This window comes from Nonomuraea sediminis, assembly GCF_018531495.1.
In the GTDB taxonomy this organism is placed as follows: Bacteria; Actinomycetota; Actinomycetes; order Streptosporangiales; family Streptosporangiaceae; genus Nonomuraea; species Nonomuraea sediminis.
Genome location: NZ_JAHDTI010000002.1, coordinates 55,118 through 166,469 on the forward strand (window position 1 = coordinate 55,118; position 111,352 = coordinate 166,469).

Consider the following 111,352-nt stretch of genomic DNA (forward strand, 5'->3'; position numbering starts at 1 on the left):
TCGATGTCATCGAACCGCAGCGCGTCGCAGAGAGCATGCAGTACCTGCTCGGACGGCTGCCGGGCGCGGCCTTGTTCCAGACGGGTGTAGTACTCGGTACTCACCCCGGCCAGCTGCGCGACCTCACCGCGCCGCAGACCGGCGACCCGGCGACCGGCGCCGAACTCGACCGGCAGACCGATCTCATCCGGCGTGAGTCCAGCGCGGCGGGCCCGCAGGAAGTCGCCCAAGTCGTTATTGCCCATGCCCAGAGTCTGCTCTTCACCCAGCCGATCAACCAAGGGCATAGCTGGCCCTGCCAGTACTACACACCAGGTCGTGCGAGGCCGCGAGACGGGGCAAGGTCCGCCGAGAAGAGGGCGTGGTCATATTCCGACGAGACTTCCCGATAAGCGCTGAGCCGCAGGTCAGCGGCCGTAACCGGGCCGGAGCGGATCGTCGGCCGCCTCGGCGCCCTCGTAGGCGATGGCCGCGATCCGCTCGGCGCTCACGTACTGGGTGAACAGGCCGATGCCGTCATGAAGGGTCCGCTGCGCGCTCCCGTGCAGGCCAGGCACCCCACAAGTTCCCCCGCAGCCGCCGGCGCGGCCGACCAGCGACCGGAACGTGGTCCAGGCGATGTTGCCGCCGGACAAGACCACACCGATTGTGCCGGAAGAGATCTGTGCGGACATCCGCACCATTGCGGGACGCCTCGGCCGGCCGGGGAACGACTACGTTTGCGGGAATCGGACCGACACGCCGCGGAGCTGCTCGAAGAATGCCGTAGCCCGCAAGCTGCGCCCGATCAGGTTCTGCGCGAGATGACCATGATGTATTCGCAGGGAGCGTTCGTTCGGTTGGCGAAGCCGTGGTCCGCGTCGGCCTGGAAGAACAGGGAGTCGCCTGTGTTCAGGGTCTCGCTGATCCCGCCGATCGCGACGGTGAGGGTGCCTTCGAGCACCACGAGTTGCTTCTCCGTACCCGGCGGATACGCGGGCAGCAGCCCGAGAGAGACCTGCGCGGGGAGGTAGTGGACGACCATCTCGGCTCCTCCCGCGCCCGGGGCCGCTGACACCATGTGCCGCTCGAAGCCGGTTTCCGGGTCACGGAAAACGGGGCGATCGTTCTTGCGCATGACAATGGCCACACCAGACGCGGCAGCAGCCGGCGCACCGATCAGGTCCGAGAGTGACGCGTCGAGCGCGTGGGCGATCCTGGACGCGATGCCGATCGTCGGGCTCTTCTCACCGCGTTCGACCTTGGACAGCATCGCCCGGCTGACCGACGACTGTGTGGACAGCTGCTCCAGCGTCAGGCCCGCCTCCTCGCGGCGTCGCCGCACGTTACCGCCGAACGCGCCGGCCAGGTCGTCACCGTGCTGTGCTTCGGCCGCGTTTCCGTCTTGCTCGACCACCGTGCTCCTCGATCGATGGGTATCTCGCTGCCCCACAGTGTAGTGATTCTCCTAAAGAAGATATGGTCTACTATCGGAGACGCACGATGTGCGCCCAACATGACGGAGGTTCCATGCGTTTGATCTCGAGTGGCCAGCACCATGCCACGTTCGAATTCGGCGATCTGCAGGTGATCTCATTGCGAGACGGGTACATCGACATGCCGCCGACACGGCTCCGCGACGAGGATAGGCGCACGCTCGATGAGCTGCCGGCCGTCGTCCCGCTGGCCGGCGACAACTTGCGGCTGTCGGTCAACGCCTTCTTCGTCACCGACGGCACGCGGTCGGTTCTCATCGACACCGGTGCGTCCGACAACTGGCACGACCCCACCATGGGATTGATCTACGACGCGCTCGACGAAGCGGGAATCGACCGCGCGCAGGTCACCGATGTGGCCATCACCCACAACCACGAAGACCATGTGAGCGGCCTGATCGCGCCGGACGGTTCAGAGGCGTTCACCAAACTCGAGCGCGTGTGGATCGGCGCGGGCGACACCTCGGTGTTCACGGGGCGGCTCGAGCCGATCTGCGACCGGGTCGTACCCGTGTCGGAGAAGGTCGCGATCAACGACTGGACCACAGCGATCCCGACACCGGGCCACACACCCGGTCACACCGTCTACGACGTCAGGAGCGGCACCGGCCACCTTCTCGTCTGGGGCGACACCGTCCACGTTCCCACGCTCCAATTCGATCAGCCGAACGTGTCCTGGGAGCTCGACGGCAACCAGTCCCAGGCCCGCGCCGCGCGAGCGGCCCTCCTCGAACAACTGACCCGACCACACCACTTCGTAGCCGGCGCCCACCTCGACTCACCCGGCATCGCCCGCGTAACCCCCTCCGGCGACGGTTATGCGCTGGAATACCTCGCACCACCGATCGGCTGATCGAGCCTGTCGGCTCCGGACCCCGCTCGCGATGCCGGCCAAGGAGGGCAAGCTCGTCCGGCCCGGCTGGACGGCCGCCTCGATACCAGCCGCATGCGCGACGGCCTCCAGCCCATCCCGGTCGAGGAATACCGCAGCATCGGCCAGCCGTGGATCCACGGGCGCCGCCCGGCGACCTGATCAAACATGACGACCGGAGTGTACTTCCGAGAACAACGTCTTCCCGGACGTCCACTCCGGTCGCGACTTTCGAGAATCCGGTCCCAGCCAGGTCACAACCGCCGCCAGCAACTTCCGAGAACACGGATTCCGTCGAGCCGAGACGGCGGGTCGCCCGCCCCACCCCGCTACCCGCCACCTACGAGCACCTCTCGGGCCTGCATGGGGTTCACCACAGAGCGACGGTCTGTCTCGCCCGTCCTCTTGATCTTGCGGAGCTTCACCTTGTGGAGCGGATCTGCCAAAAGTTCTTCACGCGGCGGCGCTGCCTCAATCGCCAGCGAAACGGAGTTCAAGGGCGGGATCTCCCATGCACATGACTGCCAGGCGCTCCAGGCGGGCTACGCGCTCACGTTCCTCGATGCTCGCCGCCAGCCCGCGAAGGTAGCCCAGTTCAGCGAGTAGCTGCGGCATCTCCCCGGAGGTCAAGATCAGGTCCCCATAAGGATCCACGCGCTCCAGCATCGGCGCCCGACTACGGCCACGCACCCTCTCCACCAGACGCACGAAGACATCATCCGAGTCAGCCAGGTCAGGACCGACAGGAACGACCTTCCTTCGCCGAGGACTCGTCCCCACGCGAACCACCCTCATCAAGCCAACGTCGACTCCCAAACTGCTCCTCTCGTGGCACCTTGGCCGCCTCCGGCGGGGGCGCCCCGGCTCCGGGATGATCGCCGCACCGGGTGTCTGGGCCGTAAATGGCTGAGGCGAAAGTCTGATCATCCCGCCCGCCATCGACCCGAGACAAGCCGAGCAGACCAGGGCACAAGGTGCGCGCGTCGCGCGAGAAACACCAGATCGCAGGCTGATCGTCGTTCAATCAGCGCCTGCAGGAAAGCGATAGTCGGCGGCTGTAACGATCCAGGGCAATGATGGCCACCTTGACGCGGTCGCCGACCTGAAGGACCTGGTCGGGGGCCTCGGCCGGTATCGTGGCCAGCTCGTCCAGGTGAATCAGCCCCGCAACGTCTTCTGCGACGCTGACGAAGGCTCCGAAGGGGACGAGCTTGGTCACCGTTCCCCAGAGCTCTTGCCCCTCGTGGGCCGCGTCGGCGAATTCCTGAAACGGATCAGGTTCAAGTGCGCGAAGGGAGAGCCTGGCTTCGCCATTCGTGGTGTCGAAGCAGAGGACGGAACATGTGACCCGCTGCCCTACCTCGACGACTTCGGAGACATCGTCGAAATGTCGCCAGGACAGCTCAGGGATCGTGATGAATCCTACGCCCGGGTAGACAGGATGCGATGGCCCATCGTCCAGCGCCACGAACACTCCGAACCGCTGTACATCCGCCACCACACCGCTGAGCACCTCACCGGGGCGGAGTCCTTTCAAGAATGCCCAGAGTTCGGGATTCTCGGTCGCGGCCAGCGACAGGCCGATCCTTGCCTGCTCCGAATCGACAGCGATTACTTCAGCGGTGACGCGCCGGCCGACCTGTATGACCTCATCCGGCAGGCGACACCAGGAGACATCCAGGGCACCGATGTCCGCCGAGACCAGGCACAGGCGCCCATCGAGCCTCACCGAAGCCCCACGACGCCCCACCTCAGTGATCGTCCCCGAGACGACGTCGCCGATCTGAACAGCCTTCAAGATCTCAACTATGTCTTGATCGTCCGTAGCCCCATCCACGCTGCCCACGTTCTCATGATCGGGCTTGTCCCAGAAGCGGTCGCAAGCAGGACTCGTGGCAAGAGCCGCAGTCGTGACTTGGCGAAGGGGGTATCCATCCCTGTATTTCGCGACTCGACATTCCAGGTCCCGTTGACGAGCACCAGCCATGGACCACTGGGCTTGACGGCCAGAACCCTACGCAGAGAACCAGTCTCCGTGTCAGGCAGCTTGGCACATCGCCGCAGCAAGATCCGGAACATACCCGGAATGATCAACGAAGCTTAGCTCACGGCCATATGAGCTTTAGCAGCTCAGTTCCCCGAACAGTGTGTGGTGAAAGCGATCCACTTTTATCCGTAGGTTCCGGGTTCGAGCTCCAGGCCGCGACCGATCACCGATGGGCTCGCTTGCCTCTTACGACGGTCCATGCTTGCGAGCCAGGAGGCAGACATATTGGCGCTTCTGCCCCTCGCCTGGCTCTTCGAGTAGTCGGGCGGTGACGACCAACCCGGCCTCAGCGAGCAGCTCAGTGATGCGATCCGGCGGCCGTAGATAGGAACCGATCGACACCGAGTGGCCGTATGCGTGCTGGAGCTGCCGATGCTCATCGCCGACGTGAGTTCCCAGCAACAGGTGACCACCTGGTGCAAGCGTCCGATGGAACTCGGCGAACACCGTCGGCAAATGCTCCGTTGGGATGTGATGGGTCGAGTACCAGGCGATGACACCGCCCAGCTCGCCGTCCTTGAGATCCAACGCGGTCATCGAACCCACCTCGAACCGTAGACCCGAGTATCTCTCCCGGGCCACCTCGACCATCTTGGGCGACAGGTCGATGCCGAACTCCGGCACCCCCAGTGCGTTCAGGTGCGCCGCCACATGGCCAGGTCCGCACCCGATATCGGCGACCGGCCCCCGCCGGGCGGCTTGTACGAGTTCGGCGAACGCGGCCAACATCGCGCGGGTCAGCGGCATTGACGTGAGCGCGTCTCCGACGAGCTCTGCATAGTCGACGGCGATGGTGTCGTAGGACTCGCGAGTGGCTGCCAGGTAGGAGGGTTCGGTCATGCCGATTACCGTAGCCATCACCAAACGCGCAAGGACCGACGTGATCAGTACTGAGGCACTCTGTATTCAATGGGGCACGGATGCCGGTACCACCCTCACAATCGTCCGAGGGTGGCCGATCACCTCACGGGGCGGGCGCGATCGACGGTCCGGGGCTTCGTGTCTCAACCCCGGCCCACCGAGCACCAAAGCGACGAAGGTGTAGACCTTCCTCACGGTCCCGCGTGCCCGTTGCGTGCCCGTCAGGAGGGTGATCAAGAGGGACTCACAGGGAATCACGGTCACTCACACCGCTCCCCCGCACGGACGAATCCGTGCCGAGATCGATGCCCTGTTCACCGAGAGCCGTGACGTCGCGGCACTCAACGGCCACAGACTCCGAGCAGCGGCCAGTTTCTGTTCCGAGGTCAACTGGCACCAGGTCTGAGAAGCGTTGCGATCTCCGGCCAGGAGTAGATGACCTCGTCGGGTGGCACCTCGCCCGCGAGAACTCCGCCGAGGGAGGTGTAGAAGCGGCGGGCGCGTCGGTTGACGGCCCGTACCCGGATCGCCAGCGAGCCGAACCCGTCGGCGGACAGGTCGACCGCCGCTGCCCGGAGCAGGGCGCGGCCGTGGCCGTGGCCCTGATGGCCGGGACGGATCGCTAGGGCGTAGATCTCGGCGTCGAAGCCGAGCTTCGGATCCGCCGGGCCGCTCATGACCAGACCGATAACCGTCCCGTCCAGCAGTTCGGCGACTTTGGTGTGATGCGGCCGAGGCCGTTCAGCCGCCTCCACAACGAGGTTCCGGCGCCAGTTGGCGGCGGATTGCTCGCGGGTGACGTCGAAGTCCTCGAACTCGGCGAACGCGGCACAGGTGACCTCGGCCATGACGTCCGCGTCGGACGGGAGGGCGTACCGGATCGGCATGAACGGAGACTAGGCCCTCGGGGAGTAGTGGGACGATCAGTAGCACCGCAGACTCGTTTGCGTCTGGCTGCGGCTATGGGGTCGGCTGCGTCTCGGTCAACCGGGGCACCGCCGCGAGTGCGACGGCGATCAGCACCGCCGCCACAGCAAACAGCTGCGGCTCCTCGAGCAGCTCCGCCACGCGTCGGATGCGCTCGCGGGTGGACGGCGGGGCCGCCAACATCCGTCGCTTCGGAGACTTCGTCTACGACCTGGACGTGCCGCTGGAGAACATGGGGGTCTAGGACGTCGCGGAGCTGGCAGGTCGAGGCGCTCACGCCGATCGCCGCACGCACATCTGTGTTCGGTACGCCGGACAAAGTGCCTTCTTCCGTCATCCGGCCGCTGTCGACCAAACTCTAGGAGCGAACAAGAAGTAACCAGCGCACAGAAAGTGCGGTTTCATATGAACGTCAGCACTCCGCCACGCCGAATCGGCCCCCGGCCGACCACCACCGGCCTGGAAATCCCGCATGACCAGATGGACCAGTTCTCCCCGCCGGAGATCCGGGCTGCCCTGGTCAAGGAGGCAGAGTCACTGCCGGGAGTCTTCACCGGCCCCAGCCAGGTGTCGGAGCCCTCGTCCCTCGCCCTGCGGCTGCACGAACCCCGCGGTCCGTGGGAGGCGTTCCTGCATCCCAGCCGCGACGAGTTCGGGCACATCCACCGGGCCGGATTCATGCACCTCACGTTGCCCGCTCCCCTTATCGGCCCCCTGACCGAGGCCGGCTGGGTCGAGGCCCATCCGATCAGCCTGCGGCCGCAGTGGCCGGACACGATCGTGATGCTGTACGCCCCCCGCGACGAGGCCGAGCTCGCCGTCGCCGTCGCAGCTCTACGCGCCTCCTGGCAACAGGCGTCCAACCAGCTCCCCTGACCGACATCCGGGCTGCGTCGAAACCGAGTGAGCACCACGCTCGCCATCACCACTTGACCCCCGATCGCCCGTGGCCGCTTCCGGCCACGGGCGGCCCCCTCTTGGAGAGTCATGTCCGTCGCTTACGTAATCACCGCGATCCTGCTTTCGATCGCCCTGATCGGCTCCGGCCGGGCCAAGCTCGTCAAGGACGAGAAGATCACGGCGGGGCTGACCAAGGTCGGCGTGCCGGAGAGCTGGTTCCCGCGCCTGGCCGCGCTGGAGCTCGCCGGCGCCCTGGGACTGCTGATCGGTATCGCCTACCGTCCGCTCGGCATCGCCGCGGGCACGGGTGTCGTCCTGTACTTCGCCGGCGCCGTGCTCACCCACCTGCGTGCCCGCGACCTGAAGGGAGCCCCTGTGCCTGCCGTCCTGCTCCTGCTGGCCGCCGCCCCCACACTGCTCGGCATCGCGACTGCCTGAGCGGTCGGGAACTGTACGCTTGCCGAAAACTCCATCCATGCAGCTCAAGAGGAGAAATCCTGAAGCCTGCCATCGAGAAGATGACAACCCGGAAGGGACAAGGCCTGGGCATCATCGTGGACGGGGATGACTTCGTCGTCCGCGCCGTGACATGGGCCGAGGTGATCCAAGCCGTCCGTCACTGACTTGCTTTCGTCCGCCAGGCGCTCGACTACCAGAGCGCCGACGCATCCAGTATCTGCAGCGTGCTCACGGCCGATACCTTCCCGACCTGATGACCTCACCGCAGATGCCGGCCACCCGCCGAGGCGGGGCCGCTCTGCGGCCCCACAACGTCCCGCGACAGTCGGCCGTGTGCCAAGCGGCGACAGGAGGCTCGCATGGGTCAGGGCCGGTGGAAGACGAGGACGGTGATGTTCTCCTGGCCACCGTTGTCGCCCCGATTGGGGTCGTTGACCTGGAACCGGAGGCGGCCGCTCGCCGAGCCCCGGTAGATGTAGCAGGGGCTGTTGGACCCGACGGGCCGCCACGCGGTAGTGCTGAGCTCACCGTCGTCGAGCCGGATCGGCCGATTCGTCACCCGCGAGAACGCCTTCACCATCAGCATGTACGGTGCGAGCGTCGGCGCCGGCCAGCCGGACCCGGCGATCCGGCCCTCGTCGCCGTCAGGGTCCTTCGTGGTGCCCCACCAGTCGATGCGCAGGATGGAGAAGTTGTCGGTGCGCGCGGAGAAGACGTCTCCGGGGACGAGCGTGCCGACGCTCACTCCCCGCGGGTCCTCCCCGTCGAGGGTGGCGTGCAGGACGCGGTCCGGGGCGTCCCCGCCGTCGCAGTGGTCGAACGGGGTGCGGGCGGTCGCGCTCGCCGGCGCCGTGGCGAACCCGGCCGCCAGGGGCAGCGTGAGGGCGAGCGCGGCGGTGAGCAGTCGGCCTGCTTTCATGGTGATCTCCTTGTCTGTCTCAGAGAAGTCGATAAGGACGTTCGGAGCTCTGGAACGACCGCATGCCAAAACCGGGTCCTCCCGGAAGCCTGCGCCGCGCTGGGCCGAAGGTGGTCATCGCCAGGCCGGGGACGGCATGCCTCACCCGCCGACAGGGTTGGGGACGACGTCGTCGCGCAGGGACACGCAGCGGACCGAGACGTCGACCGGGTTGGAGTAGTGGACGCCGTCGTCGTAGTAGACGGCCGCGCTGATGCGCCGGACGCTCTGGTGGACGATCAGGTTGGTCTGCGGCGCCATGCGCTGGCCGCCGCCTTCCAGCTCGAAGTCGAGCTGGTGCCACCGGTAGGTGCGGTTGGCCGCGTAGAGCCGCCAGCGCAGCGAGACCGGCGCCCGCCGTACCTCGACCGAGAGCGTGAACCGGAACGGCACCCGCCGCCCGGTGCTGTCCACCGGGTAGCCGTTGACGCAGCGGCCGGTGAAAGAGGTGCGGTCGGCGCTGAGCCAGAGCCGGCTGATCGGGCTCGGGTCGGCTGTCGCCTGAGCCGGTACGGCAGGCAGCAGCACCCCCGCCGCGATCGCCGCCACCACCATCGTCGTTTTCATGGTCCCCCTTACGGAGTGAGGTGATACGACGATGAGTGAGCCGCGGGCGAAAAACCTTGAAGAATCCTTGAACGGGAGAACCGCGTGGAATTCAGGCTGCTCGGCTGGGTCGGACTGGAGGACGGTGGACGCGAGGTCGACACCGGGCACAGCCGGCAGCGCTGCGTTCTTGCCGCGCTGCTGATCGACGCCGGTGAGCCGGTGATGACCGCCGAACTGGTGTCCCGCGTGTGGGGCGGCGACCCGCCCGACTCGGCGCTCAACGTGCTGTACGGCTACGTCACGCGGCTGCGCAAGGTCCTCGCCCCTTCCGGGATCCGGCTCCTGCGCCGCGGCGGCGGCTACCTCATCGACGTCGAACCCGCCCGCGTCGACGCGCTGCGCTTCAAGCGCCTGCAGGCCACAGACCCCGCCGCGGCGCTGGAGGCGTGGCGGGGCAAGCCGTTACCCGGCATCGAGGGCGAGTGGGCGGATCAGGTCCGTGCCGGTCTGATCGCGCTCCACCTGTCGGCGCAGCTCCGGCTCGCCGAGGAGGAGACCGCGCAGGGCCGTCACACCGCCGCCGCGGACAGGCTGGGCGGCGTGCTCGCCGAGCATCCGCTGGAGGAGCGGGTCGTGGCGGTGCTGATGACCGCGCTGTTCCGCGCCGGGAACACGCCGCAGGCCCTGGACTGCTACCAGGCCTTCCGCCGGCGTCTGTCCGACGAGCTCGGCATCGGGCCTGGGCCACGGTTGCGCCTGCTCCACCAGCGCATACTCGAGGGTGACAGCGCGCTGGACCGGCTGGAGGCCGCGCCCGTTCCGGCCGGCCTGCCGTACGACGTGCCGGGATTTGTCGGGCGCGCCACGGAGCTGGCGGCGATGAACCGGGTGCTGGGCAGCCGGACGCCGCTGGTGATCTCCGCGATCGAGGGCATGGCGGGCGTCGGCAAGTCCGCGCTCGCCGTGCGCTGGGCGCACCGGGTGCGCGAGCGTTTTCCCGACGGCAGCCTCTACGCCGACCTCGGCGGCCACGCACCGACCGGCCCCGCGGACCCGGCCCGCGTGCTCGGCGACTTCCTCGCCGCACTCGGCACCGCGCCCGCCCGCATCCCCAGCGGGCTCGACGCCCGCTCGGCGCTCTTCCGCGCTCTGCTCGACCAGCGCAGGATGCTCATCGTCCTCGACAACGCCCGCTCCGAGCAGCAGGTCAGGCCGCTGCTCCCGACGGCGGACAGCTGCGCCACGGTGATCACCAGCCGCGTGCCGCTCCACGGCCTGGTCGTCCGCGAGCGCGCACAGCGCATCGTCATCGGCACGCTCACCCCGGCCGAGGCCGAGTCACTGCTGCGGACCTTCGTCCCGTACGGCGACGCCGCATCGTTACGAGAGCTGGCGCGGCTGTGCGCCCACCTGCCGGTGGCGCTGTGCGTCGCGGGCGAGAGGGCGGCGCGTGGCGACCGCCCGCTGCCTGACCTGGTGGCCGAGCTCCGATCGGCGAGCAACCGGCTGGACCTGCTCGAGGTGGCGGGAGATCCGCTCAGCAGCGTGCGGGCCGTGTTCTCCTGGTCTTATGACACGCTGCCGGAGCCGGTGGCCTCGATGTTCCGCCGACTGGGCGTACACCCGGGTCCCGACATCGAGCCGGGCGCCGCGGCGGTGCTGGCAGGCTGCTCGACCAACAAGGCCACCGAGCTGCTCGGATCGCTCACTGAGACGCGGTTGATCGAGCCGTACCAGCCCGGCCGCTGGCGCATGCACGACCTGCTGCGCGCCTACTCCGTCGAGTGCGGCGGCGAGCAGGACGAGGCCGTGACGCGGCTGCTCGACCACTACCTCGACCGCCTGTCCGCCGCCATCAGTCTCGCCCTGCCGGGAGAGGTCGTCATCCGGCCCGACGCAGAACCGTTCCCCGACCGGGCGCAGGCGCAGGCCTGGATGGAGGCCGAGCGCGCCAACCTGGTGGCGGCCGCCGACCTGGCGCTCACCCGGTCACCCGCGCTCGGCAGGGATCTCGGCCGGATGCTGGTGCGGCACCTCGACATGACCGGACAGCAGGAGGAGGCCAGGCGTCTCTACCGCAGTGCGGCACGTGCCGCGCACGCCACGGGCGACCTGATGGGAGAAGCGTCGGCCCTCACCGCGCTCGGCGTGGCACTGATCCGCAACGGCGAATTGGACGAGGCGCACGAGAGCTTCCGCCGTGCCGTTGAGCTCTGGGAGACCCTGGACGATCCACGCGGCCAGGGCCGCGCGCTGGGCAACCTCGCGATAGTCGAGGTGTTCCGGGGGCAGTACGCCGCCGCGCTGGCGAATCTGGAGCGGGCGGCCGCCCTGTTCGAGCGCAGCGGCCACCTGTCGGGGCAGGCCAACGTGCTCAACCACATCGGCGAGATCCACTGGCGCACCGGCGCCTACCGACTCGCCGTCCCCCTGCACGAGAAGGCGATGGAGATCACCGCCGAGATCGGAGACCGGGCGGGCGTGGTCGTCTCGCACGGCGGCATCGGCAACGCCCTGTTCAGGCTCGGCGAGTACGGCGAGGCCCTGGAACACCTGGAAGCCGGCCGGGACCTGGCCAGGTCGATCTCCTACGTCTACTCCGCGCTGAACTCCATGGTCAACATCGGCCGTGTGCATGCCGCGACCGGCGACCTCCAGGCCGCCTACGACCTCTATCAGGAGGTGCTCGCCGCGCTGCGCGAGACGGAGGACCGTGACATGGAGGCGGAGACCCTCGACTGTCTCGGCGAGGTCTACCTGGCCTGGGGGGAACACGAGCGCGCACTCGACCACCATCGACGCGCCCTGGAGCTGCTCCGCGCGTCCGGCAGCCACACGTTCGAGGCCAGCGCGCTCAACGGGCTCGGCGAGGTGGAGCGCGCGCTCGGGCATCCGCAGGAGGCAGGTGCCTGGCATCAGGAGGCGCTGGAGCTCACGCGGGCCATGGGTGACCGGTTCCAGCAGGCCCGCGCGTTGGTCGGCCTGGCCAGGCTCCGCGCCGACCAGAGGCTGCCGGCGCAGGAGTGGGGGGAGGCTCTGCGCCTCATGGACGACATGCAGGTCCCCGAGGCGGCCCAGCTACGAGGAGAGCTGAACGCCCCGGGGCCGCGCAGCAGCCTCTGAGAGCCGACTCGCAGATGGCCGCCGGGTGGCTCACCCATCTGCATCGAAGATCAAGCCGGTCACCGTGGAGTGTCACAGGCGGGCGATCCACTCGTGGCTCGTGAGGACGTCGGCACCTCTGGACGGGAAGACGCGGTTGATCAGGAAATCGTGCACGTCCGGTTCCCCGTCGGCGCAGGCGTCGCTGAGCACGGTCAGGCCGTAGTCGCGGTCGGCGGCATCGTAGAACGTGGCGGCCACCATCGCGCCAGTCGCAACACCGGCCAGCACGATCGAGTCGATGCCCTGGGCGCGCAGGAGCCGGTCCAGGTCGGTCCCCGCGAACGCGCTGGCGCGGCGCTTGAGGACGACATCCTCGCCCGGCAGCGGCGCGATGCGCGGGTGCACGAGCGTCTCGGGGGAATCTTCGTGGAACAGAGTCCCCACCCCGTGCAGAGCGCTGATCACCTGATTTCCCGCCGCCACATCAAGGCCTGAGGCCCGGAGCCCGAAACGTATGAAGATCACCGGGATTCCGGAGGCTCTGGCAGCCGGGAGAACCCTTTCCACGGCGGGAAGCACACCGGCGGCGAAAGAGTAGTTGTCGACAATGCCCGCCTGCAGGTCGCCAACGATGAGCGCGGTGGTGGTCATAGTGTTTCCTTGTCTGTACGGCACGCCATCGGCCATCCTCCACGGCCGCGTCCTGGCGTCGTTGTCGTCGATCTAGTACGACGATATGGGGACAGAAACGCACATAGGCCATGGGCCGCACGTGGCGACCACGGACACGCCGAGACAAGGCCGCGCGCAGAGGCCCAGCGCCGGGTACCTAGCGGCTACTCGATCACGATGGCGGCTCCGCCGGCGTGCTGGTCACTGCCGCATCCTTGGATCGTGCGTAGGGTCGGCATACCTGCGCGGGCAGCCACGATCGACGGCCTTGGGGCGCAGTTCGTAGTGCCAGGATTCGTTGCTGTAGATCTGGCACAGCCCGTACTCGGCGCCGTGCTGGGACAGCCACGCCGTGGCATTGGCGGGCCCGATGTCGACCGCGTCTCCCGACACGTGAAGAGACTTGTCCGCGGTGGCCACCCATCGGGCGGCTTCCTCTGCTGAGCCGTACTCCGAGACCGCCTTTTGGCGTAGTTGTTCCTGGTACTGGGGGGAACGCCAGCCACTGTTGACGAAGAACTCGACCCCGTCGTCCGCGGCATCGGTCGCGGCATGGCGCAGGGCACCGAGCAGATCGGGGTCGAGGTTGGCCACGGCCGGAATTTCGTCATCGAAGACCGTCACACCGTCAGGGACGGCGCCATCCGCCTCGCCGAGTGCACCACGGTGATCGCCGTGAAGGACGGCCGAGGACGCCAGCGACTGGTAAATGAGGACACCGACAAGCGCCGCGCTGACGACTGCAAGGGCAGCCAGGATGGTCGATCGGGTACGGCGAGCCGCCGTTCGTGCTGATTCCCCGTAGGTCATGCCGCCAGTCAAGGCAGCGTGGTGTTGTCAGCACGTATGAGGTTCTCGATATGCCAACGATATGCTCCGGCTCGTAACCTCGAGAGTATGCGTGTGTTGATCGTCGAGGACGAACCCTTTCTGGCAGAAGCCATCCGCGATGGCCTGCGCCTGGAAGCGATCGCCGCCGACATCGCCGGTGACGGTGACACCGCTCTGGAACTGCTGAGCATCAACGCCTACGACATCGCAGTCCTCGACCGCGATATCCCTGGCCCCTCCGGCGACGAGATCGCCAAACGCGTCGTCGCCTCCGGCAGCGGCATGCCCATCCTCATGCTCACCGCTGCCGACCGGCTCGACGACAAGGCCTCCGGGTTCGAACTCGGCGCCGACGACTACCTCACGAAGCCCTTCGCGCTCAAAGAGCTCGTGCTCCGTCTCAGAGCACTCGACCGCAGGCGCGCCCACCACAGACCACCCGTGCGAGAGATCGCCGGCCTGCGGCTGGATCCGTTCCGCCGCGAGGTCTACCGCGACGGCCGCTACGTCGCGCTCACCCGGAAGCAGTTCGCCGTGCTCGAAGTCCTCGTCGCTGCTGGAGGCGGTGTCGTCAGCGCCGAAGAACTCCTGGAGCGGGCGTGGGACGGGAACGCCGATCCTTTCACCAACGCCGTGCGCATCACCGTCTCGGCACTGCGCAAACGACTCGGCGAGCCCGGGATCATCGCCACCGTGGCCGGCGTCGGCTACCGCATCGACACAGCACCCGGCACCGGACGTGAGGGAGAGGACCGTGGGTAGGGCGCCTGGTTTGAGCGTTCGCCTCAAACTCACCCTCAGCTATGCCGGGTTCGTCATGCTCGCAGGCGCCTTGCTACTCGCGGTCGTGTGGGTGTTCCTTCTGCGTTATGTGCCCGACGGTGCACTCATGGCTCCCGGCTATGGCTCTTTCATTCCCAACCGGTCCGACCTCGTGCGCGCCTTCACTCCGGCGGCAGCCGAAGCGTTGGCGTTCCTACTGGTGTTCGGTCTCGTGGGAGGGTGGATTCTCGCCGGCCGCATGCTCGCCCCGCTGACTCGCATCACAGACGCCACACGCATGGCCGCGAACGGATCACTCTCCCATCGAATCCGGCTACCGGGCCGCAGAGACGAGTTGCGCGAACTCGCCGACTCCTTCGACACCATGCTGGCACGGCTCGAATCACACGTCGCCGAACAGCGGAGATTCGCAGCCAACGCCTCCCACGAACTGCGCACCCCGCTGGCGATCGCGCAGGCGCTCCTCGACGTGGCCCGCAACGATCCGAACCGTGACATCGGCGAACTCGTCGACCGTCTCCAGGCCGTCAACACCCGAGCGATCGACCTCACCGAGGCGTTGCTCCTGCTCAGCCGTACCGACCAGCGATCCTTCACCCGACTGCAGGTCGACCTGTCCCTCATCGCGGAAGAAGCCACCGAAACGCTCCTCCCCCTCGCGGAAAAACGCGGCCTCACCATCGAGACCTCCGGCGACATGACCCCCACCATCGGCTCACCCGAGCTCCTGCTGCAGATGACCACGAACCTCGTGCACAACGCGATCGTCCACAACCTGCCTGAACAGGGCACGGTGTGGGTCACGACCAACGTTCACCCCGAGACTGTGGTGCTCACCGTCGAGAACACCGGCGAGCAGGTCGCCCCACAAGTGATTTCCACGCTTGCCGAGCCGTTCCAGCGAGGCACCCAACGCATCCGCAACGACCATGCGGGCGTCGGCCTCGGCCTGGCGATCGTCAAGAGCATCACCCAGGCACACGACGGAACCCTCACCCTCACCCCCCGCCCCGCCGGCGGGCTCCGCGTCACGGTGCGACTACCGCTTGCGCAAGTCGCCCTTGATCGGGCCGACACCTCGGCCCAGCACACCTTGATCACTCCGTAACGGGGTGGACCAACTCGCTGTCGTTCGTGATCAGGAGCAGGCCCTCGGTGTCCACGTGGATCGCCTGCTTCGCCGATGTTCGGGCTGAAGGCATGACCTCGTGGAGCGCCTTGAGGACAAGATCGGGCTGGGTCTGCCGGACGTAGTGCTCGGGCGTAGTGGCGGCCACCAGGCGGCAAGGACTGCGTCCTCGGCGATCTCGGGTGCCAGGGTGTACGGTGAAAGCACCGAGGACTTCTCGTGCGTTGGCACTCAGGCTGGCGTCGCCCACGGCGAATCACCGCTATCGGCCCTGGTGGAGGGGCTGGATGGGCTGCCGAGCATGACGCCGACAATCCTCTCGTATCTCAAGCCGCTGAGCGCTGCTTCCCATGCCATGCCGCCGGTGGACTCCACGCTCCGGCTCAGCCTCAACCCGGTGCCGGATCGGCGCGCGACGGTCGACGGGGCGTGGTGGCCCTACTCCCGCAACGCCGCAGTAGAACTGCCCGGGCTCATCACCACTGTCGACCGGCTGCTCGATCGGACCACGGTGCGCATCGATGTGCACAGGGACGCCTGGGACCACATCCCCCGCCGCATCCCAGCTCGCGGGCGGCAAGTTCGGATCGACGTGGCCTGCCATGTCGACCCCAGGGTGATCACCCTGATCTTCGCGTTCGCCGATCCGGTCGTCCTGTTGGTCATCCCGCCGGACGCCGCGACCGGCGCCGCCAAGGCCATTCTGCGGTACACCGGGCAAGACGTCGACAGCTGGGCGGACCCGCAACCCATCGCATGGTCGTCAACCCCGTCATCCAACCGCCCGGCGCCGGAGTGAGCCGCGTGCCCCCTGCCGGGCGGATCGAGCGGTCTCGATGCCGCCCATCCCGGCGGCCGACCGATCTCCGGCCGGCAGCCTCTATCGCTTGGAGAATCTCATGACCGCAATCGACACCACCCCGCTCGGTGGGACAGGCCCACCGGCTCCCACCGTCGTCCGGCTATCCGGTCAGATCGACATCTTCACCACCAGGGCCCTGCGCCAGCGGCTGCTGAACACGCTCAGCTACAGCACCAGCCTGCTCGTCCTGGACATGTCGCAGGTGACCTTCTTCGATGCCGGCGGCCTGGGCATCCTGGTCGGGCTGCAAAACCGCGCCAAAGCGCGCGGCATCAGCCTGGCTCTGACCGGCCTCACACCGTTCATGACCCGGCTCCTGCGGATCTCGAACCTGGACCGCCGCTTCCCGATCGCGGCCTGACCGCCCAGAATCCTGTACGGCACGGCGCTGGCGAACCCCGCTCGCGGCGACACGCATCGTCGCCGCGCTCGCACGGCTGGAGCGGCTTCAGAGCTTGGTGAGCTTGGCGTAGGGAGCGGCGATGCGATACGTCTCCGCCCCGAAATCGACGAGAACAGCGACGTCGTCCTCGACGCCGACGACCCGGCCGAGGCCGTATTTGTCGTGGCTCACGAGGTCCTGTACGACGAAACGCTCAAGAGGGGGCGGAGGGGCCGCAGGAACGTTGAAGGGGCTTCCGGGCAGGAGTCGCCGGGCCGCGGCTGGTTTAGATCTCATTTGTGCCAGTATGCGCCCTGCCGTTGAATAAATCGAGCTCTGGTCATTTTCCGAGAGTTTGCAAAAAGGCGTGGGCCCGCACCCCTGCGCGGGGTGCGGGCCCATCTGATCGTGCTGTGTGCCGGGTTAGGCCGGGACGATGTTCTCCGCCTGCGGGCCCTTCTGGCCCTGCACGACGTCGAAGGACACCTTCTGGCCCTCGTGCAGCTCACGGTAGCCGCCGTTGGCGACGATGTTGGAGTAGTGGGCGAAGACGTCGGCGCCGCCGCCGTCCTGCTCGATGAAGCCGAAGCCCTTTTCAGAGTTGAACCACTTCACGGTTCCAGTAGCCATGTCGATCTCCTTGAAGATAGCTGCTGAGACGGAATTCGCTTCCTACGATTTCCGTGTCGCCGCGATGATCCCATCCGGAGGTGACCGGCAAAACGAAAACGCGCGCCCTACGAGCGAACTCCATCGGGGCGCGCACAAAGTCTTTTATGGGTACAACAACTGCAACCCTCACACGGTATCACGTAGCCGGATGTGCTCTGCCCCGTTTCCCCGGGCGGCACGTCGCCGTAGCTTGGACTGCCCCAGGTCGGGATCGAGGGCGCGTGCTCGATCAAGATGCTCGCGCCAGGTCAGCCGCCGGGGGTGAGTGTGTGCCATTCCTCGTCCCAGTCGGCTGTGGCGCGGCGGGCCGTTACCCAGATGTACACAGGGCTTGCCAGTTGGAGCCCCGCCCAGGTGGCCATGCCGACGCCGGCGCCGGCGAGTACGGAGCCGAACAGTGTCTCGGGCAGGCCGATCGACGGTTTGACCTGGGTGGTCCCGGCGGCTCGATGGGGGGCCAGGTCGGCGTTCCGCTCGTGCGACAACGAGCCGAACGCCGCCAGGGCCACGATCCAGCCGACCACGACGGCCGCGACGACCATCAGCGTCCGCGCCGACCAGGCTTGCCGCGGGCCGGCCCGGTGAAGCCACTCTCCAGTGGATCTCATGACACGCGGAACCTCATCCACCTCGGTACGGCAGCGCGGCATTCCGTCACGCTGGTGGTGAACGCACGAGCGCCGTGCGCGGCGCGCCTGGGGCCGATGCCTGCCGTTCGGACAAGGCCAGGCGATAACTCCATCCTCACCCCGCGCTGCGAGCGTTTCAGCCCATCCATACGGACACTTGACGCCGAAGCCACATATAACTACGCGAGCCGTACGGCAAAGCGCGACCTTCCGCAGGTACGTCGCGGCTACTGGAATCCGCTCTGTGACCCCCGGGCTAGGTGAAGCCACGTGGAGGTCACCGCGGCCCTACGATCTTGGGCATGTTCGACTTATCCGGGCCCTGGGGGCGCGTCCTGTCGGGTACCCGGCTGCATCACGGACCCGCCATGCAGTCGCTGGCCGTCGACCCGGTCACCCACGACCTGTTCGTCATCCAGCTCCGCGACCCCGACGTGGCGCCGGTCGAGGGCAATCTGTGCGTCAACCGGGTGAACCGCCGCACGGGGCTGGTGCTGGACTGGATGCACCTGGACGGCTTCGGCCACGGCTACCAGATCGGTGCCCAGCACCTGGGCGACCGTACCCACCTGTGGTCGGAGGCAGGGCCGGTGCGCAACGGCTTCGGCACCCGCGTCACCCGCTTCCCCTTCCTGCCCGGTCAGAGCATCGACATGAGCGCGAGCGTGCTGCTCGCGCCCTTCAGCCCCGCGGCCGGCACGCTGGCCTGCGCGCCCGCCGTGGACCCGGTCGGCAACTGGCTGACCATCCACTACCGCACCGCCGCCGGGCTCTTCTACGCCCGCTACGCCATCAACCCGGCCACCGGCAAGGCCGCCGCCACCCCGGCCGCCACGATCGCGCACCCGGCGGTCATCGCCGACACCTTCCAGGGCTTCGCCACCCTGGGCGACCTGCTCTACCTCTACACCGGCGACCCCTCGGCCTCCTACGAGACCAGCAACACCCACCTGTCGGTCATCTCCTGGTCCGCCCCAGGGACGGCGCCCCGCGTCACCCGCGTCACCGCCGTACCCGGGCTGCCCCGGCGCGAGCCCGAAGGGCTGGCCGTGGAACCCGAGGGCGAGCGGGTCAAGCTCCTGTTCGGCTTCAGCGGCGACGGGGAGCGCGGCCGGGAGGCCAGCGTGTGCGAGTACACCTCCGACCCGACCGTGCAGGGCGTGAAGGTCGTGGCCGGCTGGAGCGCGATCGCCCCCGCGGACGGGGTCGCCCCGCACGCCGACCAACGGCTGCCGCGGGCGCGGCTGGTCAGCCTTGGCGGCACCACCCAGTTGCAGTTGCGCGGCTCCCTCGGGTGCGGCCTGTCCGGGGACGGCCTGATCGGGACGCTGCCGCCCTGGCTGACGCCCAGCCGCCCGGTGCGCGCCGCCGTGCCGCGCAACATGGCCAACGGCCTGGGCGCCTGCCAGGTGGAGGCGAACGCGGCCGGTGAGCTGTGGGCGCACGACGCGGCCGCTGGCAGCCGGGTGACCTGGATCGACCTCGACTGCTTCTCGGCCCCCTGGGCCTGACCCTCCGGAGGATCACATGAACCCGCCCAGCCGCCGCGCGCTGCTGACCACCGTGCCCGTCGCCCTGGCATCCACCTTGACCTCTCCGGCATCAGCCACCTCCGCCGGTGAGGGCGTGGAGGTCGTGGCCGGGTGGAAGCCGCTCACCCTGCGCGCGGGCGTCACCCCGTTCCCCGGCGACGCGCCCCAGGCGCGTGCGGTGCGTATCGCGGGCACGACCTTCCTGCAGTTGCGTGGCGGTGCGAGCGTCGCCTTCACCGCCGACGCCGTGCTCGGCATGCTTCCCGCGGGGCTTGCCGTACCGAAACTGACCAGAGGGCTGTGCCCGCGCAACAACCTCAACGGACTGATCGTCTGCCGGGTGGAGGCCGACACGAAGGGGCAGCTCACTGTGCTGGGCGGCACCGCCGCCGGCAAGATCACCTGGGTGGCGCTGGACGGCTTCTCCTCAGTGCTGGCCTGACCGGTCAAGCTACGCGACACCCCGGCCGCGCCGACCGGCCAGAAGAGGGCGAGCCGGTATCGTCCGACGGGATAGGCCCCGAAGAGGAGGATCGCCGTGGCCGGTCGCCGGCAGGACGGTGCGCCAGGGACGGCGCGTCTCGCGTTGATGGTCGGGGCGCTAGGTGTGGTGTTCGGCGACATCGGGACCAGCCCGATCTACACCATGCAGACGGTGTTCAACCCGGCCGACCCCCATCCCGTCCCGATCAGCACGGAGAACGTGTTCGGGGTGGTGTCGCTGGTGTTCTGGTCGGTGATGATCATCGTCACGGTCACCTACGTCCTGCTGGCGATGCGCGCCGACAACGACGGTGAGGGCGGCATCATGGCGCTGATCACCTTGCTGCGGCGGTTGGGCGGGCAGCGGGGACGGCGGGCGACCGCCGTGCTGGCGGCGCTGGGCATCTTCGGCGCCGCGCTGTTCTTCGGGGACAGCATGATCACTCCGGCGATCTCGGTGCTGTCCGCGGTCGAGGGGCTCAAGGTCGTGCAGCCGCCGCTGGAAGATCTGATCGTCCCGATCACCGCGGTGATCATCGTGGTGCTGTTCATGGTGCAGCGCAGGGGTACCGCGGCGGTCGGCCGGATCTTCGGGCCGGTGATGATCGGCTGGTTCCTGGCCATCGGCGCGTGCGGGGTGGCCGGCATCGCCACGCATCCGGAGATCCTTCAGGCGTTGTCGCCGACCTACGCGCTGAACTTCCTCATCCACCACTTCGGTACGGCGTTCTTCGCGCTGGCCGCGATCGTGCTCGCGGTCACCGGGGCCGAGGCGTTGTACGCCGACATGGGGCACTTCGGCCGTCCGGCGATCACCCGGGCCTGGTTGTTCCTGGTGTTCCCCGCGTGTGTGCTCAGCTACCTCGGCCAGGGGGCGCTGATCCTCGACGATCCGGCCAACTCCAGCAGCCCGTTCTTCCTGCTCGTTCCCGGGTGGGGAAGGCTGGCGATGGTCCTGCTCGCCACGGCGGCGACGGTGATCGCCTCCCAGGCGGTGATCACCGGTGCGTACTCCGTCGCGTCGCAGGCCGCCCAGCTCGGCTACCTGCCCCGGCTGCGGATCGCGTACACCTCGGAGTCGAGGATGGGCCAGATCTACGTTCCGTGGATCAACTGGCTCCTGATGGTCTCGGTGCTCACCCTGGTCTTCGCCTTCCGCAGTTCGGCGGCGCTGGCCTTCGCGTTCGGCATGGCGGTGACCGGGACGATCACGATCACGACCTTGCTGTTCTTCGTCGTCGCCCGGTGGAAGTGGAACACGCCGCTGTGGCTGATCGGCATCGGGGCGACCGTGCTCCTGACGGTGGATCTGCTGTTCCTCGCGGCCAATCTGACCAAGCTGATCCACGGCGCCTGGCTCCCCCTGCTGATCGGGCTCACCGCGTTCACCGTCATGACCACCTGGCAACGAGGCCGCGAGATCGTCACCGCCGAGCGCGAACGGCGCGAGGGGCCGCTGCGCCAGTTCGTCGACCGGCTCCGCGGCGGCGAGCCGCCGGTGACAACCGTGCCGGGCACGGCCGTCTTCCTCAACCGCGGCAAGGCGACCGCGCCGCTGGCACTGCGGGCCAACGTCGAGTTCAACCACGTCCGGCACGAGCAGGTCGTGATCATGTCCATCGACACCGAGCCGGTGCCCCGCGTACCGGCGGCGGATCGGATCGTCGTGGACGACCTCGGCTACTCCGACGACGGGATCGCCCACGTCAGCGCGCGGTTCGGCTACATGGAGACACCTGACGTGCCCGCGGCGCTGAGGGCGCTCGACCCGGCGATGGCCGAAGGACACCTGCGGCTCGACCAGGCGTCCTACTTCCTGTCCAAGATCGAGCTGCTGCGCGGACCGGCGCCGACCATGGCGCCTTGGCGCAAACGGCTGTTCATCGCCACGTCCTACATCACCGCGGATGCCGCCGAGTACTTCGGCCTGCCACGCGACAGCACGGTGATCATAGGGTCACAGATCGACGTGTAGACGCCGCCCCGCCCGATCCGACGCGCGCTATGCTATGAACAAATGACCAGTTTGTTCATAGGGATATAGGCGGCCAGTCATGCTGAATCTGACGATCGGTGACGGACCTCCTCTGATCGTGCTGCTCTACACCCCCGAGGCCGCCAGCCCGAAGGGGCTCGCCCTCTGGTCCACCATGCGGCTGATCAAGCCGTTCACCGAGCGCTTCACCGTTCACCTGCTCAACCGCCCACCGGGTCTGCCACCGACCACCACCATGGCCGAGCTGGCCGCCCTCTACGCCGAGGCGATCGAGGGGCCCGCCCACGTCCTCGGCATCTCCACGGGCGGGTCGATCGCCCTCCAACTCGCCGCCGACCATCCCGACCTGGTGGACCGGCTGGTGCTCGGCGGCACGGCGGCCACCCTCGGCCCGATCGGCAAGCGGGCCCAGCGGGCGTACATCGACAGGGCGCGACAGGGCAGGCGTCCCAGCCCGGCACTGGCCGAGGTCGTCACCACCTCGCCAGTCGGGCAACGCCTGATGTCCGGACTGCTGTGGCTGTCGGACGGCGCCAGGGACCACACGGACGCGGCCACCGTACTCAACGCCGAAGACGGCTTCGACCTGCGCGGGCGACTGGCGGACATCAAGGCGGCCACCCTGCTCGTCCACGGCGAGAAGGACGTCGTCTACCCGCTGGACCTGGCCAGGCAGACGGCGGCCGGCATCCCCGGCGCACAGCTGATCGTCTACCCGGGCCGCAGCCACAGCGGCACGTTCACCGACAAGAGGTTCGCCACTGACGCGCTGGCGTTCCTGACGGATCGCTGACAGCGATGTACAGTTCATAAAGTACGTACTTGACGACAATCGCGGAGTTGGCGCCAGTGGAACCTGCGGAGAGTGAGTTCGTCGATCGGATGGGGCTGGTCATGGAGCGTCTGGGCGGGACGCGCACGATGGGCCGCCTGTACGCGTGGCTCATGATCTGCGACCCGCCCGACCGCTCGCTCACCGACCTGGCAGGAGAGCTCGGCGTGAGCAAGACCGCGGTCAGTACGGTCGCCAGACAACTGGAAGTGGGCGGGATGATCGAGCGCGTGCCCACTGCCGCCCGCGAGCACCGCTACCGGATGACCGGCGGCGGGTGGGCACACGTCATGCAGGTCCAGCTCGCCGGCGTGCGGATGAGCCTGGACACGCTGGACTTCGGGCTGTCGATCCTCGCCGAGGACCCGCCCGAGCGGCGTGCCCGGGTGGAGGACACCCGCGAGTTCTTCGCCTTCGTCCTGTCGGACGCCGACGGGATGTTCCAGCGCTGGGAGGAATACCGGAAGAAGTAGCGATCCTCGACCAAGGAGAGGCGATGGCAGACATCGTCGAGCGGTACGACATCCCCAAGCAGAACTTCTGGCTGCACGGGCCTCGATCGGGCCCTCCCGTCGAGTTCGACGCACAGGCCAGGCTGTGGAACGTCTACGGTTACCAGGAGCTGCAGGAGGTCCTCGGCGACCCCGCGACCTTCTCCTCCGACACGATGCGCGTGGTCCCCAAGGGCATGGTGCCGGAGGGGTTCTCACTCGAGGGCTTCATCACCCAGATCGACCCGCCGGAGCACGGCAAGCTGCGCAAGCTGGTCAGCAGCGCGTTCACCCGCAAGGTCGTCGCGGACCTCGAACCGCGGATCGCCGCGATCACCCACGAACTGCTCGACGCGGCGCGCGAGCGCGAGCGGTTCGAGCTGGTGAGCGATCTGGCCTATCCGCTGCCGGTCATCGTCATCGCCGAGCTGCTCGGGGTGCCCAGCAGTGATCGCGCCCTGTTCAAGCAGTGGGCGGACGCGCTGTTCCAGCGTGACGCCAAGGTCTCGATGGAACAGTCCGCCGAAGAAAGGGACGCCGCCCTCGACGCCACGATGAAGCCGTGGCGGGAAATGAGCGCCTATCTCGCCGGCCACGCCGCAGAACGCCGCCGGCAGCCGCGCGCCGACCTGCTCTCCAGGCTGGTCGAGGCCGAGGTGGACGGCGACCACCTGCCCGACGAGCAGGTGGTCAACTTCGCGATCGTGCTCCTGCTGGCCGGGCACATCACCACGACGATGCTGCTCGGCAACACGGTGTTGTGCCTGGACGCCTTCCCCGACCAGCAGGACAGGGTACGCGCCGACCGCGCCGCGATCCCGGCCGTCATCGAGGAGTCACTCCGGTTCCTCACCCCGTTCGCCGTCCTCGGCCGCTCCACCATGCGCGAGGTCGAGCTCGGCGGCGTGACGATTCCGGCCGATCAGATGGTCACGTGCTGGCTCGCGGCGGCCAACCGGGATCCCCGGCAGTTCGCGGATCCTGAGGTGTTCGATCCCGATCGCGACCCGAACCCGCATCTCGCGTTCGGCCGCGGCATCCACTTCTGCCTGGGCGCTCCCCTGGCCCGGCTGGAGGGGCGGGTCGCGCTGAACATCCTGCTCGACCGGTTCGACCCTCTGCGCACCGATCCGAACGACCCTGTGCTGTTCATCCCCACCCCGACGCTGACCGGGGTGCGCCGCCTTCCACTCCTGTAAAAGCGTCAGCGGCGGTGGGCGCGGGCCAGCCAGAGGTCGAGGCCGGGACTCAGCAGGCGAGCCGGTGGCTTGGGCAGCCAGGCGCACGTGGCCAGTTCGCGATGCACGACGGCCTGGGCGGACCAGCCGTGCCCGGCCAGTTGCCGCACCGGGTCGGTGAAGGAGCCGACGAACGGCGCGCCCCTTTCGCGCATCTGGTGGTGGAAGCCGGACTTCGCCGGATCGGTGAGGAAGCGGGTGTCCGGGCCGTCGAAGGTCAGCCATGAGCCCGGCGCGGACAGCTCGCTGATCGCCGACAGCAGGGCGGTGCCCTCCGCCGGGGTGAGGTAGTAGAACAGGCCCTCGGCGATCCAGTGGGCCGGCTCGGCCGGGGAGTATCCGGCCGCCAGCAGGGCCTCGGTCCAGCCGGCACGCAGGTCGGCCTCCACCACCCGCAACTCGCACCGCGCCTCGAAACCGGCTGCCCTCAGCAACTCGGACTTGCCGTCCAGCTGGCCCGGAAGGTCCAGCTCGAAGTACGCAAGGTCGGGCGGTACGGGCAGCCGGTACGGGCGCGCGTCGGTGCCCGCTCCCAGGCAGACGACCTGCTTCAGCCCGGATTCCATCAGTGTGATGTCGCCGAGCCTGCCCCTGATCGGCACGATCGGGGAGGGAAGCCCGGCGGCCTGGATGGCGTCGAGCGCCGCCTCGGACGCCGGGGTCACGAAGGCGGCGGCGCAGGGGTCGTGCAGGTAGGCGTCAGGCTGGGCGTCCTCGCGGGCGCGGATGACGGCCATCCAGTCGCTGGTGAGCTTGACCGAAGCTGGTCGTACCTCATCACTCATCGAAACGAGAACCCTCCGTTGTAGATCTACAACACAGAGTAATCATTCCTGGTCTTGCAGCGGAGTGAGGGGGCGCTGTCAGTTTCCGTGGAAGACCATGGGGCCGACGGCGTTGTAGGCCGCCTTGGAGGCGTCTTTGAGCCATACTCTCGCGCTGGCGACCCTGGTGCGGTTGGTGTAGATGGCCATGGTGTGCATCAGATAGCGGTGGGTGTACCCGGTCCAGCCGTAAGTCTGGGCCCAGCTCCAGCTGCCGTCGCACAGGCCCGCGCCCGGCCCTCTGCGGGGACACACGATGCCCCAGTCATCCGCATAGGCGTTCTTGAGCCTTGAGTACGCGGTGTCGGCCCTGCCGTCGTTCTTGAGCGGGACGACCCACACGGCCACCATGATCCGCTGGTTCTTCGACGCGCTCGGATTGACGTAGGCGCCCGTGATCATGTCGGTGCAGTTCGCCTTGCGGAGGGCGGATTTGACGTTGCTGTCGTGGTAGGAATCCGGGCAGTCGTCCACCCCGCTCGCCTTGAGGTTGTAGCGCACCCCCTTGGCGCTCGTGAAGGACTCAGGGAGCAGGGCCGACGCGGTGATCGGGGTCGAGTCGGTGGACTTGTCGTCCAGGTCCGCGGGGTCGAACGGATCCTCGGAAGGTGTCTCGGAGTACGTCTCCGTAGGCGTCTCCGAAGGTGTGTCCGAAGGCGTCGGCTCAGGGGTGTAGGTGTCGGAGGTCTCACTGGAGGAGTACGGCGAGCTGGACTCCTCGGCCGAGCTGCTCCCGCCCGAGCCCCTGAGCAGGGACGTCAATGACGTCACGACCACCAGGGCGAGCACCAGACCGAGCACTCCCGCCACGACACCGAGCCCGATCTTCGCCGGCTGGGTCAGGCCGCTCCCGGCCTGTGGCGGTAACGGGGGAAGGGGTGGAGGCGGTGGCGGTGCGAGGGTGGGCACGGTGGAGGCCGAGAGCGCCGCCTGCCTCAACTGGGTGGCCCACTGCTCGGGAGCGGGCCGGTCGGACGGAGGCTGATGGAGCCCCGCCGCCGCGAGGTCGGCCAGGGCGGGGCTGAGGGCGGCCAGCCGTACGGGATCGGTGGAGGACTGGTCGCGGGCGAAGACGCGGACGGCCAGCAGCGCGAACTTGTAGGCGTCGCTCTGCGGCGTGCCCTTCTGCTCGTCGGCGGGGATCTGCCAGTCGGGCGTCTCCACCTGGGGCAGGGCCTCGACCCCGCCCAGCCGCATCGCGTCGCAGTCGATGAGGAAGCACTCCGGCGACGCCCCCGTGGTGAACAGGAGGTTCTTGGGTGAGAGGTCGCCGACGACGATGTCCATGGCGTGCAGGCGGGTGAGCGTGTCGGCGAGGTCGGCCAGCACCAGCAGGCGGTCCCGGTCGCTGACCTGCAGGCCGATCTGGCTGACGTAGGCGTCGTCGTTGAGCAGGAACTCCATCGTCGCCAGTTTCCGTACGGTGCCCGACAGGGTCCGCAGGTCGAAGGCGTACCGCTGGGGCACGGACCTCATCAGGAACCCGGTGACGGAGCCCTCCGCCTCCACGAGCTCGGCGGGCCAGGCCGTCTTGTCGCACAACCAGGCCGCGTCCCACCCGGGGAGCCGGCCGATCAGATCCGTCATCGCGGTGAGGGCGGCGACGTCGAGGTTGGGCAGGACCCCGGGGTCGTACTCCTTGAAGGCGACGTCCCACTGGCCGTTGATCTTGCGGTTGAGCACCTCGTGGACCGTCCCCTGGCCGCCCTGGCCGAGACGCTGCCCGAGGGTGAGCGTGGCGCGGTCCGTCCGGCTCATCGGGCCTCGCTCCGTGGCCACAGGGCCAGCAGGGTCCGGTCGTCGTCGAAGGTCTCCCGGGAGAAGTCGAGCAGGTGGCCGAGCCACAGCGGGGACGGCGGCGCGACCAGGTTCTCCGCGAACAGCGCGCCGACCTGGCCGTCGCCGTCGCCGAGCGGGTCGCCGAACCCGTCGGTCCCCACCAGCAGGACCTGTCCGGGTGTCAGCTTCCCGAACCACTGCTCCAGCGTCCGCGGAACCGTGGGGAGGGCGGTGACCGAGGTGGCGACCACGTCGCCGTCGGTCTTCCCGTTGAAAACGGGGTGGAATCGGGGCCGGGCCGGGTCGAGCACCCAGGCGCTCGAGTCGCCGACCCGGAACAAGGAGACCTCGAGGCCTTCCGAGCTCGGCCGTGCCGTACCCGCGACGAGGGTGGTGGCGACAAGCTGGTCAGGGTCCTGCTGGTGCGACAGCGCCGCCGCCTGCCGGTGCAGCATGTCGGCCGCGAACGAGACGACCGCGGGGAAATCGTTGCCGGGGTGTCCCCCGTCGAGCTGTGCGTGGATGGCCCACACCGCCGCCCGGCAGGCCTCGGCCGCTCCGACCGCCGAGGCGGCGGCGCTGGACAGCCCGTCGGCCACGGCGAACACCACGGTGCCCGTCGCCTCGTGGGCCACAGCGCAGGTCGCGTCCTGCCGGGGCTGGCCGTAATAGCGGTGCCGCTCTCCTCGCACGGAGGCCGACCGAAGGGTCACCTGCGCGGTGGACCACCCGTCACATTCGACATCGGGGCACGTGCCGCCCACCACACGCGGGGGCGTCGGCTCGAACACCGGTCCGGGGATGTCGACGACGACCCGCTCCCAGACGCGCTGCATCAGACCACGTCAACGGCCAGGCGGAACTGGTCCGGGCGGTTCACGACCAGCGTCGGGTTGCCGTCGGCCATGGCCCTGCCGGACGCGACCAGGCTCGCCGTCAGCGCGTGGAAGAACTCCGCGATCGCCGTGCCGATGTCGGCGCTGGGCAGCGCGACGAACGCGAACTCCTGGCGGGTGGCCACCTCCAGCATCGTGTCGGCGCGCGCCGACCCGACCCCGCAGGCGATGATGTTGGGCGCGACCGGCAGCGCGTTCCTGTCGACGAGCGTCCCGTGCGGGCCGCGCCAGTGCTGACCGTCTGTCGGCTGGCCGTCGCTCAGGAAGAACACCACAGGACGGTGCACCTTGTAGCCGTCGTTCTTCATCATCTGCACGTCGTAGGGGATGCGCTGCAACAGGTCGCCGAAGGCCGCGCCGTAGTTCGTCGCTCCGCGCACCTCGAGTTGCGGCAGCCTGTCGACCGTCCGCATGTCGCTCATCCCCTGTCGCACCCGCACGTCGTCGGAGAACCCGAGGATGGCCAGCCGTACCTTCGCCGCGATCATCGGCTCCGCACGTAATCCGTTGCAGAGCGATGCGAGCCCGCCGGACAGGTCCTGGTGGTACGGGCCCATCGATGCCGACTCGTCCGCCACCACGTAGGCGGGCAGGAGCACGCCCCTCGTCTCGGCCATGGCGCGTACCGCCCCCTTCGACTCGCCCTCTCAGGGAGACACTAGCGTCCGGATATTGGAGATCAAAGACAATAGACGCATGATCTTGTTGAGATACTGACGGGACAAAAGCCGCAAGAAGGGGTGCGCATGTCCTGCGCTTCGATCCCGGCAGCGAAGGCTTAGAAAGGGCCGAGGGGGTGCGATCGCCGGGCTCGGCTTCATGGGCAAGGCGAGTCCCCAGTCCAAGCTGCTCACCGAGTACCTGGGCTCCCGGCTGACCACCGTCATCCTCTTGGTCGCGGGGATAGCGCCCGTCCTCAGCGCCGTGGGTGCCCGCTGGTGGGCACTCCGCGACGCCGATGTGTCGATACGGCTCGGCGACCGGGAGATCACCGGGTTCCGGAAGGACTGAGCGATCGCGGTAGGCCGAAGGACGGGAGCACGGTGTTCTCGAAGCGGGTCATGGCGCAGATCCTGTCGCCGGCGAGAGTGAGGACGTAGAGGCCGGTCCCGTGGCGGATGCCGCTGGGGGCGCGCAGGTAGGCGCCGAACGCCGGTTGGCCGTTGGCCCGCGTCGGCACCAGGTCGAACCTCCGGCCCGCACCGAAGATGGCCGCGCAGAAGCGGGCCACGACGTCCCGGCCCTCGTATTCGAAGGGCATCGGCGGCATCGACATGAAGACGTCGTCGGTGAGCAGGGCCACCAGCGCATCCAGGTCGGCGGACTCCCACGCGCGGACGAACTTCGCCACGATCGCGTCCTCGGAGGGCGAGCCGGAGGCGGGCGGCGGTTCGCGATCGCCGGTCCTGGGCAGGCCGGCGCGCGCCCGTTTGAGTGCGCTCTTGACCGACTCGACGCTCGAGTCCAGCATGTCGGCCACCTCGCCGGCGTGGAATCCGAGGACGTCGCGCAGGATGAGCACGGCGACCTGGCGGGGCGGCAGGACCTGCAGCGCGGTCACGAAGGCCAGGGAGATGGCCTCGGTCTGCTCGTACCGGGCCTCCGGGCCGACGACGCTCTCGAGCAGTGCGTCGGGAAACGGCTCGAGCCAGACGACCTCGCCGAGCCGGGTCGGTTCGGGTGGTTCGACATGGGGCACGTCCCACTCCTTGGCCTGGCGCCGGCCGGCCGACCTGCGCGCGTTGAGGCACCGGTTGGTGGCGATCCGGTAGAGCCAGGTACGCAGCGAGGCGCGCCCTTCGAACCCTCCGAAGCCCTGCCAGGCCGCCAGCAGCGTGTCCTGCAGGGCGTCCTCGGCGTCCTGCAAGGATCCGAGCATCCGGTAGCAGTGCACCTGCAGCTCCCGGCGGTGCGGCTCGGTCAGCTCCCGGAACGCGTCCCCGTCCCCCGCCCGAGCCCGGTCCATCAGATCTCCGGCAATCACCGTCGCGTCACCTCCATCGGGTACAGACACCGGCCGAGGGGCGAAGGGGGCGGTCGGCGGGCGCCTCTTTCCCGGCGTCGCGGTGTCTACCTCAGTGGTAGCCGACAACGCCGACCAGGGAGAACCAAGATGGGAAAGATCATCATCAGTCAGAACGTCTCGCTCGACGGAGTCGTCGAGGACCCGACCGGCGAGGAGGGCTTCGGACGCGGCAGCTGGTTCCTCCACATCACGGACAAGGACCGCGAGGCGTGGACGAAGCTCGAGCTCGACGAGGCACTGGGCGCCGAGGCGCTGCTGCACGGCCGCCGCACCGACGAGTGGTTCGCCTCGCGGTGGCTCGCACGCAGTGGCGAGTGGGCGGACAGGTTGAACAGCATGCCCAAGTACGTCGTGTCTTCGACCCTCCAGGAGCCCAGGTGGAGCAACTCGACGGTGCTCAAGGGCGACGTGGTGGACGAGGTGTCGAAGCTGAGGCAGGAGCTGGACGGCGACGTCGTCGTCTACGGCAGCGCTCAGCTCGTGCACACGCTGATGGAGCAGGACCTCGCCGACGAGCTGCGGCTGACCGTGTACCCGGTCGTGCTCGGGGCCGGCGGGCGCCTGTTCGGCGAGACCAGCGGCAGCAAGCCCATGCGCCTCGTCGACACCCGCATGATCGGTGACGGGCTGGTCCACCTCGTCTACCAGCCCGTCCGAGACTGATCACAGGGATCGGGGCAGGCCGAAGTAGGGGAACATGCTCGGGTCCCGGAACCAGGTGATCGCCGAGATCCCCTCCGGGCTGGTGGTGAGCACCATCAGCCCGTACGGCCGGGCGATCGCGGCGTTCTGGCCCGGCACGTAGCAGCCGAACGCCGGCTGCCCGTTCGCACGCGTGGGCACGACACGCAGCACGGCGCCCCGGCGCATCGCTCTGTAGCGCAGGAACTCGCCGATCGCGATCGGGCCCTGGTACTGGTAGGGCTCGGGCGGCATGGTGAGCCAGGCGTCGTCGGTCAGCAGGGACAGGACGCCGTCGGTGTCGCCGGTCTCCAGGGCGGTGGCGAACAAGCCTGCCAGCTCGCGCTCGCGCGGCGACGGCGGCGCGGCGACCTCGTCCCAGCCGGCTTCGAGCGTCGTACGGGCGCGCTGCAGCAGGCTCTTCACCGCGATCGGCGTGCTGTCCAGCATCAGCGCGGCCTCATTGAGGCGGAAGCCGAGCACGTCGCAGAGCACGACGGCGGCCCGCTGGCGGGGCGGGAGGCGCTGGATCAGCGTGGTGAAGGCCAGGCCGACGGTCTCGCGCGTCTCGTAGCGGGCCTCGGGCAGCACGTCGTCCAGAAGGCTGTCGGGGTACGGCTCGAGCCAGAGGGCCTCGGCCAGCCGCGTGGGCTCGGGGAGCTGGTTGGCCCCCTGCAGGGGGCGGCGGGCTTTGTCTCGCAAGGCGTTCAGGCTCCGGTTGGTCGCGATCCGATACAGCCAGCTGCGCAGCGAGGCGCGGCCCTCGAAGCTCTCCCGGCCGCGCCAGGCCGCGAGCATGGTCTCCTGCACCAGATCGTCGGCGTCGGCGAGGGAGCCGACGATCCGGTAGCAGTGCAGGTGCAGCTCACGCCGGTAGGGCTCGATGAGCTCGGCGAACGCCTCGTCGACGCGGGGCTGGACATCGTCGAACACGGGTGGCTCCTTTCCTTCCCCCGTTGTGACACCGCGCGGGGCCAGGACGGACCGGTCCGATTGCCGATCGGGTGGTGTCTCAGCCTGACATGAGCCGAACAAGCACATCACGATGGGTTCTCTGGCTGACGGCCGTCGCGGCCCTCCTGGTCGGGTTGGACGCGACCGTGGTGTCCACCGCCCTGACCTCCATCAGGGCCGGGCTGGGCGCCTCGGGCGAGCAGCTGGAATGGTTGGTCAACGCCTACACCTTGAGCTTCGCGGTCCTCATGCTGACGGCCGCCGCGTTGGGAGACCGGTTCGGGCGCAGGCGGGTGTTCGCCGCGGGGCTGGCGGTCTTCGGCGCCGCCTCGGTGGGGTGCGCGCTCGCGCCGGACGCGGACTGGCTGATCGCGGCGCGCGCCGTCCAGGGGGCGGGCGCGGCCGCGGTGATGCCGCTGACACTGGCGCTGCTCGGGGCGGCCGTCCCGCCAGCCGGGCGAGCCAAGGCGCTGGGCGCCTTCACCGCGGTGGTGGGCGCGTCGGTCCCGGTCGGCCCGCTGCTGGGCGGTGCGGTCGTGGACGGGCTCTCCTGGCGGTGGATCTTCTGGCTGAACGTACCGATCGTCGCGGTCATGATCCCGGCGATCGCGCGGCTCATTCCCGAGAGCCACGGCCCGCGAGCCAGGATCGACCTGCCCGGGCTGTTGCTGGGCACCGGCGCCGCGTTCGCCCTGGTGTTCGGGCTGGTCAGGGCGGCAGCCGTACCGCTGGTCGCGGGCGGGGCGCTGGCCGCGGCCTTCGTGGCGGTGGAGCTGCGCCGGGCCGAGCCGATGCTGCCGATGCGCCTGTTCCGTTCCCGCGCGTTCTCCGCCGGGAACGCGGCGATCTTCCTGCTGTGGGCGTCCACCTTCGGATCGCTCTACTACATGGCGCAGTTCCTGCAGCTCGGCCTGGGTTCCCGGCCGCTGGTGGCGGGGCTGCAGCTGGTGCCGTGGGGCGCGATGACGATCCTGGTCCCGCGGGTGGCGGGCGTTCTGATCTCCCGGTACGGCGAGCGTCCCTTTCTCGTGGCCGGGATGGCGCTGCACGGAGCGTCCATGCTGTGGATCGCCGCCGTCGCGGCGCCGGACCTGGAGTACTGGCGGATGATCATCCCGCTGGTGCTGTCGGGCACGGGCGTGGCGGCGGCGATCCCCGCGACGCAGAGCGCGGTGCTCGGCGCCGTCACACCGGCCGACATGGGCAAGGCGTCCGGCGCCTACAGCACGCTTCGCCAGCTCGGGGGCGCGTTCGGGGTCGCCGTACTGGTGGCCGCCTTCTCCGCCGGGGGCGGCTTCGCCACGCCGCGGCAGTTCACCGACGGATTCACCCTCGCCCTCACCTTGAGCGCCGTCCTCGCAGGCGCTTCGCTGCTCGCCGGGGTGTTCCTCGCCGGCCGACGTCCCGTCCGCGAAGAGCTCAGCGTCAGCCGCCGATAGGCGAGTGCGGCCAGGGCGTGGCTGGATGTGACAGAAGGGCGTCATTGCGGCCATTCGGCGGCTGATGTGACGATGAGGGCATGTCCACAGTCCGCCGGGTCGTCATCGCGGTCTTCCCCGATGTCGACCTGCTCGATGTCACCGGTCCGGCCGAGGTGTTCGCGCTGGCCAACCGGGAGACCGGCGGGCGGGCGGGCTACCAGGTGCAACTGGCGGGGCGAACGTCCGGCGTGGTCACCACGTCGGCCGGCGTCCGGCTGGTCACGGATCTGTCGTTCGCCGAGGTCGACGGCGTGCTGGACACGTTGCTGGTGCCCGGCGCGGTGGACCTGCACCCCGCCGGGCCGGTCGCCAGGATCGACCGGGACGTCGTGGCGTGGCTGAAGGAGGCCGCGCCGCTGGCACGCCGGGTCGCCTCGGTGTGCGTGGGCGCGCACCTGCTGGCGGAGGCGGGCCTGCTGGACGGCAAGACGGCCACCACCCACTGGTCGACCGCCGCGCAACTGGCGGCCGCCCACCCGGCGGTGACGGTGGATCCCGATCCGATCTTCGTACGGTGCGGCAACGTATGGACCGGAGCCGGGATCAGCGCCTGCATGGATCTCGCGCTGGCGCTGGTCGCCGAGGACCTGGGCGAGGAGGTCGCCCTGGCGGTGGCCAGGCAGCTGGTCATGTACCTCAAGCGTCAGGGCGGCCAGAGCCAGTTCTCCGTCCCGTTGAGCCAGCCCCCCGCCTCGCGCAGGGACATCGACGAACTGCGGATGTTCATCGCCGATCACCTGGACGGCGACCTGTCCGCGGAGGCCCTGGCAACCCGGATGTGCCTGAGCGAACGCCACTTCGCCCGGGTCTTCCGCCAGGAGACCGGCACCACCCCCGCCGCCTACGTCGAGGCCGCCCGGGTCGAGGCGGCCCGCCGCCTGCTTGAGAGCACCGACCGGCCCCTCGACCAGGTGGCCACCGCCTGCGGACTCGGCTCGGTGGAAACCCTCCACCGGGCGCTGCGCAAGCAGATCGGCACCACCCCGGCGGCCTACCGCCGCCGGTTCCGCACCAGCTGACCACCCTTCCATCGGGTACGGCCGCGCCGTACCCGCCGTTCACCCTGCCTGAAAAGGAGCACAGCTATGACCGCTTCCACGAGCCTGCGTGACGTGATCGGCCTGGACAGCGAGCTGCCCCGGCTCGCCGACGCCACCCTCGTCATGATCGACTTCCAGAACACCTACCGCACAGGCGTCATGGCACTGGAAGGCGCCGAGCAGGCCCTCGCGGCCGGGGCCCGACTCCTGGCGGCCGCGCGCGCCGCCGGCACCCCGGTCATCCACATCGTCAACGACGGCGGCGAGAACACCCCCTACGACATCCGCGCCGAGATCGGCGCCATCAGCGCCGAGGTCGCCCCCGCCGACGGTGAACCCGTCGTGGTCAAGCAGTTCCCCGACGCCTTCCACGACACCGAACTGGAGAAGACCCTGTGCGAGCTGGGTGCGGGCAAGGAACTCGTGCTGGCCGGCTTCATGACCCACATGTGCGTCGCCTTCACCGCCCAGGGCGCCTTCAATCTCGGCTACCGTCCCACCGTCGTCGCCGAGGCCACCGCGACCCGGCCGCTGGCCGCGCCCGACGGCACCGTCCTGCCCGCCGCCTCCCTCCAGACCGCCGCCCTGACCACCATCGGCGACCTGTTCGGCACCATCGCCCCCACCGTGGACGACCTCACCGCGTAGCTCCGAAGATCAGGCCCTGTACGGCCGGCCGCATGGCGCGCGCGTCAAGCTGTACGGCCGGCCGCGCGCGTCAAGCTTTACGGCCGAGGTCGCCGCGGCGGGGACGAGGGTCAGGACGGGCGGATGAGGCCCCGCTTCGTGGCGGCGGCGACCGCGGCCGTGCGGGAGTCGACGCCGAGCTTGGCGTAGATGTGCACCAGGTGGGTCTTGATCGTGGTCTCGCTGAGGAACAGCTGCTTGCTGATCTGCCGGTTGGACAGGCCCGCGGCCACGTGGCCGAGCACCTCCAGCTCGCGGGGACTCAGCGTGGCCTCCGGCGTCCTGACCCTGCCCAGCAGCCGCGAGGCCACGCTGGGCGCCAGGACGCTGCTCCCGGCCGCGGCCGAGCGGATGGCGGCGTGCACGTCCTCCGACGGCGCGTCCTTGAGCAGGTATCCGGTCGCGCCCGCCTCGATCGCGGCCACGATGTCGGCGTCGGTGTCGAACGTGGTCAGCACCAGCACGTGCGGCCCGCCCAGGGCGACGATCTGCCTGGTCGCCTCGCTGCCGTGCATGCCGGGGCCGAGCTGCAGGTCCATCAGCACCACCTCGGGCATGAGCCGCCCGGCAAGCTCGAGGCCCTCTTCCCCGGTGCCGGCCTCCCCGACCAGTTCGAAGTCGGGTTGACCGCTGATCATGGCGCGGATCCCCGACCGCACTACGGGATGGTCGTCCACGAGCACGATGCGGATCATCTCGTCGCCTCCGCGGGCAGGGGCAGCGTGGCGGCGACCGCGGTGCCCTCGCCGGGGGTGCTCTCCACGGTCAGCGCGCCGCCCAGCGACGCCGCGCGGTCACGCATCGCACGCAGGCCGTACCCCGACGTTCGGGGGTCGAAGCCGCGCCCGTCGTCGTAGACGTCCAGCACGATCATGTCCTCCAGGTAGGTCAGGGTCACCCGGGCGTGCAGGGCGGCGGAGTGCCGGCTGACGTTCCCCAGCGCGCCCTGCGCGATGCGCAGCAGCGCCAGGTCGTAGTCGGAGGGCAACGGCACCGGCGTCCCCGACACCTCGAACCGCACCCTCGTGTCCGTGCCGGCGACGGCCGACTCGCTGATCCGGCGCAGCGCGGCGGTCAGCGAGGAGCCTTGCAGGGCGGGCGGGGCGAGCGCACGGACGAAGTTGCGCGCCTCCTCCAGGTTGTCCTGCGCGGCGCGTTCCGCCTCGGCGATGCGCCTGTCCGCCTCCTCGGGCTGTTCCGCCAGGTCCCGGCGGGCGGCTCGCAGCAGCAGGATGATGCTCGACATGCCCTGCGCGAGGGTGTCGTGGATCTCCCTGGCCAGCCGCTCCCGTTCGGCCAGCCGGGCGGTGTCCGCTTCGGCTTCCACGAGCTTGCCCCGGGTGCGGACCAGATCCTCGATCAGCAGGCGGCGTTGCTCGCTCTCGGCGTACAGCGCCTTGTAGACCAGGGCCATCAGCGTGGCCACGCCCGCGCCGATGACGGGACCGATCACCCGGGAGGCGGTCAGGCCTCCTTCCTGCCAGGCGATGGCCAGCACGGCCGCGGCCGTGAGGAGCACCACGCCCGGCAGTGCCGCCACCAGCGGCAACAGGTGCAGGTAGGCGAAGAACAGGGGGAAGGCCAGCCAGATGTACTGCGGCGCGGCCAAGGCGAGCGCCGCCCATCCGAGCGTGACGGCGCCCAGCCAGATCCGGCCGAGCAGCAGATGGATCCGCCCGCCGAAGTGCGGAAGCCGGCCCTCGATCACGATCCCCGCGGCGTACAGCAGGCCGAGGAGCGCTCCTCCTGCCATCAGCGGCCATTGGCCGTGCTGGGCGACGCCGATCATCGCCACGGCGAGCAGGATGGCGAACGTGCCGTGGACGACCCATCGCAGCAGCAGGAGAGCGGGCGGGAACGGAAAGTCCATCATTTCTCACCCAGCGTAGGCGACCGCCCGCACTGGCAGCATCGTTCAAAAGGTGTATTCCGGGCCGACCGATTGAGCGAGCGGGTACGGGCCTTCCTCACGATGTGCGCTCGGGGCGCCACCCCTCAATCTGGACCTCGTCACTATCGACCCAGACACAACGGGGGAATGCGCCGTGTTCGTGGCGCTCAGAGATCTGCGCTTCGCCAAGGGAAGATTCGCGCTGATGGGCGCCGTAGTCTTCCTCATCACCCTGCTCGTGACCATGCTGTCCGGCCTGACCGCGGGCCTGGCCAGGGAGAACATCTCGGCGGTGGAGAACCTGCCCGCCGACCGCATCACCTTCGACAGCGGCGCCAAGCCGTCCTTCGCCGACAGCCGGATCACCGACCGGACCTGGCAGGAGTGGCGCAACGTGCCGGGAGTCGCGGCCGAGCGCCTCGGCGTCTCGATGGGACGCCTCTCCCGCGGCGACAACGGCGTCGCCGCCGCCGTCTTCGGCGTCGAGCCCGGCGGGAAGCTCGCGCCGCGGCAGGTCGAGACCGGCAAGGTCGTCCTGTCCGCGGGGCTGGCCGAGGACAGCGACCTTTCCGCCGGCGACACGGTCACCATCCTCGGGCGCACCTTCACCGTCTCCGCGACCGGCCCGAGCGCCTCCTACAGCCACACGCCGGTCGCGTGGATCGGCATCGAGGACTGGCAGCGGATGAACCAGCAGGACGCGATCGCCACCGTGCTGGCCCTGCGCACCACCGGCGATCCCGACCTCTCCGCCGCGGACGCGCGGCTGGGCACCACGACGGTCGCGCTCGCCGACGCGCCCGCCGCCATCGGCTCGTTCTCGTCGGAGAACGGATCGCTCCAGCTGATGCGCGGCTTCCTGTTCGCGATCTCCGCGCTGGTCATCGGGGCGTTCTTCACGGTCTGGACCATCCAGCGGCGCGGCGACGTGGCGGTGCTCAAGGCGCTCGGCGCGAGCACCGGATACCTGCTGCGGGACGCGCTCGCCCAGGCCGTCATCGTGCTGCTCGTCGGGGCCGGGCTCGGCGGCGCGCTGGGAGCCGGGCTCGGTTCGCTGGCAGAGGGCACCGTCCCGTTCGTGCTGTCCGCCGGCACCACCGTGGCCCCGGTCGCGGTGATGATCGTGCTGGGAGCGGCCGGGGCCGTGCTGGCCATCCGCAAGATCACCTCCGTCGACCCGCTGATCGCACTGGGAGCCTCCCGATGACCCTCGCACTCACCGACATCGTCCTGACCTACCCCGACGGAGATCGCACGCTGACCGCGCTCGACCGGGTCGACCTGACCGTGGAGGCGGGCAGGTTCACCGCAGTGGTGGGGCCCTCGGGCTCGGGCAAGTCGAGCCTGCTGGCCGTGGCCGCCACGCTCGTCACACCGTCCTCGGGCACCGTGCGCGTGGCGGGCCGCGACGTGACCGGCCTGAGTGGGGCCGCCAGAACGCGCGTCCGGCGCGACCACATCGGGATCGTCTTCCAGCAGCCCAACCTCCTGCCCTCCCTCACCGCGCTCGACCAGCTGCTGGTCATGGCGCACCTGACGGGCGCCTCGCCTCGGGCGGCGGCCCTGCGAGCTCAGGAGCTGTTCGACGCGGTCGACCTCAGGGGCAAGGAGCACAAGCGCCCCCACCAGCTGTCGGGTGGCGAGCGGCAGCGCGTCAACATCGCCAGGGCGCTGATGAACGGGCCGGAGGTCCTGCTCGTCGACGAGCCCACCAGCGCGCTGGACCATGAGCGCGGTGAGCGGATCGTCTCGCTCCTGGCCGAGCTGACCCGGCGCAACGACCTGGCCACGGTGATGGTCACGCACGACCTGGCCACGCTCTCGATGGTGGACACCGTACTGACCATGACCGATGGGAGGCTCAGCCAGGACACTGTGGCGGGCCTGGTGCCTTGACGTCGCGTGTCCGTTTCGCGAACATCGCTGTCCGCTGTGAGCCTGTCGTGGCAGGCACCGGCTTCCTAGTGTCGAGGTCGTTCACGACAGGAGGACGCGATGACCACGACCGATCTGCCGGCCCTCGCCGGCCACTATGCCGAGCATGGCTACGTACTCGTGAAGGGGCTGCTGACCAGGGATGAGGCGGCGGACTACCGCCGGGTCGCCCATGAGCTGCTCCAGCGGCTGAACCGGGACGAGAACCCGACCTGGGGTGCGGCCGCCGAGATCGCGGCCGGTGCGCCGACCCGGCTGCAGCATCTGCACGACGCGCAGTTCCACGCCGCGGCGTTCTCCCGGCTGCTGGTGGACGAGCGGTTCACCTCGGTCGCCGCGGCCGTGCTCGGGGTGCCGAACGTGCAGCTGCACCACACCAAGCTGTTCGTGAAGCCGCCGGAGAACGGCTCACCGTTCCCTTTGCACCAGGACCACCCGTTCTTCCCGCACACCCACCACCGGGTCGCCGCGGCGATCTTCCACCTGGACGACGCGCCGGAGCGCAAGGGCTGTGTCCGGGTCGTGCCGGGCAGCCACCTGCAGGGGCCGCTCGAGCACGACCCCGAGGGCAGCCATCACCTCACCGACGTGCCGTTCGAGTCCGCGATGCCGCTGCCCGCCGAGGCGGGGGACGTGCTGTTCTTCACGTACCTGACCGTGCACGGCTCGGGGGTGAACGTCAGCGACGAGGCCAGGACCACTTGGCTGGTGCAGTTCCGTGACCCGGCCGACCCGCCGGCGACCCAGGACCACGACTGGTCGCGGGGGCAGGGCATGATGCTGGCGGGAGTGGACCCGACGGGCGGGAGACGGGATTGAGCCTGGCGGACGTGGCCGGTGCCGGCCGGCTGCCCGAGCTGGCCGGCCTGCTGGACACCTGCCAGGTCGCAGGGTTCAGGGCCGACTTCGTCAGCTGGGGGTTCTACCCGAAGCTGGCCTGGCGCAACTACTGGCACCGGCACTCCTTCCACGAGGTCTGCCTGGCCTACACCGGCGCGGGCCGGTTCAGCGTCGGCGGCGAGCACCATGAGGTCGGCACCGGTGACGTGTTCCTGGCCAGGCCGGGCGACGTGCACGAGATCGAGTCGAGCCAGGCGGACCCGCTCGGCATCGCCTACTGGGGGTTCACCCTGCGGGGCGGCCAGGACGCGCCTGGCCCGGACGAGCGTGGCTGGTGGTCGGGCCTCACCGACGCGGCCGGTCCCGTGGTGTCGCGCCGTACCGGCTCGCTGGCCGAGGTCGTCACCGCACTGGCCGGGTACGCCGACCCGGTGCGGTCCGGGTACGACGCCGGGCTGGCCGGGCTCGGCGCCGCGCTGGTGGTGGACACCGCCAGGGCGTTCGCGAGCGAGGACGACCTGCGGGTCGACCCGCCGCCCAGGGAACTGCCGTCCCGGGTGGTGACGGCGATGCGACGGCACCTCGCCGACAACCTGTGCCGGCCGGTGCGGGTCAGGGACGTGGCCGCCGCCGTCCACCTGTCAGAACGGCACGCCGAGCGGCTGTTCCGTGAGCAGACGGGCGCGTCACTGATGGCGACCCTGCGCAGGATGCGGCTCGAGCTGGCCGCCACCCTCCTGCTCGACCCCGCCCCCACGGTGACCGAGGTGGCCAGAGCCTGCGGCTATCCCGACGTCCGCGCCTTCAGCACGGCCTTCCGCCGCCTGCACGGCCACTCCCCCCTCGAACATCGCGCCCACATCGGAACCCTGCACATCTAAGGCGCCGAGGCGGGTGCTGAGGACGCTGGAGGACATGCGCTCGCATCGGCGCCCCAGTTCGCGGAAGCCCGCCGGGGGCCTGGCAGCATAGTGGTTCGAAAATCAAAGCAGGAGTACGGCATGCCGCGCATGGACCAGGAACCATTGATGAGTGAGCGCGGCCTGCCTGTCGCGATCGTCCGCGCGTGCCTGCGCGACGGCAGAGGCGGCAGCCCCACCGCGGTGATGGACGAGGCACCGCTGAGCGACGACGAGCGCCGTCGGGTGCCGGTGCTGATGGGAACATCGCACGCCGTCTTCGTCTCTGCTGACAACGCCCTGCGCTTCTTCACCGCCGAGGGCGAACTGCCCGCGTGCGGTCACGGGACCGTGGCCGCCCTGGCCTTCCTCGCCGAGCGCGCCGGGGGCGAGGAGTACCGGGCGACCCTCCACGCCTCGGGGCGCGCCTTCCCCGGCTGGTGCGTGTGGGAGAAGGAACAGGTCAACGCCACCTTCGAAGCCGGGCCCGTCGACCTGCGCGAGCCGACCGCGATCGAGCGCGACCTCGTCCTGCCCGCGCTCGGTATCACCTCCGACACTCCCGATGCCCGCGTCGCCGCGGTGGGGCGGGCGCGGATGCTGGTTCCCGTCGCCACGCGATCCGCGCTCGCCGCCCTCGACCCGGACCTCGAGCGACTGCGTGCCGCCTGTGACCGGCTCGGCTTCCTGGGCTGCTACGTCTACTCCGCGCCGACGCGCACCGGCCGGGTCGCGGCCCGCATGTTCGCCCCGTCGATCGGCGTCCCCGAGGACATCGCCAACGCCAACAGCACCGCCTGCCTGGCCGCTCACCTGGCCGGCCAGGGCATCACCCACCTCGACGTCGACATGGGCGACTCCCTCGGCAGCCCCGCCAGGATCACCGCCGGCGCCGAGCACAGTCCGCTGATCCACCTGAGCGGCACCGCGGAGATCACCCGCATCGCCCGCCTGCCGTAGCCGCCCCGGCCGGATATGTACGTCTCATACAGAAGATCCACGGTGACCTGCGTAATCCCTCCTCAGCTCATCTGCGAGAGACTGTGAAGGTACGGCCCGGTCCGCAGGCGGGGCCGACGGCTTTTGGTGGGTTTCCCACAACTGGAGCCAGGTAACGTGCGCTGACTGCTACATGGCACTGCCCGTTGTTAGACGGAAGGGTGAAGACTGCCGGGGACTGCCGTGTCGCGGCGCGTACATCGTTGATCTACAGGAGGGCTCTGTCGCGTGTTCAGTCGTGTCGCCATCGTCAATCGTGGTGAGGCCGCGATGCGGCTCATCCACGCTGTCCGGGAGCTGGCCGCGGAGACCGGGACACCGATCGAAACCGTCGCCCTGTACACCGACGTCGACCGCACCGCCACGTTCGTGCGCGAAGCCGACCTCGCCTACGACCTGGGCCCCGCGTCCGCCCGGCCGTACCTCGATCTGAACGTGCTTGAGCGTGCCCTGGTGGAGACCGGGGCCGACGCCGCATGGGTCGGCTGGGGGTTCGTCGCGGAGGATCCGGCGTTCGCGGAGCTGTGCGAGAAAGTCGGGGTCACCTTCGTCGGACCGAGCGCGGACGCCATGCGCAGGCTCGGCGACAAGATCGGCGCGAAGCTGATCGCCGAGGAGGTCGGCGTGCCGGTCGCGCCGTGGAGCCGGGGTGCGGTCGAGACCCTGGACGCCGCGCTGGCGGCGGCGGCCGAGGTCGGCTACCCCCTGATGCTGAAGGCCACCGCGGGCGGCGGCGGGCGCGGCATCCGCGTGATCACGAACGCGGCCGAGCTCACCGACGCCTACGAGCGCACCAGCCAGGAGGCCGCGCGGGCGTTCGGCAGCGGCGTCGTGTTCCTGGAGCGCCTGGTCACCGGCGCCCGGCACGTCGAGGTCCAGGTGATCGCCGACGGCGAGGGCACCGCGTGGGCGCTCGGCGTCCGCGACTGCTCGGTGCAGCGCCGCAACCAGAAGGTCATCGAGGAGTCGGCCTCGCCGGTGCTCAGCCCCATGCAGGCGGCCGAACTCAAGGCCTCGGCGGAACGGCTGGCCGTCGCGGTCGGCTACCGCGGCGCCGCGACCGTCGAGTTCCTCTACCACCCCGGCGACAAGCTGTTCGCCTTCCTCGAGGTCAACACCCGCCTGCAGGTCGAGCACCCGATCACCGAGTCCACCACCGGGTTCGACCTGGTCAAGGCACAGCTGTGGGTGGCGTCCGGCGGCAGGCTGGAAGGCGAGCCGCCGGTGGAGCGCGGCCACGCCATCGAGGCCCGGCTGAACGCCGAAGACCCCGACCGCGACTTCGCGCCCTCCCCCGGCCGCATCGCGCGGCTCGACCTGCCCGCCGGGCCGGGCATCCGCGTCGACACCGGCGTCAGCGAGGGCGACACCATCCCCGCCGACTTCGACTCGATGATCGCGAAGATCATCGCCTACGGCCGCGACCGCGACGAGGCGCTCGGCAGGCTGCGCAGGGCGATGAAGCAGACCACGGTGATCATCGAGGGCGGTGCGACGAACAAGAGCTTCGTGCTCGACCTGCTCGACCAGCCCGAGGTGATCGACGCCAGCGCCGACACCGGCTGGATCGACCGCGTCCGCGGCGAGGGCAGGCTCGTCTCCCACCGGCACTCCGGCGTCGCGCTGGCGGCGGCCGCCATCGAGGCCTACGAGGAGGAGGAGCGCGCCGAGCGGCAGCGCCTGCTGTCGACGGCGTTCGGCGGACGCCCGCAGGTGCAGCACAAGAGCGGCCGGCCGCTCGAACTCAAGCTGCGTGGTGTCGGCTACCGCGTGCGGGTCGCGCGGGTCGGCCCGCTCCGGTTCCGGATCGCCATCGAAGCGGGTGACGACGTCCGCACGGCCGACGTCGAGCTCGACCGCTTCGACGAGCACACCGGGCAGATCATCGTGAACGGCACGCGGTACCAGCTGCTCACCGCCACGCACGGGCCGATCCACCTGGTCGAGGTGGACGGCGTCACGCACCGGGTCAGCCGCGACGAGGGCGGCGTCGTCCGCTCGCCCGCGCCCGCGCTGGTCGTCGCCACGCCGCTGGAGGTCGGCGCCGAGGTCGAGGCGGGCGCGCCGATCCTGGTGCTGGAGAGCATGAAGATGGAGACGGTGCTGCGGGCGCCGTTCAAGGCGCGGCTGAAGGAATGCGCCGTGTCCGTGGGCAGCCAGGTGGAGACCGGCGCGCCGCTGCTGCGGCTGGAGCCGCTCACCGACGCCGAGGTCGAGGACACCTCGGCCGTAGGCTCCGTGGAGCTGGACCTGCCCGCCGTACCCGGGACCGCCCTGGCGCGGGAGCGCGTCAGGCGCGGGCAGGAGGACCTGCGCAGCCTGCTGCTCGGCTTCGACCTCGACCCGCGCGAAGAGCGCCGGGTGCACCACGACTACCTCACCGCGCGCCGTACGGTCATCGAGGAGGGCCACCGGCCGCTGGCCGAGGAGCTCGAACTGCTCCAGGTGTTCGCCGACCTGGCCGAGCTGAGCCGCAACCGGCCGGCGGGCGAGGACGGCGGCGGCGACGAGCACGTGCACAGCGCCCGCGAGTACTTCCACACCTATCTGCAGAGCCTCGACGTCGAGCGGGCCGGGCTGCCGGAGGCCTTCCAGGTCAAGCTCGCCAAGGCGCTCGGGCACTACGGCGTCACCGAGCTGGAGCGCACCCCCGAGCTCGAGGCCGCGGTGTTCCGGATCTTCCTGGCCCAGCAGCGCGCGGCCGCCGACGCCGCGGCCGTCGCGACGTTGCTGCGCGCGTGGCTTCGGGAGCCGCCGCCGGACGAGACGCTGCGCGAGCCCGCCGGTCTGGCGCTCGAACGGCTGCTGGCCGCGACGCAGGTCCGCTTCCCGGTGGTCTCCGACCTGGCGCGCGGCGTGGTGTACGCCTGGTTCGGCCAGCCGCTGCTGCGCCGCAACCGCGCCCGCGTCTACGCCAACGTCCGCAAGCACCTGCGTCAGCTGGACGCGAACCCTGGCACGCCGGACCGCGCCGAGCGCGTCGCCGAGATGGTGCGCAGCACCGAGCCGCTGGTGCGGCTGCTCGGCCAGCGGCTCGTCCGCGACGACCTGGACAACGCGATCATGCTGGAGGTGCTCACCAGGCGGTACTACGGCAACAAGGCCATCACCGGCGTCCGCACCAGCCAGGTCGCGGGCTGCACGTTCGTGGTCGCCGAGCGCGTGGGCTCGAGCGTGATCTCCTCCGCGGTGAGCTTCGAGACGCTGGGCAGCGCGCTGCGCGGGCTCGCGGAGCTGGCCGTCGGCGAGGAGGCCGTCGACGCCGACATCTACCTCGCCTGGGAGGGGCAGCCGGAGGACTTCGACGCGATGGCGGCCGCGCTGCACGAGGTCGTCAGCGCGCACCCGCTGCCGAGCCAGGTCCGCAGGCTCACCGCCACCGTCGCCGGGCGCGGCGGCGAGGTGATGCACCACCACTTCACCTTCCGCCCGTCCGACACCGGGATGACCGAGGATCGGCTGATCCGCGGCCTGCACCCCTACATCGCGCAGCGCATGCAGATGGAGCGGCTGAGCAAGTTCGACCTCACCCGGCTGCCGTCGTCGGATGAGGAGGTCTACCTCTTCCAGTGCGTGGCGAAGGAGAACCCGTCCGACGAGCGGCTCGTCGCGTTCGCGCAGGTGCGCGACCTGACCGAGCTGCGCGAGCACGACGGCAGGCTGGTCTCGCTGCCGACGGCGGAGGGCGCCGTCGCCGCCTGCGTCGACGCGATCCGAACCGCGCGGTCGCGGCGCCCGTCCAACAGGCGCCTCAACACCAACCGGATCGTGGTCTACGTCTGGCCGCCCAGCAACATCACCCGCGAGGAGCTGGAGCTGATCGTCCGGCGCGTGCTGCCGACGACCACGGGCGCCGGGCTGGAGGAGACCCTGTTCATCGCGCGGCAGCGCGACCCGGAGACGGGCGCGCTGTCCAAGATCGCCGTCCGCATCGCCCTCGACGCCACCGGTCGCGCCGAGGTGACCATCGGCGAGCCGTCGGACGAGCCGATCGAGCCTCTGGACGGCTACCGGCAGAAGGTGCTGCGCGCGAGCAGCCGCAACACGGTCTACCCGTACGAGCTGACCGGCATGCTCGGCGACTTCGTCGAGCACGACCTCGACGACGAGCACGCGCTGGTGCCGGTCGACCGGCCCAAGGGGCGCAACACCGCGGCGATCGTCGCGGGCGTGGTCACCACGCAGACCCCGCGCCACCCGCAGGGTGTCACCAGGGTCGTGCTGCTCGGCGACCCGACGAAGTCGCTCGGCGCCCTGTCGGAGCCGGAGTGCCGCCGCGTCATCGCCGCGCTGGACCTGGCCGAGCGGATGCGGGTGCCGCTGGAGTGGTACGCGCTGTCGGCCGGCGCCCGGATCTCCATGACGTCGGGCACGGAGAACATGGACTGGGTGGCCGCGGCGCTCAAGCGGATCGTCGAGTTCACCCAGGACGGCGGCGAGATCAACATCGTGGTCGCGGGCATCAACGTCGGCGCGCAGCCGTACTGGAACGCCGAGGCGACGATGCTCATGCACACCAAGGGCATCCTGGTGATGACGCCGGACTCGGCGATGGTGCTCACCGGCAAGCAGGCGCTCGACTTCTCCGGCGGCGTCTCCGCCGAGGACAACTTCGGCATCGGCGGCTACGACCGGGTGATGGGCCCCAACGGGCAGGCGCAGTACTGGGCGCCGAACCTGGCCGCCGCCAGGGACGTGCTGATGTCGCACTACGACCACACCTATGTGGCGCCCGGCGAGCAGGCGCCGCGGCGGGCGACGACGACCGACCCCGTCGACCGCGACATCTCCGACTTCCCGCATGTCGTGGCGGGCAGCGACTTCGCGCGCGTCGGCGAGATCTTCTCCGCCGAGCTCAACCCGGACCGCAAGAAGCCGTTCGACATCAGGACCGTGATGCGGGCGCTCTCCGACCAGGACCACCCGGTGCTGGAGCGCTGGGCGGGCATGGCCGACGCGGAGACCGCGGTGGTGCAGGACGTGCACCTCGGCGGCATCCCGGTGTGCCTGCTCGGCATCGAGTCACGGTCGGTGCCGCGGCGCGGCTTCCCGCCCACCGACGGCCCCGACACCTACACCGCGGGCACGTTGTTCCCCCGGTCGTCGAAGAAGGCCGCGCGGGCGATCAACGCGGCCAGCGGCAACCGGCCGCTGGTGGTGCTGGCGAATCTGTCAGGCTTCGACGGCTCGCCCGAGTCGATGCGGAAGCTGCAGCTGGAGTACGGCGCCGAGATCGGCCGCGCGATCGTGAACTTCCGCGGGCCCATCGTGTTCTGCGTCATCTCCCGCTACCACGGCGGCGCGTTCGTGGTGTTCTCCAAGGCGCTCAACCCCAACATGACCGTGCTGGCGCTGGAGGGCTCGTTCGCCTCGGTGCTCGGCGGCGCGCCCGCCGCCGCGGCGGTGTTCTCCGGCGACGTCAACGCCCGTACCGCGGCCGACCCGCGCGTGCGGGACCTGGAGGCCCGTGTGGCGGCCGCCTCCGGTGCCGACCGGGCCGCGTTGACCGCGGAGCTGGACGAGCTGCGCTCGTCGGTCCGCGCGGAGAAACTCGGTGAGGTGGCCGCGGAGTTCGACCGGGTGCACAACATCCAGCGCGCGGTCGAGGTCGGCTCCGTCGACGCCGTCATCCGCGCCGCCGAGCTCCGGCCGCGCATCATCGAGGCCATCGAGTCACGCCTGCGCTGACCGCGCGAAGGCCGGCCGTACGTCGTGCGGCCGGCCGGCGTGGATCACTTGCGCGCCGCCAGGACGATGAGTACCCCGGAGATGACCCCGGCGAAGAACGGGGACGGCACGAGAAGCACGCCGCCCAGCGCGCACCACGCCGCGACGGCCCAGCCGATCCAGGCGGGCACGGCCACCCCGCGTCCTGCCAGGTGCCAAATCAGGAAACCCAGGAGAATCAGGGGTACGGCGAAGCCTCCGGGACCGGCCCAGAAAGTGACCTTGTTCTGCAGGGACGCCACCGTCTGAACGGCGCCCCCGCCCGCGTCGAGCGGGACGGCCGCCCACATCCCTCGTTCCACCCAGCCGATGACGTCCTTCCAGGCGAGGAACGCCAGTAAGGCCAGGTGTCCTGATCCCAGCACGATCATGATCCCGCTCGCCCAGCGGAGCTGGAGCTTCCTGGAGTTCATCGGGTGGTCCCTTCTGCGGCGCGGTCGCGCCAGGCTTGTTCCCAGAGCCGGGTCAGGGCCGGGTAGACGATGAGGTAGCGGAAGGGCGCGATGGCGGCCATGTAGAGCCGCCCGAACCGTCCGTTGGGCTTGACGAGTACGGTCATCCGCAGTTCGTATTCGCCTTCGGCGCCTTGCACCCAGCCGAGGTGCATCACGGTGTGCACGGTCTCGTTCGCCAGCTCGCGAGCGGCCTCGCGGTCGAGCTCGTAGACCGCTTTGAGGGGCATGCTGTCGTCGTCCGCGCCGCGGGGAGCGTCGCGGAGGTCGCCGGGCAGGCGGTCGCGGAGCGAGGCGACCCGCCGGCCGACGCCCGCTGATGGCTTGTCCCAGCCGAGGAGTCCGCCGAGCTTCCATCGAAGGTCGAACAGGAACCTCACCGGCCGGGGCTGCTTCTCTATTCCGCCGGCGACTCGCAGAGCCGCGAGCATCGCGGGGAAGTCGTCGGGGCCGGCTCCTGGAGTGCGGTAGGACCACACGTCCTCGACCGTGAAATCCCGCGTGAGTTCGTGGATGCGCCACGGGCGGGAGGTGTGCGCGGTCTTCGGCAGCTTCACGACAGCCTCCTTCTATGTTGACCGACATAGGCTATATCCATCAACATCGGCCCTTCCATCCGGCATACGCGTAAATGGTTGGACAGCGCACACCCGCCGAGCCCATCGTTGGCGGCATGCCACAGGAGATCTGGGACCTCGAGGCCGCCCAGCGCTATGACACGCCGGGCACCGGCATGTTCGCGCCCGAGGTTCTGGGGCCGACCGTGGACCGGCTGGCCGAACTCGCGGGCGACGGGCAGGCGCTGGAGTTCGCCATCGGGACCGGACGCGTGGCCGTGCCGCTCGCCGAGCGAGGGGTGCGCGTCACCGGCATCGAACTGTCACCCTCGATGATCGACCGGCTGCGGACGAAGGCGGACGAGGCCACGATCCCGGTGATCGTCGGCGACATGGCCACCGCCGTCGTCCCGGGGCAGTACGCGCTGGTCTACCTCGTCTACAACACGATCTCCAACCTGCTCACGCAGGCCGAGCAGGTCGAGTGCTTCCGCAACGCGGCTCGCCACCTCGTCCCCGGCGGCCGGTTCGTGATCGAGCTCTGGGTGCCCGAACTGCGCAAGCTCCCACCGGGCCAGGAGGCCACGGTCTGGCAATGCGAGCCCGGCTACATCGGCCTGGACACCTACGACGTGCTGCGCCAGCACGTCGTGTCACACCATTTCAGGTTCGACGAGAGCAACCAGGCCCAGCTGTTCCGCAGCCCGCACCGCTACATCTGGCCTGCCGAGCTCGACCTCATGGCCCAGCTGGCCGGGTTCGAGCTGGAGGCCAGGCACGCGGACTGGTCAGGAACCGAGTTCACCGCCGAGTCCCGCTCCCACGTGTCCGTCTACCGCGTTCCCCCCGCCGGTCGCATCATGTAGACGTCGATCGGGTCCTCGGCTTCCACCACGAACCCGTGGCGCTCGTAGAGCCGGCGCGCGGCACTACCCTGCAAGACGTTCAAGCCCACGGCCACGCCCTGCGCATCGGCCCCCTCCAGCACCGTGCGCAGAACCGCGGACCCCAGCCCCTGCCCCTGCCGGTCCGGAGCAAGGTAGAAGTGCTCCAGCCACTGCCGACCTTCAACGGGCCGAACCGTGACACATCCCACGAGCTCGCGGTCGATCTCGATGATCGACGTATGCTCCGCGGAGAACGAATCCCGCAGCCGCTGCCGCACCCGATGCTCGTCATAGCGCCCAAGTCGCTCCAGATCCGCCCGCAGCACCGCGGCCCGCAACTCCGCGATCACCTCAACATCCGCCACCACCGCAGCCCGCAACCCCCAGCCATCCACGCCCGAAGTATCCCAGCCCACCCTTTTTCGAAAACACCGGGTTGACCTTACGGACTCGCCTGACAGTTTCCTGTGAATCGCCGCTGTCAGACGTGACGAATGACCCAGAGTGACCACACACAAGCCCTCGAGCGGGGCGGCATCATGCACGTAGACGGCACTTCCGACATCCGGGCGCAGCCTCGAGGCGGTTAAGCGATTACTTACCGTACAACTTGACCGAACACGCGTTCGCATGACTTGATCAACTCGTCCTGCTTCAAGCTGCGAACCACAGGAGATGACGTATGAGGCGGATGTCAGTCGTGTTAGCTGTCGGCCTGCTGAGCTCCGGCATCATCGCCACACCAGCCCAAGCGGCCAGTACAACGAACGCTCTGGCCTCTGATATACCGACCGCACAGCAGGTGGCGACGTTCTGGCTCGGAGACGGCGGGGCCAACCTGATGAACGCCACCCCGTACAGCGTCCAGACCGTCATCACCGACGGGGCCCTTCCGTCCGGCGGCATCGTGCCCGATGGCAAGCCCACCAGCGTGCCGCCCCTGGCCCCGCCCGCCTCCCGTCTCGCGAACGACAAGACGCCCGCCACCACGGGCAAGGTATTCTTCGTCGGCGCCGACGGCCAACCGCACTGGTGCACGGGCACCGCCGTGCAGTCGGCTTACCGCAACCTGGTCGCCACCGCGGGGCACTGCGTATACGACACCCAGTCCGCCCTCACCACACTCGACAAGTGGGTATTCGTTCCTGGCTACGCCGACGGCACGACTCCGTCGGGCCTTTACGTCGGGAAGCAGGTCTTCACCCACTTCGACTTCGCCTCGTACGAGGACTACGACCGCGATTACGCCTTCGTCAACGTCTACAACGGCGTCGTCTCCGCCCCATCAGGGGGGCTCACCAACCTCGGGAGGTTGGGCGACAGCGTCGGCGGACAGGGTGTGGCTTACAACCAGCCGCTGTCCACTCCGGTCGACGTTTTCGGCTATCCGGCCGGCACGCCGCCTTACACGGGCGAGAAGATTGAATCGTTCAAGGGTGAGACGTTCAGCGTGAAGATCCCCAGCTTGAAAATCGAGGAGGGCATCGGCGTCGATTCCAGGGTCCCCGGCGAAGGCTCCCTCGGCTCGTCCTGGCTGGTGTCCTACAGCGACGGCGCCAGACTCGGCTACCTCAACGGGATCACCATCAGCGTCGCCGACACCGACGGCGACCTGAGCTACGACACGAGTGTCTCCCCGTACTTCGATGGCGAATTCGGCGAGGTCTACGCTTCCGCCGCCAGGATCTGGACCGGCTCGATCGCGTAACCGGGTGGTGCGGCGGTGGGTGAGGCCGTTGTGGTCGAGGTGTTCGAGTAGGGGTGTGGCGACACGCCCAGCGCGGACGCTTGCCGTGGTCGACGTGCCCCGCGGTGGCGATCACGTGCATGCGAGCACCGCCGCGGCGAGGTCGTCGTCCTGGTCGGCGGGGACCGAACGCAGGTCGAGCAGGAGCCGCCCGCCGGTGACCCGGCCGACGACGGCGGGATCGCCCTGTCGCAGCGGCGGCCCCAGCCGTTCGGGCAGCTCCAGAGCCACGCTGGGCAGCTCGCGACCCGGCGCGCCCCCGCCGCCCACCACCGAGGTGGAGTCCACCACGGCGCAGCCGAGCCTTTCCGCCAGCCGCCGCGCCCGGAGCCGGAGTTCATTCACGCTCTGGCGCAGCGCCACCCGCGTCGGCGAATCCGCGCGCAACGCGGCTCCGAGCGCCGCCAGCGTGAGCTTGTCGACCCGCAGGGCCCGAGCCAACGGGTGCCCGCGCAGCAGGTTGACCAGGTCAGCGCGGCCGAGGATCAGCCCGGCCTGTGGGCCGCCGAGCAGCTTGTCCCCGCTGGCGGTGACCAGGGCGGCGCCTGCCCTGAGCGTGCTGCGCGCGTCCGGTTCGCCGGGCAGCAGCGGCTCGGGCTCGAGCAGCCCCGACCCGATGTCCGCGATGACCGGCACCGGCAGGCGGCTCAGCTCCGCCACCGAGGCCGCCGCGGTGAAGCCCTCGATCCTGAAGTTGGACGGGTGCACCTTCAGGATGAAAGCCGTGTCGGGGCCGATCGCGTCGCCGTAGTCGCGGGCGGTGGTCCGATTCGTGGTGCCCACCTCGTGCAGCCGCGCGCCGGTGGACTCCAGCAGATCGGGCAGGCGGAAGCCGTCGCCGATCTCCACCAGCTCGCCCCGGCTGACGACGATCTCCCGTCCCGCCGCCAGCGCGGTCGCCGCCAGCACCAGCGCGGCGGCGTTGTTGTTGACGACGTGCACCTCTTCCGCGTCCGGTACGGCTGCCGCCAGCACGGCGAGCGTCGCGCGCCCCCGCCGCGCGCGCTCCCCGGTGACCAGGTCAAACTCCACGTCGGTGCATCCGGCGGCGCCCGCGAGCGCGTCGACGGCGGCGGCGCAGAGCGGCGCGCGGCCCAGATCGGTGTGCACGAGCACGCCGGTCGCGTTGATCACCCTTCTTGACCCGGTGAGCGCCGACAGCGTGGCCGCCACCACGTCCTCGGGTGCGATCTCTCCGTCGCGGGCCCGCTGCTGCGCGGCCGTCACGACGGCCTTGACGAGGGTACGGCTGGCCCCCGCGGCGGCCCGCGCGATGCGGGGATCGCCGAGCAGCACGTCGGTGCGCGGGATACGGCGTCGAGGATCCATGCTCACCACCCCGGCCGAGCGGAGGCACACAGGAATCGAAGGTGCCCGACCGGACACCGGATGGCTCACGCTCAACGGATGCGGACGATGACCTTGGTCCGCCGCGACAGGGCGGGCGGGCCGATGAACGGGAGCGCGATCTCCAGCAGTTCGGGCACCTGAGCCAGCGACGAGACCAGCGGACCTGGATCTCCCTGCGCGAAATGGCGCCGGGTGAGCAGGGGCGCCTGGGCGGCTTCAAGCGGCCGCACGGTGCACTCCCTGGTCTGCGGCATACCAGGTAACCTCCGGATCAGCTGAATCCGTTTTCACGATAAAGCCTGGCATCGCATACCAGCACCCGCCATCCAGGCAGCGTCATAATCCTGTAAGGCTCGATCCATATATGAATTGCCGCAAATAGCGGGCTTTCGCCGCCCACCACCGCCGCCAGCACGTCCCTGCCGAGCCGCGAGGCGACGATCGCCGGCACGCCGAGCAGCACCGCGACGACCACCGTCCGCCGGCCCCGCGACCACGTCGCGCGCAGCACGCCGTCCACGCCCCGATGGCGACCGGCCGCGGTGCCGAAGATGACGAGATGGGCGAGCAGCATCAGGAAATAGGTCCAATGCCACAGGTAGAGGCCCGACTTCGGCGCTCTGCCGAAGTCGGGCGGGAGCTTCCATGCCGCGTTCTGCGCCTCCCCTCGACCTCGGTCGAATACAGGGAGTGACGCTGCCCTTTACGGAACGCGAACGCTTGACCCGGCTCTACCAGAACGAGGCATACGTGACCAGGGATGCCGTGTCGAGCCTGGTCACCGCCGTGTAGCAGGCGACGTCGCGGACGTAGGCCATGCTGGCCGAGGTGGTCCACACGGTCAGCAGGTTGCAGTATTCGGGGCCCGGGCCGTACGCGGTGACCTGCACGTTGTCAGGCAGGGTGCCGACCTTCGGGAAGGTCACCAGGCGCAACCCCGTGCCCGCGGTCTGGACGGTGTTCACCGCGCCCACGCTGTTGAAGTTGATCCCGGCAGGCACGGGAGCGTACGGGCCGGGGTTGGCAGGCACGTTGTCGAAGGTGTAGGCGAAGAGCTTGGGCGGGATCGCCGCGCCGTAAATCGCGCGCCGGCGCTGGTAGGTGAGGCTCCAACCGGTCTTGAGCGGGCCGTTCAGCGCGTCGTGGCAGACAACTTCCACCGTCTGCGCGCCCGCGACGACGGGTGCCGCGGGCCATGCCCTGACCTTGCATCTGGCGGGCTGCTGCGGGTCGGCCGCGGTCACCTGGACGCCGCCCTCCGGGCCGGGCGTGCCGAGGCCGGGAAGCACGACCCGCCAGGCGTTGACGGCGATGGGGACGACCGTGTTGATCCCTCCGGCCGAGTTGAACTGGGTGACGATCGATCCCGGCATGTAGTGCACATAGCCGAAGCCCTGGGGAGCGGGCAGGAGGCCGGTGCTCTCGTTGTACACGATCGAGAACGGCACGGCCGCCGGGCTGCCGCCGAACTTGTAGCACTTGACCGAGACGATCTCGTCCGGACCTGACGGCCACCACTTGCCCGCCTGGCACCAGACGGCGGCGTCGATGACCGCGGTCACGTGCACGACGCCGCCCGGGCCGGCGATCTGCGGGAAGCGGACGAAGGTCTCGCCCGGCACGCCGGGGCTGACCGTGACGTTGAAGCCCGCGGGCCAGCTTCCGGCCTGATGGCTGGGGTCTGGAATGCCGGAAGGGATGTTGACGTAGGCGAAGCCCCAGCGGTTGGGCACCGCTGCCGCCGCCGTGCCCGTCGCCAGGAAACCGGATCCCGCGAGCAGGACTGTCACGCATAACAGGTACAGGCACAGGGATCTGAGTCGGCGCATTGTCACTCTCCGTCCGTCTGGGGAAGTCGCCGAGCTCGGTAATATCCCGATTTTTCCTTGTTGAATAGGCCCCAAATATTCTTTTTGTTGAAGTTTGCAACACCCCGAGTTAAGGGCGAACTCTAATTCCACCTACAGCCGTTTCGGGCGACAAAGAGGAATGGCGCAGTACCAATTCTCGCTAGTCGGCGAGCACGCGGGCCAGGGCCTGCAGGGTCTCCACGGGGGTGCCGGGCGGCGGTGAGACGCGGAGCACAGGCTCGCGCAGGTCCAGCGGCGCCCGGGCGGTGGGCACGACGTTGACCAGCAGGGACGCCGCGGCAGCGCGGGCTGCGGCGTGCTCGGCCGTGTCGCCCGGCGGGGGTTCCAGCGTGACGAGGGCGGACGGCTCGTCGAGCGGCTCGGCCACGCGCCAGCCCCCGGCCCCGTCGAGCAGGCCGCGCGCCGTACGGCCCAGGTCTGCCAGGTGCGCGTGGACGGCGGACGGGTCGAGCACGTGGTGTTCGAGCGCGGCCACGCCGAGCCCGATCCGGGCCGCGATCGCCCCTTCGGAGCTCTCATAGCGAGCCGCGCCGGGCACCGGCTCAGGCAGCCCGGGTTCGTTCCAGACGTGCCCGCCCAGGGTGGGGGCCGCGGCGTCCATGCCGGGCGTGAGGCCGGGCACGATCAGGAAGCCGGCGCCGCGCGGCCCGGCCAGCCACTTGCGCGAGGTCCCCACGTACGCGCTCGCGCCCGCCCCGCGCACCTCCACTTGCCCGAGCGACTGGCAGACGTCCAGCACGAACGGGACGCCGGCCGTACGGCACAGCGTCCCGATCTCCGCCGCCGGTTGGACGACGCCGCGGTGGGAGCCGAGGTGGGAGACGATCACCAGATCCAGCCCGGCCGCCAGCCCGGCGCGCAGCCCGTCCAGGTCGAGGCGGGCGTCGCCGTCCACAGGGAGTTCGACCAGGTTCCAGCCCAGGCGGCGCAGCAGCATCAGTGTGCTGCCGTACTCGGTGCGCGCGTAGCCGACGCGGCTGCCCGGCGGGAACCGCCACCCGCCCAGCAGCGCGGCCATCGCCGCGGTCCCGCTCTCCAGGAACGCCACGTCCGCCGGGCCTGCGCCGACCAGCGCGGCCAGCGCCGACCTCGCGACTGTGAGGTCGGGGACGGCCGCATAGCCGCCGCGCTCACGTTCCAGCCGCAGGTGCGCCACGACCGCGTCGAGCACCCGGTCGCTGGGCACGTTGCAGCCGGCGGCGTCGAGATGCCCCGGCGGCGCGACGCTCCGCGCGGCCCGCCACGCCTGGCCGACGTCGCTCACACCTCGGCCAGGACCAGGGTGAAGTCTCCCGTGGGGTCGGTGTAGCGGCGGCGCACCTTGAACCCCGCGGCGACGAGCTCCTCCCGCAGCTTCTCCGGCCTGAACTTGGCGCTGATCTCGGTACGCATCTCCTCGCCCTCGGCGAAGTCGACGGCCAGGTCGAGCCCTCCGATCCGGACCCGCATGTCCCTGCTCGCCCGCAGCCGCATCTCGATCCAGTCCTGGCGCCCGTCGTACAGCGCCACGTGCTCGAACGCCTCCGGCTCGAAGTCCGCGTCCAGCTCCCGGTTGATCACCCGCAGCACGTTCCTGTTGAAGGCCGCCGTCACCCCGGCCGAGTCGTCGTAGGCCGCCACCAACCGCTCGACGTCCTTCACCAGGTCGGCGCCGAGCAGGAAGGTGTCACCCGGCCGGAGCGTGGCCCGCAGCTCCTTCAGGAACACCTCGCGGGCGACGGGGTCGAGGTTCCCGATCGTGCCGCCGAGGAAAGCCACCATCCGCCGCCCGGCGCGCGGCAGCAGCGCGAGGTGCCGCTCGAAGTCCGCGCACACCGCCCGTACGGCAAGCCCGGGAAACCGCCTGGCCAGCCGCTGCGCCGCCGCAGAGAGGGTGACCGCGTCCACGTCCACCGGCGTGTAGGCGCGCAACGTGCCCGCCGAGGCGAGCGCGTCGAGCAGCAGCACCGTCTTCTCGCTGGTGCCCGAGCCCAGCTCGACCAGGGTGTCCGCGCCGCTCTCCGCCGCCAGGTCCGCGGCCCGCGCCCGCAGGATGGCCAGCTCGCGCCGGGTCGGGTAGTACTCGGGCAGGCGGGTGATGCGGGAGAACAGCTCGCTGCCCGCGGCGTCGTAGAACCACTTGGGCGGCAACCACTTGGGCGATGCCGTCAGCCCGACCCTGACGTCGTGTTCAAGCGCCTGGCGCAGATAGTCGCGGTCAAGATGGTTGATCACATGTACGGTCGACAGGCTGACGGGCACGGTGCCTCCTGGGGTGAGATCACAACGGCTGGACGCGGACGTCGTCGTGAGTGACGGTCAGCAGGCTGTGCTCGGGTACGGCCCGCCAGCCGGGCAGGTCGTCGAGTGGCTCGCTGGCCACGAGCACGCCGTCGTGGAGTCGGTGGTAGAAGAGCGTGTCGCCCCAGACGGTCGCGGCGATCGACGCGCCGTCGCAGGCGAGCAGGTTCAGGCGGGCGCCGGGGTCCTTCTCCCCGGCCCGGACGACGACCTCGGTCAGCGCCTCCCCCAGCCCGAGCCCGGCACGCCCGCGCAGGAACACGGCGGCGGCGACCCAGGCGGCGTCGCACGCGCTCTCCGCGCGATCGGGCAGATCGTCGGCGAGATCTCGCAGCGCGTCCCTGGCGACGCGCCCGTTGTGGCTGAGCAACCACCTCCCGTCGGTGAACGGCGCCGTGGCGCTCTCCTCGATCGGCATGCCCACGGTGGCCGAGCGGACGGCCGCCAGCAGGCAGGTCGAGCGGGCGATCCGCGCGAGCGCCGGCAGGTTGGCGTCGGTCCAGATGGGTACGGCACGGCGGTACCGCACCGGCTCGGCGCGTCCCGGGTCGTACCAGCCCATGCCGTAGCCGTCGGCGTTGACCAGGCCGGCACGCTGGCGCCGGGGCGCGTACGACTGCCTGAGCAGGCCGTACTCGGGCTCATGGATGAGCCGGGTGATCGGGTGGGTGGCGCCGAGCCAGGCCGCGTGCCTGCACATGTCAGACCTGGGCCGTACGGGCGCAGCGGAAGCCGGTGAAGATCTGCCTCCGGATCGGGTAGTCCCAGTTCCTGAACGTGGTCCGCACCGCCGCCGGGTCGGCCGCCCAGGAGCCGCCGCGCAGCACCCGGTATTCGTGGCCGAAGAACACCTCGCTGTACTCCTTGTAAGGGAAGCTGCGGAAACCCGGGTAGGGCTGGAACCAGGACGAGGTCCACTCCCACACGTCTCCCACCATCTGCTCGGCCCCGTACGGGCTCGCCCCGGCGGGGTAGGCGCCCAGCGGCGCGGGGTGGGCGGCGCGGTGGCCGAGGTTCGCCCGGTCGGCGGTGGGGGCCTCATCACCCCAGGGGTACCGGCGCGCCCGCTCGTCGCGGGCGTCCCAGCCGCAGGCCTTCTCCCACTCGGCCTCGGTGGGCAGCCGTTTGCCCGCCCAGCGGGCGTAGGCGTCCGCCTCGTACCAGCACACGTGCTGGACCGGCTCGTCCATCGGGACGGGCTCGGTGCGGCCGAAGCGGGTGCGCCACCAGGCGTCGCCCTCCCTGACCCAGAACAGGGGGGCGGAGGCTCTGCTCCCCTGCCTCCACTGCCAGCCCTCAGGCGACCACCAGCGCGGGTCGTCGTAGCCGCCGGCCTCGATGAACGCCGCGTAGGCGCGGTTGCCGACGGGGAGCCGATCGATCCAGTAGGCGGGCAGGTCCACGTGGTGCGCGGGCCGTTCGTTGTCGTAGGCCCACGGCAGGGTGTCGGTGCCCATCAGGAAGCGCCCCGCGGGCACCAGCACCTCCTCGGGGCCCTCGCTGCGGCCCCGCGGCAGGTCGCCGTCGCGCACCAGGCCGGGCAGCCCGGACAGTTGCAGCGTGGCGAGCATGGTCTCGTCGTGCTGGTGCTCGTGCTGGATCACCAGGCCGAACACGAAGCCGTCGCGGTGCAGCGGGGCGGGGCCTTCCAGGTCGATCGCGTCCAGGAAGTCGAGCACCCGCCCGCGCACGCCCTCGATGTAGCGGCGGGCCTCGGCCGGGCCCAGGAAGGGCAGGCTCGGGCGGTCCTTGCGCGGCGTCTTGAACGCGTCGTAGATGTCGTCGATCTCGGGGCGGAGCGGGTCGATGCCCCCGGCCTCGCGCAGCACCCAGAGCTCCTCGTAGTTGCCCACGTGCGCCAGGTCCCACACCAGCGGCGACATCAGCGGCGAGTGCTGGCGGATCAGCAGGTCGTCTTCGGCGTCCGTGTAGGTCAGCGAGCGGTCGCGCACCGCGATGAGCTCGGCGGCGATCCGTTCCTTGATGTCGGTCATTCCCATCCCTCGTCGTTCGGCCAGTTCGGGATATCCAGCAGGTCGGCCGCCGGGGATCGGCCGGTCGCCACGTAGCGGTCGGCGAACGCGGCCACCTCGCCGACCAGGCCGGGGCCCGCACCGAGGCGAGGCAGCGCCTCGAGCGCGGCACGGAAGCACGTCTCCGCGACCCGGCCCAGCCGGGGGTCGGCCAGCCCGCACCGCGCCGCGACCCGCCACAGCTCCCGGTACGGCTCCGCCGCCGCCATGGCGGCCTCGGCGGCCCGGTCGTCGGAGATGAGAGCGTGGGTCACGGCCACGCACACCGGCCAGGCAGCCGGGTGTTGCGCGTCGAGGTAGCGGATCTCGAGCCAGCCCCGTGGTCGCACAGGGGGGAAGAGGGTGGTGGCGTGATACGCCAGGTCCGCGGCGGTGGGCCGGCGCTCGCCGCCGCCGTTCAACCAGTCGCGGAAGGTCGAGCCGTCGTGGACCGGGCGGTAGCGCTCCTCGTCCTCGCGCACCAGCATGAGCCGGGCATCAAGCAGGTATTCGGCCCAGTCCGCGGCCGGATCGCCGGAGGCGGGCACGGCCGCGGTCCTCGTACGGTCGAGGTGATCCCAGACGGCCTGGCGGCCCGACATCCAGCCGCACGGCCGACCGCCGCTCAGCGGCGAGTTGGCGAACGCCGCGAGCAGCACCGGGCCCAGCGCGTGTGCCCGCTCCCAGCGGATCTCAGGCCGCTCGCCCAGGTCCAGGTTGACCTGGATCGACGCGGTCGAGCACATCATCAACGCCCCGTACGGCACGCCGAGGAACTCGGCCATCGCCTCGTAGCGGGGCTCGCGGAGTTGGCGGTGGGCCGGCCGTACCGGATCGAGACCCACCCCGGCCAGCGTCAGCCCTGCCTTGCGCAGGGCGGCGCGCACAGCGCTCATGTCAGCACTCAGGCGGGCCAGCGCATCGGGCAGCGGGCCTGCCGGGCTGGACAGTTCGAGCTGGCCACCCGGCTCGAACGTCACCCGGCTGCCGCCCGGCAGCGCGGGCAGTGCCCGCTCGACCCTGGCCAGCGGGACGTGACTGGTCGCCGCAGCGCTGTCGAAAACCAGGAACTCCAGCTCGACACCCACCCGGTCAGCGGCGACGGGCAGGAAGCAGCGGCGCGCGAAGTCCGCCACTTCCGAGACGCCCCGCAGCGGTGTGCCCTCTGCGGTCAGGCCGATCATCCTCTGCCCTTCGCGTGGCTCATGGGTCTACAGACCCGCGAGCCGCGCGAGCGTTACACGCGGACTTTCGCGGCCGCTTCGCGCAGGGGTTATCCGGGCTGCCGCTGCGCGCGGAAGGCGGACATGAGCCGGTCGCGCACGTCGGCGGGCAGCTTCTCCGGGGGCGGAGAGCCGACGAAGCCGATGGTCATGCGGAACTGCTCGAAGTAGCGCTCGCAGCCCTCGCACGCGGCCAGGTGCGCCCGCACGCCCTCGCGAGCGGGCTGGTCGACGGCGTCGTCAAGGTAGGCGGTGATGACTTCCACCAGTTCGTCGCATGTGAACCGCTTCACGACGTGACCGCCTCTTATCGCCTCGAGATGAACCGTTTAACCTATTGTGGCCCCTACAGCGGACCGGTAGCTATTCTGGCTGCTTCACAGATTCGAAGTAATCAGCCAGCCAATCGCGGACGAACATCCGGGCACGGTGCAACAGGACCCGCTGGTTGGCCGGAGAGATCTCCAGGATCTCGCAGACCTCATCGGAGCTGCACCCCTCCACGTCGCGCAGGATGATCACGATGCGCTGCCGAGGGGGAAGCCTGGTCAACGCCTCGGCGATCAGCCCACGCACCTCCGAGGCCAGCGCCTCGCCCTCGGGCGTCGGCCATACAGCCGGGATCTCCTTCCAGCAGGCGGACGGCAGGGCGTCGAAGTCGCCGTCCGTGCCGTCGTCACGCTCGAAGGCGCTCCACGGAAGCGTCCTGCTCTCCCGAACGCCACGTTTCTTCGCGGTGTTGACCAGGATCCGGTAAACCCACGTTTTCACGGAGGAACGGCCCTCGAAGCGGTCGATCCCGCCGATCACCGCGAGCCACGTGTCCTGGACGACCTCCTCCGCGGAGTGGTCGGTGGACACATGGGACCTGGCCACCCGCAGCATGCCTCCTGACCAGGTGTCGAGCAGGGCCGCGAACATCGCCTCGTCGCGCGCGCGCAGGGCCGTGACGACGACGTCATCCGAGGGCAACCCGCCGCCCGCGAAAGACCCCACGATCGCTTCCTCCCCCGATCGAACGCCGGGACATCCATGCCATCCGGGGCCGAGCCGAGACCCGGCGTCGCCCCCGGCGGGGGGACACACCCAGGCTAATCCTCCCCACTGACGTTCTTCCCCGGCGGGTGGGACCGCATTGCGTATGCTCGTTCTCGGAGAGCAAGTCCCGGCAAATCGGTGAGGAGCATCCCATGCGCGCGGGAGTGGTGGTCTTCCAGGGCGGGCGCGTCCTGCTCCGGTGGCGGCACCACCTGGTCACCGACACGTGGGGCTGGGAGATCCCGCTCGGCGAGATCCGCCAGGACGAGGAACCCGAGGCGGCCGCCGCCCGTCACCTGGAGGAACAGACAGGCTGGCGGCCCGGGTCGCTGCTGCCGTTGATCAGGATCCGCCCCGCCGAGGACGTCGCCGACTGCGACCACCTGATCTTCCTCGCCCACCAGGCCTCCTCTGACGCCGAGCCCGCCGCCGACGAGAGCGAGCGGGCCGAATGGCTGCCGCTGCTGCGCGTCCAGCAGCTGATGGACGAGCAGTCGATCACCTCGGCCACCACCTCGGCCGCCCTGCTGTACTTCCTGGCCGATCTCCTGCAGTCCCGCGCGTCGCACTAGATCCGCGCGGCGCTGAACGCCTCCTGATGGAACGGGTTTGGAACGCCGGACTCGTAGGGGGTCAGTCCATCGATCAGGAGAGACCGGCATGAGACTTCTCGTCAGAATCGCGTCCACGCTGGGCGCGATGGTCATCGCGGCGGCCGTCTGGCTCGTCCCCGGAGCCGCCCACGCGGCCGCCCCTGTCCACATCAAGGAGGCCGAGCAGAACAAGTGCCTCGACATCCGGACGCAGGACAACATCTTCGTTCCTGGTGCCAGGCTCCAGCGCTTCACCTGCCACGACGTCAACGAGCAGCGGTGGGACATCATCCCGATCGCGGGTGACACCTTCGTGCTGCGCAATCCCCTGACCCTGCTGTGCGTCGCGGTCGACACGGCGGACTTCGGCGCGCAGGTGATCGAGCGGGACTGCGCCGACTCCAACCCCGGCGTCAAATGGTTCACTCTGGGCGGGGTGCCGTTCGTCAAGGGCTCCGGGTTCAACCAGATCCGCTCGGTCCTGGCGTCCGGCAGCTGTCTGGACACCTTCGACACGTTCGTCAAGATCTTCCCCTGCTCTCCTGGGCTGAACAACAAGGCCCAGCTCTGGGCGGCGGTCTGACCCTTCCCCAGCCGGCGGGGAAGGCGACGAACCGGCGTCTTCCCCGCCTGACCGGCGGCGGTGCCGGTGGCCAGGTCGGAGAGGAGCATGCAACCTTTCGCCTCACGGGTCGCGTTGGGAAGGGGCGAGAGGAGCGCATGTTGGATGATCACGACGGTTTCCGTGAGTTCGTGCTGGCCCGCCAGCAGGCCCTGATGCGGACCGCGTACCTGCTCACGGGAGACGCCCACCTCGCCGAGGACCTGCTCCAGAGCGTCCTGTCCAGGGTGGTCGGACACTGGCCCAAGCTGGCCAGGGGCGGCAACCCCGAGGCGTACACCCGCAAGGCGATGATCAACGAGTACATCTCGTGGAAGCGCCGCCCCCGGCCCGAGTTACCCAGCCACAGCCCGCCCGAGCTCGGCGCCTCGCATGACGAGGCCACGCTGGACCGGCTGATGCTGCGCCAGGCGCTGGCCAGGCTGCCGCGCAAGCAGCGGGCTGTCATCGTGCTGCGCTTCTTCGAAGACCTCACCGAGGCGCAGACGGCCGACGTGCTCGGCTGCTCGTTGGGCAACGTCAAGAGCCAGACCCATCGCGCGCTGGCCCGCCTGCGCGCGCTCGCCCCCCAACTGCTGGACCTGCACATCAAGGAGCTGGCCCGATGACGAGGCTGCGCAGGGCGCTGACGGGCATCGCGGAGGAGGCCCCGCTGGTGGGCGCGGGACAGAGCCTGGCCGACGCGGCCATCGCGGGCCACCGGCGCCGCCGGCGCACCAGGCTGGTGGTGGGCGCGACCGCGATGGTCGTGGCGCTGGTGGCGACCACGGCGGGCGCGGTGGCCGCCTGGCCCAGGACCGATCACACGGCCGCGCCGCACCACACCAAGAAGGTGCCGAATCTGCCTGACGGCAGGGTGGGGACGATCAGCCACGCGTACCAGACGCCGTGCGAGGTCGATCGGAAGACGCGAACAGTCGACTGCGCCGACACGGAGTGGCGGGTGGTGACCGGGACCGGCACGACGTACAGGGTGCCCGGCGCGCTCGCCAGGACCCGCGCGAACGGGAAGGTGCCCGTCGCGATCAGCCGGGACGGGCGCATGCTCGCCTACTACAGCCCGGACGCTCACGCGCACGTGGTGCGTGACCTGGAGAGCGGCGCGGTGGTGACCTCCCCCGTCACGATGGAGGAGGACGGGATCGGCTTCGGCTCCATGCTCGCCCTGTCCGACGACGGCCGGTACGTGGTCTTCGACCCGCAGGAGGGGAGCAAGGAGCCGGCCCTGCTGATCGACACGCGCACCGGCAGGAAGGTGTCGATCTCCGGAAAGTACGAGGTGATCAGCGTCAAGAACGGCGTCGTCCAACTGGTCCGTTATCGCAAGACCGACCTGTGGTTCATGCCGGTCGCCGGCGGGGGCCGGCCGGTGCGTTTCGACGGCACGTTCATCATGTTCAGCGACCTCTCACCGGACGGCCGTACGGTCGCCGCCGTCGAGTTCTCCGAGCTGCGCAAGCGCATGCTCACCCTGCTCGACACCGGGACCGGGCGGACCCTGCGCAAGCTGCCTCTGCGCGGCCTGCCGAAGGGCGGCTCGCTCGAGGGCGTCACGACCTGGCTCAGCGGGACCGAGGTCACCGTCGTCCTCAGCACCGCACGTCACCGTTACGGTTACGTGGTCGACGTCACCACCGGCCGTTCGCGACGATGGGCCGGCTACCCCACCCGTCGCCAGGCCGCCCTGGCCCTGCCGGGCGTCAGCTACTCCTGGTAGGGCGCTCGCCGTCACGGATGAAGCGCAGGACCACAGCCAGCACGAGACAGGCGGCCGCCGCCGAGCCCCACAGCCCTTCGGCACCCGCGCCCTCGAGGAGGCGGGTGCCGACGAGCGGGGCCACGACCGTGGCGATCCCCCAGCTCGTGCCGTAGACGGCCAGGTAGCGGCCCCTGGCCTCCTCGGGCGCGAGCCCCGCGACGATCGCGAACATCCGCCCCATGATCAGCACGTCGCCGACACCCAGCACCACGGTGGCGGCCACCAGCCCCGCGAACGAGTGGGCCAGGGCGTACCCGGTCAGACCCGCCGCCATGAGCACGGGCCCCAGGGTCAGGGCCACGGCTCCGGACATCCCGCGCACGCGCAGCAGGGGCTGGCCGCAGACGGTGACGACGGCCGAGACGGTGAACAGGATGCCCGCGTCCGCCGCGTCCAGGCCGCGCTGCACCAGCGACAGCGGGAGCATCATCATGATCGTCATGTAGACGAGCGCGAACAGCGTGCCGCACCCGAGCATGGCGATCAGCATGGGGTCCCGCCAGGCGCTCGCGCTCTTCCCCTCCTGTCGACGGGCGGCCGGGCGGTCCGCCGGCAGGACCAGGGCCACCACGATCGCGCAGATCAGGCAGGTCGCCGCGTCCACGACGAACAGCCAGCGCAGATCCCACCGCCCGACGGCGGCGGCGATGAGCCCCGCCCCCATGCCCGCCGCCGCCAGCGCGGCGTTGAGCAGGCCGTAGGCGCGGGCGCGATCGGCGGCGCCCACCGCGTCGGCGATGATCGCCTGGCTCGGCGGCTCATACAGCTCGAAGGCCAGCCCGAGCAGGACCGCGAACGCGGCCAGCACGGGCAGTGACCCCGCGCCCGCGATGCCGAGCTGCGCCGCCGTACAGCCGGCAAGACCGAGCACGATGGTACGGCGGCGCCCCAGGCGATCCGCCAGATGGCCGCCGAAGAGCCGGGACGGGATCGTGGCCAGCCCGAAGGCGGCCGAGACCAGCCCGGCCGTGGCCGGGCTGACGCCGAACTCGGCCGAGATCAGCACGGTCAGGAACGACAGCGAGAACGCCCCGAGCCTGTTGACCGCCCGCGCCACGATGAGCAGGCGCACGCTGGAGGGCAACCGCTCCGCCCGCTCGAGAACCCGCATCAACCCCGACCTCCGTAACCATGCCGGGCACGTACGCTAGAGCTCTACGGTGTAACCAGTCAAGTGCTTTTCAACAGTCACACCGCTCGGGGCTTTGGGCAGAGCGCGGGCTCTTCTACCCTGGTGGGGTGCACGGCCCCATTCGCTCCGTATGGAACGAGGAACGTCCCCCGGACCCTCCGCTGCGGGTGTGGCGGGACTGGGTGCTGGTCGCGTCACTGGTGCCGATCGCGGTGCTCGAAGGAGCGCTGCGGCCGGATCTTCCGTGGCGGGCCGTCTCCGTCCTGCTCACCGTCGGGCTGGTGCCCACGCTGCTGTGGCGGCGGAGCAGACCGCTGCTGATGCTCGCGATCGCCTTCGGCGCCACGAACCTGGCCCCGCTGCTGACGGGCGGCCACTCCGCGGAGACGTACACGCTGGTGTATCTGCTGCTCCTGGTGTACGCGCTGTTCCGGTGGGGGTCCGGGCGCGAGGCCGTCATCGGGTTGGCGATCATGCTGACCTCGATCTGCCTCGCGATCCTCTCCGGCCGCATCGTCCTGGCCGACGCGATCGCGGCGTGCGCCGTCATGTTCTCGGCCATCGCCCTGGGCGTGGCGTTCCGGTATCGGGCCAGGGCACGGATGCGCGAGCTCGACCAGGTCAAGCTGCTCGAACGCGAACAGCTGGCCCGCGACCTGCACGACACGGTCGCGCACCACGTCTCGGCGATGGCGATCCGCGCGCAGGCGGGAATCGCCACGTCGGCGAAGCGGCCGGACGCCGCGATCGAGGCGCTGCGCGTGATCGAGGCCGAGGCGGCGCGCGCCCTCGACGAGATGCGCGCCATGGTCCGCGTCCTGCGCCACAACGAACCGGCCGACCTGGCGCCGGGCCGGCACATCAGGGATCTCGAACAGCTCGCCGGCCGAGGCACGTCCGGCCCGGCCGTCGACGTGGAGCTCTCGGGCGATCTCGACGACCTGCCGCCATCGGTCGGGGCCGCGATCTACCGCCTGGCCCAGGAGTCGGTCACCAACGCCCGGCGGCACGCGCGTCGCGCCACCCGGATCGAGGTCCGCGTCGCCGCCGACGACACCTCGGTGCACCTGTCGGTGAGCGACGACGGAGACAGCAGCCTCATGCGCCAGACCGGGTCACCGGGCTACGGCCTCATCGGCATGATCGAACGCGCCGGCCTGCTCGGCGGCACCTGCGTGGCCGGCCCCAACCCCGATCGGGGCTGGACGGTCACCGCCGTGCTGCCACGCGCGGGGGCGGCGACATGACCATCCGGGTGATCGTCGCCGACGATCAGGAGATCGTCCGCACCGGGCTCGCGATGATCCTCGACGCCCAGCCGGACATCGAGGTCATCGGCTCGGCCGCCGACGGGCGGCGGGCCGTCGAGCTCGCGCGGCGGCTGCGCCCCGACGTGTGCCTGTTCGACATCCGCATGCCGGGCCTGGACGGCATCGAGGCCACCCGTACCCTGGCCGGTCCGGGCGTCGACGACCCTCTCGCCGTGGTCGTCATCACCACGTTCGACCTCGACGAGTACATCTACGCCGCGCTGCGGGCAGGGGCCCGGGGTTTCCTGCTCAAGAACGCCGGCGCCGAGCTGCTCTCCCAGGCCGTCCACGCCGCCGCCGACGGCGACGCGCTGATCGCGCCGAGCATCACCGCGCGGCTGCTCGACACCTTCGCCCGCACCGGGCCCGCCTCACCGCCGGCGCATCCCGTCGAGGCGCTGACGTACAGGGAGGAACAGATCCTGGCCACCGTGGCACGCGGGCGCACCAACAGCGAGATCGCCGACGATCTGCACATCTCGCTGAGCACCGTCAAGTCCCACATCGCCAGCCTGATGGCCAAGCTCGGCGCCAGGAACCGCGTCGAGATCGCCATGTGGGCCTACGAGACCAACCGCGTCTAGGACGCCCTGCGGATGACCCATTCGGCCACGGCCAGGTTGATCAGCCAGCCGGCGGCCATGAGCAGTGCCGTGGGAACCTCGCCCGGCGTCCCGAAGATCACGAACCAGGGCACCTGGACCAGCGCCTGCGTCCCCGCGCCCAGACCGATCGCGTAACCACGCGTCATCCAGGCTCGATGCCTGGCGATGTCCCGCCGGCGGATCGCGGCGAAGCCGAGCACGATGGAAAGGATCATGGCCGTGCCGAACAGCAGCCGGAACGCGGTGAGGAGATCGCCGACCCTCTCGGGGCGGGGATAGAACAGCGTCATCCACAGCCCCGTCACCCCGGCGAGGAGTCCGCAGGGAACGAGCAGCCGCCCGGCGAGGCGGTGCCAGCCCGGCCTCCGGCGGCGGAACCCGGCGGCGAACTGGAAGGCCCCCAGCACGCCGAACAGGGCGACGCTGATGATGTGCAACACCACGGGCAGCGGCGCGGCGAAGAACCGCGCGTTCTCCGGCGTGATCGCCGCGCCGCCGGTCAGCTCGCCCAGGCGGATGGCACCGGCCACCATGGGAACGACGTCCAGCAGGAGCAGCCCGGCGGGCACCAGCCACCCCGCCCTGCTGCCTCGCCGCGACCGCGACACCGGTGGGCGTGCAACCAAGCTCTCCTCGCTCATGACCCCGATCGTGACGGCTGAGGCGCTGCCCGCTCATCGGGAGAACGGCCGGACCTGAGCCCGCCGATCGTCCGGCAATCGGGCGTACTTTCGGCTGATGAGCCTGCCGCGCGGGCCTTCTACGCTGACTCACTGTGACTGAGATGAAGGCGTTCGTGCTGCGTTCGTACGGCTCGCCCGAGGCACTGGACCTCACCGAGATCGACAAGCCCGTGCCCCGCGAGGGCGAGGTGCTGATCCGGGTGCGCGCCACCTCCGTCCAGCCCTACGACTGGCACCTCATGCGAGGGGAGCCGTACGTCGCGCGCCTGATGAGCGGCGGTCCCGGGCTCCGCAGACCGAAGATCGCCATCCTGGGCGCCGACGTGGCGGGACAGGTCGAGGCGGTCGGCGGGAACGTGACGAGGTTCCGCCCCGGCGACGAGGTGTTCGCCATGTCCAAACAGGGCGGCTTCGCCGAGTACGTGTGCGTCCCGGAGAGCGAGCTGGCGCCCAAACCGGGGAACCTGTCGTTCGAGCAGGCGGCGGCGGTGCCGCTGGCGGCCAACACCGCCCTGATCGCCCTGCGCGACCAGGGACGCCTCAGGCCGGGCCAGGGGGTGCTGGTCAACGGGGCCTCGGGGGGCGTCGGGACGTTCGCCGTGCAGATCGCCAAGGCGCTCGGCGCGGAGGTCACCGGCGTCTGCGGCCCCCGGAACGTGGACCTGGTCCGATCGATCGGCGCGGACGAGGTCATCGACTACACCAAACAGGACTTCACCCGGTACGGCCGGCGCCACGACCTCCTGGTGGACATCGCGGGAAGCCGCCCGGGATCCGCCTGCCGCCGGGCGCTGACCTCCAAGGGCACGCACGTCATCGTCGGCGGGCCGGGCAGCCGGTGGCTGCAGCCCGTCGGCCGGATCTCCGGGAAGCTCGCGATGTCGCTGTTCGTGTCGCAGCGCGTGGTCATGGCCGACGTGGTCCGTTGCACGCGGAACAGGCAGAACCTGCTGGCGCTGACCGAGCTCATCGAGGACGGAAAGGTCACCCCGGTCATCGACCGGAGCTACCCCTTCGAGGAGATCCCGGAGGCCATCAGATACCAGGAGGAGGGACACGCGGCGGGGAAGGTCGTCATCACGATCTGATCGCAAGCACCTGCTGAAAGATGGCTAGGTGGACCTTCTGTACCATTTTCGCCAGTCGGTGGCGGGCCAGGAGGTTGTGAGGATGACGGGTGAACCGGCCCCCCGGGCGCGCCGCTTAGCCGCCCTGGGATGGGACTACCTGCTGATCATGGGGTGGCTGGTGCTGATGGCCGTGGCCTACCTCCTGGGGTTCAGGCCGCCGACCGGCGGGTCCCTGGTCGTGGCCGACCTGGTGATCACCGGGCTCACCGTGCTGCCCGTGTGGGTGTATCTGGTGGCGAGCGAGGCCGGCACGGCCCAGGCCAGTTGGGGGAAGCGCCGCGCGGGGCTGGTCGTGACCGCCGCCGGGGGCAGGCCGGGACTGGGCCGGATCATGGTTCGCAACGCCGTGAAGCTGCTGCCGTGGGAGCTCGCCCATCTGGCCGTCCTGCGCTTCTGGACGGTGCGCGGCGATTCGGTGATCGCGGTGCCCGCGCTGGTGCTGTGCTACGCGCTGGTCGGCGTCACCGTCGCCCTCGCGATGCTCCGCCGCGACCGGGCAGCCCTGCACGACCTGGTAGCGGGCACTCGCGTACTCGAGCGCCCGGCGTAAGGCGCCTCGTCTCCTCCTCAGCACATCTGCGGGGCGCAGGTGAACGGATTCTCCATCGGAGTCTGCTGTAGCCACCAGTACGACTGGGCGGGCTGCGAGCTGGGCTCCTTGGTGGGTTCCTGGGTGGGCTGCCTGGACGGCTCGGGCGCGGAGCTGCGGGTGGGCACGGTGGTGTTCACCGTGATCTGGTGACTCCTGGTCCTGGTCGGCTTGGCGGTCGGGGTCGTCGTGCCGCGGTGGGAGGGCCGGCCGGGGGTGGCGGCGGCCGTCCGGTCCGTCACCACGCCGGCCGTGGACGGGGTGGGCAGGGCGGACGAGGCCGCGGAGGCTTCGGGTTGCCGCAGCGCGGGGGTGGATTCGACCGGCCTGCCGTACAGGATGAACGCCACCGCGATGGCGGCCGCGGCCAGCAGCGCGCTGCCCGCCGTCAGCAGTGCGGTACGGCGCCGCCGAGGCGGCGACGGCGGCGCGGTCAGTGCCCGGACCAGCCCCTCGGCGCTGGGGCGTTTGGCCGGGTCCTTGGCCAGGCTGGCGGTGACCAGGTCGCGCAGCCTGCCCTCCAGCCCGGAGATCTCCGGCTGGGTGTTGAGGATCCGGCTGATCACCGCCGGGGTGGAGTCGGCGCCGAAGGCCGGCCGGCCGCAGGCGGCGAACACCATGGTCACGCCCCAGGCGAACACGTCGGCCGCCGGCGTCAACTCCACCCCGCGGAGCTGCTCAGGCGCCAGGTAGGCAGGTGTCCCCATGGGCGTGCTGGTCGAGGTGACGCCGGGCGCGTCCAGGGCGCGCGCGATGCCGAAATCGATCACCACCGGGCCTTCCTGCCCCATCAGGATGTTGCCCGGCTTGAAGTCGCGGTGCAGGATCCCGGCGCGGTGGATGGCCGCGAGCGCGGTCGCGGTGGCCACCGCCAGCCGTTCGAGCGCGGCGCCGCGCCGCGGCCCCTCGGCCGTCACCAGCGCCCGCAGCGACGGGCCCGGCACGTACTCGCTGACGATGTACGGCCGGCGCCCCTCCAGGTCGGCGTGCAGGACCGGCGCGGTGGAGAACCTGGCCACCCGCTGCGCGATCGCCACCTCGCGCAGGAACCTGGCACGCGCGTCGGGATCGGTCAGCAGCCCCTGGTGCAGCAGCTTGATCGCGACCTGCTCGCCCTCGGCCGTGCGCCCCAGGTAGACGACTCCCTGACCGCCCTCGCCCAGCCGTCCGACGATCTCGTAGGACCCGAGCCGTCGCGGGTCGTCCTCCTCCAACGGCTGGCTCACGCAGGGACCCCCGAGCCTTATTGACAATTTGTGCAGAAAGCTACCAGAAAGATCACAGACGAGGGCGGCCCCGGCGCCGCCCTCATCTGCGGTCGGGAGCGCTCAGTTCAGCCGGGTGATACGCCCGAGCGCCGGCACCTGCAGGGGCGAGCCACTCCTCCCCTACCGAGGTCACCCTGGGCGTCGACTCCCTCGCGGCCTTCGACCCCGCCACCCGCTTCTACCAGCCGTGCTCCTCCACCTTCTCCTTGGAACCCGGCGACGCCCGGCTGCTGCGCACGTCAGCCTGAGCCGCCCGTGAAGTGCACGGGCGGCGCAGTCTGGTTACTCGACGGCGCCCAGGCGGGTGAGCAGGTCCTGGTACCAGGTGTCGTAGGGGTGGTTGGTCGCCGGATAGTTGGCCGACGGGTCGGTCGCGTCGTCCTCCGAATCGAAGTCCCAGCCGCGTACGAGCCGTCCCGCCTGCCGTGCCGCGGTGATGAAGGAGGACTCGGTGGAGGGCGCCGCGTAGAACAGCGCACCCTGCTTGAGTTCGGCGCTGTCGCCCTGCTGGAACTCGTCGAAGGCGGTCTGCTGGTAGCGGATGCGGTCGGCGTTGACCCTGTCGGTGTCCAGCCGCAGGGTCTGCACCGGGGTCTGGCCGTCGGCGCCGTTCCACACGTGCACGCGCGAGGTGCCGCTCGTCGACGTGGTCTTGTCGTAGCGGGCGTCGGAGGTCCTGGCGTTGCCGCTCCACGAGACCGTCATCGCGCCCGCGTCGAGCACGCCGTCCCAGTCCCAGTTCTGGCTGTTGCTCTGGCTGCGGTGGATCTCGCGTAACCGGGTGCCCGCCGCGTCGGTGAACGTGACCGTCGGCAGGACGCCGTTGTCGTACTGGTGGCTGGGCGACCAGGTGATCTCGCCGTCGGCGCCGAGGTGGCCGACGTGGTACCAGAGCGTGGTCGCGTTCTGGGACTGGTGGACCTCGACCAGGTCGCCGTTGTCGTTCAGCGCGACGGCAGGCGTCACGCCGGTGTCGTACCTGCCGTGGCGCAGCCAGGTCACGCGACCGTCGGCGCCGTAGGTGCCGGTCCAGTACCACAGGTAGCCGGCGCCCGAGTCGTGCACCTCGACGACCTGGCCGCGGCCGTTGACCGCGACGGCCGGGTTGTAGCCGATGTCACGCTTGTACAGGGTGCGGGTCTTGCCGTCGCCGGAGATCACGGGCAGTACCCGGCCGCGCAGCGCGCCCACCGTCGGCGGGTCCGCCGGGTAGTCCCTGGCCCAGAACAGCCGCGCGCCGAAGACCGAGGTGAGCTCATCGTTGAGCGCGGCCAGGTTGCCCGCGGCGTAGGAGAGGTTGTCGGTCAGGTCGTCCTTGACGTCGAGCGCGACGACGATCGGTGCGGCGGCGGGGTGCTGCGCGGACCAGGTGTTGATCACGTCGAGCCAGTCGCGCAGGTGGTTCGACGCGGGGTTCCCGTTGTGGTCGACCTGGTCGCCGGGCTCGTCGTGGCCGATGGAGTAGTCGTGGGCGGTGGCGTAACCGTTGTCGTGTATGTCGAGTTCGATGAAACGAATGCCGTGGTCGAGCTGGTAGGCGATCGAGTTCTTGGCGCCGCTGGCGTTTCCCGAGTAGCTGTTGTGCGTGGCGCGGAAGATCGCCGAGGGTAACGGCGGGTCCGCCGACGCCTCAGCGGTTCCGCTGATCAGCAGCGCGGAGGCGGCGACGGCGAGCACGGACATGATGGTCCTTGAACGAGGCATCCACTTGATCCTCACGTCGGGGAAAACTCCAGACAATACGATCACGTGCCGTCGGCCAACCCCGTCAGACCAATTATGTGAATTCGAGTGAACACCACGGTCAGTAGGGCGTGGGCTCGTTCTCCCGCGCCCAGGTCTGCTCGGTCTCGCTGCCGGAAGCGGGAGGCCACAGACCGGCGATCATCCACAGGTCCTGCGGGGTCTCGTCTATGTGGAACTCCCAGTGCAGGCCGCGGTCCCGCGTGTAGGGCAGCATGACGGCGTTCAGTTTCTCGGTCATGCGCCTTCGCAGGTGCGGGTCCTGGGTGTGGCGGGCGATGTGCTCGACAACGACGCGCACGGTGTTCCCCGTCGGCTCCCCGCCGATGAAGAACGAGGACTCGGAGATCTCGTGGAAGAGGGCGACGACGTAGAAGTCCGGCAGCCCGATGTTGGTGTAGATCTTGGTGATGTCGCGTGCGAAGTCTTGCTTGTCCTGGTCGGAGTAGGCCCCGACGGGGTGGTAGATGTGCCAGAGCGGCATGGTGTCATCCCTTCGGGCTCAGCGGCCGAGGGGGACCGTGAGGCCCTCGACCGGCCCGGCGAGCGCGGCCTTCATCCGCCTGCTCACCTCGTCGACGAGAACCTCGGTCTCGTCCTTCTCCAGACCGTCCATGACGGCCTGGGCGACCCGCTCGGGGCTGATCTTCTCCGCGTTCACGGCCTTGACCATGTCGGTGTCGGCGAAGCCGAGGTGCACGCCCACGACCTGGGTGTTCTGGCCGGACAGCTCGAGGCGGAGCGAGTTCGTCAGCGACCACAGCGCGGCCTTCGACGCGCCGTAGGCGCCCGTGCCGGCCCCCCACGACAGCACCGAATGGATGTCGACCAGGGCGCCGCCGCCGTTGGCGGCCAGGATCGGCGCGAAGGCGCGGGCGACGCGCAGCGCGCCGAAGACGTTGGTCTCGAAGGTCGCGATGACGTCCGCCATGTCGCCCTTCAGCAGCGACCCGGGGTAGAGGGCGCCGGCGTTGTTGACGACGATGCCGACATCCCCGGCCCGGGCCGCCACGGCCGCGACCGAGTCGGGGTCGGTGATCTCCAGGGTCAGGGGCTCGACGCGCGGGTCGTCGCTTTCCACGGTACGGCGGGCGGTCGCGTACACCTTGGACGCGCCACGCCTCAGCAGCTCGTGGACGAACGCGCGGCCGAGACCGCGCTGGCCGCCTGTCACCAAAGCGACCGAGCCTTCGATGGTTGTCATGTCTGCTCCAGATGGTTCTCGTGACGGCGCTCGGCGCCGCCGTACCTAAGATAGATTATGTCCATCATCTATTTGTTCGCAATACTGAGGCCGACCGACTCGAAGGAGGGGGAAGGAATGCCGCGTGCATCCCGGGCCCAGGCGGAGCAGCATCGTCAGGAGGTCCTCGACGCGGCCTCGGCGCTGGTGCGCGAGAACGGGGCCGACCGGGTGACCGTGCCCGAGGTGATGGCCGCGGCCGGGCTGACCCATGGGGGCTTCTACCGGCACTTCCGCTCGAAGGACGACCTGCTGGCCCAGGCCGGCGCGGCGGCCTTCGCCGAGCGCGCGCGCTTCATGGAGCAGATCCTCGAGGCCAGCGGCGACAGGCAGGCGGCGCGGCGGGAGTTCATCGAGAACTACCTGTCCGTCACGCACCGGGACAACGCCGGCCAGGGATGCGCGACCGCCGCGCTCGCGGTCGACGTGACGCGCGCCGAGGCCGGGAGCCCGCTACGGGACGCCTACGTGGAGGGCCTGCGCAACATGGTCGACAAGCTGGGCGAGCTCGGGGAGCGCCCCGCGGAGGGCTCCGACCGCGAGCGCGAGCTCCTCATCGAGCTGAGCGTGCTGGTGGGAGCCCTGACGCTGGCCCGAGCCTGCGCGGGCGACGACCTCTCCGAGCGCATCCTCGAGATCGGCAAGGAATTCCTGACCGGCCCGTGATCGATGACTCACACTCTATCAAACTGGTTACTATCGTGATTGATGCGATAGTTTCTGGAGCGAGGAGAGAGCGTGATCGTCATCGTGGGCGCAGGCTTCGCGGGACTCGGCACGGCCATCAGGCTGCTCCAGGAAGGCCACCGTGACCTGGTGGTGCTCGAGCAGGCGGACGACGTCGGCGGTACCTGGCGGGACAACACCTATCCCGGCTGCGCCTGCGACATCCCCTCCCTGCTCTACTCCTTCTCGTTCGCGCCCAACCCTGACTGGAGCCGCCGCTACGCCCCACAGCACGAGATCGAGCGGTACCTGCGGCGCTGCGTCCGCGACCACGGCCTCGAACCCCACCTCCGGCTGGGCATCGCCCTCCAGGACGCGTCCTGGGACGCCCGGCGGAGCCGCTGGAATCTGCGGACCAGCGCGGGACCCCTGAGCGCCAGAGTGCTGATCATGGCCCAGGGACCCCTGTCGGAACCCGCCGTCCCCACGCTCCCGGGGCTGGACGACTTCGCGGGCTGGACGTGGCACTCCGCCCGCTGGCAGCACGACAGGGACCTGCGCGGCAAGCACGTCGCGGTGATCGGGACCGGGGCGAGCGCCATCCAGTTCGTGCCCCAGCTGCAGCGGGTGGCCGAGCGGGTGACCGTCTTCCAGCGCACCCCACCGTGGATCATGCCGCGTGGCGACCGGCCGATCCCGGCCTGGCGCAGGGGGCTCTACCGGCAGGTCCCGGCCCTGCATCGCCTGGCTCGCGGTTGGGATTACCTGATCCGCGAGGCAGGCATGCCCGCGCTGCTGGGCAACAGGTCACTGGCCGCCCTGGGCCACAGGCAGGCCCTGGCACACCTGCATCGGCAGGTCGCCGACCCGGAGCTGCGCGCCAAGCTGACCCCCGACTACGAGGTGGGCTGCAAGCGGATCCTGATCTCCGACGACTACTACCCGGCGCTCGCGCAGCCCAACGTCGAGCTGGTCACCGACCCGATCTCCCGCATCACCGCCGACACGGTCGTGACCGGGACCGCCCATCCGGCCGACGTCCTGATCTTCGGCACGGGCTTCCGCGTCACCGACGCTGGCTTCGCGCAGCACATCACCGGCGTGGACCGCCAGACCCTGGAGCAGGCCTGGAAGGGAAGCCCGCAGGCCTACCTCGGCACCACCGTCACAGGCTTCCCCAACCTGTTCCTGATGGCCGGGCCCAACACGGGCGTGGGACACACCAGCCTCATCTACATGATCGAGTCGCAGATCAACTACCTGGTCGACTGCCTGCGGGTCATGGATCGGCGCGAGCTGGCCGCCGTGGAGGTGCGCGCCGAGTCCCAGGACTTCTTCAACGCCGAGGTCCAGCGGCGCGTGGCCGGCACGGTGTGGGCCACGGGCGGCTGCGCGGCCTGGTACCAGGACGCCGACGGCCGGGTCAGGGCGCTCTGGCCGGAGCCCACCTGGCGCTTCCGGGCCCGCACCCGCGCCTTCGACCTCGCCCACTACACGACCACGGCCCGCCGGCCGGTCACCGATCCCGCGACGTAGACATCCGGACCAGGGAGACCACGCCGCTCACCGCGCTGGCGAGCGTGAGGCAGAACCAGAAGCCGGTCCAGTCCGAAGGGATCGGCAGCAGGAGCACCACCAGGGCCGGATAGCTCAGCATCGCCAGCCGCAGGCGCCGGTCGTCGCGGATCTGCTGATGGAGCATCGAGCCCGGACGCAACCCGCCGACGATGACGAGCCGCCAGGTGTGCAGCGCTGTGCCGTACAGCGCCAGCAGCATCACCAGACCGGAGAGCTGCACCCAGTCCGGCACGGCGGCGCGGTCCGGAGTCGAGACAGGCAGGGTCAGCGCCGCGAACAGCAGGGCGCTCAGCGCCTGGACGGCGGCCAGCCGGCTCGCGGGCCGGGAACACACTGACACGTTCATATGCTCTACGATCGTAAATGTTCCGATAGGTTTCGTCACGACCCAAGGAGGAGTTCCGATGAGGATCCTCGCTCTCGGCGGCCCCGGCGCGATGGGCCGGGTCGCGGTCCGTGTGGCCACCGGACTGCCCGGTGTGCGCGAGATCGTGGTCGCCGACCGTGATCTGTCCGCCGCGCGACAGCTCGTGCGCGAGCTGGCCGGGTCGCGGGTACCGCTGCGCGCGCGACAGGTCGACGTCACCGACGAGGCCGAGCTCGACGGCGCGCTCGACGAGGCCGACGTCGTCCTCAACACCGTCGGCCCCTACTACCGCTTCGGCATGGGGGTGCTCAGGGCGGCGATCCGCACCCGCACCGACTATCTCGACATCTGCGACGACTGGGAGCCGACGCTGCAGATGCTCGACCTCGACGACGCCGCCCGCGAGGCGGGGGTGCGCGCCGTGATCGGCATGGGCGCGAGCCCCGGCATCAGCAACCTGCTCGCCGCCAAGGCCGTGGCCCGGCTCGACACCGTGACCGACCTGTACACCGCCTGGCCCGTGGACGTGCCGGGCTCCGGCGCCGACGACACCTCACTGAGCGGCCCCGACGGCCGCCCGATCGCGGCCGCCGTGCACTGGATGCAGCAGATCAGCGGTACGGTCGCCGTCGTGCACCGTGGCGAGGTGGTCCAGCGCCCACCCCTGCGCCCGGTCACGCTCACCCTGCCCGGCAGCCGCAAGGGCACGGCCTACACCGTCGGCCACCCCGAGCCGGTGACGCTGCACCGCAGCTACCGCCCGTCGGGAGACCTGGCCAACCTCATGGTCATCACCCCGGGGACCGTGGCCTACCTGGACGTGCTGCGCGACGACATCGACGCCGGCAAGCTCGGCAACGAGACGGCCGCCGCCGACCTGGCCAGGCCCACGATGCGCCGCGCCATGCGGGCCGCCGTCCGCGCCTCCAGGTTCAAGGCGCCCGGCTCGCTACCGCCCTTCTTCGCCACCGCCACAGGGCTCAGGAACGGCCGCCCCACCACGGTGCTGGCCCACCTGGCACACTCCGGAGAACTCATGAAGGGCATGGCCGAGGCCACCGGCATCCCCGCCGCCCTGGGCCTGGCCCAGCTCCTCGACGGCACCGTCCCCCCGGGCGTCCATCCCCCGGAGACGTCCATCGCCCCCGACCGCTTCTTCACCGCCCTCGCCGAACACGCCAAACCCATCGAGATCGCCATCGAGGAGTCCCGCGGTTAGGGTGCGAGCATGGCGTGGACCGTGCTCGCTCGCCACGCCGACTTCCGCCGGCTGTTCGCCGGCAGCAGCGTCTCCTTGCTCGGATCCAGCGTGACCACGGTGGCGCTGCCCCTGACCGCGGTCGTCCTGCTGAAGGCCTCCCCCACCCAGATGGGGTTACTGGGTGCCCTGGCCCTGCTGCCGCACCTCGTGCTCGGGTTACCGGCCGGCGTCTGGGTGAGCCTGCTGCCCTACCGCCGGTTGCTGATCCTGACCGATGCGGCCCAGGCGCTCCTGATCGGTGCCGTCCCGGTCCTGGCCGCCGCAGGCTTGCTGGAGTTCTGGCACCTGTACGTGATCGTGCTGCTCACGGGAGTCGCCGGCCTCTTCGAAATCGTGGCTGCCCAGTCGTTCACGCCCCGCCTGGTTCCCCGCGACCAGTTGCTGCCCGCCAACAGCGCCCTCATGCTCAGCAACGCCACCGTCAACACGACAGGGTCGGCGCTCGGCGGTCTGCTCGTGTCCGCGGTCGGCGGCCCGTTCGCTCTCGTCGTCGACGCCGCGTCGTTCGTGGTCTCGGCTCTGTGCAAGGCCCGCATCCGCGACCCGGGGCGCAATCCCGCTACCGCCGGACGGCACGGCGGCATGTTCGAGGGGATGCGCGCCGTCTTCGGCCATCACATCCTGCGCGCGGTGATCCTCGCGGCGGCGGTGGGCGCGTTCGCTGGGCAGGCCCAGGCCGTCGTCCTGGTGCTCTACCTGGTCCATGACCTCGGGCTGTCCTCCGGCGTGATCGGTGTCCTCATCGCGCTCAGCGGGGTGGCGGGGGTCGCCGGTGCCGGGGTGGCGACCCATGTGACCCACCGGCTCGGGCCGGGCCCCGCGTTCATCATGGGCATGCTCCTCGCCTCCGTCGGAGGGCTGGCGCTGGCCGCCGCGACCGGCCCGCTCGTCCTGGCGGCCGCGCAGTGCCTGCGCGGCGGCGCCCACTCCCTGTACGGCGTCAACCAGCAGACCTTCCGCCAGGCCCTCGTCCCGGACCGGCTGCTGGCACGCGTCAACGCCACCTGGCGATTCCTCATCTACGGCGGGATGTCCCTCGGCGCCCTGCTCGGCGGGCTGCTCGGAACGGTGCTCGGCCTCCGGCTCACCCTGGTCGTCACGAGCTGCGTGATGCTCCTCGGCACGGGAATCGCCTGGGCCTCGCCGCTACGAAGCCTGCGGAAGCTGCCCTGTTGACTTATGGTGGCCGTGACTGATCACGCTAGGTTCGGGGGGCCGGGTGCACGCCACTGATCAGGAAAGTCTGGATGCCGCGAGCGAGGATTTCGGGCATCTGATCCGGCGGCGTCCCGCAGCGGTGTACCGGCCGGGATCGGCCAGAGACGTGGCCGCCGCGGTGCGCTGGGCGCTCGAGCGGCGGATGCCGGTGGCCGCGCGCGGGCAGGGCCATTCCGTGTACGGCCGGTCGCAGGCCGAGGACGGTCTCGTGATCGACATGAGCGGCCTATGCGGCGTGCACGCCGTGGAAGCCGATCACGTGACCGTGGGAGGCGGCGCGACCTGGCAGTCGGTGCTCGATGCCGCGCTGCCGCACGGGCTCACGCCGCCGGTGCTGACCGACTATCTGGACCTGTCGGTCGCAGGGACCGTTTCCGCGGGCGGCGTGGGCGGCATGACGTTCCGCTCCGGATTCCAGAGCTGCAACGTCGTCAAGCTCGAGGTGGTGACGGGCGAGGGCGAGATCGTCACGTGCTCGGCCGACCGGCACGCCGAACTCTTCGACGCCGTGCGTGCCGGGCTCAGCCAGTTCGGCATCATCACGCGGGCCGTGCTCAGGCTCGTCCGGGCACCGGAAATGGTCCGCCTGCACACCCTGCTCTACCCGGACCACCGGACGATGACGGCCGACCAGCGCCGCCTGCTGTCCACGGGCCAGGTCGACTACCTGGAGGGCGCGATCCGCCCGCATCCGTCAGGCTGGCAGCACGTGGTCGAGGTCGGGGTCTGGTACCCGGCGGACTCGCCGCCCGACGACGACCGAACGCTGGCGGGCCTGTCCGACATCCGCGCCCAGGCGGAGAGCGTCGACCTGCCGTATCGGGAGCTGTTCCAGCGGCTGAGCAAGCTCGAGAGCCTCCTGCGGGCGGCGGGCACCTGGCAGGATCCCCACCCCTGGCTGCACTCCTTCGTCCCGGACACGGCCGCCGACGACCTGGTCACCGAACTCCTCGCCACCCTGGGCCAGGAGGACTTCGGCGAATTCGGCCGCATCGTGCTCTACCCCCTCCGCCCAGCCCACGCGAGCTCACCCCTCCTGCGCCTGCCGGACGGAGAGATCGCGTTCCTCTGCAGCCTCGTACAGTTCCCCGCCAACGATCCCGAGCTGGCCGACAAGCTCGTCAAAACCAACCGCACGGTGTACGACCGCATCCGCGGCCTCGGCGGATGCCTCTATCCCGTCAGCGCCGTCGCCCTCACCCAGCCCGACTGGAAACACCACTACGGCCCACTGTGGCCGGCCGTCGAGAACGCGAAGACCCGCTTCGACCCCCACCACCTGCTGACCCCCGGGCAAGGAATGTTCCCGACCGGCTGAGATTACGGTTTGCGGCCCAGGCCGCCCAGGACCGTCACGGGATCGTTGAAGGGGCTGTCGTCCCGCGGGTGCCACTCGTGCAGGCGGACCACTCCGGGCTCCACCAGCTCGAGCCCGGCGAAGAACGCCGCCACCTCCTCCTGGCTGCGCAGCTGGGAGGTGGCCGCGGTGTAGTCACCGGTCACTGCGCGCGTCTCGGGCGTGTCCTCGGCGTGCGTGATCGCCAGGTAGGAGCCCGCGGGCAACTGCTCCACGATCGAGCGGACCAGCTGGTACGGCTCGCGCTCCCCCGCGTCGGGGAAGAAATGCAGCACGGCCGCCAGCAACAGCAGCACGGGCTGGGACATGTCGAAGAAGGTCAGGGAGGCCAGCGTCTTGTCGAGCTCGCGCAGGTCGCCCTCCTCCAGCTGGGTGTGGGAGTTGGTGGCCAGCAGGGCTCTGCCGTGGGCCTGGACGATCGGGTCGTTGTCCACGTAGAGCACCCGGGTCTCCGGGGCGATCGACTGCGCGACCTCGTGCACGTTGGGCAGCCCCGGCCCTGAGGTGGGCAGACCGCATCCCACGTCGAGGATCTGCCGCACGCCGTTCTCGACGGCGAAAGAGACCGCGCGAATGATCCAGTCGCGATTGGCACGCGCCATTTCCGGAATCTGCGGCAAACGCTTGACAATCTTGTCAGCGAGCTCCCGATCGGAGGCGAAGTTGTCCTTGCCTCCCAACCAGTAGTCGTACACCCGGGCGATGCTGGGCCTGGTCGGGTCGATCCCCGCAGATGTCATACCGACCTGCTCTGGCTCATATGAACCAGATTAACGGACGGATCTCCACAAGGGCGCGTCTCTGGGTGACGAGCACCCAGAGACGGCCCGGAGAATTACCCGTGAGATCGGCGCCGGAATTCGTCGAACGGCGTGCGGTCGAAGACGAACCGGTTGTAGACGATCTTCCCGTCGCGGACCGTGGCGCATTCGGCCGCGGGCGCGCTCTTGGCCGGGATCGTCTCCGTGTCGTACATGAGCAGCGCCGTCGTATCGTCCCCGAACGCGGCGATCAACTCCGCCCTGATGAGCAACCCCTGGGCGAAGGGCTGGAGGAACTCCCGGTAGGCCGCGATGCCCTCGATCCGTCCCGCCGGGGCGTCGCACACGACGTCCTCGGCGAGGTAGGACATCGCCAGGTCGAGGTCCTTGCCCGTCCACGCGCTGTGGTGGGCAAGCGCGATCTGCAATGCTGAGCTGGTCATGCTGGTCGTCCTTTCTGTGTCGCTCGTTAGGACACCCAGGGCGCGCGAAACGGAACGGTCGTGACGGAAATCGCCTTCGACGAGCTGGTCGAACCGCACCGGCGCGAGCTGCTGCTGCACTGCTACCGCCTGCTGGGTTCGCTGGCCGACGCCGAGGACGTCCTGCAGGAGACCCTGCTCGCGGCCTGGCGCAGCCTGGACGGCTTCGAGGGCCGCACGACCTGGCGGTCATGGTTGTACCGCATCGCCACCAACCGCTGCCTGAACGCGCTACGCGACCGCGGCCGCCGCATCCCGCCCGCGCCGAACCCGCCCTTCCAGCCCCCGCCACCCAGCAGTGACGGCGACCAGCCGTGGCTGCAGCCGTACCCGGACGACCAGCTGCCGCCCGAGGCGCGCTACACCAGGTTGGAGACGATCGAGCTGGCGTTCGTCGCCGCGCTCCAGCGCGTCCCTCCCCGGCAGGCCGCCGTCCTGGTGCTCTGCGACGTGCTCGACTACCGGCTCGCCGAGGTCGCGCCGATGCTCGACATCACGCCGACCGCCGTCAAGGGGCTGCTGCAGCGGGCCCGCACCTCGCTCGCCCAGCATCGCCAAGACGGGTACGGCAGGCCGCCCGCCCCCGGCTCGCCCGAGGAGCAGCGCCTGGTCAGGCGCTTCGCCGAGGCCTTCGCCGCGGACGACATCGACACCCTGCTCACCCTCCTCACCGACGACGCCTGGCTGGCCATGCCGCCCGCTCCGCACGAGTACCGCGGCGCCGCGGCGGTCGCCGCCTTCCTGCGAGCGAGCGCCACCTGGCGCGCGGGAAGGCGGTTCGTCCTGGAGCCGATCCGCGCCAACGGCCAGCCGGCGTTCGAGTGCCGTTTCATGGACGGGCCGGCCGGGCAGATCGTGCTCACGCTCGCCCAGGATCGCGTGTACGGCATCACCCACTTCCTCCACAACCTGGGCGGATGAACACCGCGCTAACCCAACGCTGAGACGGCACTTCCCCGCCCGCTCCTACGGTGCTGGCATGACGCTCGGCTCATCAGCATCGCTCCTGGTCACGGCGCTGCGCGCCGCCAACAGGTACCGCTCGCTCCGCGCCGCGCCGCCCGACACGCGGCAGGTGAAGATCCTCCTGCTGCACGCCAACGGCATGGGCGGCACCATCCGCACCGTGTTCAACCTGGCCGAGAGCCTGGCGGCCGAGCGGGACGTCGAGATCGTCAGCGTCATCAGGACCAAGGAGCGCCCCTTCTTCCCCGTGCCCGCGGGGGTGCGCGTCTCCTACCTGGTCGACCGGCTCGACGGCCTGCCCATGCGCGGCGCGAGCAGGCTCATCCCGGCGGAGGAGACCGCCTACGACCGTTTCGACCTGCGCACCGACGTGGCGCTCGCGCGGTTCATCCGGCGTCTGCGCGGGGGCGTCCTGATCACGACGCGTCCCGGCCTGAGCCTGGCCGCCGCGCTGCTCGCGCCGCCCGGGGTCCTCACGGTCGCGCAGGAGCACGTCGGCTACGGCACGTTCCAGCCCGCCGTACAGAAGATGATCAGGAGGAGGTACGGCAGGCTCAGCGCGCTGGTGACGCTGACGGAGGCCGATCTCAAGGACTACCAGGCGGCACTGGGCGATGACGCGCCACCCCTGCTGACCCGGATTCCGAACGCGACTCCCGAGCTGCCCGGCGGGCCGTCGCCGCTGACCGAGAAGACGGTGGTGGCGATCGGGCGGATGACCAGGGTGAAGGGGTTCGACCTGCTGGTGCGCGCCTGGGCGGAGGCCGTGGCGACGCGGCCGGACTGGAAGCTGCGCATCGTGGGCTCCGGACCCCAGCGTGAGCGGCTGTCGCGGCTGGTGGGCGAGCTCGGGATCGGCGGGTCGGTCACGCTGCCGGGCGCCTCGCGCGACATCGGCGCGGTTCTCGACGCGGCCTCGATCTTCGCGCTCAGCTCGCGGCACGAGGGGTTCCCGATGACGATCCTGGAGGCGTTCAGCAAGGGCGTGCCCGTGGTGGCCTTCGACTGCCCGTACGGGCCCGGCGAGATGCTCACCCACGGGCACGACGGCCTGCTGGTGCCGCCCGGCGACACCGCGGCGCTGGCGGAGGAGCTGGGCCGGTTGATGGACGACCCGGCGGCACGGCTGCGGATGGGGCAGAACGCGCTGCGCACGTCCCGGCTCTACGACCGCGACCAGATCGGCGCCGAGTGGTCGCGGCTGCTCAACGGCCTCGGCGCCGCGGCCTCATGAGCCGGCGTCGCGGCCTGTGGGCGGTGTGGCGGTTGCGCTGGCTCCGCCAAGGCAAGGGCAGGTGCCCGCAGGGTGGCCGCTCCGCTAGTCCGACGTCGTGGCCAGGACCTGGGCGGGTTCCTTCGAGGCGGGGCCTGCCGTACCGTGGAGACCGAGCCAGATGAGCACGACGCTGAGCAGCGTGACAGCCACGTCGACGGCCAGGGCGAGACGGATGCCGGTCAGTTCCGTGCTCTGCGTGGCGGCGATCGAGCTCAGGATCGGGATGCCGACGGCGATGGCCACCTGCTGGGTCATCGAGGTCAGGCCGGTGGCCAGACCCTGTTCCTGGTCCGGCAGGCCCGAGGTCCCGACCACCGTGTAGGCCACTATGCAGGTGACGTGCGCGAAGAACCCGATGAACAGGGCGGGGATCAGTGCCGCGAGCGCGATCAGCTCGCCGCCGACGAACACCAGCGGGAGGGTGGCCAGACCCTGCACGGCCAGGGCCACGGCCAGTACCTTGGGGCCGCCGAAGCGCCCGATGAAGCGGCCCGCGATCACCCCCGCGGCCACGGACGCCAGGCCGGGCACGCCGAAGATCAGGCCGGTGACCAGCGGGGAGAAGCCCAGGACGTGCTGCAGGTAGAGCGTCACCAGGAAGATCATCCCGGTCTCCATGGCGAAGATCACGAGTCCGGTGTAGTTGCCCCACTTCACCGTGGGCCGCTTGAGGATGCGCACAGGGGCGAGCGGCGCGGGCGAGCGCAGCTCGATCATCCAGAACGCGGCCAGCAGCACCACGCCGACGACGGCGGCCGGGACGTTCTTCTCGACGACCGCGTAGATCACGGCCAGCAGGCCGCCGGTCACGGTCAACGCTCCCGGCAGGTCCAGCCTCACCCGTTCCGGCACGCTGCTCTCGCGGATCAGGAACGGCGTGGCCACCAGGATGACCAGGGCGAACGGCACGTTGAAGAAGAACGCGGCCCGCCAGCTCAGCAGGTCGACCAGGGTCCCGCCGACCAGCGCGCCGATCGTGAAACCGCCGGAGAGCAGTGCGCCGTTCAGCCCGAGGACGCGATCGCGCATCGCGCCCTCCTGGAATGTGGTGGTGAGCAGCGACAGACCCGACGGGATCGCCATCGCGGTGGCGAAGCCCTGCAACGCCCGGGCGGTCAGGAGCATCCCGGGGTCGGCCGCGAAGCCGCCCAGCAGCGAGGACCCGATCAGCAGGACCATGCCGGCCAGGAACAATCTGCGGCGCCCGAACAGGTCGCCCATCCGGCCGAACAGCAGCGTGAAACCGGCCGCGGGCAGGGCGTACGCCGAGGCGATCCACGGCAGCCCGGCCAGTCCGAGCCCGACGCCGGCGCCCACCTCCGGCAGCGCCACGTTCAGTATCGAGAAATCGACGGACAACATGAATCCCGCGCCGAGCAGGATCAACAGCACCAGGCGCTGCCTGGTGTCGAAAGAGGTCTTCACAAAACGGTCCCTGAGTCGTCGAAAAAAGAGCACGCCGTACGGCCGGCCTGGCCGTACGGCGTGCCGAGGAAAGAGGGCTAGCGCGATTCCCGTTCCGCCGCTTCGGCGGCGCGCTTGATGTTCTCCAGCCGGCGATCCCAGTCGGCCGCGAGCGTGGCCATCCACCGGGCCGTCGCGTCGAGCGCCGCCGGCCGTACCGCGTAACGCACCTCGCGTCCGACCCGCCTGCCGGAGACCAGGCCGGCGGCGTCCAGGACGGCGAGGTGCTTGACCACCGCCTGCCGTGAGACGGGGAGCCGCTCCGCGAGCGTCGTCGCGGTGACCTCGCCCTGCGCGGCGAGCAGATCGAGCAGCTGACGTCGCGTCGGGTCGGCCAGCGCGACAAGGACGCTGTCTACCGTGCCGCGACGTTCGTCCGTCACGCCGACGACTGTACGGCGCGCTTCTTGAACGCGTCGAGCACCTCGGGCCAGCCGCCGGTGTTGTCCTTGAACGCCTGGCTCCGCAGTTCCTCGGACCCGGCGAGCGCGGCGAACCCGCTCTCGACGACGCGCAGCCGCGTGTTGTCGCCCTCCTGGGTCAGCGTGAACTCCACGAGGGTGCTGTTGTCGTCGCTCAGCTCCTGGCCGGGGAACGCGCTGGCCCAGCGGTAGGCCAGGTACGTCGGCGGCTCGACCTTCTCCACCCGCACGGGGAAGTCGCCGTATCGCGAGTTCTTGGCCACCATCGTCTCGCCTTCCCTGGCGACGGTGCCCGCCACGCTCCCTTCCTCGGCCACCCAGAACCCCGGCTCGGCCACCATCGACCAGACCCGCTCAAGGGGCGCCTCGATCAACGTGTCCCGCTCGATCCGATCCTCACTCATGAGGTATCTCCTTCACTGTCCGTTTCTGACGCAACCCCAGAGTTGCACATCGACCCATCAACGCGCAACCCCAGAGTTGCGCGTCCCCGCGTAACATGATCCAGGTGACCGGAGCGATCCAACGCGTCCCGTTCGACGTGGCGACCTACACCCGCCGTACCCGGACAGGCCCGTGCTTCATCTGCGCGATCGTCAACGGCGACCCCGGCCAACCAGAAGAGACCGTCTACGACGACGGCGACCACATCGCGGAGTACGGCGTGGTCGAACACACCCGGGAGGCCGCCGCACTGGCCGCCGGTATAAGGCGAGCGCTGGATGCCTGAGCCGCTGTACGTCCGGTTCCAGAGTTCTCTCCCGAACAAGCGGGGGATCTATCCGGGTGTGTTCAGCCTGGTCAACAGGCTCGCTTTCGATCTGAAGCTGTCGGCGGGAGAGGAACGCTTCCGGGTGGAGAGCAACGCCTGGTATGACGCGAACTTCCTTGATCCCGCCATGGTGGATCCGGCTGTTTACAACCGCGACGTCAATCCCGGGGCGGCCGCCTGGTTCAAGTCGTCGGCCCGGCATCTCATCGACCGTGTGGCCGGGTATCTCGCGATCCTTGACGCCCATGACATCGCCTGCGTGCGGCTGGAGTCGCCGGATCCCGGCAGGGTGATCTACGAGGACCCCGATCAGATCGTCGTCGTCCCCTACGAGATCACGGCTTGAGGGATTCGAGGATTTCCGCGAGGGCTTTGCGGTCGGGGGTGCCGGTCTTCTCGTAGACGGCGTAGAGGGTGTTGGCGACCGTACGCACGGAAAGAAAGAGCCGGGCGGCTATGTCGCGGTTGGTGAGGCCCTGGGCGGCGAGCGTGGCGACCTCGAGCTGCCGTGGCGTGAGGCCCGGGAGGGTCAGTCCGACCAGGGCGGGGGTGCGGGGGCCCTGGCAGCGCTGGGTGAGGGCCCAGGCCCGGGTCTCGGCGCCGGTGGCCTTGCGGGGTTCGCCCGCGTCCAGGTAGCGGGCGGCGGCCTGGGCGGCCGCCTCCGCGGCGTAGAGGGTGAAGCCGAGCTCGGCGAACGACGCCGAGACGGCCAGCAGGTCGGGCCCGGTGCGGGCCGCGGCGTGCCGGGCGAACAGCGGTGCCAGCACACCGTCCACCCGCAGTTCGGCGAGCCGGTCCGCGACCAGGTCGGGACGGCCGAGCCTGACCACGTCGTGCAGCGCGAAGAGCGAGAACATCCTGTACGGCGAGCGGCCGATCTCCAGCGCGAGCTCGACCGCCCCCTGCAGGTCGCCGCGCGCCGCCATGGTCCACACCCGCGCGTGGTCCAGCGGCAGGTCGGTCAACGGCCCGGTGGGCAGGGCCAGCTCCCCGGCACGCGCGAGGACCGCCTCGGCGGCGTCGGCGTCGCCGAGCAGGGCGTGGGCGTGGGCCGTCTCGCCCAGGCACGGGCCCGCATAGATGGTCGGCACGGCGGGCAGCCGGACCATCGCCTCGGCACCCGCCTTCAACGCGTCGGAAAGCCGTCCGCGCAGCCGCAGCAGGTGGGTCCGCCGCACGCAGGCCTGCAGCGTGACCCGGTTCCACGAGCCGACGTACTCCTCCCCGCTGTCGAGCATCGCGGTGAGGCGGTCGGCCTGGTCCAGGTCCCCTGACATCGCGGCGGCCAGCGCGCCGTTGTCGATGATGAGACCGGTGATGCTGGGCTTGGCCTGCTGTTCCTCGGTCAGCAGCGCCATGATCTCGGCGACGCACTCGAGCGCCCTGCCGGTCTCGCCGGTGGCGACGCGCAGCGGGGCCTCCATCGTGAGCACCGACCCCCGGGCCGCGATGCTGAGCGTCCTGGTCTCCTGACGGGCCGAGGCGACCTCCGCGGCGGCCGCCTCGGGGTCGCCGACGTAGAGCTGCAGCGAGCCCACGAAGCTGCGCAGGACCTGGCGGTCGTCAGGGTCGGAGGTCTGCCGCAGACCCTCTTCGAGCAGCGAGAGGTCGTGGCGGCCGAGCCCCCACAGGCGGTTGAGCGTGCCCATCGCGGCGCATTCCATCCGGTGCACCGGGTCCAGCGTGGCGCCCCAGGCGCGGGTGAAGAACTCCTCGGCCTCGGCGTAGCGGTCCTGGAGGAACAGGATGCTGGCCAGCGCCAGCCACGCGTCCCCGGAATCGCCTGCCGCCCTGGCCAGCCGTTCCGCGAGCGGCAGGTCGCGCACCGCGCGGGCGTAGCTGCAGGCCTCGAGCAGCAGGGACGGATCCGCGGGATCTCCGGCGTCGAGCCGCCACACGGCCACGCGCATCACGTCGTCGCGCCGCCGGAGCCCGGAGGAGGACACGGCCTCGGCCAGCGTGTGCAGGATCGTCCTGGTCCGCAGGGTCCCGCACGAGGCCCGGATGACCTCGCCGTAGAACGGGTGCGCCAGCCGTACCTGCAGCCTTCGCCCATCGGCCTGTACGGTCACCAGCTGCCGATCCTCGAGCCCTTCCACCGCGGCGGACGAGCTCAGCGAGGCCAGCAGGTCGGCGCCCAGCGGCTCGCCAAGAGCCAGGAGCTCCAGCGCGGAACGTTCCGCGGCGGCCAGGTCGCCGATCCGGGCGGCGATCGTCTCGCGCATGGTCGTGCTCATCAGCAGCGGACCGTGCCACAGCCACAGCCCGCCGACGTCCCGCAGAACTCCGGAGAGCACGAGTTCGCGCAGGTAGAGCGGGTTCCCCTGGCTGGTGCGCCAGAGCCGGGTGAGCGAGGCGGACTCCACCCTGCCCCCGAGGGCACTGGCCAGGACCTCGGCCGTTTCGTCCAGGGTCAGCGCGTCCAGAGGAAGGCACGGCAGCAGGTCGTCCTTCCACAGCGCCACGATCGCGTCGGGCGGCCGCTCGCCGCCGCGGACCGTGACGAAGAGCCGGACCGCCCGCTGGGCGGCGAGGAAGTGCACGAGCGCGGCGGACGCCGGGTCGAGCGCGTGCGCGTCGTCCACCACGAGCACGTCGGCGGAGATGGAGTCCGAAGCCCATTTCAGCAGGTTGGCCGACGGCGGCGAGGCGGGAAGCAGGTGCGCGAACGCGCCCAGGGGCAGCTCGGCCGCCGCCGTCGTGGCCCTGACCCAGGCGACGTCCTGATGATCGCGGACCGCCTCGGCGACGAGCCGGCTCTTGCCTGCGCCGGCGGGCCCGAGCACCACGACGCCTGTGCGGGAAGACCTGAGTTCCGAGAGCTGATCGGCGCGTCCGGCGAAGGGCCAGGTCCTCGACATGCCGCGAGGATATTTGAGTACGAGATGCTCATGCGAGGGGAATTCGATGCCAGCATGCTCATGCCATGCATGATGATCTCACCGACCTGGTCAGGAAGACTCTCGGCGACCCCGCCGCCGAGATCGCCGAGCAGCGCGTCGAACCAGTCGAAACCACCATGAACGCGCTGTCGACCGTCGGCCTGCACCGCGTCCGCGGGACGACGACGTCGGGGGCGAGCTGGTCGTTCTTCGTGAAGTCCGTCCAGTCGCTGCGCGTGTGGGACGGGCTCGACCAGTTCCCCGAGGCGATGCGGCCCACGATGGGCGAGCTGTTCCCCTGGCGCGCCGACGTCGACGCCTACCTCGCCGACGAGCCGCTGCCCGAGGGCATGCGGATGCCGCGCCTGTGCCGGCTCGACGTGCTGGACGACGACCGGCTGGTCATGTGGCTGGAGGACGTCCAGGAGGCGCCGGGCGAGTGGGACCTGGAGCGCTACCACCGCGCGGCGCGGCTGCTCGGCGAGCTGGCCGCGATGCGTCCGGCGAACGGGCCCAACGCCTCGTTGCGGACGTTCGCCACGAACGTCCCTCCCCAGGTGATGATCCCGGCCGTCCTGGACGACGCGGTGTGGCGGCATCCGCTGGTCGCCCCGCACGCGGACGAGCGGCTCAGGGAGGACATCGCCTTCCTCGCGACGCGGATCGACACGATCCTGGAGGCGCTCGAACGGCTGCCGCACACGGGCGTCCACGGCGACGCGAGCCCCGGCAACCTGCTGGTGCCCGCCGACGGGTCGGCGGAGTTCGTCGCCGTGGACTGGAGCTGGAACTCCCCCGGCGCCGTCGGGTTCGACCTCGGCCAGTTGCTCGTCGGCCGCGCCCACGACGGCTCGCTCGCCGTCGAGGACCTGCCCGCCGTCCACGAGGCCATCACCGACGGCTACGGCAGCGTGCTCAAACACGACGGCTACCTCGGCGCGCTGGTCCTGCGCAGCCTGTGGACCGCCATCCCCGTCCAGCGCCTGACCGACGACCCCGACGACGCCATGCGCGCCTTCTTCGCCCACCGCATCGCCCTCGCCCGCTACCTGGCCGTCCACGGCCGCGCCCTCGACCTCTAGCCCACGGCGCTGGGTGCGGTCATGAGGGCGAGGTAGCCGTCTTCAAGGGTGGGGTGTTGTGGGCGTGCCTCCGGCGTCGGAGGGGTTGGAGCGATGACGCGGTAGGACATGCCCTGGTCCTCCGGCAGGGCGGAGACGACCCGGGCGCCGGGGGGTGGGGGGCCGGGGGTGTGCACGGTCCAGACCTGGCCGGCGGCCTGGGCGACGAGGTCGGCGACCGTACCCTGGAATGCCAGGCTGCCCGCGGACAGGACCGCGAGCGAGCGGCAGGTCTGCGCCACGTCCTCGACGATGTGCGTGCTGAGCAGGACCGTGCGATCCCCGGCCAGGCGGGACAGCAGGGTGCGGAAGCGGATGCGCTCCTCCGGGTCGAGCCCCGTCGTCGGCTCGTCCACGATCAGCAGCCGGGGGTCGGCGAGCAGTGCCTGGGCGATGCCGACCCTGCGCAGCATGCCGCCGGAGAACCCCTTGAGCCTGCGGTCGGCGACGTCCGACAGCCCGGCGACCTCGAGCAGCTCGGAGATCCTGCGGCGCCGCGCCGACGCGGCGTTCAACCCCTTGAGCAGCCCGATGTAGTCGAGGAAGCGCCGGGCGGTCAGGTCGGGGTAGACGCCCAGGTCCTGCGGCAGATAGCCGAGCGCCCGCTGTACGGCGAGCTTGCCCTCGGCCGTGGCCAGGTCGTACCCGCCGACGTGAACCCGGCCCGAGGTGGGTTTGAGCAGGCCGGCGAGGACGCGCATGAGCGTGGTCTTGCCGGCGCCGTTCGAGCCGAGCAGGCCGAACATCCCGGTCTCCACGCAGAGGTCGAGGCCGTCCAGGGCGCGCGTGCCGCCCTTGTAGATCTTGGTGAGGCCGGAGATGTCGATCCGCATGTCAGGACTCGCTTCGTGATGCGTGCAGGCGAACGAGGAAGAGCATGGCCACCGCCAGCGCGATCATCAGGCCGATCCACAGCAGCGCGGTGGCCTGGGTGGCCGCCGGGCGCAGGAAGTCGAAGGCGCCGGGCACGGTGACGCCGTAGGGCGGCAACGGGGCCAGCAGGCCGTCCCTGGCGTACTCGCCGGTCGCGGAGAAGATCGTGTGGGACAGGGTGGGCATCAGGTCCGGCGGGATGAGGTTGCCCCAGAACCAGTACGCCACGAACAGCACACGGAAGAGCATCGGCGGGATCAGCAGCGTCCCCGCGTAGACCAGCGCGCCGACGAAGACCAGCCCGGGCAGCACCGCGGCGAGGAAGATCACCACCGCCCACCCGAGAGCCGCGGGCTCGCCCTTGACGACCGCGTAGAGCAGCGCCCTGCCGAAGTACGCCACCGCGATCGGTACGGCGGTCGCCGCGCACGTCCCGAGGTACCGGCCCACCAGGCGCGCGGTGGCGCCGGACGGCGTGGCCGCGAGGACCGGCTCGACGCGCAGCACGCGGGCGCGCTGCGGCCGGTCGGCCAGCAGGCAGCCGTAGACGATGGGCAGCAGGGCCATGACGATGCTCGCGGCCACGACCATGGCGTGGCGCGGCACCGCCGGTCTCGACTCGCCGAGATCCAGCGACCAGTACGCCAGCTTCGTGACCATGAACGCGACGACCAGGCCGTAGATGATCCACATCGACGGTCGGCGGACCTGCATGACGAACTCGTAGCGCAGGGTCGGGATCATTCCGGTTCACCTCCGAGTACGCGCTCGGAGTCCCCGAGCCATCTCCAGGCCGCCGCACCCAGCAGTACGGCGGTGCCGAGCAGGATCGCCCTCACGACCGTGGCCTCCGCAGCGGCTCGCCCCGCCCGGCCAGCAGGATCGCCGCCGTCCCGAGGACCAGCGCCGCCCCCAGCGCCCCCGCCAGGCCACCGGCCGGCTGAGGGGTGCGCGCCCCGATGTAGGGCAGGGCGATCCAGATCCAGACGCCGAGAGTCACCCCGATCGCCCCCGCCGGATTCCAGCACACCGCCAGCAGCAGGCTGAGCGCGGCCAGCAGGGTCATGGGCCCGAGCCACGAGGCGATCAGCGCCGCCGGACCGTCCGACGCCTTCCCGGACAGCCAGAGCAGGCCGGAGACGGCCAGCGCGATCGCCAGGTCGTAGCCGTACACCAGCGTCACCCTGGCGAGCAGCACCAGCCGGGGCGAGGTCGGCGTGGCGGCGACCAGCTCGAACGCACGGTCCTGCTCGGGCCCGTACAGCCCGGCGACGCCGAGCCCGGCGACCAGCGGGGCCGAGAGCTCGAGCAGCACGTCGGGCACCACGCCGTGCATCAGCGCCAGCCCGCCGCACACCGCCATGACCAGCAGCGAGGCCGCCCACACCGCGGGGTGCACGAGCCGCGCCTCCATGCACAGCAACAGCCAGGCCCGCCGCGCCGGAGACACGGCGTGGACGCGCAGGTCCCCGAGCCCGCCCTCCAGCGCGGAGGCGGCCAGCGCGGCGGCGACGATCCGCTCAGCGGGGGGTGGTTTGTTCACCGAGACTCTCCCTCAGTTTCGCGCGGACGTGATGCAGGCGGCTCTTCACCGTGCCCAGCGGGATGTCCAGCACCTCGGCGATCTCCTGACCGCCCAGGTCGCAGAGGAAATGCAGCACGGCCACCTCCCTGTGCGCCAGGGGCAGCATCCCGAGCGCCCTCTGCAGCCAGTCGTCCCTCAGGACCCTTTCCTCGGGTCCCGGTACGGGCTCGGCCAGGTCGCGTGGCTCCGCGGCCGGCGGCGGTGGCTTGCCGCGCAGGCGGTTGTGCGCCTGCCGACGGGCCACGCCGAACAGCCAGGTGCTCACGCTCGACCGCCCCTGGTACGCCCCGGCCGACCGCCAGACCGCGAACAGCGTGTCCTGCAGGATCTCCTCGGCCGTGCCCTCGTCCCTGGCCAGGCGGCAGAGGAAGGCGTACAGCCGCTCGCCGAAGCGCTCGTACAGCGCGGTGAGCGCGACCGTGTCACCCTGCGCAATGCTGGCCAGGAGGTCGGCGTCGCTTGGCACCGTGTTCGGTCAGACGTGGGTGACCAGGAGGACCACGCCCGCCTCGCCGTCGCAGTCGCCGGTGATCGTGATCTCCTGCCCGGATCTGGTCGTGGGGTTGGGGCTGACCTGAACCACCGCCCTGGCGCCCCGCGGCGGCTCCGCCTTGTCCGCTGCCGGCGCGCTCGTGCCGCTCAGACCGATTGTCTCCACCAGCGCGACCCCGGCCAACGTTCTTCCCATCATGTCCGGTGAGTAGCGGCGGGCCCGCGCCCAGGTTCACGCCGTGACGCAGATCACAGTCGGCCTCTTTAAGCAACTTGCGTTGACTAATCTCAGGTTAGTCAACTAACGTTGCTTATACGTAACCCTCGATCCCAAGGAGCCACCATGTTCCGCGCCCTGCTCCTCGCCGCCCTCACCATGTCGGGGACCGCCATGACGACGCCCCCCGCCGTCGACCTCCAGCGCGTGCTGGAGCGGGAGGTGTCCGACGGCGGCGGCCCCGGCATCGTCGCCGACCTGCGAGACCGTCACGCGAAGCCGTGGTTCGGCACGGCCGGGGTGGCCGACCTGACGACCGGAAGTAGGCGCCGGCCAGGCGAGCACTTCCGCATCGGCAGCTTCACCAAGGCCTTCACCGGCACCGTGGTCCTGCAACTGGCGGCGGCGGGCAAGCTCAGCCTGGACGACACGGTGGCCAAGTGGCTGCCCGGCGTGGTGGAGGACAAGCTCGGCGGCGACGGCACCAAGATCAGCATCAGGCAGCTGCTCAACCACACGAGCGGGCTGCCCGACGCCGTCCCCGGCAAGCCGACCCCGCCGCCCGAGGAGCCCGGCAAGCGCTTCATCTACTCCAAGGTCAACTACAACCTGGCCGGGATGATCGTCGAACGTGCCACGGGCTCGACGCTCGCCGAGCAGATCCAGCGGCGCATCGCCGGCCCGCTGCACCTGATGGGCACCTACCTGCCGGGCGCCGACAACACCTTGCGCGACCCGCACGCCCGCCACTACTCGAAGTTCGACGAGGCCGGCCGTCCCACGGCGGTCCACGACGTGACCGACGCGGACCTGAGCTGGGCTGGGGCCGCGGGCGGCATGGTCTCGACCACCTCGGACCTGCACCGCTTCCTCAGTGCCCTGCTGCGCGGCCGCCTCCTGCCGCCCGCCCAGCAGAAGGAGATGTTCACCACCGTCTCCACGGAGGGCTCGGACTGGGTCCCCGACACCCGCTACGGCCTCGGCGTCTACTCCCAGACGCTCGGGTGCGGCCGCACGCTCTGGGGCGGCGGCGGGTACATCCAGGGCTCGGTGTCGTACGCCATGGGCGACCGCAGGGGCACCCGCGTGCTGGTGAGCAACCTGAACGGCGACTGGAACGACTTCTACAAGACCATGAAGCACCTCTTCGAACCCACCTTCTGCTAGAGAGACAGGCATGACCGGAGTCCCGCTGGAGCTGCTGGTGGCCCAGGTGGGTGAGGACCTGCTCGAGATCCTGGTGACGCCCGGACCCACCGAGCTGACCCGCACCGCCGTCCACGACCCGCTGGACGCCGGGCCGCCGCCGCCCGGCTCGCTGGTGCTGCTCGTCGGGCTGGACCCCGCGGCGCCCGAGGCGGCCGCGGCGGTGCGCGGGCTGCGCGGCGCGGCCGCCGTGGTGGCCGGTCCGTGCGCGGACGAGGCGTGCGGACCCCTGGCGGAGGCGGCCCGCGACGCGGGTCTGGCGCTGCTGCGCATGCGCTGGCCGCTGGCGTGGACCCACCTGTTCACGCTGGCTGAGGACGTCACCACGGCGCCGGACAGGGAGCAGGCGGCGGGCGACGTGGGCGGGGTCCCGCCCGGCGACCTGCAGGCTCTGGCCGGGGCCGTCGCCGTCGCCCTCGGCCGGCCCGTAGTGTTCGTGGACGCGCAGTGGCGGCTGCTCGCGTACTCGGCGCTCGATCACCGCTCCGCCGACCACCTGCAGCGGGAGACCGTGCTCAACCGTGCCGTGCCCGAGGCGGAGGCCCTGCCGGAGGCCCGCAGGGCGCTGCTGCGCGACACGCGCGCCCGCCGCTTCGGCAGCGGCGGGTCCTCGCGGGTCGGCGTGGGCATCAGGGTGGGCTCCGAGCCGTGCGGCATGCTCTGGGTGCTCGAGGGCGCGACGCCCCTTCCCGACGACCGGCTCGAGCTGGTCGAGGAGTTCGCCAGGCTCGCGGGCGCCCACGTCGGCCAGGCGCGGGCCGCCCGCAGCCGGTACGGCGAGCTGGCCGAGATCGCGCTCGAGGGCGGCGACGGCGCCGAGGCCGCCTGCCGCGAACTCGGGCTCGACCCGGGCGCGGGCCTGGCGGTGGTCGCGGTCGGCGCGCGCGAGGAACTGCTCGGCGGCGTGCTCCTGGAGAGCCTGACCGCCTACCTGGAGGCCTACCGCAGGCCCGCCGCCTGCGTGCTGCGCGGCGACACGGTCTACTTCCCGCTCGGCGCGCGCGCCAGGGAGATCGCCGACGACGCCGTGCGGCGCATCCGCGGGCGGCACCGGCTGATCGCCGGCGTGGGCGGCCGGGTGCGCGACGTGGCGGGCCTGCCGGGCTCGGCGCGCCAGGCCGGGCTGGTGCTCGAGGTCCTGCGGGAGCGCGAGGACGGCCCGGCGGTGGCGAGCGTGGCCGAGGTCCGCACCCAGGTGGCCGTGACGGAGCTGCGCCACCTGCTCGGCGACCATCCGGAGCTGCTGGTCCACCGGGCGCCGGGTGAGGACTGGGTGCTGGCCTGGCTGGAGGCCGGCGGCGACTACCGCGCCGCCGCCGACCGGCTCGGCCTCCACCCCAACACGCTCAGGTATCGCGTCCGCAAGCTCGCTGAGGCCGGCACCGACCTGCGCGACCCCGACATCCGGCTGGCGGCCTGGCTCCGGCTGCGGCTGGGCATGCCGTACAAGAGGTGACCGCCGGGGTTGTCCGGCAGGCCAGAGTGCGGAGCTCACGGCGGGGGCATGGTGGGGCTCATGAGGTTGAACGTGCTGATCGACGAGGTGCTGCGGGCGATGGCAGAGTCCGCGGCGAAGCGCGGCGGGCCGGTCCCCGCCGTGACGCCGGCCGAGCTGGCCGCACGGGTCAGGGCCGTGCTAGACGAGGCGGGCGGGGCACTGCCTGACAGCGGCACCGGCCCGCTGGAGGCGGTGTCCGCCATCACGAGCCTGCTGGTGTACGGCAGCGCCGACCCGGCAGACCCGGCGTGCGCCGCCCACCTGCACTGCCCGCCCCTCCCCGAGGCGGTCGCCGCCGACCTGGCCGTGTCCGCGCTCAACCCGTCGCTGGACTCCTGGGACCAGGCGCCCGCCGCGGTGACGCTGGAGCGCGAGCTGGTCACGGCCCTGGCCGGCCTGACCAGGTTCGACCCCGGGCGCGCCTCGGGCACGGTGACGACCGGCGGCAGCGAGTCCAACCTGATGGGCCTGATGCTGGCCCGCGACCGCGCCCCCGCCGGGCGCAGGCGCGTGTTCTGCTCGCAGGGCGCGCACTTCTCGATCCAGCGGGCCGCGGCGCTGCTCGGGCTGGACGGCGTCGAGCCGATCGCCACCGACGCGACGCACCGGATGGATCCGGCGAGCCTGGCCGCGGCCCTGACCGGCTGCGAGCGGGCGGGCGACGTGCCGGTCGCGGTGGTGGCGACGGCGGGCACCACCGACACCGGCGCCGTCGACCCGCTCGCCGAGATCGCGGACGTGGCCTCGGCGCACGGCGTCTGGCTGCACGTGGACGCCGCGCACGGCGGCGGCGCGCTGCTGTCGGACCGGCTGGCCCCGCTGGTCCGCGGCATCGAGCGGGCCGACTCGGTCGGGATCGACCTGCACAAGTTCGGGTGGGTCCCGGCCGCGGCAGGGGTGTTCCTGGTGCGCGACGCCGGGGCGATGGCCGGGCTGGAGACCCGCGCCGCCTACCTCAACCCGGCCGACGACGTGGCCGAGGGGTACGACGGGCTGCTCGGCCAGTCGCTGCGCACGACCAGGCGGGCGGACTGCGCCAAGATCCTCGTGGTGCTGCGCTCGCTGGGCAGGCGCGGGCTCGGCGAGCTGGTGGACCGCTGCCACGACCTGGCCCTGCGCGCCGCCGACCTGATCGTCGCCGACCCGGAGCTCGAGCTGGTGGCGCCGCCGGTGCTGTCCACGGTCGTCTTCCGCTACCGCGACGGCGACGAGGTCAACGCGGCGCTGCGCCGCCGGCTGCTCAGACAGGGCCGCGCCGTGGTCGGCCGTACCGAGCTGGACGGCCGGGTCTGCCTCAAGCTCACCCTGCTGAACCCGGAGACCGACGTGGCGTCCCTGTTGTCGGCCGTGGTCATGGCGGGCAGGGAGGAGAGCCGGTGACAGGGCTGGCGGAGCGCCTGGCCGTACTGGTGGCCGAGCACGAGGTGCCGGGCGCGGCGGTGGCGGTGCTGGCGGGCGGCGAGGTGCGCGAGGCGGCGGCCGGCGTGCTGAGCCTGCGGACCGGCTGGCCGGCGACCCCTGACGCGCTGTTCCAGATCGGCTCGGTCACCAAGATCTGGACCGCCGCGCTGATCATGCAGCTGGCACAGGAGGGCAGGCTGGATCTGGACGCGCCGGTGAGCGCCTGCCTGCCCGGCTTCCGCGACGGCATCACGCCACGCCACCTGCTCAGCCACACCTCGGGCCTGGAGGGCGACCTCTACGACGACTTCGGCCCCGGCGACGACGCGCTGGCCCGGTACGTGGCCGCGCTCGACGACATCGCGCCGCAGGTCTTCCCGCCCGGCGAGCTGTTCTCCTACTGCAACACCGGCTACTGCGTGCTCGGCAGGATCGTCGAGGTCGTCACCGCGACGACGTGGGAGCACGCCCTCGTCGAGCGGCTCGCGGGACCGCTCGGCCTGGGCGTGGCCACCTCGGCCGAGCAGGCGATCCTCGGCAGGCCCGCCGTCGGCCATCTGGACGGCAGCCCGGCGCCGGTGTGGGCGTTGCCGCGCTCGAACGCCGCCGCCGGCGCCTGCCTGGCGATGAGCGCCGCCGACCTGGTGCGGTTCGCCGCCGCGTACCTGGACGCCGAGTGGGCCGCCCTGCCGCAGGTGACCCTGCCGCCCGGGGTGGGGCGGCGCGGCCGGTGGTGGGGACTCGGGTGGGAGGTCTTCGACTGGCCTGGCGGGCCGGTCATCGGGCACGACGGCAACACGGTCGGCCAGACGGCGTTCCTGCGCGCCGTGCCCGCCGCCGGGGTGGCGATCGCGCTGCTCACCAACGGAGGCCGGGCCCGCGCCCTGTTCAACGAGCTGGCCGCTCCGCTGCTCGACGAGCTGGCCGGGGTCCGCATGCCGCCGCCTGCCGTACCTCCGGCCGGTCCTGTCCCTGCCGACCCGACGCGTTTCGAGGGGCGCTACGCCTCCAAGGCGATCTCGGTCGAGGTCGTCAGGGAGGGCGCGGCCTTCCGCCTGACGGTGAGCGACGAGGAGGACCGTGAGACGTTCACCGCCGTCCCGCTCGACCGCGACACCCTGATCACGCTGGAGGAGCAGGACGGCGCGCACACCTCAGTCGCCTTCGTCGGCGACGCGGGCGACGGCCGGGCCCGCTACCTGCACCTGAGCGCGCGGGCGCTGCCCCGCCGCGAGGCGCAGGCGTAGCCAGGCCAGCAGCCGCGTGTCCGGGTCGTCCAGGTCGAGGCCCAGCTCGGCCAGGCGCCGGATGCGGTAGCGGACGCCGTTGGGGTGCAGGCCCGTGCGCCCGGCCACCCCGGCGGCGTCGCCCAGGGCCTCGATCCAGGCCAGCGCCGTCTCCTCCTGCGCCAGCGGGAGCTCGTGCAGCAACAGCTCGGGCGTGGCCGCCAGCAGCTCGAGGAACTCCCGTACGGCCACGCGGGCGCGCAACGTGGCATCGTCAGGCTCGCCGCCCTCCTCGAGCACGCCGAGCACCAGGTGGGCCAGGCGCCGGGAACGGGCGAGCCCGGCGCCGTCCCGCGCGGTGCCGCCGATGCCCGCCCTGATGCCCAGGTCCGTGGCGAGCCCGGCGACCACCTCGTAGGCGGAGTCGCCGGGCAGGATGCAGTAGACGACGTCCGACCGCTGCACGCACGCGGCGGCGTGCCGCCGGGCGGCCAGCGCGGCCGAGACCGCGTCGAGCACCCGGGCCCCGTCCGCGGCCCGGACGGCCACCACCGCGCACCCCGCCGACAGGTCCAGGCCGAGCGCGCGGCAGGCGGCCGCGGCGTCCCTGCCGTCGATGGCCTGCCCCGCCAGCCGCCCGCGGCGCTCGCGGTCGCGCGTGCGGGCGGCCAGGTGCCGCGCCACGTGCGGGCCGCTCAGCCGGGCGACCTCCTCGATCACCGCCAGCAGCTCCAGCGGCAGTTGGTCGTGCCCCTCGAGGACCCAGAGCATGCCCACCGGCTGCCCGGCCGACCGCACGCCCGCGCCGATCCGCCAGACGGCCTCGTCCCCGTCCTCGTTCCAGAAGCGCAGCGCCCGGTTGCCGGCCAGCAGCAGCCGCCGGGTGGCCGAGGGCGCCTCCCGCTCCGGCACCGCCCTGGCCAGCAGCAGCTCGCGATGCAGGGCGTCGGTCCACTGGCCGAGCACGGCCGAGTAGGCCAGCAGCCGCCACTCAGGGTCGACGAACATCACCGGCCGCCCCAGCAGGGCCGCCGCGTCGTCGGCGAGCGTGTCGAGGTCCCCCGGCGCGATCCCGGCGAGCGCCTGGGCCGCCGTGCCCGGTGCCCTGTCAGCGGAGGCCGCCTCGACCAGGGCGAACACCCGCGCCCACGGCAGAGGGCAGGTCAGCAGCGCCACTCCGGCCCGCTGTGCCGCTTCGGCGACCTCGGCGCACGCCGGGGTGCGGACCACCACGGCCGCCGCCTCGACCAGGCCGTACAGGACGGCGGCCGAACCCGGCGCGGCGGGATCGACGCCGACGAGCAGGACGACCGAGCCCGAGCGGGACGAGGGCGGCTTCAGCGAGTCGTGCAGGACAGGCCCGGTGATCGCGACGTCGAGCCCGCGCGGCGCGGTCACCGCGGTGAAGTCACCCGCCTCGAGCAGCCGGGCCAGTGACGAACCTCCGCTCACGACCCCGCTCCTCACCGGACAACGAATCCTGGACAACGTTAGCCGATCGGACAGAGCCTGCCGGGCGGCGGAACTCCAGGGTGGAGGAATGGACGAACCGCTCCGTAACGTGCTGCGCGAGCACGGCCTGAGCCTCTACCCGGTCACCGCGCTGGGCGCCCTGGTGATCAGCAACTCCTTCGCCGACACCGGACTCACCGTGCTCGGTCCCGACCTGCGCACCGAGCTCGGGCTGAGCGTGGGTGACCTGGCGAGCGCGATGTCGGTGCAGTTCCTGGCGCTCGCGGTGGCCCCGCTGCTGCTGGCCGGGCTGGTCACCGGGCGTCCGCGGCGCGCCGTGCTGTCGGTCGTGACCGGGCTGGTGTGGAGCGCCGCGACCGCGGCCGTCGCGCTCACCACGGGCGCGTGGAGCCTGGCGCTGGTCGTGCTGGTCTTCGGCATGGCCAACGGCAGTACCGTCTCCCTGCACACCCCGCTGCTGGTGGACACCTACCCCGCCGCGGTGCGGGCCAGGATGCTCACCCTGTACGGCGCGGCCGGAGCACTGGCCTACCTGGCCGCTCCCCTCGTGGTGTCCGCGCTCACCGGCTGGCTCGGGCTGGGCTGGCGCGCGGCGTTCGCCGTGCTCGGCGGGCTGTCCGGGCTGACGTGCCTGTTCGCGGTGCGCCTGCGCGACCCCGGGATCGGCCGTTTCGACGCGCCCGCGGACGCTCCGCCCAGGACCGGCCTGCTCGCCGCGGTCAAGGCCATGGCCGCCACGCCGACGCTGCGGCGCGTCCTGGCCGGGTTCACCGCGTTCGGCGCCTTGCAGGTGCCCGTCTCGACGCTGGTCTCGGTCCACCTGGAGGACCGCTGGCAGCTCGGCGCCGGTGCCCGCGGGATCTTCTTCACCTGCACGGCCGGGGTCATGCTGGTGGCGCTGCTCGCGGCGGGGCGGCCGCTCGACCGCGTCTTCCAGGCCCGTCCCGGCGGGGTGGCGGTGCTGTGCGGGTCCGCGGTGACCGTGACCGCGCTCATGTACACGGCGGGCGTGCTGGCGCCCGCGCTGCCGCTCGCGCTGGCCGCCTTCGTGCTGGCCGCGGCGGCCCAGGCGCTGATCGTGCCGACCGCCCAGCTGCTGTGCCAGTCGGTGATCGCGCCCGCGCATCGGGCGCACGCGGCGGCGGTGAGCGCCTTCGCGCTGGCCGGTGGCGGCATGGCGGGCGCCGCGCTGCTCGGCTCCGCCGAACGGGCGCTGGGCGCGGCGGGGGCGGTGGTGGCCATCGCCGTGCCCGGGGTGGTGGCCGCGATGGTCATCGCCTCGGCCGGCCGTACTCTCCCCCGCGACCTGGCGCCGGCGGTGGGCCGATGAGCGGGTACGCGCGCACCCGCGACGGGCGCAGGCTGCACTACGTGACCTCGGGCGCGGGCGAGCCTGTGGTGGTCCTCGAGGCCGGGCTGGGCGCGACGCGCACCGAGTGGGCGCTGGTGACGCCGATCGTGGCGACGCGGACCGCGGTGCTCGCCTACGACCGGGCGGGGCTGGGGCTCAGCGAGCCTGACCGGGCCCGCCGCGATCACGTCAGGATGGCCGGGGACCTGCTCGATCTGCTGCGCGAGACCGGTCCCTGCGTGCTGGTCGGGCACAGCCTGGGCGGCGCGCTGGTCGAACGCTTCGCCCGGCTCCACCCGGAGCGCGTGGCGGGGCTGGTGCTGGTCGACCCGTCGGTCCCGCTCGAGGACGTCACCCTGCCGCGCAGCCCCGCCTACGCGCTGGCCAGGCTGCTCCAGCCCGTCGGCGACGCGCTGGAAGCCGCGGGCCATCTCCTGCGGCTGGCGACGGGACGACCCACGGCTGACACCCTCCGGCTGGCCGCCTACCTGCCGCCCGACCTGCGCGACCAGACGCTGGCCGAGCTCAGCGCCCGCTCCGCGCTGCGCGCCACCAGGGCCGAGAGCGCCGCCCAGCAGCGCAGCCTGCACGAACTGCACGAACTGCGCGGGACCGCAGCGCTGCCGGACGTGCCCATCACGGTGATCACCGCAGGGGTGCGCCCTGCCGGGTACGCGGAGCTGTGGGCGAGCCTGGCCGACAGCCACCGCGGGCTGGTGGCCGGCAGCCCCCTGGGCAGGCACGTCGTAGCGGACGGCGCCGGACACTTGGTCCCCCAGGACCGTCCCGACCTGGTGGCCGAGGAGATCCTGCGGGTGGTGCGCCGTGCCGCGTGAAGCCGTCCTGTCCAACGGCCTGCGCGTGCTGGCCGTGGAGCGCAGGCATACCGGGGTCGCCGCCGTGAGCATCCGCTACGCCGCCGGGTCCTGCCACGAGCCGCCGCGCAGGACCGGGCTCGCCCACGTGACCGAGCACCTGATGTACCGGCGCGGGGACGTGGCCGCGCTGGAGGGGATGGGCGCCCTCTACGACGCCGACACCTGGTTCGAGCACACCGTCTACTACCAGACCGTGCCGTCAGGGCGCCTGGAGCAGGTCCTGCGGCTCGAGGCCGGACGCGGCCTCGCCGACGCGCTCCGGGTGGAGCGGGAGGTGGTCAGGAACGAGGTCCGCCAGCGGCTGTACGGCCTGCCGTACGGGACCCACCTGCCGCACCTGATCGCCCTGTGCCACCCTTTCGGGCACACTCCGGCGGGCACGGAGGAGGACCTCGACGCGATCACACCGGAGGACTGCGCGGCCTTCGTCGCCGACCGCTACACGCCGGGCAACGCCGTACTCGCCATGGTGGGCGACTTCGACGCCGACGCGGCGCTCGACCTGGCCGATCGGATCTTCTCCGGAGTGCCGGGCAAGCCTCCGCCACCTTCCCGCCCGTACGGCACGGCCCGCGGCGGGACGCGGTTGGAGGTCTCGGAACGCCAGCCCGCCGAGGCCCTCTACGTGGCGCACCTGCTGCCCTCCGCCGGGCTCGACTCGGCCGAGGCGGCGGTGCGCCTGCTGGCCCAAGGTGAAGGGTCGCGCCTGCACCGGCGGCTGGTCGTGGACCAAGGGACGGCGCTCTCCGTCGAGGCAGACTTCCACCGCTTCTCCACGGCCTGCTCGATGGCGATCGTCAAGATCCATGCCGCGCCCGGCGCCTCGCTGGAGGCCGTCGAGCAGGCGGTCGTGGAGGAGACCGCCGAGCTCGCCGCGTCCGGGGCGCGGCCAGGCGAACTGGACCGGGTATTCGCGCTGACCCGCCGCGAGCATCTCGAGCGGGTGGCGACGGCCGCCGGGCTGGCGAACGAGCTGACGCTCCACGGCCGGGCTCCCGCCGCTCCCGTCGTGGTGGAGCCCGCGGCCGACCTGCTGGTCCGCGATCGCAATGTGCTGGCCTACCGCCTCGAGGAGTCCTGATGACCTGGTCGCTCCCCCCGATCCGCCGGACCCCGTGCACGCTGGTGTGCCCCCGGCCCGCCGGTGGGCTCGCCGCGGTACGGCTGGTGGGTGAGGCCGCCGGGCGGGAGGTGGACGCCGTCTCGCTGGAGGAGGTGGGCGCGGTGGTCCGCCGCTCGGCCGAGCTGCTGGCTTTCGAGGTGCCCGCCGAGAACCTGGGCGAGGCGCTGCGGCGGCTCGCGCCTCCCGCCGTGCCCGGACCTCAGCTCTTCCCGCGCCAGGCCGCACGCGACCGGCTGCTCGCCAGGCTCCGCGTGGAGCGGGCGGCGGGCACCCTGGTGATCGTCGGAGCCGAATCCCCCGCCGACAGCATCGCTGAGGCCCTGGGCCTGGCCGAGCCCGCGCGACCGCCCGCCCCCGCCCGTCTCGTATCCGCCGGCACCCCCGTGACGGTCCCCTGGCCGGGAGCCGTCCAGCCGCACGTCGCGATCGGGTACGGCGTGCCCGGCCGCGCCGACCTGACCACGTGGGCCGCCCTCACCGTGGCCTGCCACATGCTCGGCGGCGGCCTGTCCGCCCTCCTCAACCGGGTCCTGCGCGATCGGCACGCCCAGACCTACGGCTTCACCGCCACCCTCGAATCCCGGTCTGGCGTGGGAACCCTGCTGCTCGAAGGCGCGGTGCGCGACGCGGAGGCGGTCGACCTGGCGCTGGCCGAACTAAGGGAACTGACGACCACCGGCCTCAACGAAACCGCCTGCGCAGAGGCCGTCAGCGCCCTGCTCGACGGCGCATGGGCACGCTACGAGAGCGCCGCCGCACTGGCCGACGAACTGGCCTCCCTCGCGGCCGAGGCCCTGCCCCCCGAACACCTCCAACACCACCTGGACGCCCTACGCGCCCTCGACGCCCGCACCGTCTCCCGAGCACTCGCCCTTCACCTGTCCCACCCCACCGTCGTCACCGTCAGCCAGACGCACCTCGGGGAAGACCGGACCTGGGCAGCGCCCCCTGGGCGGGCTTAGGAGCGCAGGCCAAAGTTCGCCGCCCAGGCGTGGTCGCGCACGCCAACGGGCATCCGCGTTCGGCTGACGATACTGGCGACCATGGATCTCGAACTGGTGCAACGCGAGGTGTCCTCGCTGGCGAGCCCCGGAACGCCGGGGCTCGCGGCGGCCGTCTACCAAGGTGGCGCCCCGCTGCTCACCGCCTCGGCGGGTACGGCGTGCCTGGAGTTCGGCGTGCCGATCGACGGCGACACCCGCTTCGACATCGCCAGCGCGAGCAAGCAGTTCACCGCCGCGTGCGTGCTGCTGCTGGCCCGCGACGGCAAGCTGAACCTGGACGACGACGTGCGCACGCACGTGCCCGAACTGAGCCTGGCCGTGCCGGTGACACTGCGGCAGTGCCTGCAGCACACCGGCGGCCTGCCCGAGTGGTACGCGGTGCAGCCGCTGACCGGGCACCCGCTGGCGGAGATGACCGAGGAGCGGCTGCTCGAGGTCATCGCGCGGCTGCGGACCACCACGTTCGCACCCGGCACCGACTTCTCCTACTCCAACACCGGCTACGTCCTGGCCGCCGTGGTGGTGCGCAGGGTCAGCGGGCAGTCGCTGGCGGACTTCGCCCGCGAGCGGCTGTTCGCGCCGCTCGGGATGGACGACTCGGTCTACCGGGACGATGCGTCGGTGCCGGTGGAGCGGATGGCCTACGGCTACGACAACCACGGTCATCCGCCGCTCCGGGCCGACACGCAGGAGGGCGCGGTGGGCGACGGTGGGGTGGTTACCAGCGTGCGCGATCTGGCTCCGTGGTTCGGCTTCCTGGCCGACGGGCGGGTGCTCGGCGCGGACCTGCGCGACGCGCTGCTCGAGCGGGCCGAGCTGGCCGACGGTACGGCGCTGCCGTACGCGTTCGGCATCTACCACCACGACGTGGCGGGACGGCCGGCGTTCGGGCATGCGGGCGGCATGCACGGCTACCTGTCGAACCTGCTCTACCTGCCGGACGAGGACCTGGGCGTGGCGGTGCTGTCGAACCAGCGCGTCATCGACCCGCTCGCGCTGACCGACAGGCTGGCCAGGCTCCTGCTCGGCGAGCAGCCCGAGCCGGTGCGGGAACCCGGGCAACTGCCCGCGCCGGATCACGCCCACTGGCACGACCCGGTGAGCGACGCGACGCTGACCGTCCAGCCCACGGACGCGGGGCTCGACGTCTCGGGCATGGGCACGTTCCTGCCCCAGGCCGACGGGCGCTGGCACGGGCAGGGCGAGCAGGTCCTGCAGTGGCTGGAGTTCTCCGGCGACACGCTGGTGCTCGGCTCGGCCCTGGCGGCCCGCCGTGCGGTGACCTTCCACGCCGCGCAGCCGCCGTCGGACCAGGCCATGCCCGACGGCGAGTGGCAGTGCGAGGAGCTCGGCGTCACGGCGAGCGTGCGCGACGGCGTGCTACGAGTCGGCCGGACGCTCGAACTGCCGGCGACCCCTGCCCCCGCGGGGCTGTGGCAGGCGGGGCCGTTCACGCTGCGACTGGAGTACGGCGCGCTGCTGCTCAGCGGTGGCGGCCTGCGCAGGCTCAGGTTCGGCTGACCGCAGGCCGATTGGCCTGCGGAACGAGGCGGGGGCCGCCGGATTTGTCGGACGGGTCAGTGAACGGCGGCTTTCCGGCTTCTAGCGTCCGACTGTCCCCGCCGCTCCGCTCTCCGAGGTGGTCCATGACATCCGTGAAAGCCGCCACCGCCGCCGCGCTCCTCGTACTGGCCACCGCCTGCTCGGGCGGCGGCGGCACGTCGCCGCCGCCTTCCGACACACTGGTCTGGGCCTCGGGCGCCGCGCCCAACAGCCTGGACATCGCGCACGGCTTCAACAGCGCCTCGACCCTGATCCAGACCGCGGTGCTGGACACCATGGTCATGCTCGACGCCACCGGCAAGCCTGTCCCGCATCTGGCCACCGGCTGGACCCAGCCCGACCCGGCCACGTACCTGTTCACCCTGACACGGCGGCTGTTGGCCTGCGTACCAGCTTCAGCGTGAAATTTCATACTTCTGTACCTAGCGCCCGCGACGATGGGCAAGGAAGCCTTGCACCATGCATGACCTGCTGCTTCGCCGGGGAACCGGCCACGACGGTCTCAGCGGCGCGCCCCGGCGAGCCGACGGCGGGGCGTCCGTGGGGCCCGACGAGCGGCGGGGCGCCCGATGACGGCGCGCGGGCGGGTCACGCTCGGGGTGCTGATCGACAGCCTCGGCCCCGAGGTGGTCAGGCCGCTCGCGCTGCCGCACGGCAGGCGGGCGCTGGCCGGAGCACCCGTCATCTACGACCCCGAAGAGCCGATGACCGGGCTGGACGGCGCGGTGCTGCTGGCCACCGGCCGCCCGTCGGCCGAGACGCTGTCGCGCGCGGGCGAGAACGGCGTCGCGGTCGTCGTGGTCAAACCGGGCACCTGCGATCTGGACACCCTGGCCGCGGCTGCGCGAACGGCGGGCACCGCGCTGCTGGCGGCGCCGCCGGAGCTGTCGTGGGGGCAGCTCTACACGCTGATCGACGCGCTGCTGGCGGTCGTGGCCCCGGCGGGCGATCCCGGCGGCGCGCGGGCCGGCGACCTGTTCGCGCTGGCCAACGAGGTCGCCATCAAGGTGGGCGGCGCCGTGGCCATCGAGGACCTGGCGATGCGGGTGCTGGCCTACTCCACGGTCGAGGGCCAGCGGATCGACGAGCTGCGCAAGGAGGGCATCCTGGGCCGCCGGGTGCCCGCGCACCCGACCAACGCCGAGGAGTACGCCACCGTGCTGCGCGCGGACGGCGCGATCTGGAGCTACGAGCCGCGCGAGTACTACCCGCGCCTGGCCATCGCCATCCGGGCGCACGGCGAGGCGCTCGGCACGATCTGGGCGGTGCAGGCCGAGCAGCCGCTGGCCGCCGACGCCGAGGCGGCGCTGGCGGACGCGGCGGCCGCCGCGGCGCCCCACCTGGCCCGCATCAACCTGGCGGCCGACGAGGCCAGGCGGCGGCGCGACGAGTGCCTGGGCTGGCTGCTGCGCGGCGTCGGCTCCGTGGACGAGCTGGCCACCTCCTTCGGCCTGCCGGCCGGCGAGCCGCTGACCGTGGTGTCGCTCGGCCCCGCCACGGGCTCGGTGGACGCCTTCGCCGCCTCGCACGCGGCCGACCTGCTGCGCACCACTTACCTCGCCTACCGGATCAGGGCCGCCACCGGCGTCGTGGACGGCCGGGCGCACGCCGTCGTGGCCGCCGAGGCCTGCACGCCGCTGCTGCGCAGGATCACCGCCGACACGCTGGCCAGGGTGGGCGAACGGCTGGGCGGCGGCTGGCGGGCGGGCATCGGCAGGACCGCGCCGTCGGCCGCCGCGCTCCCAGCCAGCGCCCGCCAGGCGGCCGAGGCGCTGCGGGCCCTGTGCGGGCCGTTCGCCGGCGAGCCGGTCGGCACGCACGAGGAGCTGTCGGCGGCGCTGGTCCTCACCGACCTCGAGGCGGCGCTGCGGACCAAGGGGTCGCTGCGCGGCGAGCCGCTGGCGCTGGTCACCGCGCACGACGCGCGCCACGGCACGGCCTTCGTCCACAGCCTCGCCACGTGGATCGGCGCGCACCACGACGTGCCGCGGGCGGCGGAGCTGCTGTCGGTGCACCCCAACACGCTGCGGTACCGGCTGCGGAGGATCGGCGAGCTCGTCCCGCTCGACGACCCGGATACCCGCATGGTGCTGGCCCTGCAGCTACGGCTGAACGGCGCCACAAACCGGGACGGGTGAACTTCGGCGTCAGCGCCAACGCGCGCGCGGCCACCCGGGCACGATGCTGTGGGCCATGGCCGAACTCCTCACCACCGCTCCCGCCGGGCTGCAGGTCAGCACCCTGCATGGCACCCCCGACCTCCAGCGCGCCGACCGCCTGCTGCGCGAAGTATGGGGAAGCCGCCCGGGCGACGACCCACCGCTGGCCCTGGACCTGATGTGCGCCTTCGCCCACACCGGGAGCTACGTGGGCGGCGCCTATCTCGACGGCGAGCTGGTGGGCGTGGCGGCCGGGTTCCTGACCGCGGACCGCACCCTGCACTCCCACGTCGCCGGAGTCGCGGCCGCCGCGCGCGGACGCGGGGTCGGCAGGGCGCTGAAGGAGCACCAGCGGGAATGGGCGGCCAGGCACGGCCTGACCGCGGTCTCGTGGACCTTCGACCCGCTGGTCCGCCGCAACGCCTTCTTCAACCTGGCCAGGCTGGGCGCGGGCGTGGCCGACTACCTGCCGGACTTCTACGGCCCGATGACCGACGGCCTCAACGACGGCGGCCCCTCCGACCGGCTCTACGTCACGTGGCCGCTCTCCGGGCCCGAGCTCACGCCGGCCGACGACGGGCGGCGCCGGACGGTGGTGGACGAGGCGGGAGTCGTACACGATCCATCGGGAGCGGCTCTGATCCGGTGCGCGACGCCGCCCGACATCGAGCGGCTGCGCGCGGAGGATCCGGCGGCCGCCCGGCGGTGGCGCACGGCGCTGCGGGAAGGGCTCGGCGGCGCGCTCGCCCAGGGGTATCGCGTCACCGGATTCACCCGCGACGGCTGGTACCTGCTGGGAGGTGCGCGATGAAGCTGGAGGGCGTGGAGCTGCGCAGGATCGCGCTGCCGCTGGTCACCCCGTTCCGCACGTCGCTGGGCACGCAGAGCGAGCGCACCGCGCTGGTCCTGAAGGTCGTCGGCGACGAGGGCGAGGGCTGGGGCGAGTGCGTAGCCGAGGACGAGCCCACCTACTCCCCCGAATACCTGACCGGGGCCGCCGAGGTGATCCGCGGCTTCTTCGTGCCCGCGCTGGCCGGGCTCGACCTGAACCCCGCCTCCGTCGGCCACGCGCTGCGTCACCTGCGCGGCCACCCGATGGCCAGGTCCGCCGTCGAGATGGCGGTGCTGGACTGCTGGCTGCGCGCCCGCCGTACCAGCCTGACCGACCACCTCGGCGGAGTACGGCCGAGCGTCCGCGTAGGCGTCTCGGTGGGCATCATGGAGACCCTCGACGCCCTGCTGGAAACCGTCGACAAGCACCTGACCGCCGGCTACGCCAGGATCAAGCTGAAGATCGAACCCGGCTGGGACCTCGAACCGGTCAGAGCGGTGCGCGAGACGTTCGGCGCCGACGTGATGCTCACGGTGGACGCCAACACCGCCTACTCCCCCGGCGACATCCGGCACCTGGCCAGGCTGGACGCCTACGGGCTCGCCCTGATCGAGCAGCCCTTCGAGCCCGGCGACCTGCACGCCCACGCCACGTTCGCCGCCCGCGTCGACACCCCGGTGTGCCTGGACGAGAGCATCACCAGCGCCGCCGACGCCGCCGACGCGATCAGGCGCGGCGCCTGCTCGATCATCAACATCAAGCCGGGCCGGGTGGGCGGCTACCTGGAGGCCCGCCGCATCCATGACGTCGCGGCCGCGCACGGGGTGCCCGTGTGGTGCGGTGGCATGCTGGAGACCGGGCTGGGCCGGGCGGGCAACCTGGCGCTGGCCGCCCTGCCCGGGTTCACGCTGCCCGGCGACATCTCCGCGACCGAGCGGTACTACCACCGCGACATCACCCGGCCCTTCGTCCTGGACGACGGGACGATGGCGGTGCCCACCGATCCCGGCCTCGGCGTCGTCCCGGAAGAGGATGCTCTGGAGGCCGTCACCACCGGCTCGGAGTGGATCCCGGCCGTTCCATAGCGCCGCGATAGGGGCGAACTGGTACGACCACCTGGCGCGCACTTCCTCGTACGTTGGCCTCACCCCCCAGCACGAGGAGAGTGTCATGTCTCCAAGAAGATCAATCTCCGCGGGCGTGGCGTTAGCCGTCACGCTCCTCACGGTCCCGGCCGTCGCCCTGGCCGCGCGCACCGCCCTGGCCGACGACGACACCGCGTTCGCGGTGGCGCACGCCCAGGCCGAGGCGCACGCGGACCCGCCGGCCGCGCTGGTCGACCAGCTGGGCCGCGACCTGGGCATCTCCCCCTCTCAGGTCTCGGCCCGGCTGGTCAACGAGGCCGCGGCGGCGGGCGTCGAGCCGCAGCTCAGATCGCTGCTCGGCACGTCCTACGGCGGGGCCTGGGTGACGGGCCCGACCTCGACGTTCGTGGCGGCGACCACCGACGCGAACCGGCTCCGGGCGATCATCGGCGCCGGTGTCCAGGCCAGGCTCGTCGCCCGCTCGCTCGACCAGCTCGACCAGGTCAAGGCGGGCCTGGACCGGGCCTCGGCCCGCGCGCCCAGGACCGCGCCCGTCTGGTACGTGGACGTGGCCAGCAACAGCGTCGTCGTGCTCAGCTCCGCCCCTGACCAGGCGCGGGCCTGGGTCGGGGCCAGCGGGGTCGACGGCTCCGCCGTACAGGTGGTGCGGTCGGCCGAGCGGCCCAGGACCTTCTACGACGTCCGCGGCGGCGACGCCTACTACATCAACGGCAACACCCGCTGCTCGGTCGGGTTCTCGGTATCCAGGGGCGCGCAGGGCGGCTTCGTCAGCGCGGGCCACTGCGGCACCACCGGCAGCTCCACGACCGGCTCCAACCAGGTCGGCCAGGGCACCTTCCAGGGCTCGTCCTTCCCGGGCAACGACTACTCCTGGGTCGCGGTGAACTCCTCCTGGACGCCGCGCGGCGTGGTGAACGCCTACAGCGCGGGCGTGCTGCCGATCCACGGCTCGACGGTGGCGGTAGCGGGCTCGTCGATCTGCCGCGCCGGCTCCACCTCCGGCTACCACTGCGGCACGGTGCAGCAGCTCAACACCAGCGTCACCTACAGCCAGGGCACGGTCTACGAGGTGACCAGGACGAACGTGTGCGCCGAGCCGGGCGACTCGGGCGGCTCGTTCTTCTCCGGTGACCAGGCGCAGGGCGTGACCTCCGGCGGGTCGGGCGACTGCTCGTCGGGCGGCACGACCTACTTCCAGCCGGTCAACGAGATCCTGTCCACCTACGGGCTCAGCCTGGTCACCGAGGGCGGCGGCCCCACCCAGCCGCCGAGCAGCCCGCCGCCCGGCGGCACCTCCTGGCAGCCCGGCACCTCCTACGCGGTGGGCGCCGTGGT

Annotated in this window: 114 protein-coding genes (2 of these 114 cut by a window edge); 59 read left to right on the plus strand and 55 right to left on the minus strand. The window is 71.0% G+C overall.

All coding sequences use genetic code 11. The features are described from left to right. From KIK09_RS08345 to KIK09_RS08355, 3 genes are all read right to left on the minus strand, one after another. Nucleotides 1-245: the beginning of a helix-turn-helix transcriptional regulator gene (locus KIK09_RS08345; protein ID WP_214318141.1), read on the minus strand. It extends 619 nt beyond the left edge of the window; 245 of the gene's 864 nt are visible here — the first part of the coding sequence; its start codon is at nt 243-245; the stop codon falls past the left edge of the window. Between the two features lie 162 nt (nt 246-407). After that, on the minus strand, nt 408-674 hold the full coding sequence (locus tag KIK09_RS08350) for a hypothetical protein (RefSeq protein ID WP_214318142.1): 267 nt from the start codon (nt 672-674) through the stop codon (nt 408-410). A 113-nt stretch (nt 675-787) separates the two neighbouring features. Further along, entirely contained in the window at nt 788-1,396 is a 609-nt protein-coding gene (locus KIK09_RS08355) for a helix-turn-helix domain-containing protein (protein WP_214318143.1), read from the minus strand. Nucleotides 1,397-1,509: 113 nt separating this feature from the next. On the opposite strand from KIK09_RS08355, the gene KIK09_RS08360 reads away from it, so the two are divergent. Next, a complete protein-coding gene (locus tag KIK09_RS08360) occupies nt 1,510-2,328 on the plus strand; it encodes an MBL fold metallo-hydrolase (RefSeq protein WP_214318144.1) in 819 nt (272 codons plus the stop codon). Between the two features lie 489 nt (nt 2,329-2,817). On the opposite strand, the gene KIK09_RS08365 is transcribed toward KIK09_RS08360, so the two are convergent. The 4 genes from KIK09_RS08365 to KIK09_RS08380 all read right to left on the minus strand — a co-directional run bounded on the left by KIK09_RS08365 (nt 2,818) and on the right by KIK09_RS08380 (nt 6,141). Further along, a complete protein-coding gene (locus tag KIK09_RS08365) occupies nt 2,818-3,054 on the minus strand; it encodes a hypothetical protein (RefSeq protein WP_214318145.1) in 237 nt (78 codons plus the stop codon). A 316-nt stretch (nt 3,055-3,370) separates the two neighbouring features. Next, nucleotides 3,371-4,192 (minus strand): S1 RNA-binding domain-containing protein, encoded by an 822-nt coding sequence (locus KIK09_RS08370; RefSeq protein ID WP_308163982.1) that lies wholly within the window; start codon nt 4,190-4,192, stop codon nt 3,371-3,373. A gap of 387 nt (nt 4,193-4,579) precedes the next feature. After that, on the minus strand, nt 4,580-5,233 hold the full coding sequence (locus KIK09_RS08375) for a class I SAM-dependent DNA methyltransferase (protein WP_214318147.1): 654 nt from the start codon (nt 5,231-5,233) through the stop codon (nt 4,580-4,582). 407 nt (nt 5,234-5,640) lie between these two features. Continuing rightward, complete coding sequence (locus KIK09_RS08380) at nt 5,641-6,141, minus strand: GNAT family N-acetyltransferase (RefSeq protein WP_214318148.1); 501 nt, start codon at nt 6,139-6,141, stop codon at nt 5,641-5,643. Between the two features lie 445 nt (nt 6,142-6,586). Between KIK09_RS08380 and KIK09_RS08385 the strand changes: the two genes are divergently transcribed. Then, nucleotides 6,587-7,057 carry a luciferase domain-containing protein gene (locus KIK09_RS08385; protein ID WP_214318149.1) on the plus strand — a complete coding sequence of 157 codons (471 nt, stop codon included), beginning with the start codon at nt 6,587-6,589 and terminating at the stop codon, nt 7,055-7,057. Between the two features lie 111 nt (nt 7,058-7,168). Continuing rightward, nucleotides 7,169-7,519, plus strand: coding sequence for a DoxX family protein (locus KIK09_RS08390; protein ID WP_214318150.1), 351 nt, complete (start codon nt 7,169-7,171; stop codon nt 7,517-7,519). Nucleotides 7,520-7,904: 385 nt separating this feature from the next. Here the strand turns inward: KIK09_RS08390 and KIK09_RS08395 are convergent, their stop codons facing one another. Then, nucleotides 7,905-8,459 carry a hypothetical protein gene (locus KIK09_RS08395; protein ID WP_214318151.1) on the minus strand — a complete coding sequence of 185 codons (555 nt, stop codon included), beginning with the start codon at nt 8,457-8,459 and terminating at the stop codon, nt 7,905-7,907. Between the two features lie 141 nt (nt 8,460-8,600). Then, nucleotides 8,601-9,065, minus strand: coding sequence for a hypothetical protein (locus KIK09_RS08400; protein WP_214318152.1), 465 nt, complete (start codon nt 9,063-9,065; stop codon nt 8,601-8,603). Between the two features lie 84 nt (nt 9,066-9,149). Between KIK09_RS08400 and KIK09_RS08405 the strand changes: the two genes are divergently transcribed. Then, entirely contained in the window at nt 9,150-12,170 is a 3,021-nt protein-coding gene (locus tag KIK09_RS08405; RefSeq protein WP_214318153.1) for an AfsR/SARP family transcriptional regulator, read from the plus strand. Between the two features lie 72 nt (nt 12,171-12,242). On the opposite strand, the gene KIK09_RS08410 is transcribed toward KIK09_RS08405, so the two are convergent. Both KIK09_RS08410 and KIK09_RS08415 read right to left on the minus strand, forming a co-directional pair. Continuing rightward, nucleotides 12,243-12,803, minus strand: a complete 561-nt coding sequence (locus KIK09_RS08410) for a cysteine hydrolase family protein (protein ID WP_214318154.1) — start codon at nt 12,801-12,803, stop codon at nt 12,243-12,245. A gap of 222 nt (nt 12,804-13,025) precedes the next feature. Further along, nucleotides 13,026-13,634: a M15 family metallopeptidase gene (locus KIK09_RS08415; RefSeq protein WP_214318155.1), complete on the minus strand. Its 609-nt coding sequence runs from the start codon at nt 13,632-13,634 to the stop codon at nt 13,026-13,028. Nucleotides 13,635-13,721: 87 nt separating this feature from the next. Between KIK09_RS08415 and KIK09_RS08420 the strand changes: the two genes are divergently transcribed. The 4 genes from KIK09_RS08420 to KIK09_RS08435 all read left to right on the plus strand — a co-directional run bounded on the left by KIK09_RS08420 (nt 13,722) and on the right by KIK09_RS08435 (nt 16,790). Beyond that, nucleotides 13,722-14,417, plus strand: coding sequence for a response regulator transcription factor (locus tag KIK09_RS08420; protein ID WP_214318156.1), 696 nt, complete (start codon nt 13,722-13,724; stop codon nt 14,415-14,417). Between the two features lie 10 nt (nt 14,418-14,427). Further along, nucleotides 14,428-15,546, plus strand: a complete 1,119-nt coding sequence (locus tag KIK09_RS08425) for a sensor histidine kinase (RefSeq protein ID WP_250572863.1) — start codon at nt 14,428-14,430, stop codon at nt 15,544-15,546. Between the two features lie 100 nt (nt 15,547-15,646). Further along, on the plus strand, nt 15,647-16,366 hold the full coding sequence (locus KIK09_RS59935; RefSeq protein WP_214318158.1) for a DUF5994 family protein: 720 nt from the start codon (nt 15,647-15,649) through the stop codon (nt 16,364-16,366). A gap of 100 nt (nt 16,367-16,466) precedes the next feature. Next, nucleotides 16,467-16,790 (plus strand): STAS domain-containing protein, encoded by a 324-nt coding sequence (locus tag KIK09_RS08435; RefSeq protein WP_214318159.1) that lies wholly within the window; start codon nt 16,467-16,469, stop codon nt 16,788-16,790. A gap of 87 nt (nt 16,791-16,877) precedes the next feature. Here KIK09_RS08435 and KIK09_RS58995 read toward each other — a convergent pair whose 3' ends face one another. The 3 genes from KIK09_RS58995 to KIK09_RS08450 form a co-directional block, all read right to left on the minus strand. Then, nucleotides 16,878-17,003, minus strand: a complete 126-nt coding sequence (locus KIK09_RS58995; protein WP_275956069.1) for a hypothetical protein — start codon at nt 17,001-17,003, stop codon at nt 16,878-16,880. 231 nt (nt 17,004-17,234) lie between these two features. After that, a complete protein-coding gene (locus tag KIK09_RS08445) occupies nt 17,235-17,441 on the minus strand; it encodes a cold-shock protein (RefSeq protein WP_214318161.1) in 207 nt (68 codons plus the stop codon). A 290-nt stretch (nt 17,442-17,731) separates the two neighbouring features. Next, nucleotides 17,732-18,091 carry a hypothetical protein gene (locus KIK09_RS08450; RefSeq protein WP_214318162.1) on the minus strand — a complete coding sequence of 120 codons (360 nt, stop codon included), beginning with the start codon at nt 18,089-18,091 and terminating at the stop codon, nt 17,732-17,734. A 323-nt stretch (nt 18,092-18,414) separates the two neighbouring features. On the opposite strand from KIK09_RS08450, the gene KIK09_RS08455 reads away from it, so the two are divergent. The 6 genes from KIK09_RS08455 (at nt 18,415) to KIK09_RS08480 (ending at nt 24,645) form a co-directional block, all read left to right on the plus strand. Further along, nucleotides 18,415-19,623, plus strand: coding sequence for a phage baseplate protein (locus KIK09_RS08455; protein ID WP_214318163.1), 1,209 nt, complete (start codon nt 18,415-18,417; stop codon nt 19,621-19,623). A 16-nt stretch (nt 19,624-19,639) separates the two neighbouring features. Next, nucleotides 19,640-20,086 (plus strand): hypothetical protein, encoded by a 447-nt coding sequence (locus KIK09_RS08460; protein ID WP_214318164.1) that lies wholly within the window; start codon nt 19,640-19,642, stop codon nt 20,084-20,086. Between the two features lie 96 nt (nt 20,087-20,182). Further along, nucleotides 20,183-22,102: a potassium transporter Kup gene (locus KIK09_RS08465; protein WP_214318165.1), complete on the plus strand. Its 1,920-nt coding sequence runs from the start codon at nt 20,183-20,185 to the stop codon at nt 22,100-22,102. 79 nt (nt 22,103-22,181) lie between these two features. Beyond that, entirely contained in the window at nt 22,182-22,916 is a 735-nt protein-coding gene (locus tag KIK09_RS08470) for an alpha/beta fold hydrolase (RefSeq protein WP_214318166.1), read from the plus strand. A gap of 101 nt (nt 22,917-23,017) precedes the next feature. After that, nucleotides 23,018-23,428 (plus strand): GbsR/MarR family transcriptional regulator, encoded by a 411-nt coding sequence (locus tag KIK09_RS08475; RefSeq protein ID WP_214318167.1) that lies wholly within the window; start codon nt 23,018-23,020, stop codon nt 23,426-23,428. Between the two features lie 23 nt (nt 23,429-23,451). Further along, nucleotides 23,452-24,645, plus strand: a complete 1,194-nt coding sequence (locus tag KIK09_RS08480) for a cytochrome P450 (RefSeq protein ID WP_214318168.1) — start codon at nt 23,452-23,454, stop codon at nt 24,643-24,645. A 5-nt stretch (nt 24,646-24,650) separates the two neighbouring features. Here the strand turns inward: KIK09_RS08480 and KIK09_RS08485 are convergent, their stop codons facing one another. The 4 genes from KIK09_RS08485 to KIK09_RS08500 all read right to left on the minus strand — a co-directional run bounded on the left by KIK09_RS08485 (nt 24,651) and on the right by KIK09_RS08500 (nt 28,800). After that, nucleotides 24,651-25,469, minus strand: coding sequence for a class I SAM-dependent methyltransferase (locus tag KIK09_RS08485; RefSeq protein WP_214318169.1), 819 nt, complete (start codon nt 25,467-25,469; stop codon nt 24,651-24,653). A gap of 78 nt (nt 25,470-25,547) precedes the next feature. Further along, nucleotides 25,548-27,266, minus strand: coding sequence for a protein kinase family protein (locus tag KIK09_RS08490; protein WP_214318170.1), 1,719 nt, complete (start codon nt 27,264-27,266; stop codon nt 25,548-25,550). Next, complete coding sequence (locus KIK09_RS08495) at nt 27,263-28,123, minus strand: protein phosphatase 2C domain-containing protein (RefSeq protein WP_214318171.1); 861 nt, start codon at nt 28,121-28,123, stop codon at nt 27,263-27,265. Before KIK09_RS08495 ends, KIK09_RS08490 begins: the two co-directional genes overlap by 4 nt. Continuing rightward, nucleotides 28,123-28,800, minus strand: a complete 678-nt coding sequence (locus KIK09_RS08500) for a vWA domain-containing protein (protein WP_214318172.1) — start codon at nt 28,798-28,800, stop codon at nt 28,123-28,125. Before KIK09_RS08500 ends, KIK09_RS08495 begins: the two co-directional genes overlap by 1 nt. A gap of 202 nt (nt 28,801-29,002) precedes the next feature. Here KIK09_RS08500 and KIK09_RS08505 point away from each other — a divergent pair, with 202 nt between their 5' ends. Next, the gene (locus tag KIK09_RS08505; protein WP_214318173.1) at nt 29,003-29,194 is read left to right on the plus strand and encodes a hypothetical protein; all 192 of its coding nucleotides are present in this window, start codon (nt 29,003-29,005) and stop codon (nt 29,192-29,194) included. Here KIK09_RS08505 and KIK09_RS08510 read toward each other — a convergent pair. After that, nucleotides 29,172-30,167 carry a sigma-70 family RNA polymerase sigma factor gene (locus KIK09_RS08510; protein ID WP_214318174.1) on the minus strand — a complete coding sequence of 332 codons (996 nt, stop codon included), beginning with the start codon at nt 30,165-30,167 and terminating at the stop codon, nt 29,172-29,174. The genes KIK09_RS08505 and KIK09_RS08510 overlap by 23 nt on opposite strands. 129 nt (nt 30,168-30,296) lie before the next feature. Between KIK09_RS08510 and KIK09_RS08515 the strand changes: the two genes are divergently transcribed. Beyond that, nucleotides 30,297-30,872: a dihydrofolate reductase family protein gene (locus KIK09_RS08515; protein WP_214318175.1), complete on the plus strand. Its 576-nt coding sequence runs from the start codon at nt 30,297-30,299 to the stop codon at nt 30,870-30,872. Here KIK09_RS08515 and KIK09_RS08520 read toward each other — a convergent pair whose 3' ends face one another. Then, nucleotides 30,873-31,823, minus strand: coding sequence for an RNA polymerase subunit sigma-70 (locus KIK09_RS08520; protein ID WP_214318176.1), 951 nt, complete (start codon nt 31,821-31,823; stop codon nt 30,873-30,875). It abuts the gene before it with no gap. 89 nt (nt 31,824-31,912) lie between these two features. Here KIK09_RS08520 and KIK09_RS08525 point away from each other — a divergent pair, with 89 nt between their 5' ends. From KIK09_RS08525 to KIK09_RS08535, 3 genes are all read left to right on the plus strand, one after another. Then, nucleotides 31,913-33,283 carry an MFS transporter gene (locus KIK09_RS08525; RefSeq protein WP_214318177.1) on the plus strand — a complete coding sequence of 457 codons (1,371 nt, stop codon included), beginning with the start codon at nt 31,913-31,915 and terminating at the stop codon, nt 33,281-33,283. A gap of 80 nt (nt 33,284-33,363) precedes the next feature. Then, a complete protein-coding gene (locus tag KIK09_RS08530; protein WP_214318178.1) occupies nt 33,364-34,344 on the plus strand; it encodes a GlxA family transcriptional regulator in 981 nt (326 codons plus the stop codon). 66 nt (nt 34,345-34,410) lie between these two features. Then, nucleotides 34,411-35,013: an isochorismatase family protein gene (locus KIK09_RS08535; RefSeq protein WP_214318179.1), complete on the plus strand. Its 603-nt coding sequence runs from the start codon at nt 34,411-34,413 to the stop codon at nt 35,011-35,013. A gap of 110 nt (nt 35,014-35,123) precedes the next feature. On the opposite strand, the gene KIK09_RS08540 is transcribed toward KIK09_RS08535, so the two are convergent. Both KIK09_RS08540 and KIK09_RS57495 read right to left on the minus strand, forming a co-directional pair. Beyond that, nucleotides 35,124-35,747, minus strand: a complete 624-nt coding sequence (locus KIK09_RS08540; RefSeq protein ID WP_214318180.1) for a response regulator — start codon at nt 35,745-35,747, stop codon at nt 35,124-35,126. After that, nucleotides 35,744-36,925, minus strand: a complete 1,182-nt coding sequence (locus KIK09_RS57495) for a sensor histidine kinase (RefSeq protein ID WP_250572864.1) — start codon at nt 36,923-36,925, stop codon at nt 35,744-35,746. The genes KIK09_RS08540 and KIK09_RS57495 overlap by 4 nt, the downstream gene beginning before the upstream one ends. 172 nt (nt 36,926-37,097) lie before the next feature. Here KIK09_RS57495 and KIK09_RS08550 point away from each other — a divergent pair, with 172 nt between their 5' ends. The 6 genes from KIK09_RS08550 to KIK09_RS08575 all read left to right on the plus strand — a co-directional run bounded on the left by KIK09_RS08550 (nt 37,098) and on the right by KIK09_RS08575 (nt 47,304). Then, nucleotides 37,098-38,150, plus strand: coding sequence for an ABC transporter permease (locus KIK09_RS08550; protein WP_214318181.1), 1,053 nt, complete (start codon nt 37,098-37,100; stop codon nt 38,148-38,150). Next, nucleotides 38,147-38,839: an ABC transporter ATP-binding protein gene (locus KIK09_RS08555; protein ID WP_214318182.1), complete on the plus strand. Its 693-nt coding sequence runs from the start codon at nt 38,147-38,149 to the stop codon at nt 38,837-38,839. Before KIK09_RS08550 ends, KIK09_RS08555 begins: the two co-directional genes overlap by 4 nt. A 99-nt stretch (nt 38,840-38,938) precedes the next feature. Beyond that, nucleotides 38,939-39,697: a phytanoyl-CoA dioxygenase family protein gene (locus KIK09_RS08560; RefSeq protein WP_214318183.1), complete on the plus strand. Its 759-nt coding sequence runs from the start codon at nt 38,939-38,941 to the stop codon at nt 39,695-39,697. Further along, nucleotides 39,694-40,599: a helix-turn-helix transcriptional regulator gene (locus KIK09_RS08565; RefSeq protein ID WP_214318184.1), complete on the plus strand. Its 906-nt coding sequence runs from the start codon at nt 39,694-39,696 to the stop codon at nt 40,597-40,599. The genes KIK09_RS08560 and KIK09_RS08565 overlap by 4 nt, the downstream gene beginning before the upstream one ends. A 147-nt stretch (nt 40,600-40,746) precedes the next feature. After that, on the plus strand, nt 40,747-41,577 hold the full coding sequence (locus KIK09_RS08570; RefSeq protein WP_214318185.1) for a PhzF family phenazine biosynthesis protein: 831 nt from the start codon (nt 40,747-40,749) through the stop codon (nt 41,575-41,577). Nucleotides 41,578-41,844: 267 nt separating this feature from the next. Continuing rightward, nucleotides 41,845-47,304, plus strand: a complete 5,460-nt coding sequence (locus KIK09_RS08575) for an ATP-binding protein (RefSeq protein ID WP_214318186.1) — start codon at nt 41,845-41,847, stop codon at nt 47,302-47,304. A 44-nt stretch (nt 47,305-47,348) separates the two neighbouring features. On the opposite strand, the gene KIK09_RS08580 is transcribed toward KIK09_RS08575, so the two are convergent. Both KIK09_RS08580 and KIK09_RS08585 read right to left on the minus strand, forming a co-directional pair. Next, complete coding sequence (locus KIK09_RS08580) at nt 47,349-47,756, minus strand: DUF6463 family protein (RefSeq protein ID WP_214318187.1); 408 nt, start codon at nt 47,754-47,756, stop codon at nt 47,349-47,351. Continuing rightward, nucleotides 47,753-48,352: a DUF2867 domain-containing protein gene (locus tag KIK09_RS08585; protein WP_214318188.1), complete on the minus strand. Its 600-nt coding sequence runs from the start codon at nt 48,350-48,352 to the stop codon at nt 47,753-47,755. The genes KIK09_RS08580 and KIK09_RS08585 overlap by 4 nt, the downstream gene beginning before the upstream one ends. 116 nt (nt 48,353-48,468) lie before the next feature. On the opposite strand from KIK09_RS08585, the gene KIK09_RS08590 reads away from it, so the two are divergent. After that, the gene (locus tag KIK09_RS08590; protein WP_214318189.1) at nt 48,469-49,218 is read left to right on the plus strand and encodes a class I SAM-dependent DNA methyltransferase; all 750 of its coding nucleotides are present in this window, start codon (nt 48,469-48,471) and stop codon (nt 49,216-49,218) included. Here the strand turns inward: KIK09_RS08590 and KIK09_RS57500 are convergent. Continuing rightward, nucleotides 49,185-49,634: a GNAT family N-acetyltransferase gene (locus tag KIK09_RS57500; RefSeq protein ID WP_308163983.1), complete on the minus strand. Its 450-nt coding sequence runs from the start codon at nt 49,632-49,634 to the stop codon at nt 49,185-49,187. The genes KIK09_RS08590 and KIK09_RS57500 overlap by 34 nt on opposite strands. A gap of 446 nt (nt 49,635-50,080) precedes the next feature. Here KIK09_RS57500 and KIK09_RS08600 point away from each other — a divergent pair, with 446 nt between their 5' ends. Further along, nucleotides 50,081-50,947 (plus strand): trypsin-like serine peptidase, encoded by an 867-nt coding sequence (locus KIK09_RS08600; protein ID WP_250572865.1) that lies wholly within the window; start codon nt 50,081-50,083, stop codon nt 50,945-50,947. Nucleotides 50,948-51,058: 111 nt separating this feature from the next. On the opposite strand, the gene selA is transcribed toward KIK09_RS08600, so the two are convergent. The 11 genes from selA to KIK09_RS08655 all read right to left on the minus strand — a co-directional run bounded on the left by selA (nt 51,059) and on the right by KIK09_RS08655 (nt 60,718). Next, on the minus strand, nt 51,059-52,315 hold the full coding sequence (gene selA, locus KIK09_RS08605) for an L-seryl-tRNA(Sec) selenium transferase (protein WP_214318192.1): 1,257 nt from the start codon (nt 52,313-52,315) through the stop codon (nt 51,059-51,061). A gap of 71 nt (nt 52,316-52,386) precedes the next feature. Then, nucleotides 52,387-52,566, minus strand: coding sequence for a hypothetical protein (locus tag KIK09_RS08610; RefSeq protein ID WP_214318193.1), 180 nt, complete (start codon nt 52,564-52,566; stop codon nt 52,387-52,389). A gap of 41 nt (nt 52,567-52,607) precedes the next feature. Beyond that, a complete protein-coding gene (locus tag KIK09_RS08615; RefSeq protein WP_214318194.1) occupies nt 52,608-52,910 on the minus strand; it encodes a hypothetical protein in 303 nt (100 codons plus the stop codon). 157 nt (nt 52,911-53,067) lie between these two features. Beyond that, nucleotides 53,068-54,165, minus strand: a complete 1,098-nt coding sequence (locus KIK09_RS08620; protein ID WP_214318195.1) for a hypothetical protein — start codon at nt 54,163-54,165, stop codon at nt 53,068-53,070. Between the two features lie 181 nt (nt 54,166-54,346). Further along, complete coding sequence (gene egtE, locus KIK09_RS08625; protein ID WP_214318196.1) at nt 54,347-55,471, minus strand: ergothioneine biosynthesis PLP-dependent enzyme EgtE; 1,125 nt, start codon at nt 55,469-55,471, stop codon at nt 54,347-54,349. Further along, nucleotides 55,468-56,448: an L-histidine N(alpha)-methyltransferase gene (egtD, locus tag KIK09_RS08630; RefSeq protein ID WP_214318197.1), complete on the minus strand. Its 981-nt coding sequence runs from the start codon at nt 56,446-56,448 to the stop codon at nt 55,468-55,470. The genes egtE and egtD overlap by 4 nt, the downstream gene beginning before the upstream one ends. 19 nt (nt 56,449-56,467) lie before the next feature. Further along, nucleotides 56,468-57,187 carry an ergothioneine biosynthesis protein EgtC gene (gene egtC, locus KIK09_RS08635; RefSeq protein ID WP_214318198.1) on the minus strand — a complete coding sequence of 240 codons (720 nt, stop codon included), beginning with the start codon at nt 57,185-57,187 and terminating at the stop codon, nt 56,468-56,470. A 1-nt stretch (nt 57,188) separates the two neighbouring features. Further along, nucleotides 57,189-58,481: an ergothioneine biosynthesis protein EgtB gene (gene egtB / locus KIK09_RS08640; protein WP_214318199.1), complete on the minus strand. Its 1,293-nt coding sequence runs from the start codon at nt 58,479-58,481 to the stop codon at nt 57,189-57,191. Then, nucleotides 58,478-59,683, minus strand: coding sequence for an ergothioneine biosynthesis glutamate--cysteine ligase EgtA (gene egtA / locus KIK09_RS08645; RefSeq protein ID WP_214318200.1), 1,206 nt, complete (start codon nt 59,681-59,683; stop codon nt 58,478-58,480). Before egtA ends, egtB begins: the two co-directional genes overlap by 4 nt. Before the next feature lie 89 nt (nt 59,684-59,772). Further along, entirely contained in the window at nt 59,773-60,015 is a 243-nt protein-coding gene (locus KIK09_RS08650) for an anti-sigma factor family protein (protein ID WP_214318201.1), read from the minus strand. Nucleotides 60,016-60,085: 70 nt separating this feature from the next. Then, complete coding sequence (locus KIK09_RS08655) at nt 60,086-60,718, minus strand: RNA polymerase sigma factor (RefSeq protein WP_214318202.1); 633 nt, start codon at nt 60,716-60,718, stop codon at nt 60,086-60,088. Between the two features lie 194 nt (nt 60,719-60,912). Here KIK09_RS08655 and KIK09_RS08660 point away from each other — a divergent pair, with 194 nt between their 5' ends. The 4 genes from KIK09_RS08660 to KIK09_RS08675 all read left to right on the plus strand — a co-directional run bounded on the left by KIK09_RS08660 (nt 60,913) and on the right by KIK09_RS08675 (nt 63,692). Beyond that, nucleotides 60,913-61,332, plus strand: coding sequence for an NUDIX hydrolase (locus KIK09_RS08660; RefSeq protein ID WP_214318203.1), 420 nt, complete (start codon nt 60,913-60,915; stop codon nt 61,330-61,332). A gap of 88 nt (nt 61,333-61,420) precedes the next feature. Continuing rightward, entirely contained in the window at nt 61,421-61,936 is a 516-nt protein-coding gene (locus KIK09_RS08665; protein WP_214318204.1) for an RICIN domain-containing protein, read from the plus strand. A 137-nt stretch (nt 61,937-62,073) separates the two neighbouring features. Continuing rightward, entirely contained in the window at nt 62,074-62,583 is a 510-nt protein-coding gene (locus tag KIK09_RS08670; protein ID WP_308163984.1) for a SigE family RNA polymerase sigma factor, read from the plus strand. Further along, nucleotides 62,580-63,692: a TolB-like translocation protein gene (locus KIK09_RS08675; protein ID WP_214318205.1), complete on the plus strand. Its 1,113-nt coding sequence runs from the start codon at nt 62,580-62,582 to the stop codon at nt 63,690-63,692. Before KIK09_RS08670 ends, KIK09_RS08675 begins: the two co-directional genes overlap by 4 nt. Here the strand turns inward: KIK09_RS08675 and KIK09_RS08680 are convergent. Then, nucleotides 63,676-64,845 (minus strand): MFS transporter, encoded by a 1,170-nt coding sequence (locus KIK09_RS08680; protein ID WP_214318206.1) that lies wholly within the window; start codon nt 64,843-64,845, stop codon nt 63,676-63,678. The genes KIK09_RS08675 and KIK09_RS08680 overlap by 17 nt on opposite strands. Nucleotides 64,846-64,973: 128 nt before the next feature. On the opposite strand from KIK09_RS08680, the gene KIK09_RS08685 reads away from it, so the two are divergent. Together KIK09_RS08685 and KIK09_RS08690 are read left to right on the plus strand one after the other, a co-directional pair. Further along, nucleotides 64,974-66,113 (plus strand): sensor histidine kinase, encoded by a 1,140-nt coding sequence (locus KIK09_RS08685; RefSeq protein WP_308163985.1) that lies wholly within the window; start codon nt 64,974-64,976, stop codon nt 66,111-66,113. Then, entirely contained in the window at nt 66,110-66,760 is a 651-nt protein-coding gene (locus KIK09_RS08690) for a response regulator (protein ID WP_214318208.1), read from the plus strand. Before KIK09_RS08685 ends, KIK09_RS08690 begins: the two co-directional genes overlap by 4 nt. Here KIK09_RS08690 and KIK09_RS08695 read toward each other — a convergent pair. Beyond that, on the minus strand, nt 66,757-67,422 hold the full coding sequence (locus tag KIK09_RS08695) for a DUF2306 domain-containing protein (protein WP_214318209.1): 666 nt from the start codon (nt 67,420-67,422) through the stop codon (nt 66,757-66,759). The genes KIK09_RS08690 and KIK09_RS08695 overlap by 4 nt on opposite strands. A 143-nt stretch (nt 67,423-67,565) precedes the next feature. Here KIK09_RS08695 and KIK09_RS08700 point away from each other — a divergent pair, with 143 nt between their 5' ends. Next, nucleotides 67,566-68,552: an NAD(P)-dependent alcohol dehydrogenase gene (locus KIK09_RS08700; protein WP_214319569.1), complete on the plus strand. Its 987-nt coding sequence runs from the start codon at nt 67,566-67,568 to the stop codon at nt 68,550-68,552. Between the two features lie 82 nt (nt 68,553-68,634). Further along, on the plus strand, nt 68,635-69,144 hold the full coding sequence (locus KIK09_RS08705; protein WP_214318210.1) for an RDD family protein: 510 nt from the start codon (nt 68,635-68,637) through the stop codon (nt 69,142-69,144). Between the two features lie 17 nt (nt 69,145-69,161). Here the strand turns inward: KIK09_RS08705 and KIK09_RS08710 are convergent, their stop codons facing one another. The 4 genes from KIK09_RS08710 to KIK09_RS08725 form a co-directional block, all read right to left on the minus strand. Beyond that, nucleotides 69,162-70,409 carry a serine/threonine-protein kinase gene (locus KIK09_RS08710; protein WP_308163986.1) on the minus strand — a complete coding sequence of 416 codons (1,248 nt, stop codon included), beginning with the start codon at nt 70,407-70,409 and terminating at the stop codon, nt 69,162-69,164. 324 nt (nt 70,410-70,733) lie between these two features. Next, the gene (locus KIK09_RS08715) at nt 70,734-72,134 is read right to left on the minus strand and encodes a PI-PLC domain-containing protein (protein ID WP_250572866.1); all 1,401 of its coding nucleotides are present in this window, start codon (nt 72,132-72,134) and stop codon (nt 70,734-70,736) included. Nucleotides 72,135-72,255: 121 nt separating this feature from the next. Continuing rightward, entirely contained in the window at nt 72,256-72,678 is a 423-nt protein-coding gene (locus KIK09_RS08720) for a tautomerase family protein (protein WP_214318212.1), read from the minus strand. Nucleotides 72,679-72,696: 18 nt separating this feature from the next. Beyond that, entirely contained in the window at nt 72,697-73,398 is a 702-nt protein-coding gene (locus tag KIK09_RS08725; protein WP_214318213.1) for an SDR family oxidoreductase, read from the minus strand. Nucleotides 73,399-73,515: 117 nt separating this feature from the next. Between KIK09_RS08725 and KIK09_RS08730 the strand changes: the two genes are divergently transcribed. Both KIK09_RS08730 and KIK09_RS08735 read left to right on the plus strand, forming a co-directional pair. Then, nucleotides 73,516-74,103 carry a TetR/AcrR family transcriptional regulator gene (locus KIK09_RS08730; RefSeq protein WP_214318214.1) on the plus strand — a complete coding sequence of 196 codons (588 nt, stop codon included), beginning with the start codon at nt 73,516-73,518 and terminating at the stop codon, nt 74,101-74,103. A gap of 72 nt (nt 74,104-74,175) precedes the next feature. Continuing rightward, nucleotides 74,176-75,639, plus strand: a complete 1,464-nt coding sequence (locus KIK09_RS08735; protein WP_308163987.1) for a flavin-containing monooxygenase — start codon at nt 74,176-74,178, stop codon at nt 75,637-75,639. Here the strand turns inward: KIK09_RS08735 and KIK09_RS08740 are convergent. Next, nucleotides 75,620-76,027: a hypothetical protein gene (locus tag KIK09_RS08740; RefSeq protein ID WP_214318215.1), complete on the minus strand. Its 408-nt coding sequence runs from the start codon at nt 76,025-76,027 to the stop codon at nt 75,620-75,622. The genes KIK09_RS08735 and KIK09_RS08740 overlap by 20 nt on opposite strands. A 58-nt stretch (nt 76,028-76,085) precedes the next feature. Between KIK09_RS08740 and KIK09_RS08745 the strand changes: the two genes are divergently transcribed. From KIK09_RS08745 to KIK09_RS08755, 3 genes are read left to right on the plus strand one after another with little or no spacing between them, the layout of a single operon-like run. Then, nucleotides 76,086-77,267: a saccharopine dehydrogenase family protein gene (locus tag KIK09_RS08745; protein WP_214318216.1), complete on the plus strand. Its 1,182-nt coding sequence runs from the start codon at nt 76,086-76,088 to the stop codon at nt 77,265-77,267. Nucleotides 77,268-77,276: 9 nt separating this feature from the next. Further along, on the plus strand, nt 77,277-78,485 hold the full coding sequence (locus KIK09_RS08750; RefSeq protein WP_214318217.1) for an MFS transporter: 1,209 nt from the start codon (nt 77,277-77,279) through the stop codon (nt 78,483-78,485). 43 nt (nt 78,486-78,528) lie between these two features. Then, nucleotides 78,529-79,845, plus strand: coding sequence for an FAD-binding protein (locus KIK09_RS08755; RefSeq protein ID WP_214318218.1), 1,317 nt, complete (start codon nt 78,529-78,531; stop codon nt 79,843-79,845). 2 nt (nt 79,846-79,847) lie between these two features. On the opposite strand, the gene KIK09_RS08760 is transcribed toward KIK09_RS08755, so the two are convergent. Continuing rightward, nucleotides 79,848-80,624, minus strand: a complete 777-nt coding sequence (locus KIK09_RS08760; protein WP_214318219.1) for an SAM-dependent methyltransferase — start codon at nt 80,622-80,624, stop codon at nt 79,848-79,850. A 95-nt stretch (nt 80,625-80,719) separates the two neighbouring features. Continuing rightward, a complete protein-coding gene (locus KIK09_RS08765; protein WP_214318220.1) occupies nt 80,720-81,088 on the minus strand; it encodes a nuclear transport factor 2 family protein in 369 nt (122 codons plus the stop codon). Between the two features lie 60 nt (nt 81,089-81,148). Here KIK09_RS08765 and KIK09_RS08770 point away from each other — a divergent pair, with 60 nt between their 5' ends. Both KIK09_RS08770 and KIK09_RS08775 read left to right on the plus strand, forming a co-directional pair. After that, on the plus strand, nt 81,149-82,048 hold the full coding sequence (locus tag KIK09_RS08770) for an RNA polymerase subunit sigma-70 (protein ID WP_214318221.1): 900 nt from the start codon (nt 81,149-81,151) through the stop codon (nt 82,046-82,048). 58 nt (nt 82,049-82,106) lie between these two features. Beyond that, nucleotides 82,107-83,327 carry a glycosyltransferase family 4 protein gene (locus KIK09_RS08775; RefSeq protein ID WP_214318222.1) on the plus strand — a complete coding sequence of 407 codons (1,221 nt, stop codon included), beginning with the start codon at nt 82,107-82,109 and terminating at the stop codon, nt 83,325-83,327. Nucleotides 83,328-83,411: 84 nt separating this feature from the next. Here KIK09_RS08775 and KIK09_RS08780 read toward each other — a convergent pair whose 3' ends face one another. The 3 genes from KIK09_RS08780 to KIK09_RS08790 all read right to left on the minus strand — a co-directional run bounded on the left by KIK09_RS08780 (nt 83,412) and on the right by KIK09_RS08790 (nt 85,659). Beyond that, entirely contained in the window at nt 83,412-84,794 is a 1,383-nt protein-coding gene (locus KIK09_RS08780; protein WP_308163989.1) for an MFS transporter, read from the minus strand. 77 nt (nt 84,795-84,871) lie between these two features. After that, nucleotides 84,872-85,216, minus strand: a complete 345-nt coding sequence (locus tag KIK09_RS08785) for an ArsR/SmtB family transcription factor (protein WP_214318223.1) — start codon at nt 85,214-85,216, stop codon at nt 84,872-84,874. After that, nucleotides 85,213-85,659 (minus strand): SRPBCC domain-containing protein, encoded by a 447-nt coding sequence (locus KIK09_RS08790; protein WP_214318224.1) that lies wholly within the window; start codon nt 85,657-85,659, stop codon nt 85,213-85,215. Before KIK09_RS08790 ends, KIK09_RS08785 begins: the two co-directional genes overlap by 4 nt. A gap of 104 nt (nt 85,660-85,763) precedes the next feature. Between KIK09_RS08790 and KIK09_RS08795 the strand changes: the two genes are divergently transcribed. Beyond that, nucleotides 85,764-85,985 carry a hypothetical protein gene (locus KIK09_RS08795; RefSeq protein ID WP_214318225.1) on the plus strand — a complete coding sequence of 74 codons (222 nt, stop codon included), beginning with the start codon at nt 85,764-85,766 and terminating at the stop codon, nt 85,983-85,985. Then, complete coding sequence (locus KIK09_RS08800; RefSeq protein WP_214318226.1) at nt 85,978-86,373, plus strand: hypothetical protein; 396 nt, start codon at nt 85,978-85,980, stop codon at nt 86,371-86,373. Before KIK09_RS08795 ends, KIK09_RS08800 begins: the two co-directional genes overlap by 8 nt. Here the strand turns inward: KIK09_RS08800 and KIK09_RS08805 are convergent. After that, a complete protein-coding gene (locus tag KIK09_RS08805) occupies nt 86,363-88,888 on the minus strand; it encodes a helix-turn-helix transcriptional regulator (protein ID WP_214318227.1) in 2,526 nt (841 codons plus the stop codon). The genes KIK09_RS08800 and KIK09_RS08805 overlap by 11 nt on opposite strands. Before the next feature lie 65 nt (nt 88,889-88,953). Here KIK09_RS08805 and KIK09_RS08810 point away from each other — a divergent pair, with 65 nt between their 5' ends. Continuing rightward, nucleotides 88,954-89,991 carry a phosphotransferase gene (locus KIK09_RS08810; protein ID WP_214318228.1) on the plus strand — a complete coding sequence of 346 codons (1,038 nt, stop codon included), beginning with the start codon at nt 88,954-88,956 and terminating at the stop codon, nt 89,989-89,991. Here the strand turns inward: KIK09_RS08810 and KIK09_RS08815 are convergent. The 5 genes from KIK09_RS08815 to KIK09_RS08835 form a co-directional block, all read right to left on the minus strand. Beyond that, entirely contained in the window at nt 89,988-90,863 is an 876-nt protein-coding gene (locus tag KIK09_RS08815) for an ABC transporter ATP-binding protein (protein WP_214318229.1), read from the minus strand. The two genes, KIK09_RS08810 and KIK09_RS08815, sit on opposite strands and share 4 nt — an antisense overlap. A gap of 1 nt (nt 90,864) precedes the next feature. After that, entirely contained in the window at nt 90,865-91,647 is a 783-nt protein-coding gene (locus KIK09_RS08820) for a hypothetical protein (protein WP_214318230.1), read from the minus strand. Nucleotides 91,648-91,738: 91 nt separating this feature from the next. Further along, nucleotides 91,739-92,446 (minus strand): hypothetical protein, encoded by a 708-nt coding sequence (locus KIK09_RS08825; RefSeq protein ID WP_214318231.1) that lies wholly within the window; start codon nt 92,444-92,446, stop codon nt 91,739-91,741. After that, the gene (locus KIK09_RS08830) at nt 92,424-92,954 is read right to left on the minus strand and encodes an RNA polymerase sigma factor (protein WP_214318232.1); all 531 of its coding nucleotides are present in this window, start codon (nt 92,952-92,954) and stop codon (nt 92,424-92,426) included. The genes KIK09_RS08825 and KIK09_RS08830 overlap by 23 nt, the downstream gene beginning before the upstream one ends. A gap of 9 nt (nt 92,955-92,963) precedes the next feature. Continuing rightward, nucleotides 92,964-93,146, minus strand: a complete 183-nt coding sequence (locus tag KIK09_RS08835) for a hypothetical protein (protein ID WP_214318233.1) — start codon at nt 93,144-93,146, stop codon at nt 92,964-92,966. Between the two features lie 177 nt (nt 93,147-93,323). Here KIK09_RS08835 and KIK09_RS08840 point away from each other — a divergent pair, with 177 nt between their 5' ends. The 4 genes from KIK09_RS08840 to KIK09_RS08855 are packed head-to-tail and all read left to right on the plus strand — an operon-like array spanning nt 93,324 to nt 98,549. Continuing rightward, a complete protein-coding gene (locus KIK09_RS08840) occupies nt 93,324-94,364 on the plus strand; it encodes a serine hydrolase domain-containing protein (RefSeq protein ID WP_214318234.1) in 1,041 nt (346 codons plus the stop codon). Nucleotides 94,365-94,374: 10 nt separating this feature from the next. Further along, entirely contained in the window at nt 94,375-95,859 is a 1,485-nt protein-coding gene (locus KIK09_RS08845) for a PucR family transcriptional regulator (RefSeq protein WP_214318235.1), read from the plus strand. Nucleotides 95,860-95,919: 60 nt separating this feature from the next. Continuing rightward, on the plus strand, nt 95,920-97,281 hold the full coding sequence (locus KIK09_RS08850) for a pyridoxal phosphate-dependent decarboxylase family protein (RefSeq protein WP_250572867.1): 1,362 nt from the start codon (nt 95,920-95,922) through the stop codon (nt 97,279-97,281). Beyond that, the gene (locus KIK09_RS08855; RefSeq protein WP_214318237.1) at nt 97,278-98,549 is read left to right on the plus strand and encodes a serine hydrolase domain-containing protein; all 1,272 of its coding nucleotides are present in this window, start codon (nt 97,278-97,280) and stop codon (nt 98,547-98,549) included. The genes KIK09_RS08850 and KIK09_RS08855 overlap by 4 nt, the downstream gene beginning before the upstream one ends. Here KIK09_RS08855 and KIK09_RS59940 read toward each other — a convergent pair. Beyond that, nucleotides 98,457-99,980, minus strand: coding sequence for a helix-turn-helix domain-containing protein (locus tag KIK09_RS59940; RefSeq protein ID WP_214318238.1), 1,524 nt, complete (start codon nt 99,978-99,980; stop codon nt 98,457-98,459). The genes KIK09_RS08855 and KIK09_RS59940 overlap by 93 nt on opposite strands. Nucleotides 99,981-100,068: 88 nt before the next feature. Between KIK09_RS59940 and KIK09_RS08865 the strand changes: the two genes are divergently transcribed. The 10 genes from KIK09_RS08865 to KIK09_RS08910 all read left to right on the plus strand — a co-directional run. After that, entirely contained in the window at nt 100,069-101,331 is a 1,263-nt protein-coding gene (locus KIK09_RS08865) for an MFS transporter (protein WP_214318239.1), read from the plus strand. Continuing rightward, nucleotides 101,328-102,188, plus strand: a complete 861-nt coding sequence (locus tag KIK09_RS08870) for an alpha/beta fold hydrolase (RefSeq protein ID WP_214318240.1) — start codon at nt 101,328-101,330, stop codon at nt 102,186-102,188. Before KIK09_RS08865 ends, KIK09_RS08870 begins: the two co-directional genes overlap by 4 nt. After that, nucleotides 102,178-103,311: a M16 family metallopeptidase gene (locus KIK09_RS08875; RefSeq protein ID WP_214318241.1), complete on the plus strand. Its 1,134-nt coding sequence runs from the start codon at nt 102,178-102,180 to the stop codon at nt 103,309-103,311. The genes KIK09_RS08870 and KIK09_RS08875 overlap by 11 nt, the downstream gene beginning before the upstream one ends. After that, entirely contained in the window at nt 103,311-104,315 is a 1,005-nt protein-coding gene (locus KIK09_RS08880; RefSeq protein ID WP_214318242.1) for a M16 family metallopeptidase, read from the plus strand. Before KIK09_RS08875 ends, KIK09_RS08880 begins: the two co-directional genes overlap by 1 nt. Nucleotides 104,316-104,396: 81 nt before the next feature. After that, complete coding sequence (locus tag KIK09_RS08885; RefSeq protein WP_214318243.1) at nt 104,397-105,878, plus strand: serine hydrolase domain-containing protein; 1,482 nt, start codon at nt 104,397-104,399, stop codon at nt 105,876-105,878. A gap of 125 nt (nt 105,879-106,003) precedes the next feature. Then, entirely contained in the window at nt 106,004-106,324 is a 321-nt protein-coding gene (locus KIK09_RS08890; RefSeq protein WP_214318244.1) for a hypothetical protein, read from the plus strand. 165 nt (nt 106,325-106,489) lie between these two features. After that, complete coding sequence (locus KIK09_RS08895; RefSeq protein ID WP_214318245.1) at nt 106,490-108,058, plus strand: PucR family transcriptional regulator; 1,569 nt, start codon at nt 106,490-106,492, stop codon at nt 108,056-108,058. Between the two features lie 55 nt (nt 108,059-108,113). Then, the gene (locus KIK09_RS08900; RefSeq protein ID WP_250572868.1) at nt 108,114-108,890 is read left to right on the plus strand and encodes a GNAT family N-acetyltransferase; all 777 of its coding nucleotides are present in this window, start codon (nt 108,114-108,116) and stop codon (nt 108,888-108,890) included. Next, on the plus strand, nt 108,887-109,996 hold the full coding sequence (menC, locus tag KIK09_RS08905) for an o-succinylbenzoate synthase (protein WP_214318247.1): 1,110 nt from the start codon (nt 108,887-108,889) through the stop codon (nt 109,994-109,996). The genes KIK09_RS08900 and menC overlap by 4 nt, the downstream gene beginning before the upstream one ends. Nucleotides 109,997-110,081: 85 nt before the next feature. Next, nucleotides 110,082-111,352, plus strand: partial view of a carbohydrate-binding protein gene (locus tag KIK09_RS08910; protein ID WP_250572869.1) — the 5' portion only. The gene runs 97 nt beyond the window's last position; only the first 1,271 of its 1,368 coding nucleotides appear in the window; the start codon lies at nt 110,082-110,084; its stop codon lies beyond the right edge, outside the window.

Bases quoted from the DNA above. Each gene is read 5' to 3' on its own strand.
- KIK09_RS08350 (WP_214318142.1), bottom strand. From the start codon at position 674: ATGTCCGCACAGATCTCTTCCGGCACAATCGGTGTGGTCTTGTCCGGC.
- KIK09_RS08360 (WP_214318144.1), top strand. From the start codon at position 1,510: ATGCGTTTGATCTCGAGTGGCCAGCACCATGCCACGTTCGAATTCGGC.
- KIK09_RS08375 (WP_214318147.1), bottom strand. From the start codon at position 5,233: ATGACCGAACCCTCCTACCTGGCAGCCACTCGCGAGTCCTACGACACC.
- KIK09_RS08380 (WP_214318148.1), bottom strand. From the start codon at position 6,141: ATGCCGATCCGGTACGCCCTCCCGTCCGACGCGGACGTCATGGCCGAG.
- KIK09_RS08385 (WP_214318149.1), top strand. From the start codon at position 6,587: ATGAACGTCAGCACTCCGCCACGCCGAATCGGCCCCCGGCCGACCACC.
- KIK09_RS08390 (WP_214318150.1), top strand. From the start codon at position 7,169: ATGTCCGTCGCTTACGTAATCACCGCGATCCTGCTTTCGATCGCCCTG.
- KIK09_RS08395 (WP_214318151.1), bottom strand. From the start codon at position 8,459: ATGAAAGCAGGCCGACTGCTCACCGCCGCGCTCGCCCTCACGCTGCCC.
- KIK09_RS08400 (WP_214318152.1), bottom strand. From the start codon at position 9,065: ATGAAAACGACGATGGTGGTGGCGGCGATCGCGGCGGGGGTGCTGCTG.
- KIK09_RS08410 (WP_214318154.1), bottom strand. From the start codon at position 12,803: ATGACCACCACCGCGCTCATCGTTGGCGACCTGCAGGCGGGCATTGTC.
- KIK09_RS08415 (WP_214318155.1), bottom strand. From the start codon at position 13,634: ATGACCTACGGGGAATCAGCACGAACGGCGGCTCGCCGTACCCGATCG.
- KIK09_RS08420 (WP_214318156.1), top strand. From the start codon at position 13,722: ATGCGTGTGTTGATCGTCGAGGACGAACCCTTTCTGGCAGAAGCCATC.
- KIK09_RS08435 (WP_214318159.1), top strand. From the start codon at position 16,467: ATGACCGCAATCGACACCACCCCGCTCGGTGGGACAGGCCCACCGGCT.
- KIK09_RS08445 (WP_214318161.1), bottom strand. From the start codon at position 17,441: ATGGCTACTGGAACCGTGAAGTGGTTCAACTCTGAAAAGGGCTTCGGC.
- KIK09_RS08450 (WP_214318162.1), bottom strand. From the start codon at position 18,091: ATGAGATCCACTGGAGAGTGGCTTCACCGGGCCGGCCCGCGGCAAGCC.
- KIK09_RS08455 (WP_214318163.1), top strand. From the start codon at position 18,415: ATGTTCGACTTATCCGGGCCCTGGGGGCGCGTCCTGTCGGGTACCCGG.
- KIK09_RS08460 (WP_214318164.1), top strand. From the start codon at position 19,640: ATGAACCCGCCCAGCCGCCGCGCGCTGCTGACCACCGTGCCCGTCGCC.
- KIK09_RS08470 (WP_214318166.1), top strand. From the start codon at position 22,182: ATGCTGAATCTGACGATCGGTGACGGACCTCCTCTGATCGTGCTGCTC.
- KIK09_RS08475 (WP_214318167.1), top strand. From the start codon at position 23,018: ATGGAGCGTCTGGGCGGGACGCGCACGATGGGCCGCCTGTACGCGTGG.
- KIK09_RS08480 (WP_214318168.1), top strand. From the start codon at position 23,452: ATGGCAGACATCGTCGAGCGGTACGACATCCCCAAGCAGAACTTCTGG.
- KIK09_RS08485 (WP_214318169.1), bottom strand. From the start codon at position 25,469: ATGAGTGATGAGGTACGACCAGCTTCGGTCAAGCTCACCAGCGACTGG.
- KIK09_RS08490 (WP_214318170.1), bottom strand. From the start codon at position 27,266: ATGAGCCGGACGGACCGCGCCACGCTCACCCTCGGGCAGCGTCTCGGC.
- KIK09_RS08495 (WP_214318171.1), bottom strand. From the start codon at position 28,123: ATGCAGCGCGTCTGGGAGCGGGTCGTCGTCGACATCCCCGGACCGGTG.
- KIK09_RS08500 (WP_214318172.1), bottom strand. From the start codon at position 28,800: ATGGCCGAGACGAGGGGCGTGCTCCTGCCCGCCTACGTGGTGGCGGAC.
- KIK09_RS08505 (WP_214318173.1), top strand. From the start codon at position 29,003: ATGGGCAAGGCGAGTCCCCAGTCCAAGCTGCTCACCGAGTACCTGGGC.
- KIK09_RS08515 (WP_214318175.1), top strand. From the start codon at position 30,297: ATGGGAAAGATCATCATCAGTCAGAACGTCTCGCTCGACGGAGTCGTC.
- KIK09_RS08525 (WP_214318177.1), top strand. From the start codon at position 31,913: ATGAGCCGAACAAGCACATCACGATGGGTTCTCTGGCTGACGGCCGTC.
- KIK09_RS08530 (WP_214318178.1), top strand. From the start codon at position 33,364: ATGTCCACAGTCCGCCGGGTCGTCATCGCGGTCTTCCCCGATGTCGAC.
- KIK09_RS08535 (WP_214318179.1), top strand. From the start codon at position 34,411: ATGACCGCTTCCACGAGCCTGCGTGACGTGATCGGCCTGGACAGCGAG.
- KIK09_RS08540 (WP_214318180.1), bottom strand. From the start codon at position 35,747: ATGATCCGCATCGTGCTCGTGGACGACCATCCCGTAGTGCGGTCGGGG.
- KIK09_RS57495 (WP_250572864.1), bottom strand. From the start codon at position 36,925: ATGATGGACTTTCCGTTCCCGCCCGCTCTCCTGCTGCTGCGATGGGTC.
- KIK09_RS08555 (WP_214318182.1), top strand. From the start codon at position 38,147: ATGACCCTCGCACTCACCGACATCGTCCTGACCTACCCCGACGGAGAT.
- KIK09_RS08560 (WP_214318183.1), top strand. From the start codon at position 38,939: ATGACCACGACCGATCTGCCGGCCCTCGCCGGCCACTATGCCGAGCAT.
- KIK09_RS08570 (WP_214318185.1), top strand. From the start codon at position 40,747: ATGAGTGAGCGCGGCCTGCCTGTCGCGATCGTCCGCGCGTGCCTGCGC.
- KIK09_RS08580 (WP_214318187.1), bottom strand. From the start codon at position 47,756: ATGAACTCCAGGAAGCTCCAGCTCCGCTGGGCGAGCGGGATCATGATC.
- KIK09_RS08590 (WP_214318189.1), top strand. From the start codon at position 48,469: ATGCCACAGGAGATCTGGGACCTCGAGGCCGCCCAGCGCTATGACACG.
- KIK09_RS08600 (WP_250572865.1), top strand. From the start codon at position 50,081: ATGAACGCCACCCCGTACAGCGTCCAGACCGTCATCACCGACGGGGCC.
- selA (WP_214318192.1), bottom strand. From the start codon at position 52,315: ATGGATCCTCGACGCCGTATCCCGCGCACCGACGTGCTGCTCGGCGAT.
- KIK09_RS08615 (WP_214318194.1), bottom strand. From the start codon at position 52,910: ATGCTGCTCGCCCATCTCGTCATCTTCGGCACCGCGGCCGGTCGCCAT.
- KIK09_RS08620 (WP_214318195.1), bottom strand. From the start codon at position 54,165: ATGCGCCGACTCAGATCCCTGTGCCTGTACCTGTTATGCGTGACAGTC.
- egtC (WP_214318198.1), bottom strand. From the start codon at position 57,187: ATGTGCAGGCACGCGGCCTGGCTCGGCGCCACCCACCCGATCACCCGG.
- egtB (WP_214318199.1), bottom strand. From the start codon at position 58,481: ATGACCGACATCAAGGAACGGATCGCCGCCGAGCTCATCGCGGTGCGC.
- egtA (WP_214318200.1), bottom strand. From the start codon at position 59,683: ATGATCGGCCTGACCGCAGAGGGCACACCGCTGCGGGGCGTCTCGGAA.
- KIK09_RS08660 (WP_214318203.1), top strand. From the start codon at position 60,913: ATGCGCGCGGGAGTGGTGGTCTTCCAGGGCGGGCGCGTCCTGCTCCGG.
- KIK09_RS08665 (WP_214318204.1), top strand. From the start codon at position 61,421: ATGAGACTTCTCGTCAGAATCGCGTCCACGCTGGGCGCGATGGTCATC.
- KIK09_RS08670 (WP_308163984.1), top strand. From the start codon at position 62,074: ATGTTGGATGATCACGACGGTTTCCGTGAGTTCGTGCTGGCCCGCCAG.
- KIK09_RS08675 (WP_214318205.1), top strand. From the start codon at position 62,580: ATGACGAGGCTGCGCAGGGCGCTGACGGGCATCGCGGAGGAGGCCCCG.
- KIK09_RS08680 (WP_214318206.1), bottom strand. From the start codon at position 64,845: ATGCGGGTTCTCGAGCGGGCGGAGCGGTTGCCCTCCAGCGTGCGCCTG.
- KIK09_RS08690 (WP_214318208.1), top strand. From the start codon at position 66,110: ATGACCATCCGGGTGATCGTCGCCGACGATCAGGAGATCGTCCGCACC.
- KIK09_RS08695 (WP_214318209.1), bottom strand. From the start codon at position 67,422: ATGAGCGAGGAGAGCTTGGTTGCACGCCCACCGGTGTCGCGGTCGCGG.
- KIK09_RS08700 (WP_214319569.1), top strand. From the start codon at position 67,566: ATGAAGGCGTTCGTGCTGCGTTCGTACGGCTCGCCCGAGGCACTGGAC.
- KIK09_RS08705 (WP_214318210.1), top strand. From the start codon at position 68,635: ATGACGGGTGAACCGGCCCCCCGGGCGCGCCGCTTAGCCGCCCTGGGA.
- KIK09_RS08715 (WP_250572866.1), bottom strand. From the start codon at position 72,134: ATGTCCGTGCTCGCCGTCGCCGCCTCCGCGCTGCTGATCAGCGGAACC.
- KIK09_RS08720 (WP_214318212.1), bottom strand. From the start codon at position 72,678: ATGCCGCTCTGGCACATCTACCACCCCGTCGGGGCCTACTCCGACCAG.
- KIK09_RS08725 (WP_214318213.1), bottom strand. From the start codon at position 73,398: ATGACAACCATCGAAGGCTCGGTCGCTTTGGTGACAGGCGGCCAGCGC.
- KIK09_RS08730 (WP_214318214.1), top strand. From the start codon at position 73,516: ATGCCGCGTGCATCCCGGGCCCAGGCGGAGCAGCATCGTCAGGAGGTC.
- KIK09_RS08740 (WP_214318215.1), bottom strand. From the start codon at position 76,027: ATGAACGTGTCAGTGTGTTCCCGGCCCGCGAGCCGGCTGGCCGCCGTC.
- KIK09_RS08745 (WP_214318216.1), top strand. From the start codon at position 76,086: ATGAGGATCCTCGCTCTCGGCGGCCCCGGCGCGATGGGCCGGGTCGCG.
- KIK09_RS08750 (WP_214318217.1), top strand. From the start codon at position 77,277: ATGGCGTGGACCGTGCTCGCTCGCCACGCCGACTTCCGCCGGCTGTTC.
- KIK09_RS08760 (WP_214318219.1), bottom strand. From the start codon at position 80,624: ATGACATCTGCGGGGATCGACCCGACCAGGCCCAGCATCGCCCGGGTG.
- KIK09_RS08765 (WP_214318220.1), bottom strand. From the start codon at position 81,088: ATGACCAGCTCAGCATTGCAGATCGCGCTTGCCCACCACAGCGCGTGG.
- KIK09_RS08775 (WP_214318222.1), top strand. From the start codon at position 82,107: ATGACGCTCGGCTCATCAGCATCGCTCCTGGTCACGGCGCTGCGCGCC.
- KIK09_RS08790 (WP_214318224.1), bottom strand. From the start codon at position 85,659: ATGAGTGAGGATCGGATCGAGCGGGACACGTTGATCGAGGCGCCCCTT.
- KIK09_RS08800 (WP_214318226.1), top strand. From the start codon at position 85,978: ATGCCTGAGCCGCTGTACGTCCGGTTCCAGAGTTCTCTCCCGAACAAG.
- KIK09_RS08805 (WP_214318227.1), bottom strand. From the start codon at position 88,888: ATGTCGAGGACCTGGCCCTTCGCCGGACGCGCCGATCAGCTCTCGGAA.
- KIK09_RS08810 (WP_214318228.1), top strand. From the start codon at position 88,954: ATGCATGATGATCTCACCGACCTGGTCAGGAAGACTCTCGGCGACCCC.
- KIK09_RS08815 (WP_214318229.1), bottom strand. From the start codon at position 90,863: ATGCGGATCGACATCTCCGGCCTCACCAAGATCTACAAGGGCGGCACG.
- KIK09_RS08820 (WP_214318230.1), bottom strand. From the start codon at position 91,647: ATGATCCCGACCCTGCGCTACGAGTTCGTCATGCAGGTCCGCCGACCG.
- KIK09_RS08840 (WP_214318234.1), top strand. From the start codon at position 93,324: ATGTTCCGCGCCCTGCTCCTCGCCGCCCTCACCATGTCGGGGACCGCC.
- KIK09_RS08845 (WP_214318235.1), top strand. From the start codon at position 94,375: ATGACCGGAGTCCCGCTGGAGCTGCTGGTGGCCCAGGTGGGTGAGGAC.
- KIK09_RS08850 (WP_250572867.1), top strand. From the start codon at position 95,920: ATGAGGTTGAACGTGCTGATCGACGAGGTGCTGCGGGCGATGGCAGAG.
- KIK09_RS08865 (WP_214318239.1), top strand. From the start codon at position 100,069: ATGGACGAACCGCTCCGTAACGTGCTGCGCGAGCACGGCCTGAGCCTC.
- KIK09_RS08870 (WP_214318240.1), top strand. From the start codon at position 101,328: ATGAGCGGGTACGCGCGCACCCGCGACGGGCGCAGGCTGCACTACGTG.
- KIK09_RS08880 (WP_214318242.1), top strand. From the start codon at position 103,311: ATGACCTGGTCGCTCCCCCCGATCCGCCGGACCCCGTGCACGCTGGTG.
- KIK09_RS08885 (WP_214318243.1), top strand. From the start codon at position 104,397: ATGGATCTCGAACTGGTGCAACGCGAGGTGTCCTCGCTGGCGAGCCCC.
- KIK09_RS08890 (WP_214318244.1), top strand. From the start codon at position 106,004: ATGACATCCGTGAAAGCCGCCACCGCCGCCGCGCTCCTCGTACTGGCC.
- KIK09_RS08895 (WP_214318245.1), top strand. From the start codon at position 106,490: ATGACGGCGCGCGGGCGGGTCACGCTCGGGGTGCTGATCGACAGCCTC.
- KIK09_RS08900 (WP_250572868.1), top strand. From the start codon at position 108,114: ATGGCCGAACTCCTCACCACCGCTCCCGCCGGGCTGCAGGTCAGCACC.
- menC (WP_214318247.1), top strand. From the start codon at position 108,887: ATGAAGCTGGAGGGCGTGGAGCTGCGCAGGATCGCGCTGCCGCTGGTC.